General features: G+C 63.6%; 89 protein-coding genes, 5 pseudogenes and 3 riboswitches. Of the genes and pseudogenes, 47 read left to right on the plus strand and 47 right to left on the minus strand.

Annotated features, from left to right (window positions below):
• Positions 1-226: 226 nt before the first annotated feature.
• A complete protein-coding gene (locus RFM68_RS27325; protein ID WP_320236123.1) occupies positions 227-778 on the minus strand; it encodes an RBBP9/YdeN family alpha/beta hydrolase in 552 nt (183 codons plus the stop codon).
• A gap of 196 nt (positions 779-974) precedes the next feature.
• Between RFM68_RS27325 and RFM68_RS27330 the strand changes: the two genes are divergently transcribed.
• Entirely contained in the window at positions 975-1,787 is an 813-nt protein-coding gene (locus tag RFM68_RS27330) for a VOC family protein (RefSeq protein WP_320236124.1), read from the plus strand.
• A 278-nt stretch (positions 1,788-2,065) separates the two neighbouring features.
• Here the strand turns inward: RFM68_RS27330 and purB are convergent, their stop codons facing one another.
• Positions 2,066-3,373 (minus strand): adenylosuccinate lyase, encoded by a 1,308-nt coding sequence (gene purB, locus RFM68_RS27335; RefSeq protein ID WP_320236125.1) that lies wholly within the window; start codon positions 3,371-3,373, stop codon positions 2,066-2,068.
• A 257-nt stretch (positions 3,374-3,630) separates the two neighbouring features.
• Here purB and RFM68_RS27340 point away from each other — a divergent pair, with 257 nt between their 5' ends.
• Positions 3,631-3,888 (plus strand): DUF2171 domain-containing protein, encoded by a 258-nt coding sequence (locus tag RFM68_RS27340; RefSeq protein WP_320236126.1) that lies wholly within the window; start codon positions 3,631-3,633, stop codon positions 3,886-3,888.
• A 7-nt stretch (positions 3,889-3,895) separates the two neighbouring features.
• On the opposite strand, the gene RFM68_RS27345 is transcribed toward RFM68_RS27340, so the two are convergent.
• Positions 3,896-4,912: a P1 family peptidase gene (locus RFM68_RS27345; RefSeq protein WP_320236127.1), complete on the minus strand. Its 1,017-nt coding sequence runs from the start codon at positions 4,910-4,912 to the stop codon at positions 3,896-3,898.
• On the minus strand, positions 4,912-5,982 hold the full coding sequence (locus RFM68_RS27350; RefSeq protein WP_320236128.1) for a branched-chain amino acid ABC transporter substrate-binding protein: 1,071 nt from the start codon (positions 5,980-5,982) through the stop codon (positions 4,912-4,914). The genes RFM68_RS27345 and RFM68_RS27350 overlap by 1 nt, the downstream gene beginning before the upstream one ends.
• 192 nt (positions 5,983-6,174) lie before the next feature.
• Between RFM68_RS27350 and RFM68_RS27355 the strand changes: the two genes are divergently transcribed.
• The 7 genes and pseudogenes from RFM68_RS27355 (at position 6,175) to RFM68_RS27385 (ending at position 12,522) form a co-directional block, all read left to right on the plus strand.
• Positions 6,175-6,669 (plus strand): flavin reductase, encoded by a 495-nt coding sequence (locus RFM68_RS27355; protein WP_320236129.1) that lies wholly within the window; start codon positions 6,175-6,177, stop codon positions 6,667-6,669.
• A 29-nt stretch (positions 6,670-6,698) separates the two neighbouring features.
• Positions 6,699-7,622 (plus strand): AAA family ATPase, encoded by a 924-nt coding sequence (locus RFM68_RS27360; protein WP_320236131.1) that lies wholly within the window; start codon positions 6,699-6,701, stop codon positions 7,620-7,622.
• Positions 7,623-7,627: 5 nt separating this feature from the next.
• Positions 7,628-8,877, plus strand: a pseudogene (locus tag RFM68_RS27365) (vWA domain-containing protein).
• A gap of 61 nt (positions 8,878-8,938) precedes the next feature.
• A complete protein-coding gene (locus tag RFM68_RS27370) occupies positions 8,939-9,277 on the plus strand; it encodes an XdhC family protein (RefSeq protein ID WP_320236133.1) in 339 nt (112 codons plus the stop codon).
• Positions 9,278-9,283: 6 nt separating this feature from the next.
• Positions 9,284-9,988: an XdhC family protein gene (locus RFM68_RS27375; RefSeq protein WP_320236134.1), complete on the plus strand. Its 705-nt coding sequence runs from the start codon at positions 9,284-9,286 to the stop codon at positions 9,986-9,988.
• Positions 9,985-11,601, plus strand: coding sequence for an NTP transferase domain-containing protein (locus RFM68_RS27380; RefSeq protein WP_320236135.1), 1,617 nt, complete (start codon positions 9,985-9,987; stop codon positions 11,599-11,601). The genes RFM68_RS27375 and RFM68_RS27380 overlap by 4 nt, the downstream gene beginning before the upstream one ends.
• A gap of 33 nt (positions 11,602-11,634) precedes the next feature.
• Positions 11,635-12,522 (plus strand): alpha/beta hydrolase family protein, encoded by an 888-nt coding sequence (locus RFM68_RS27385; RefSeq protein WP_430694949.1) that lies wholly within the window; start codon positions 11,635-11,637, stop codon positions 12,520-12,522.
• A 15-nt stretch (positions 12,523-12,537) separates the two neighbouring features.
• On the opposite strand, the gene RFM68_RS27390 is transcribed toward RFM68_RS27385, so the two are convergent.
• On the minus strand, positions 12,538-13,590 hold the full coding sequence (locus RFM68_RS27390; RefSeq protein WP_320236137.1) for a DUF1176 domain-containing protein: 1,053 nt from the start codon (positions 13,588-13,590) through the stop codon (positions 12,538-12,540).
• A 140-nt stretch (positions 13,591-13,730) separates the two neighbouring features.
• On the opposite strand from RFM68_RS27390, the gene RFM68_RS27395 reads away from it, so the two are divergent.
• Positions 13,731-14,237: a DUF1993 domain-containing protein gene (locus RFM68_RS27395; RefSeq protein WP_320236138.1), complete on the plus strand. Its 507-nt coding sequence runs from the start codon at positions 13,731-13,733 to the stop codon at positions 14,235-14,237.
• A gap of 124 nt (positions 14,238-14,361) precedes the next feature.
• On the opposite strand, the gene RFM68_RS27400 is transcribed toward RFM68_RS27395, so the two are convergent.
• On the minus strand, positions 14,362-14,526 hold the full coding sequence (locus RFM68_RS27400; RefSeq protein ID WP_112098519.1) for a DUF1127 domain-containing protein: 165 nt from the start codon (positions 14,524-14,526) through the stop codon (positions 14,362-14,364).
• Between the two features lie 303 nt (positions 14,527-14,829).
• On the opposite strand from RFM68_RS27400, the gene RFM68_RS27405 reads away from it, so the two are divergent.
• The 3 genes from RFM68_RS27405 to RFM68_RS27415 all read left to right on the plus strand — a co-directional run bounded on the left by RFM68_RS27405 (position 14,830) and on the right by RFM68_RS27415 (position 17,854).
• Positions 14,830-15,366: a hypothetical protein gene (locus RFM68_RS27405; RefSeq protein ID WP_430694947.1), complete on the plus strand. Its 537-nt coding sequence runs from the start codon at positions 14,830-14,832 to the stop codon at positions 15,364-15,366.
• A gap of 116 nt (positions 15,367-15,482) precedes the next feature.
• Complete coding sequence (locus RFM68_RS27410) at positions 15,483-16,550, plus strand: aldo/keto reductase (protein WP_320236139.1); 1,068 nt, start codon at positions 15,483-15,485, stop codon at positions 16,548-16,550.
• Positions 16,551-16,585: 35 nt separating this feature from the next.
• Positions 16,586-17,854 carry a cysteine desulfurase-like protein gene (locus tag RFM68_RS27415; RefSeq protein WP_320236140.1) on the plus strand — a complete coding sequence of 423 codons (1,269 nt, stop codon included), beginning with the start codon at positions 16,586-16,588 and terminating at the stop codon, positions 17,852-17,854.
• Between the two features lie 7 nt (positions 17,855-17,861).
• Here the strand turns inward: RFM68_RS27415 and RFM68_RS27420 are convergent, their stop codons facing one another.
• From RFM68_RS27420 to RFM68_RS27435, 4 genes are all read right to left on the minus strand, one after another.
• The gene (locus RFM68_RS27420) at positions 17,862-18,890 is read right to left on the minus strand and encodes a histone deacetylase family protein (RefSeq protein ID WP_320236141.1); all 1,029 of its coding nucleotides are present in this window, start codon (positions 18,888-18,890) and stop codon (positions 17,862-17,864) included.
• 2 nt (positions 18,891-18,892) lie between these two features.
• Entirely contained in the window at positions 18,893-19,405 is a 513-nt protein-coding gene (locus tag RFM68_RS27425; RefSeq protein ID WP_320236142.1) for a GNAT family N-acetyltransferase, read from the minus strand.
• A gap of 258 nt (positions 19,406-19,663) precedes the next feature.
• Entirely contained in the window at positions 19,664-21,046 is a 1,383-nt protein-coding gene (locus RFM68_RS27430) for an aminotransferase family protein (RefSeq protein ID WP_320236143.1), read from the minus strand.
• Position 21,047: 1 nt separating this feature from the next.
• Entirely contained in the window at positions 21,048-22,688 is a 1,641-nt protein-coding gene (locus RFM68_RS27435) for a N,N-dimethylformamidase beta subunit family domain-containing protein (RefSeq protein ID WP_320236144.1), read from the minus strand.
• Positions 22,689-22,837: 149 nt separating this feature from the next.
• Between RFM68_RS27435 and RFM68_RS27440 the strand changes: the two genes are divergently transcribed.
• The 3 genes from RFM68_RS27440 to RFM68_RS27450 all read left to right on the plus strand — a co-directional run bounded on the left by RFM68_RS27440 (position 22,838) and on the right by RFM68_RS27450 (position 24,089).
• Positions 22,838-23,086 carry a ParB N-terminal domain-containing protein gene (locus RFM68_RS27440; RefSeq protein ID WP_095490758.1) on the plus strand — a complete coding sequence of 83 codons (249 nt, stop codon included), beginning with the start codon at positions 22,838-22,840 and terminating at the stop codon, positions 23,084-23,086.
• A gap of 118 nt (positions 23,087-23,204) precedes the next feature.
• Positions 23,205-23,600 (plus strand): GFA family protein, encoded by a 396-nt coding sequence (locus RFM68_RS27445; RefSeq protein WP_320236145.1) that lies wholly within the window; start codon positions 23,205-23,207, stop codon positions 23,598-23,600.
• Positions 23,601-23,876: 276 nt separating this feature from the next.
• Entirely contained in the window at positions 23,877-24,089 is a 213-nt protein-coding gene (locus RFM68_RS27450; RefSeq protein WP_320236146.1) for a hypothetical protein, read from the plus strand.
• Positions 24,090-24,109: 20 nt separating this feature from the next.
• On the opposite strand, the gene RFM68_RS27455 is transcribed toward RFM68_RS27450, so the two are convergent.
• Positions 24,110-25,039, minus strand: coding sequence for a hypothetical protein (locus tag RFM68_RS27455; RefSeq protein ID WP_320236147.1), 930 nt, complete (start codon positions 25,037-25,039; stop codon positions 24,110-24,112).
• A 187-nt stretch (positions 25,040-25,226) separates the two neighbouring features.
• On the opposite strand from RFM68_RS27455, the gene RFM68_RS27460 reads away from it, so the two are divergent.
• The 4 genes from RFM68_RS27460 (at position 25,227) to RFM68_RS27480 (ending at position 29,108) form a co-directional block, all read left to right on the plus strand.
• On the plus strand, positions 25,227-26,099 hold the full coding sequence (locus RFM68_RS27460) for an undecaprenyl-diphosphate phosphatase (RefSeq protein ID WP_320236148.1): 873 nt from the start codon (positions 25,227-25,229) through the stop codon (positions 26,097-26,099).
• A 113-nt stretch (positions 26,100-26,212) separates the two neighbouring features.
• Positions 26,213-26,998, plus strand: a complete 786-nt coding sequence (locus RFM68_RS27465; RefSeq protein ID WP_320236149.1) for a phosphodiester glycosidase family protein — start codon at positions 26,213-26,215, stop codon at positions 26,996-26,998.
• Positions 26,999-27,147: 149 nt separating this feature from the next.
• On the plus strand, positions 27,148-28,311 hold the full coding sequence (locus RFM68_RS27475; protein ID WP_430694948.1) for a glycoside hydrolase family 25 protein: 1,164 nt from the start codon (positions 27,148-27,150) through the stop codon (positions 28,309-28,311).
• A gap of 326 nt (positions 28,312-28,637) precedes the next feature.
• On the plus strand, positions 28,638-29,108 hold the full coding sequence (locus RFM68_RS27480; RefSeq protein ID WP_320236152.1) for a YbhB/YbcL family Raf kinase inhibitor-like protein: 471 nt from the start codon (positions 28,638-28,640) through the stop codon (positions 29,106-29,108).
• Between the two features lie 259 nt (positions 29,109-29,367).
• Here RFM68_RS27480 and RFM68_RS27485 read toward each other — a convergent pair whose 3' ends face one another.
• The 8 genes and pseudogenes from RFM68_RS27485 to RFM68_RS27520 form a co-directional block, all read right to left on the minus strand.
• Entirely contained in the window at positions 29,368-30,267 is a 900-nt protein-coding gene (locus RFM68_RS27485; RefSeq protein ID WP_320236153.1) for a complex I NDUFA9 subunit family protein, read from the minus strand.
• Positions 30,268-30,312: 45 nt separating this feature from the next.
• Positions 30,313-30,438, minus strand: a pseudogene (locus RFM68_RS27490) (Rieske 2Fe-2S domain-containing protein); the annotation flags it as partial.
• A gap of 420 nt (positions 30,439-30,858) precedes the next feature.
• Positions 30,859-30,966: pseudogene (locus RFM68_RS27495) on the minus strand (VOC family protein); the annotation flags it as partial.
• A gap of 32 nt (positions 30,967-30,998) precedes the next feature.
• A complete protein-coding gene (locus tag RFM68_RS27500; RefSeq protein WP_320236154.1) occupies positions 30,999-31,205 on the minus strand; it encodes a type II toxin-antitoxin system HicB family antitoxin in 207 nt (68 codons plus the stop codon).
• 4 nt (positions 31,206-31,209) lie between these two features.
• Positions 31,210-31,428 (minus strand): type II toxin-antitoxin system HicA family toxin, encoded by a 219-nt coding sequence (locus tag RFM68_RS27505; protein ID WP_320236211.1) that lies wholly within the window; start codon positions 31,426-31,428, stop codon positions 31,210-31,212.
• Between the two features lie 185 nt (positions 31,429-31,613).
• Positions 31,614-32,021 carry a P-loop NTPase family protein gene (locus RFM68_RS27510; protein ID WP_320236155.1) on the minus strand — a complete coding sequence of 136 codons (408 nt, stop codon included), beginning with the start codon at positions 32,019-32,021 and terminating at the stop codon, positions 31,614-31,616.
• 11 nt (positions 32,022-32,032) lie between these two features.
• Entirely contained in the window at positions 32,033-33,283 is a 1,251-nt protein-coding gene (locus tag RFM68_RS27515; protein WP_320236156.1) for a TnsB C-terminal domain-containing protein, read from the minus strand.
• Positions 33,284-34,807: 1,524 nt separating this feature from the next.
• Positions 34,808-35,149 (minus strand): DUF190 domain-containing protein, encoded by a 342-nt coding sequence (locus tag RFM68_RS27520; RefSeq protein ID WP_320236157.1) that lies wholly within the window; start codon positions 35,147-35,149, stop codon positions 34,808-34,810.
• A gap of 206 nt (positions 35,150-35,355) precedes the next feature.
• Here RFM68_RS27520 and RFM68_RS27525 point away from each other — a divergent pair, with 206 nt between their 5' ends.
• Positions 35,356-35,571 (plus strand): hypothetical protein, encoded by a 216-nt coding sequence (locus RFM68_RS27525; RefSeq protein ID WP_320236158.1) that lies wholly within the window; start codon positions 35,356-35,358, stop codon positions 35,569-35,571.
• Between the two features lie 136 nt (positions 35,572-35,707).
• Positions 35,708-35,770, minus strand: a riboswitch (Fluoride riboswitch).
• A 169-nt stretch (positions 35,771-35,939) separates the two neighbouring features.
• Here the strand turns inward: RFM68_RS27525 and RFM68_RS27530 are convergent.
• Positions 35,940-37,148 carry an MFS transporter gene (locus RFM68_RS27530; RefSeq protein ID WP_320236159.1) on the minus strand — a complete coding sequence of 403 codons (1,209 nt, stop codon included), beginning with the start codon at positions 37,146-37,148 and terminating at the stop codon, positions 35,940-35,942.
• A gap of 82 nt (positions 37,149-37,230) precedes the next feature.
• On the opposite strand from RFM68_RS27530, the gene RFM68_RS27535 reads away from it, so the two are divergent.
• On the plus strand, positions 37,231-37,389 hold the full coding sequence (locus RFM68_RS27535) for a hypothetical protein (protein ID WP_320236160.1): 159 nt from the start codon (positions 37,231-37,233) through the stop codon (positions 37,387-37,389).
• Between the two features lie 10 nt (positions 37,390-37,399).
• On the opposite strand, the gene RFM68_RS27540 is transcribed toward RFM68_RS27535, so the two are convergent.
• The 11 genes from RFM68_RS27540 to RFM68_RS27590 form a co-directional block, all read right to left on the minus strand.
• Positions 37,400-37,741, minus strand: coding sequence for a DUF190 domain-containing protein (locus tag RFM68_RS27540; RefSeq protein WP_320236161.1), 342 nt, complete (start codon positions 37,739-37,741; stop codon positions 37,400-37,402).
• A 10-nt stretch (positions 37,742-37,751) separates the two neighbouring features.
• Complete coding sequence (gene crcB, locus RFM68_RS27545) at positions 37,752-38,126, minus strand: fluoride efflux transporter CrcB (protein ID WP_320236162.1); 375 nt, start codon at positions 38,124-38,126, stop codon at positions 37,752-37,754.
• A 20-nt stretch (positions 38,127-38,146) separates the two neighbouring features.
• Positions 38,147-40,144: a proton-conducting transporter transmembrane domain-containing protein gene (locus RFM68_RS27550; protein ID WP_320236163.1), complete on the minus strand. Its 1,998-nt coding sequence runs from the start codon at positions 40,142-40,144 to the stop codon at positions 38,147-38,149.
• Positions 40,131-40,946, minus strand: coding sequence for an NADH-quinone oxidoreductase subunit B family protein (locus RFM68_RS27555; RefSeq protein ID WP_320236164.1), 816 nt, complete (start codon positions 40,944-40,946; stop codon positions 40,131-40,133). The genes RFM68_RS27550 and RFM68_RS27555 overlap by 14 nt, the downstream gene beginning before the upstream one ends.
• Positions 40,947-40,956: 10 nt before the next feature.
• Positions 40,957-42,501, minus strand: a complete 1,545-nt coding sequence (locus RFM68_RS27560) for a hydrogenase large subunit (RefSeq protein ID WP_320236165.1) — start codon at positions 42,499-42,501, stop codon at positions 40,957-40,959.
• A complete protein-coding gene (locus RFM68_RS27565; protein WP_320236166.1) occupies positions 42,498-43,967 on the minus strand; it encodes a proton-conducting transporter transmembrane domain-containing protein in 1,470 nt (489 codons plus the stop codon). The genes RFM68_RS27560 and RFM68_RS27565 overlap by 4 nt, the downstream gene beginning before the upstream one ends.
• 3 nt (positions 43,968-43,970) lie before the next feature.
• Positions 43,971-44,651: a hypothetical protein gene (locus RFM68_RS27570; RefSeq protein ID WP_320236167.1), complete on the minus strand. Its 681-nt coding sequence runs from the start codon at positions 44,649-44,651 to the stop codon at positions 43,971-43,973.
• A 9-nt stretch (positions 44,652-44,660) separates the two neighbouring features.
• Positions 44,661-45,602 carry a respiratory chain complex I subunit 1 family protein gene (locus RFM68_RS27575; RefSeq protein WP_320236168.1) on the minus strand — a complete coding sequence of 314 codons (942 nt, stop codon included), beginning with the start codon at positions 45,600-45,602 and terminating at the stop codon, positions 44,661-44,663.
• Between the two features lie 116 nt (positions 45,603-45,718).
• Positions 45,719-45,781: riboswitch (Fluoride riboswitch) on the minus strand.
• A gap of 72 nt (positions 45,782-45,853) precedes the next feature.
• Positions 45,854-46,504 carry a hypothetical protein gene (locus RFM68_RS27580; RefSeq protein ID WP_320236169.1) on the minus strand — a complete coding sequence of 217 codons (651 nt, stop codon included), beginning with the start codon at positions 46,502-46,504 and terminating at the stop codon, positions 45,854-45,856.
• Positions 46,505-46,576: 72 nt separating this feature from the next.
• Positions 46,577-46,637, minus strand: a riboswitch (Fluoride riboswitch).
• A 492-nt stretch (positions 46,638-47,129) separates the two neighbouring features.
• On the minus strand, positions 47,130-48,653 hold the full coding sequence (locus RFM68_RS27585; RefSeq protein WP_320236170.1) for a MutS-related protein: 1,524 nt from the start codon (positions 48,651-48,653) through the stop codon (positions 47,130-47,132).
• The gene (locus RFM68_RS27590; RefSeq protein WP_320236171.1) at positions 48,650-50,191 is read right to left on the minus strand and encodes a MutS-related protein; all 1,542 of its coding nucleotides are present in this window, start codon (positions 50,189-50,191) and stop codon (positions 48,650-48,652) included. The genes RFM68_RS27585 and RFM68_RS27590 overlap by 4 nt, the downstream gene beginning before the upstream one ends.
• 463 nt (positions 50,192-50,654) lie before the next feature.
• Between RFM68_RS27590 and RFM68_RS27595 the strand changes: the two genes are divergently transcribed.
• The 9 genes and pseudogenes from RFM68_RS27595 to RFM68_RS27630 all read left to right on the plus strand — a co-directional run bounded on the left by RFM68_RS27595 (position 50,655) and on the right by RFM68_RS27630 (position 59,449).
• Complete coding sequence (locus RFM68_RS27595) at positions 50,655-51,212, plus strand: EF-hand domain-containing protein (protein WP_320236172.1); 558 nt, start codon at positions 50,655-50,657, stop codon at positions 51,210-51,212.
• Between the two features lie 177 nt (positions 51,213-51,389).
• Positions 51,390-51,474, plus strand: a pseudogene (locus RFM68_RS33840) (hypothetical protein); the annotation flags it as partial.
• 388 nt (positions 51,475-51,862) lie between these two features.
• Positions 51,863-52,774, plus strand: a complete 912-nt coding sequence (locus tag RFM68_RS27600) for a LysR family transcriptional regulator (protein WP_320236173.1) — start codon at positions 51,863-51,865, stop codon at positions 52,772-52,774.
• A 219-nt stretch (positions 52,775-52,993) separates the two neighbouring features.
• Complete coding sequence (locus RFM68_RS27605) at positions 52,994-54,448, plus strand: purine-cytosine permease family protein (protein ID WP_320236174.1); 1,455 nt, start codon at positions 52,994-52,996, stop codon at positions 54,446-54,448.
• 103 nt (positions 54,449-54,551) lie between these two features.
• Positions 54,552-55,925 (plus strand): allantoinase AllB, encoded by a 1,374-nt coding sequence (gene allB, locus RFM68_RS27610; protein ID WP_320236175.1) that lies wholly within the window; start codon positions 54,552-54,554, stop codon positions 55,923-55,925.
• 1 nt (position 55,926) lies between these two features.
• The gene (locus RFM68_RS27615; protein WP_320236176.1) at positions 55,927-56,709 is read left to right on the plus strand and encodes an aspartate/glutamate racemase family protein; all 783 of its coding nucleotides are present in this window, start codon (positions 55,927-55,929) and stop codon (positions 56,707-56,709) included.
• The gene (gene alc, locus RFM68_RS27620) at positions 56,706-57,965 is read left to right on the plus strand and encodes an allantoicase (protein WP_320236177.1); all 1,260 of its coding nucleotides are present in this window, start codon (positions 56,706-56,708) and stop codon (positions 57,963-57,965) included. Before RFM68_RS27615 ends, alc begins: the two co-directional genes overlap by 4 nt.
• A gap of 440 nt (positions 57,966-58,405) precedes the next feature.
• Positions 58,406-58,750 (plus strand): hypothetical protein, encoded by a 345-nt coding sequence (locus RFM68_RS27625; protein ID WP_320236178.1) that lies wholly within the window; start codon positions 58,406-58,408, stop codon positions 58,748-58,750.
• Positions 58,751-58,969: 219 nt separating this feature from the next.
• A complete protein-coding gene (locus RFM68_RS27630) occupies positions 58,970-59,449 on the plus strand; it encodes a hypothetical protein (RefSeq protein ID WP_320236179.1) in 480 nt (159 codons plus the stop codon).
• A 51-nt stretch (positions 59,450-59,500) separates the two neighbouring features.
• On the opposite strand, the gene RFM68_RS27635 is transcribed toward RFM68_RS27630, so the two are convergent.
• The gene (locus RFM68_RS27635) at positions 59,501-63,277 is read right to left on the minus strand and encodes a vitamin B12-dependent ribonucleotide reductase (RefSeq protein ID WP_320236180.1); all 3,777 of its coding nucleotides are present in this window, start codon (positions 63,275-63,277) and stop codon (positions 59,501-59,503) included.
• A gap of 710 nt (positions 63,278-63,987) precedes the next feature.
• Here RFM68_RS27635 and gltX point away from each other — a divergent pair.
• Positions 63,988-65,361 (plus strand): glutamate--tRNA ligase, encoded by a 1,374-nt coding sequence (gene gltX / locus RFM68_RS27640; RefSeq protein WP_320236181.1) that lies wholly within the window; start codon positions 63,988-63,990, stop codon positions 65,359-65,361.
• Here the strand turns inward: gltX and RFM68_RS27645 are convergent.
• The 4 genes from RFM68_RS27645 to RFM68_RS27660 form a co-directional block, all read right to left on the minus strand.
• On the minus strand, positions 65,279-66,493 hold the full coding sequence (locus tag RFM68_RS27645) for a DUF2865 domain-containing protein (RefSeq protein ID WP_320236182.1): 1,215 nt from the start codon (positions 66,491-66,493) through the stop codon (positions 65,279-65,281). The two genes, gltX and RFM68_RS27645, sit on opposite strands and share 83 nt — an antisense overlap.
• A gap of 59 nt (positions 66,494-66,552) precedes the next feature.
• Positions 66,553-66,951: an MAPEG family protein gene (locus RFM68_RS27650; protein WP_320236183.1), complete on the minus strand. Its 399-nt coding sequence runs from the start codon at positions 66,949-66,951 to the stop codon at positions 66,553-66,555.
• Positions 66,952-67,044: 93 nt separating this feature from the next.
• Positions 67,045-69,369: an NADP-dependent malic enzyme gene (locus tag RFM68_RS27655; protein WP_320236184.1), complete on the minus strand. Its 2,325-nt coding sequence runs from the start codon at positions 69,367-69,369 to the stop codon at positions 67,045-67,047.
• A gap of 163 nt (positions 69,370-69,532) precedes the next feature.
• On the minus strand, positions 69,533-70,312 hold the full coding sequence (locus RFM68_RS27660; protein WP_320236185.1) for an SDR family oxidoreductase: 780 nt from the start codon (positions 70,310-70,312) through the stop codon (positions 69,533-69,535).
• A 119-nt stretch (positions 70,313-70,431) separates the two neighbouring features.
• On the opposite strand from RFM68_RS27660, the gene RFM68_RS27665 reads away from it, so the two are divergent.
• The 3 genes from RFM68_RS27665 (at position 70,432) to RFM68_RS27675 (ending at position 75,489) form a co-directional block, all read left to right on the plus strand.
• Positions 70,432-71,262 (plus strand): UDP-2,3-diacylglucosamine diphosphatase, encoded by an 831-nt coding sequence (locus RFM68_RS27665; protein ID WP_320236186.1) that lies wholly within the window; start codon positions 70,432-70,434, stop codon positions 71,260-71,262.
• A 125-nt stretch (positions 71,263-71,387) separates the two neighbouring features.
• On the plus strand, positions 71,388-73,976 hold the full coding sequence (locus RFM68_RS27670; protein ID WP_320236187.1) for an EAL domain-containing protein: 2,589 nt from the start codon (positions 71,388-71,390) through the stop codon (positions 73,974-73,976).
• A 298-nt stretch (positions 73,977-74,274) separates the two neighbouring features.
• On the plus strand, positions 74,275-75,489 hold the full coding sequence (locus RFM68_RS27675; RefSeq protein ID WP_320236188.1) for an MFS transporter: 1,215 nt from the start codon (positions 74,275-74,277) through the stop codon (positions 75,487-75,489).
• On the opposite strand, the gene dgcA is transcribed toward RFM68_RS27675, so the two are convergent.
• Positions 75,460-76,443 carry an N-acetyl-D-Glu racemase DgcA gene (gene dgcA / locus RFM68_RS27680; RefSeq protein ID WP_320236189.1) on the minus strand — a complete coding sequence of 328 codons (984 nt, stop codon included), beginning with the start codon at positions 76,441-76,443 and terminating at the stop codon, positions 75,460-75,462. The two genes, RFM68_RS27675 and dgcA, sit on opposite strands and share 30 nt — an antisense overlap.
• A 77-nt stretch (positions 76,444-76,520) precedes the next feature.
• On the opposite strand from dgcA, the gene RFM68_RS27685 reads away from it, so the two are divergent.
• The 4 genes from RFM68_RS27685 to RFM68_RS27700 are packed head-to-tail and all read left to right on the plus strand — an operon-like array spanning position 76,521 to position 80,604.
• Positions 76,521-77,708: an ABC transporter permease gene (locus tag RFM68_RS27685; RefSeq protein WP_320236190.1), complete on the plus strand. Its 1,188-nt coding sequence runs from the start codon at positions 76,521-76,523 to the stop codon at positions 77,706-77,708.
• A 1-nt stretch (position 77,709) separates the two neighbouring features.
• Complete coding sequence (locus RFM68_RS27690; protein ID WP_320236191.1) at positions 77,710-78,525, plus strand: ABC transporter ATP-binding protein; 816 nt, start codon at positions 77,710-77,712, stop codon at positions 78,523-78,525.
• Positions 78,526-78,539: 14 nt separating this feature from the next.
• Positions 78,540-79,913, plus strand: a complete 1,374-nt coding sequence (locus RFM68_RS27695) for an MlaD family protein (protein WP_320236192.1) — start codon at positions 78,540-78,542, stop codon at positions 79,911-79,913.
• A 37-nt stretch (positions 79,914-79,950) separates the two neighbouring features.
• Entirely contained in the window at positions 79,951-80,604 is a 654-nt protein-coding gene (locus tag RFM68_RS27700; RefSeq protein ID WP_320236193.1) for an ABC-type transport auxiliary lipoprotein family protein, read from the plus strand.
• A gap of 97 nt (positions 80,605-80,701) precedes the next feature.
• Here RFM68_RS27700 and RFM68_RS27705 read toward each other — a convergent pair whose 3' ends face one another.
• On the minus strand, positions 80,702-87,025 hold the full coding sequence (locus RFM68_RS27705; RefSeq protein WP_320236194.1) for a coiled-coil domain-containing protein: 6,324 nt from the start codon (positions 87,023-87,025) through the stop codon (positions 80,702-80,704).
• Between the two features lie 300 nt (positions 87,026-87,325).
• Here RFM68_RS27705 and RFM68_RS27710 point away from each other — a divergent pair, with 300 nt between their 5' ends.
• The 3 genes from RFM68_RS27710 to RFM68_RS27720 all read left to right on the plus strand — a co-directional run bounded on the left by RFM68_RS27710 (position 87,326) and on the right by RFM68_RS27720 (position 89,255).
• Positions 87,326-87,694 carry an Hpt domain-containing protein gene (locus RFM68_RS27710; protein ID WP_320236195.1) on the plus strand — a complete coding sequence of 123 codons (369 nt, stop codon included), beginning with the start codon at positions 87,326-87,328 and terminating at the stop codon, positions 87,692-87,694.
• A gap of 119 nt (positions 87,695-87,813) precedes the next feature.
• Positions 87,814-88,134, plus strand: a complete 321-nt coding sequence (locus RFM68_RS27715; RefSeq protein WP_320236196.1) for a 2Fe-2S iron-sulfur cluster-binding protein — start codon at positions 87,814-87,816, stop codon at positions 88,132-88,134.
• An 89-nt stretch (positions 88,135-88,223) separates the two neighbouring features.
• Complete coding sequence (locus tag RFM68_RS27720) at positions 88,224-89,255, plus strand: NAD(P)/FAD-dependent oxidoreductase (RefSeq protein ID WP_320236197.1); 1,032 nt, start codon at positions 88,224-88,226, stop codon at positions 89,253-89,255.
• Between the two features lie 2 nt (positions 89,256-89,257).
• On the opposite strand, the gene RFM68_RS27725 is transcribed toward RFM68_RS27720, so the two are convergent.
• Both RFM68_RS27725 and RFM68_RS27730 read right to left on the minus strand, forming a co-directional pair.
• The gene (locus tag RFM68_RS27725; RefSeq protein ID WP_320236198.1) at positions 89,258-90,742 is read right to left on the minus strand and encodes an MDR family MFS transporter; all 1,485 of its coding nucleotides are present in this window, start codon (positions 90,740-90,742) and stop codon (positions 89,258-89,260) included.
• Positions 90,743-90,946: 204 nt separating this feature from the next.
• A complete protein-coding gene (locus RFM68_RS27730; protein ID WP_320236199.1) occupies positions 90,947-91,567 on the minus strand; it encodes a DUF922 domain-containing Zn-dependent protease in 621 nt (206 codons plus the stop codon).
• Positions 91,568-91,651: 84 nt separating this feature from the next.
• On the opposite strand from RFM68_RS27730, the gene folP reads away from it, so the two are divergent.
• Genes folP through folK form a run of 3 tightly spaced genes read left to right on the plus strand, consistent with a single transcriptional unit; the run spans position 91,652 to position 93,364 of the window.
• Positions 91,652-92,506: a dihydropteroate synthase gene (gene folP, locus RFM68_RS27735; RefSeq protein WP_320236200.1), complete on the plus strand. Its 855-nt coding sequence runs from the start codon at positions 91,652-91,654 to the stop codon at positions 92,504-92,506.
• 2 nt (positions 92,507-92,508) lie between these two features.
• The gene (gene folB, locus RFM68_RS27740) at positions 92,509-92,868 is read left to right on the plus strand and encodes a dihydroneopterin aldolase (RefSeq protein WP_320236201.1); all 360 of its coding nucleotides are present in this window, start codon (positions 92,509-92,511) and stop codon (positions 92,866-92,868) included.
• Complete coding sequence (folK, locus tag RFM68_RS27745) at positions 92,852-93,364, plus strand: 2-amino-4-hydroxy-6-hydroxymethyldihydropteridine diphosphokinase (protein WP_320236202.1); 513 nt, start codon at positions 92,852-92,854, stop codon at positions 93,362-93,364. Before folB ends, folK begins: the two co-directional genes overlap by 17 nt.
• A gap of 10 nt (positions 93,365-93,374) precedes the next feature.
• On the opposite strand, the gene RFM68_RS27750 is transcribed toward folK, so the two are convergent.
• The gene (locus tag RFM68_RS27750; protein ID WP_320236203.1) at positions 93,375-93,923 is read right to left on the minus strand and encodes a DUF924 family protein; all 549 of its coding nucleotides are present in this window, start codon (positions 93,921-93,923) and stop codon (positions 93,375-93,377) included.
• A gap of 23 nt (positions 93,924-93,946) precedes the next feature.
• Positions 93,947-95,782, minus strand: a complete 1,836-nt coding sequence (locus RFM68_RS27755) for a monovalent cation:proton antiporter-2 (CPA2) family protein (protein ID WP_320236212.1) — start codon at positions 95,780-95,782, stop codon at positions 93,947-93,949.
• Positions 95,783-95,883: 101 nt separating this feature from the next.
• Between RFM68_RS27755 and RFM68_RS27760 the strand changes: the two genes are divergently transcribed.
• On the plus strand, positions 95,884-96,315 hold the full coding sequence (locus RFM68_RS27760; protein ID WP_320236204.1) for a hypothetical protein: 432 nt from the start codon (positions 95,884-95,886) through the stop codon (positions 96,313-96,315).
• A 218-nt stretch (positions 96,316-96,533) separates the two neighbouring features.
• Here RFM68_RS27760 and RFM68_RS27765 read toward each other — a convergent pair whose 3' ends face one another.
• The 4 genes from RFM68_RS27765 to RFM68_RS27780 all read right to left on the minus strand — a co-directional run bounded on the left by RFM68_RS27765 (position 96,534) and on the right by RFM68_RS27780 (position 100,306).
• Complete coding sequence (locus tag RFM68_RS27765) at positions 96,534-97,088, minus strand: hypothetical protein (protein ID WP_320236205.1); 555 nt, start codon at positions 97,086-97,088, stop codon at positions 96,534-96,536.
• Between the two features lie 99 nt (positions 97,089-97,187).
• Positions 97,188-98,270: a YcjF family protein gene (locus RFM68_RS27770; RefSeq protein WP_320236207.1), complete on the minus strand. Its 1,083-nt coding sequence runs from the start codon at positions 98,268-98,270 to the stop codon at positions 97,188-97,190.
• Positions 98,267-99,739, minus strand: a complete 1,473-nt coding sequence (locus tag RFM68_RS27775) for a YcjX family GTP-binding protein (protein ID WP_320236208.1) — start codon at positions 99,737-99,739, stop codon at positions 98,267-98,269. The genes RFM68_RS27770 and RFM68_RS27775 overlap by 4 nt, the downstream gene beginning before the upstream one ends.
• A 63-nt stretch (positions 99,740-99,802) precedes the next feature.
• Positions 99,803-100,306, minus strand: coding sequence for a SixA phosphatase family protein (locus RFM68_RS27780; protein WP_320236209.1), 504 nt, complete (start codon positions 100,304-100,306; stop codon positions 99,803-99,805).
• 248 nt (positions 100,307-100,554) lie between these two features.
• Between RFM68_RS27780 and dksA the strand changes: the two genes are divergently transcribed.
• Positions 100,555-100,971, plus strand: a complete 417-nt coding sequence (gene dksA / locus RFM68_RS27785) for an RNA polymerase-binding protein DksA (RefSeq protein WP_027166326.1) — start codon at positions 100,555-100,557, stop codon at positions 100,969-100,971.
• Positions 100,972-101,196: 225 nt separating this feature from the next.
• On the opposite strand, the pseudogene RFM68_RS27790 reads toward dksA, so the two are convergent.
• Positions 101,197-101,507: pseudogene (locus RFM68_RS27790) on the minus strand (hypothetical protein); the annotation flags it as partial.

Raw genomic sequence — 101,507 nt, forward strand, 5'->3', positions numbered from 1 at the left:
CTCTTTGACGTATCCATGCCAATGCGAATAAGTTTATCCACGGACGGTCTCCCTTGTTGAGATCTGCAACGACCTCATTCTGGCACATTGCGATGCCGTCGGGGGCCGTCCACCCCAACACGTACTTCAGTACGCTCCGCTCCGGTTCTCGGAAATCGTCATTTTCGACTCGGCCTGACCTGAATCTCAACACACCTTAACTCGTCTCAGGGCTGCTTCAACTCCGTCACTTCAACTCCGTCAGGAACTTGGCGAAAGTCATCGAACCCTCCGGCCACGGGCCGAAGCCGGCGTCCTGGTTGAGATGGCCGGCCTCGCCGGCATCGATGAAGAGCGATCCCCAGGCTGCGGCAATGTCCTCGGCGATCCCGAAGGCACAGAACGGATCGTTGCGGCTGGCAATCACGATGGATGGAAAGGGTAGGGGATCGCGCGAATAGGGACCAAAGGTCATCAGATGCCTCGGCCTGATTTCCGGATTGGAGACATCCGGTGGCGCCACGAAGAAGGCGCCGGCGACCGGCTTCTTGAATTGCGGGATGGCCTGCACGGCCGCTGCCACGCCGAGCGAATGCGCGACGAGCACCACCGGCCGTTCGGCTTCATTGACGGCATTCGCCACGCTCGCCGTCCAGTCCTCGCGCACCGGCTTCGTCCATTCCGCCTGCTCGACCCGGCGCGCCGTCGACAGTTTCGACTGCCAGCGGGTTTGCCAGTGCTCGGGGCCGGAATTGGTGTAGCCCGGCACGATTAAGATATCTGCGTCTTTGACTTTCATGGCGCGGATGTAGCGAGCGGCTTCCACCCCTGCAACCCTGTCGGAAATATCGGGCGATCACAATTGTGAACAACCTGTTCGATTCTTGCCGTCTTGTGTGAACGATCGCAATCGACGATTTGAAGAAGGACAAAGAACAATGTCGGTGCCTGAAAATCCCGTCTTGGGAACAAGCGCTGCCTGAACGGAGAGTTTGATGAGCGAATTGCCTTTTGCCGCAACCACCCCTATCAGCGTGTCGCGGGTGGGGTTGAAGGCGCGCGACGCCGAGAGCCTGGCCGCCTATTATCGCGCCGTCGTCGGCCTGCAGGAGCTGAGCCGCGCCGACGGCGCGATCACGCTTGGCGCCGCGAACCGCCCGCTGCTGGTGCTTGAGCAGGATTCTTCGGCCGAGCCGGACGATCCACGCAGCGCTGGCCTTTTCCACACCGCTTTCCTTTTGCCGTCACGTGCCGACCTCGGCCGCTGGATCAGCCACGCCGCCGGCAATCGCATCGGCATCGAGGGCGCCTCCGACCATCTGGTCAGCGAGGCGCTCTATCTGACCGACCCGGAGGGCAATGGCATCGAGATCTATGCCGACCGCCGCCCGCAGGATTGGAAATGGAACGGCGACCGCATCGCCATGGCGACCGAGCGGCTGAACCTGCCGGCTGTGGTCGGGAGCGTGCCGGCGGGCGATGCCGGCTGGCAGGGCGCGCCGGAAAACACCATTGTCGGCCACGTGCATCTGCGCGTCGGCCGGCCGGAAGATGCGGAAGCCTGGTGGCATAACGAATTCAGCTTCGACACCGTCGCCAAATATGGCGGCCAGGCGGTGTTCCTTTCGTCCGGCCATTATCACCACCATATCGGCGCCAATGCCTGGCAGAGCGCCGGCGCCGGCCGCCGCGATCCGTCCCGCTCAGGCCTCGCCTGGGTCGAGATGCGCTCGGACAATGTGAAGGCGGAGACGAGTCGTGAGGATCCCTGGGGCACGGTGATCAGAACCGTGCCTGGGAAGGCGTAGTCGGAGGTGGGCGACAGCCTCTTTCTCCCCGTTTACGGCAGGGCAATCGCAAATGATTCTTGCGAAGAAGGACCCCCGCCCTAACCCTCCCACAAGGGGGAGGGAACGCTGCCGCGCGCCTTTATTGACCATATCAGCGTCGAACTTTGGTAATTTGCCGAGATCAGCGTCCGCGAGGTCCCCCTTGTGGGGAGGGGTTAGGGGTGGGGATATTCGTAGGGCGAAAGCCTCGGCCTTCCATATGCGATTGCCCTGCCGCGAACGGGGAGAAGGAAAGGTCAAGCCTCCCCGAACACGCGCTTGAAGATCGTGTCGACATGCTTGGTGTGATAGCCGAGGTCGAATTTCTCGCGGATCTCGGCTTCGGGCAGCGCTGCCGTCACGTCCTTGTCGGCAAGCAGCTCCTCGAGGAAATCGGCGCCGTGTTCCCACACTTTCATGGCGTTGCGCTGAACCAGCCGATAGGCGTCCTCGCGTGACAGGCCGGCCTGGGTCAGCGCCAAAAGCACGCGCTGCGAATGCACCAGCCCGCGGAACTTGTTGAGGTTCTTTTCCATGTTCTCGGGGTAGACGAGCAGCTTGTCGACGACGCCGGTCAGGCGTGCCAGCGCGAAGTCCAGCGTCACCGTCGCATCCGGCCCGATCATGCGCTCGACCGAGGAATGCGAAATGTCGCGCTCGTGCCAGAGCGCTACGTCTTCCATCGCCGGCATGGCGTAGGCGCGCACCATACGGGCAAGGCCGGTGAGGTTTTCGGTCAGCACCGGGTTGCGCTTGTGCGGCATCGCCGACGAGCCCTTCTGGCCCGGCGAGAAATATTCCTCCGCCTCCAGCACTTCGGTGCGCTGCAGATGGCGGATTTCGATGGCGAGGCGTTCGACCGACGAGGCGATCACGCCGAGCGTTGCAAAGAACATGGCGTGCCGGTCGCGCGGGATGACCTGGGTCGACACCGGTTCCGGCTTCAGCCCGAGCTTTGCCGCCACATGCTCTTCGACATAGGGCTCGATATTGGCGAAGGTGCCGACGGCGCCGGAGATCGCACATGTTGCGATATCCTCCCGCGCGTGCACCAGCCGCTCGCGGCAGCGCGAGAATTCGGCATAGGCCTGCGCCAGCTTGACGCCGAAGGTGGTCGGTTCCGCATGGATGCCATGGCTGCGGCCGATGGTGACGGTGTCCTTATGCTCGAAAGCACGGCGCTTGAGCGCCGCAAGCAGGGCATCGATGTCGGCAAGCAGGATGTCGCTGGCCCGCGTCAATTGCACGGCAAGGCAGGTGTCGAGCACGTCCGACGAGGTCATGCCCTGGTGGATGAAGCGGGCATCCGGTCCGACGAATTCGGCGAGATGGGTCAGGAAAGCGATGACGTCATGCTTGGTGACGCGTTCGATCTCGTCGATCTTTGCGACGTCGAATTTGGCGGCGGCGCCTTTTTCCCAGATCGTCCTTGCCGCTTCTTTCGGGATGACGCCGAGCTCGGCCAGCGCATCGCAGGCATGCGCCTCGATCTCGAACCAGATACGGAAGCGGGTTTCGGGCGACCAGATGGCGACCATTTCCGGCCGGGAATAGCGAGGGATCATCTGTTTTTGAGTCCTGCCTAGATAAGCGTTGGCCGCGTCCTAACAGAGGCGGGCCCGATGCTCAACGCCGCTGCCGCGCAAACCAGATGCTTGCCGCGACAAGAGCCATTGGTTTGACATCCGTCTGGTGCGCGTCATGCCTATCACGCCATGGTGAACGGGATGTGCCGCGCAACGCATCCAATCCGGCGTTCATTTGTTATTGTCGGCCGTCTCGCATCCGAAAGGGCAAAATCGCCATCCAGCGGAGGACCAGCATGAGCACCGACATCAGCAAGATACGCGGACATATGGAAGTGATCGGCGCCGACGGCGTCCATATCGGCACCGTCGACAAGGTCGAGGGTGACCGGATCAAGCTGACCAAGGCCGACAGCGGCATGGGTGCGCACAAGGGGCACCACCACTACATTTCGTTCGCCCTGGTCGCGGAAATCGACGGGCAGAAGGTATGGCTGTCGGCGAATTCGGACGTCGCCGTCACGTTCGAGGAAGAAAAATCCGATCCGACTTGATTAGCCGTCAACGCGACGACCAAACCGGAAACAGATCGCCTTCGGCCGATGTCGCGGCATAAACGCCACGGCCGATCGCGCGCGCCATGGTGGCGCCCGCCACCGCGAACAGGTCGATCGCGGCATCGGCGCTGAGCTCGATGCCGCTCCTCCCCGTCGCCAGCGCAAAGACGAGATCGCCATCCGCCGGCGTATGCGTCGGCCAGATGGCGCGGGCGAATCCGTCATGCGCCGAAATCGCCAGCCGCTTCGCAGCGGCCTTGGTCAGGACGGCGTCCGTGGCGATGACGGCGATGGTGGTGTTGCCGCCTTCCTCCGGTCCTCCGACCCGCCTGTCGCGGTATTTCAGCAGTATCTTCCTGGCGTCTTCGGGGAACGGTGCGGGATAGCCCAGGCCGCCGAACTCGTCGCCGATCTCGAAGGGCGCCGCCCAGAAATGGCGGCCGTGGCCGACCGTGACCGAGCCGGTCGGGTTGACGGCGGCGAGCGCGCCGACGGTGACGCCGCTGTCGAGCACGGTCGAGGCGGAGCCCAGCCCGCCTTTCAGCCCGGAGGTCAGCGCGCCGGTGCCGGCACCCGCCGTGCCGATGGCAAAATCCGCTGTTGCCGCCTGCACGGCCTCATAGCCGAGTTCGCGATAGGGCGGATAACGGCCCCAATCCTTGTCGCCGCCATTGCGCAGGTCGAACAGGATCGCGGCAGGCACGATCGGCACGCGGAAGCCGCCGACCTCGACGCCGATGTTTTTCTCGCGCAGCGCCGCCTGCACGCCGGAGGCGGCATCGAGACCGAAGGCGGAGCCGCCGGACAGAACGACGGCGTGGATCGCCGCGATCGAATTCTGCGGCTCGAGCAGGTCGGTCTCACGCGTGCCCGGCGCGCCGCCCAGCACCTGAACGCCGGCAACGGCAGGCTCGTCGCATAGCACCACCGTGAGGCCCGATTTCAGCCTGGCGTCGGCGGCATTGCCGACGCTTAAGCCGGCGACGTCGGTGATCAGGTTGCGCGGTCCGGTGCGGAACATCACTCGTCCTCCAGCGGCACGAAATGCGTACCGTCGAAACGGAAGACGCGGAACGGGTTCCGGCTGAGATCGCCCTTGCCGTCGAAGCGGATGGTGCCGATCGGGGTCGTGAAATCATGGGCAGTCAGCGCTTCGGCGAGCGGCTGGCCCGAGGTTTCCGCAGCGGCCAGAGCGGCCTTGGCAATTTCGACCGCGGCATAAGCCGGAAGCGCATAGCCGTCTGGCGCGATGTTCTTGGCGCCGAAGGCCTGCACGATCCTGGGATCGGCGACTTCCGACCATTCCGGTAGCGCGATCATCAGTGTGCCGACGGCGTAAGGGACATCGCCTGGCGGCGTGCGCAGGTTTTCGCCACCGGCAAAGGTGATGCCGGCATCGAGCTGGGCGGCATCGCGGCCCATGATCGCAATGTCGTCGCCGTCGCCGCCGGCAAACACCTTTGTCGCGCCGGCCTTTTTCAACCGACCGATCAATCCGATCTGGTTGTCGAGCTGCGGCCGGAACGTGTCGACGAAGACCGGCTTCAGCGCCGCCTGCTCTGCCGCGGCGCGGAAGGTCTCGGCCATCTCGCGGCCGTAAATGGTGCCGTCATCGACGATGGCGAACAGGTCGTCGCGCCAGAGTTGGGTGAGGTTGGTGGCAACCGCGTTGCGCTCATCGTCGCCGCGCGGGCCGAGCCGGTAGACCGGCCAGCCGGTCTTGGCGCGGCGGTCGGTCAGGCTTTCGGTGCGCACGCCGACCGTGATCACCGGAATGTTGGCGTCTTTCAGGATCGGCAGCGCGGCCTCGATCGCCTCGGTGCAGAGAAAGCCCACCACGACATTGACCTTGGCGTCGACGAATTCCTTCGCCGCCGCGGCGCCGCCATCGGCGGTGCAGGCGTCGTCCACGGCCTTGATGGCGATGCCGTTTGTCCCCGCCGCCAGGCCAGCGCCGGCCTCGACCTGCCTGCCCAGGATCGCCGAGGGACCGGAAAGCGGCGCCGCAACGCCGACCAGCGTCTCGGCGTCGGCGCTCGCGGCCAGCGACAGCCAGAGCAGCGCGGCTGATGTCGTCGTGAGAAGACGCATTCTGGCTAAGGGATCCTCCATGCCGGGAATACAGTTCCGACACTATTCCAAGAAATGCCTAAAGGCTGGCTAAGCGCCGCGCAACACGCGAATTTGCGGGTTGCAGTCAAGCACTTCGCCCGTGCTATGCAACTTGTGGCGTGCAATATGCCGCCATATATAACGAACTGGTTTCGACAGGTGGATTATCGGGTGCTGAAGATCAATGACATCGGGCCGCAGCACTATCGCGATGCGATGGCGCATTTTGCCGGCCATGTGCATGTGGTGACGACGGACGGGCCCGGCGGCAAACGAGGCGCGACGGTGATCGCAGCCTGTTCGGTCTCGGACACGCCGCCGACGGTGCTGGTCTGCCTCAACCGCGAGAACGCCAAGAACGAAGCCTTCATCAAAAACGGCAAATTCGCGCTCAACACCCTGGCTTCGGACCAGGAAGCCGTCTCGGTCGGCTTTTCCGGCATCACCGGGCTGCCGGCGGAGGAGCGCTTCGCGCTTGCCGAGTGGGATGTGATCTCAACGGGCGCGCCGACGCTAAAAGGCGCGCTGGCAGTGTTCGACTGCGAGATCATCGACAGCAAGGATTTGGCCACCCATCGTGTGCTTTTTGGCAAGGTGACAGGCCTGCGTATCGGCGATAATTTGCGGCCGCTGATCTACCACAACCGCGGCTACCATTTTCTTTGAAACGTGCAAGCGGGATCCACGGAGACAAGATGACCGCGCCGCGCCCCGCGCCGAAATCGATCGACGAGACGCTCGATCTTTTGACCGGCGCGGACTATGTCGCGGACCGGTCTCTGGCGACCGTGCTGTTTTTATCGCTGCGCATGAAGCGGCCCTTGTTCCTCGAAGGCGAGGCGGGTGTCGGCAAGACCGAGATCGCCAAGGTGCTGGCCGACGCGCTCGGCCGCCGGCTTATCCGCCTGCAATGCTATGAAGGGCTCGACGTCTCCTCGGCCGTTTATGAGTGGAATTATGCCGCCCAGATGATCGAGATCCGCATGGAGGAGGCGGCAGGCAAGGTCGTGCGCTCCGACATGGAGCGCAACGTCTTTTCCGAAAAATACCTGATCCGCCGTCCGGTGCTCGACGCGCTGACCGGCAAGGCGGGCGCCGCTCCGGTGTTCCTGATCGACGAGCTCGACCGCACCGACGAAGCCTTCGAGGCGTTCCTGCTCGAGATCCTGTCGGACTTCCAGGTGACCGTTCCCGAGCTCGGCACGATCAAGGCGGAAGAGCCGCCGATCGTCATCATCACCACCAACCGCACGCGCGAGATCCACGACGCGGTGAAGCGGCGTTGCCTTTATCACTGGGTCGACTATCCGAACGCCGAGCGCGAGCTGGAGATCGTTCGCCGCAAGGTGCCGCAGGCGAACCGCCGACTGTCGGCGGAGGTCGTGTCCTTCATCCAGAAGCTGCGTCAGGTCGAGCTGTTCAAGGCGCCCGGCGTCGCCGAAACCATCGACTGGGCCGGCGCGCTGACCGAGCTCGACAAGGTGGCGCTCGATCCGGAGACTGTGTCGGACACGATCGGCGTGCTTTTGAAATACCAGGACGACATTGCTCGCATCGGTGAGGGCGAGGGCCGGCGCATCCTCAATGAGGTGAAGGCCGAGCTTTCGGCAGCGGAGTAGGCGCGATGACCATGCCGCGTCCGGAACCCAAAGAGGCGACGGCGGATGGGCGCATCGCCGACAACATCGTTTATTTCGCGCGGGCGCTGCGCAAGGCCGGCATGCGCATCGGTCCGGCTTCGGTGAAGGACGCCATCGAGGCGGTGCTTGCCGCCGGCATCGGTTCGCGCGACGATTTCTACTGGACGCTGCATGCGGTGCTGGTCTCGCGGCACGAGGATCATCCCGTCTTCGACGGGGCCTTCCGCCTGTTCTGGAAATCGCGCGAACTGATCGAGAAGCTGCTGGCGATGTTTTCGCCCGTCGCGCCGGACGATCGCGAAAAGCAAAAGCCGCGGGCGGCCGAGAACCGCGTCAGCCAGGCGATGTTCGAAGGCCACCAGAAAAATCAGCCGGTGCGTGAGGTGCCTGAGATCGAGGTCGATGCGCGCCTGACCTTTTCCGGCAACGAGGTGCTGCGCGGCAAGGATTTCGCCCAGATGGACGCCGGCGAAATGGCCGACGCCAAAAAGGCGATCGCGGCCTTGCGGCTGCCCTTCGACCTGATCCGCACGCGGCGCTTCAAGGCGGACGCGCAAGGGCGCCGTATCGATCCGCGCGCCATGATGCGCTCGGCCGCGCGCACCGGCGGTGAGCTTATCCTGCCGAAATTCCGATCGCCGCGCGACGTGCATCCGCCGCTGGTCGTGCTTGCCGACATTTCGGGCTCGATGAGCCAGTATACCCGCATCTTCCTCCACTTCCTGCACGCCCTGACGGAGAAGCGTCGGCGGGTGCATGCCTTCGTCTTCGGCACGCGCCTGACCAACCTGACCCGCCAGATGCGTCATCGCGACCCGGACGATGCGCTGGCCGAATGCTCAGCGGCGGTGAAGGACTGGTCGGGTGGCACGCGTATCGGCGATGCGCTCGCCGAGTTCAACCGGTTGTGGTCGCGGCGCGTGCTGGGGCAGGGCGCGGTGGTGCTGCTCATTACCGACGGGCTGGAGCGCGACGACGTCACCGGCCTGTCGGAGGAGATCGAGCGGCTGCATAAATCCTGCCGGCGGCTGATCTGGCTCAATCCGCTTTTGCGCTTCGACGGTTTCGAGGCGCGCGCCCGCGGCGTGAAGGCGATGTTGCCGCATGTCGACGAATTCCGGGCTGTGCACAATCTCGACGCGCTTGCCGATCTTTGCGCGTCGCTCGACCAGCGGCAGGCGGCTGCGGTCGACCCGCGCCGCTGGTTGCAACTGGCGGGAGGCGGGCCGCGTAGCCATATGTTCGTAGGGAAAACTGAAGTTTCCCTTGAAAAACAGACTTTGTGAGAAGCGACGATGGATGAGAGCATTTATCTCGACGAGGCCCGCGATCCCCTGATCATCGCGGAAGGCTGGATGAAGGACGGCAAGGATGTCGCCATCGCGACCGTGGTCGAGACCTGGGGTTCGGCGCCGCGTCCGGTCGGCAGCCATCTGGTCATCGACGCCGAAGGGAATTTCCATGGCTCGGTCTCCGGCGGGTGCGTCGAGGGCGCCGTGGTGACGGAGGCGATCGACGTCATCGACTCGGGCAAGGCCAGGATGCTGGAGTTCGGCATTGCCGACGAGACCGCCTGGCAGGTGGGCCTTTCCTGCGGCGGCCGCATCAAGGTCTATGTCGAGCGGCTGGGCTGATCATTTATGGATCCATACGTCCTCAAAACCTTGAACGAAGAACGCCGCGCCCGCCGCGCCGCTGTGCTTGTCACCGACCTTGGTGATGGCCGCGACCGCATCGTGCGCGAGGGCGATCCAGTCGCCGGTGACCTGGGAACAGCAATCGCCAGTGCGTTCCGCACCGGCAATTCGAGGTCGGTGGAGGCGGAAGGGCGGAGCTTCTTCCTCAACGCGCATCTGCCGCGCCCGCGCCTCGTGGTGATCGGCGCCGTGCATATCAGCCAGGCGCTGGCGCCGATGGCCAGGATCGCCGGCTATCCGGTCGAGATCATCGATCCGCGCACCGCCTTTGCCACGCCGGAGCGCTTTCCCGATGTCGCGCTGCATGCCGAATGGCCGGAAGATGTGCTGAAGCGCGCGCCGCTCGACAGCTATACCGCCCTTGCCGCCGTCACCCACGATCCCAAGATCGACGATTTCGCGCTGAAAGCGGCGCTCGACGCCCGATGCTTCTATGTCGGGGCGCTTGGCAGCCGCAAGACCCACGCCAAGCGTGTCGAACGCCTGCTGGCGCTCGGCACCGGCGCCGACCAGATTGCCCGCATCCACGCGCCGATCGGTCTCGATATAGGTGCTGCCAGCCCGGCCGAAATCGCTGTCGCCGTCCTTGCGCAGACCATTCACGCTTTCCGCTCGCGCGGTCTCGAAGCAAAAGGCGCCGTGGCGTGAAATTCGGACCGGTTCCGATCGATGAGGCGGAAGGGGCGGTGCTGGCGCATGCGACCACCGCCGGTGAAAAACGGTTCCGCAAGGCGCACAGGCTGGGCGGCGAGGATGTCGCGGCGCTCAAGGCGGCCGGTGTCGGCGAAGTCGTCGCGGCGGTTCTTGCCCCGGACGATCTCGGCGAGAATGCCGCTGCCGCCAGGATCGCCGCCGGCATGAGCAACCGCAACATCGAGGTCAAGCCGGCCGCGACCGGGCGGGTGAACCTGCATGCAGGGGCCGCGGGCGTCTTTACCGTCGACGCTAGGATGATCAATGCCATCAACGCCGTCGATCCGGCCATCACCATCGCGACGCTGGCGCAGCACGCGCCGGTCGAGCAGGGCCAGATGGTGGCGACCGTGAAGATCATCCCCTTCGCCGTCGCCGCAAGCCTGGTCGATGCGGTGGTGAAGGTGTGCGCCGGCGGCGAGATCTTTGCCGTCAACGCCTTTCGCCCCATCAATGTCGGCGTCATCCAGACGGTGCTGCCCGGCGTCAAGCCGAGCGTGCTCGACAAGACCCTGCGCGTTACCGAGGCGCGGCTGGCGCGCTCCGGCGGCCGGCTGACGGCCGAGCGGCGGACGCCGCATGAGGTCGCGCCCGTCGCGGCGGCCGCGACCGCGCTGGCGCGCGACAATGACATGGTGGTGATCTTCGGCGCCTCGGCGATGAGCGACTTCGCCGATGTCGTGCCGGCCGCGATCGAACGCGCTGGGGGTACCGTCATCCGCGCGGGCATGCCTGTCGATCCCGGCAATCTGCTCGTGCTCGGAACGCTCGACGGCAAGCGTGTTGTCGGCGCGCCTGGATGTGCCCGCAGCCCGAAGGAGAATGGCTTCGACTGGGTGCTGGATCGGCTGATTGCCGGGCTCGAGGTGACGGCGGGCGATATTGCCGGCATGGGCGTCGGTGGGCTTTTGATGGAAATCCCGACCAGGCCGCAGCCGCGCGAGCCGGCGCCGCTGCCGGCAAGATCGGCGCTGAAAGTCGATATCGTGCTTCTGGCCGCCGGCCGGTCGAGCCGCATGGGCGGGCCGAACAAGCTTCTGGCGCTGTTCGACGGCGAACCCTTGGTGCGCCGCACCGCCGGGCGTGCGCTGGGCTCGAAGGCAACAAATACCATCGTCGTCACCGGCCATCAGCGCGAGCGCGTGCGTTCGGCGCTGGGCGGCGTTGAGGTGAAATTCGCTGACAATCCGGACTTCGCCAATGGTCTGGCTTCATCGTTGAAGGCTGGCATCGCGAAGGTCGCGCCCGACGCGGCCGGCGCCATGATCGTGCTCGGCGATATGCCGGGCGTTTCGTCGACCGACCTCGATAGCCTGATCGACGCGTTCCGCCGCTCCAGCGGTCACGCCGTGGTGCGCGCGTCGCATCAGGGCAAGCGCGGCAATCCTGTGCTCCTGCCGCGATCGCTCTTCGCGGCCGTTGCGCAACTCGAGGGCGATACCGGCGCGCGCCATCTGGTCGAAGCCGAAGGGCTCGACGTCGTCGATGTCGAGATCGGGCAGGCCGCCTCAATCGATGTCGACACGCGCGAGGCGCTGGAAGGAGCGGGCGGCGTTCTGCAGGATTGACAAACCGAAGCCGAATTCCGCATGCCTCTGGGCATGTGTTTCCGTTTCCGACTTTTCTTCGCCCTGATCACCGCGACAGCGCTTTCCCTCTCGGCCGCCGAGGGGCAGACGCTTTCGCTGAAATCGTTCAAGGACGATCTTTTCGCTTATCCGCCGACACTGTCGAGCGGTGACAACGGCGCCTACACCGTCCTCGACTATCGCGAAATGCGCGACATCAACCAGCGCGATGAGGTGCCGGAAAAACGCGTGCATGCGCAATATACCGATCCCGGCGTGCGCAAGGTGCAGCAGGATCTGATGCTGAAAACCGATGCCGGCGACGTCAGGCATGTCGCGGTCGGCAGGACGGAAGGCGCTTCCATTATCGTGCTCTACCTGCACGGGCAGGGCGGCAGCCGCAAGCAAGGCGCCGACGACTTCACCTTCGGCGGCAATTTCAACCGCATCAAGAACCTGATGGCCGGCAATGGCGGGCTCTATCTTTCGCCTGATTTCCCCGACTTCGGCGACAAAGGTGCGGCGCAGGTCGCGGCGCTCATCGATCACTACGCCGAGACATCGCCGGGTGCGAAGATCTTCGTCGCCTGCGGCTCGATGGGCGGGATGATCTGCTGGAAGCTCGCCGCGCGAAAGGATACGGGCAGCCGCATCAACGGCCTGCTGCTGCTCGGCTCGCTATGGGACGACAGCTTTTTGACCAGCCCCGCCTTCAAGCGCCGTGTGCCGGTGTTCTTCGGGCAGGGCAGCCATGACGTGGTTTTCCCGGTGGAGAAACAGGAAGCTTTCTTCCGCTCGATCCTCGCCAAGAAATCTTATCCGACCCGATTTGTCCGCTTCGAGACCGGCACGCATGGCACGCCGATCCGCATGGTCGACTGGCGCGGCACGCTGAACTGGATGCTGACAAAAGCGCCTTGATTCCTCTGCAGCGGTTCAGGGGGCCGTATTGTAGTCGATAACGGTCTGCGGATTCTGCTCTCCGTCATATGATGCATCGATGTCATATTGGACGAGCGAGAAGTCGCCGTTGCGGAAGAGATAGGTTCCCGATGAGGAGGCATCCGCGACGCCGCGCCATTTGTTGAAGGTGCTGATGGTTTGGGTTTTCTCGTCATAGTCGGAGTTGGTCGCCCAGCCGCTCGTCCGGAAGCCGATGATGTGGATACCCTCGACCTTGCCTTCGCTATTGTTGTTCTCATAGCGGATATCGAGTTCCGGCTCGGTGAACTGCAACTGCCGCACACCGTCGACGTCGTTATAGATGTAATAAACCGCGGTTTCGTTGTAGGCGGCCATCGAACAGAAGAAACGGAACAGCCGCGTCTCGCGCTCCGGGTCGTTGGGCTGAGCGTCCTTGTCCTTGTAGTGGATGGAATGGGCGGCCGGCTCGCCGATCGGCTTGCCGTCCGGATCCTGCTTGCCGCACTGGTCGCCATAGGTGGCGAGAAAGGCCTTCCTGGCCTGCTCCAGAGGCTCGTCCTTCTTCGGTGGCGGCGGGCCGTCGCCGCAGCTTGCCGGCATGGCGCTGTCGAAATCCTCGGTCGATGGCTTCAGCGCGCCCTTGTCGATGGAGATCGGCTGAAAGGGCGGCTCCTGGATCTGCGCATTGACCTGGCGGACCGTGTAGCAGCCGGCGAAAACCTTGGCCTCGCCCTTCTTGTCAGTGGCCTGGATGGCGACAGGGACACTGTAATAAATGCTGCCAGCAGCACCCTCGTCCGATACGGCGCCGGTCTTGACTTCAACGCTATCGGTGCCGTCGTAACCCTTGACGAAAGCGCTGAAATCTTTTGCCGGCTTTGTATCTCCGAAATAGCCCCAGGCGCGGGCGAATTCGTGGCGGTTGATGGCGCTGTAAAGCGAGTGGACGACCGCATCGGCGCTGGACCTGTCATCGATATAGGGCGCGTCGTCGGCTGCGCGTGCCGACTGACCGATACCGGTAAGGGAGAACAAGGCAGCCGCAGCGAGAAGGACACGTCTCATCGGGAAATCTCCGCTCGATAACGAAAATACTACCACGGCGATTGCGGCGACGCGGTGACGCCGGGGCATGACCGCTTGAAGAATCGTGGACGGAGGCGCTAGGTCGGCCCGCGGCGCTGGGGCCGCCTGGGAGATTACCCGTGACCATTTCCATGTACGACATATCCGTGGGCGTCTTTTCCGCCCGGCTGAAGGCACTGGCCAGCGTCTTGACGGCGGCGGAGCAGAATGCCGGCGAGCGCAAGATCGACCCGCAGGTGTTCCTTACGGCGCGGCTGTCGCCCGACATGTTTGCGTTGACGAGACAGGTCCAGATCGCCACCGACCATGCCAAGGGCGCGCCGTCGCGGCTCGCCGGTCGCGAGGTGCCGAAATACGAGGACAATGAAGCGAGTTTTGCCGAACTACAGGCCCGAATCGCCAAGACGCTCGATCATCTGACATCGTTTGCGGCGGCCGATCTGGAGGGATCGGAGGACAGGACGGTCGAAGTGAGGCTCGGTGGACGCGAAACCACGCTGCCCGGCCTGCAATACCTGCTGCACGTGGCGATGCCGAACTTCTATTTCCACGTCACCACCGCCTACGATATCCTGCGCCACAACGGCGTGCCGATCGGCAAGCAGACGTTTTTGGGAAATCGTTGACGGTGCAATGATTTAAGGGTTTCCCGGCGCAACCGGGAAACCTCTTTGTCGGCCGAATTGGTTTACTGCATGCCGTTGTCGCGAAACCGCGGCACGCTTTCGGGCGACATGCATTAACGCGGCCTCAGCGGATCGACATCTCGCGTGCGATGCGCGGAAAATCCGCCGGCTTGATGCCGATATCGGCGCGGTCCGTGTTGCTCATCGCATTCAGAAGCGCGAGCGCCGCGCGGTAACGCTGGTGTTCCTGCGGCCGCGGCCGAGCGAACATTTCAGTGAAGAACCCCATGACTCAGTTGCCCCGTTGGTCCTCCCGACATCACGATATAGCTGATTTGTTAAAATTGTGCAGTGCAGCAATTGCATGGCTGCCATGCCCCACGAATTTTTTTCCGCCACAATCGATTTTTCGTGAAACTTTCCGGCAGGCTAGACCGTAGGCACCGGTGCCGGCACATGGCCGGCTTTTTCCTCGCCACTCCTGGCGACCTTGCCGGACTGTATGAAGATACAGCCCGGCTTTTTATTGCTGAGCAGATCAAAGCCCGAAATGGTTAATGTCGCGGGCATTCATTTTTAACGAGACCGCCCTATGGTCGATCGCACCAACGCATGCCGTCACGACAGGGAGGTTGAGATCGGCACCGGGAACAAGCTCGATTTCGCTTCGTTGCTCGACGACTTGATCGTCGCCTCGGAGAAAGGCGAGGAAGCGGGCGTCCGGCCATCCATCCCGTTCGACTATCTGTCGGTGGCCGATGAGCTGCATTCAGGCCGCATCAAGGTCGCGGGCGAGAGTGTCGCCGCCGAATATCGCGAGTCCGGCGCCGACCTCGCGGCGGAGTTCGCAGCACTTCTCGACCAGGCAAAACTGGCGCTTGCCGGCGAAGAGCGCCGGCCGGAGGAAAAGCTGCCGCCGATCGATCCCGAAGCGATTGCCGGCGAGCTCGGCCTCGACCGTCCGGCCAAGAATACCGATTTCGGCCGTATCCGCCGCAACTTCGCCTTCGCCAACCACCCGGACAGGGTCGCGCCGCATCTGCGCCAGCGCGCCATGATCCGCATGCAAGTGGCCAACATGCTGATCGACGAGGCCAAGCGGAGAGCCTTGGCCGGGGCGCGTCGCTAGCCGCGCAATTCACGCAAAGTCGAAGACAGCGGGCTTGGAGAAACTCCGGCCTGTGCTTTATGCTTGAACTTCCTCTCCGCGCAGCCCGCGCAAAAACCTCCCGTCGGAGACAATCCATGCACAAACGCCGCCTCGGTCGGACCGATCTCGTTGTTTCGCAAATCTGTCTCGGTTCGATGACCTGGGGTCAGCAGAACACCGAAGCCGAAGGCCATGCGCAGATGAATCTGGCGTTTTCGCGCGGGGTGAATTTCATCGACACGGCCGAGCTTTACCCGATCCCGCCCAAGGCGGAGACGCAAGGGCGAACCGAGAAGATCATCGGCAGCTGGATGAAGGCCAACGGCAACCGCGACAAGGTCATCCTTGCCTCGAAAGTGGTTGGCCGCTCGTCCAACACATGGTTCCGCGGCGGTCGTCCGTCGAAGCTGGTGCGCGCCGACATTTTCGACGCGGTCGAGAAATCGCTGGCGAAGCTCGGCACCGACTATATCGATCTCTACCAGATCCACTGGCCGGACCGGGACATTCCTTGGGGCTCGAACCCGACGCGCGTCGGAGCGGTGGCGCGCCGGGCTGACGCCGCAGCTGCGCCCGCCGGCGAAACGCCGGTTGCCGAAACGCTCGCCGTCTTCGAGGAACTGGTGAAAGCGGGAAAAATCCGCCATCTCGGGCTCTCGAACGAAAGCTCCTGGGGCGTCATGCGGTTTCTATTCGAGGCCGAGAAGGGCGCCGGTCCGCGCGTTGCCTCGCTGCAGAATGCCTACAACCTCGTCAACCGCACTTTCGAGGTGAATCTCGCCGAGGTCTGCGAACGCGAAGAGATCGCGTTTCTTCCCTATTCGCCGTTGGCGCAAGGCTATCTCACTGGCAAATACGATCATGGCGCGCGGCCGCAGGGTTCGCGCTCGCAGCTCTTCAACCGCGGCCAGCGCTACGAGACGCCGAATGCGGCTGAGGTGCAGCTCGAATACAACGAGCTGGCGCGTTGCTTCGGCATGGAGCCGGCGCTTTTCGCCAACGCCTATGTGGCAAGCCGGCCGTTCGTGACGGCGAACATCGTGGGTGCGACCACCGTCGCGCAGCTCGACACGGCGCTGTCCTCGGCTGAGGTCCGTTGGACGGAGGAGATGCAGAAAGCGGTCGACGCCATCCATCAGCGTGTCGGCAATCCTTGTCCGTGACCGGAATCGTTGAAGAAAACAAGGAAATGGAGAGGATGGCAGATTTTCCGATCGAGACGGTGCGCGGCAAATTTCCAGCACTTTCGCTGACCGATCACGGGCGCCGGCGCATCTATCTAGACAATCCCGCCGGCACGCAGGTGCCGCAGGCGGTGGCGGACGCGGTGTCGCGCTGCCTGCTCAGCACGAATGCCAATCTGGGCGGCTTCTTCGAGACGACAGTGGCGGCGCAGCAGGTGGTCGACGACGCGCATGCCGCGATGGCCGATTTCCTCAACGCCGCGAGCGTCGAGGAAATCGTCATCGGCGCCAATATGACGACGCTGACCTACCACATGTCGCGCACGCTCGGCCGGACGATGAAGCCAGGCGACGAAATCATCGTCACGCGCATGGACCATGAAGGCAATGTCTCGCCCTGGCTGCAGCTTGCCGAGGATCTCGGCCTCGTCGTGCGCTTCCTGCCCTTCGATGAGCAGAGCTGGCAAGTGGAGGAGGCGGCCCTGAAGGCGCTGCTTTCGGAAAAGACGCCCCTCGTCGCGCTGAACTATGCCTCGAACCTCACCGGCTCGATCAACCGCGTGCAGGCGCTGACGGCGATCGCCAGGCAGGCCGGCGCGCTGGTCTATGTCGATGCCGTGCAATTCGCGCCGCACGGACTGATCGACGTGCAGGCGCTCGGCTGCGATTTCCTGATCTGCTCGGCCTACAAATTCTTCGGTCCGCATATGGGCATATTGTGGGGGCGCCGCGACTTGATCGAAGGGCTCAAGCCCTACAAATGCCGCTGCTCGTCGAACGGCCTGCCGGAGCGGTTCGAACTCGGCACGCCGCAGATCGAGCTGATGGCCGGGCTGACGGCCGCTATCGACTATTTCGCCGATCTCGGCGCCGCCGCTGGTGAGGCCGGATCGCGGCGGCAGCGGGTCGCCAAGGCCTTCGAGGTGTCCATCGCTTATGAGAACGCACTCGCCGCACAGTTGATCGAGGGGCTGTCCGATATCGAAGGCCTGATCATCCGCGGCATCACCGACCCGGAGCGCCTCGCCGAGCGCGTGCCGACGGTTTCCTTCACCGTCGAAGGCATCGCGCCTGAGACCATCGTGCGGCAGATGAATGCCGAAAACATCTTCCTATGGTCGGGACACAATTATGCATGGGAGATCGTCCACCAGCTCGGCATACCGGCCGAGCAAGGTGTCGTGCGTATAGGCATTGCGCATTACAACACGGCGAAAGAGATCGAGGAGACGCTGGAAAGCGTGCACCGGGTGATCGCAATGCTGAGGCAGCAGCGCGCCTGAGGGCTGGCTATCGCCGCTTGCCGCCGAAACCGGTCAGGAAAGCGGTAAGGTTGTCGCCGAGCGCATCGCAGAGATAGCCGCCTTCCTGGACGATGACCGTCGGCAGGCCGAGCCCGGCAATCGCCTCGCCGATACGCGAGAACCCCGGCGTCGTAACAGACAGGCCACCGAACGGATCGCCCTCGAAAGCGTCGAGCCCGAGCGCCACGACCAGCGCTTCCGGCGCGAAGGCGCGGATGCGCTGGGAGGCTGTCGCCAGCGCTTCGAGGAATGCCGCGTCGCCGGATTTGCGCGGCAGCGGCAGGTTGAGATTGTAGCCGAGGCCGAGGCCTTCGCCGCGCTCGTCGGCATGGCCCCAGAAGAACGGATAGAAGCGCACCGGATCGGCGTGTAGCGAGACGGTCAGCACGTTGGGACGGGCGTAGAAGATCCCTTGCGTGCCGTTGCCGTGGTGCAGGTCGACATCGAGGATGGCGACGCGGGCGGCATTCTTTCGCAGCAGCTGCGCCGCGACCGCCGAATTGTTGATGAAGCAGAAGCCGCCGGCGACATCGGCGAAGGCATGATGACCCGGCGGGCGGCAAAGCGCGTAGGCCGAAGGCGCACCGGCCATCACCGCCTCAGTGGCTTCCACCGCGCTCCAGGCGCTCCATAACGCACTGTTCCAGGTCTCGGCCGAAATCGGGCAGGCGGTGTCGGCCATGTGGTAGCCGGCCTGGCCGACAGCCGAGGCCGGATAGGAGCCGTTGCGGGCGATCGGATGGATGTTCGGGATGACCTCTGCTGAAGCGCCTTCGATGCGCTGCCAGCGTTCGAAGATGCGCTCGAGGAAGTCGAGATACTCCGGTGTGTGCACGGCGGCGATCGGGCCAAGGCCGTGATTCCTGGGCCGTTCGATCGTCAAACCGGCAGATATTGCGCCGGCTAACAATCTTTCGATTCGCTCCGGCTTCTCCGGGTTGGGCTGCGGCGCGCCGCTGGACAGGAATGCCTTCGGATCGTGTCGTTTCTGCTCCTCGGCATAGAAGGCTTTCATCGTCATTCCTCCGGCGTGTCGGCAAAAGCGAAGAAGGCGTCACCGACGATCTTCTGCACCTGCTCGTAACTCGACCAGCCGATGCCTAGTCTCTCATAGAAGGCCTTGGCGGTCTCGTTGTCGGTGTCGACGGAGAGCCTGAGATAGACACCGCCCGCCGCGCGGCACTCCTTGGCCACGCGCCGTAGCAGTTTTTCACCGATACGGCGGCCGCGAAAACGGTCCTCGACATAGAGGTCCTGCACAAAGACCCCTGGCCGGCCCATCCAGGTCGAGAAGATCGGGAAATGCAGGCAGAGGCCTGCGAATTCGCTGTCGACCTCGGCGATCAGGGCCGAGAAGGCGGGATTGGCGCCGAAGCCGTAGCGGCGCAGGTCGTCGGGCGTCGAGGTGATTTCCTGATGCGCGCCGATATGGGTGCCGAGGCGCAGCAGGGCGGCGTGGATGGTTTCGACGTCGTCGATGCGGCCGGGGCGCAATGTCACTTGCCGTGGGGGGATGACGGCTTTTGTCATTGAGAGCGCAGCGCCAAGGCCCCCCCCTCTGGCCTGCCGGCCATCTCCCCCTCAAGGGGGGAGATCAGCAGTTTCAGTGCCGTCGCCCATCCTGCAACGTCGCAGATTGGCGAAAGCCCGGGTGACAGCCAATCTCCCCCCTTGAGGGGGAGATGTCCGGCAGGACAGAGGGGGGCGAGACTGGACGCTTCCATCTCAATTCTTACGCCAACCGGTCGGGTAGGTGATGATGACTTTCGTAGACACCATCGTTCCCCCTCACCCTTCCACCGGCAGGTCGAGTTCCTTCGCCAGCGCTTCCAGCGAGTCGCCGATGATGGCGATGATCTCGCCGATCTGCTCAGCTGTGATGATCATCGGTGGCGCCACCATGAAATTGTCGCCGTCGACGCCGCCCTTGACCTTGCGGCCATAGATGATCAGGCCGCGCGCATAAGCGTGATCGAGCAGGCGCTGCGTCGCCTTGCGGGCTGGGTCGATCGGTTTCAGGGTCTCCGGATCGGCGACCATTTCGGCGCCGGTAAGCAGGCCCTTGCCGCGCACGTCGGCGATGAAGGGGAAGCGTTTTTGCAGCGCCTTCAACTCTGCGATCAGCACGTCCCCCATCGCGGCTGCATTGGCGATGAGATCGAGCCGGTCCATTTCACCAAGGACGGCAAGGCCGGCGGCGCATGCCAGCGGATTGCCGGCATAGGTGTGGCCATGCTGGAAACCGCCTGAGGCGAGCAGCGGCTCGACCAGGCGCATCGGTGCGGCAAGAGCGCCGAGCGGCGCGTAGCCCGAGCCCAGGCCCTTCGACAGCGCGACGATGTCCGGCCTGCAATTCCAGTGGTCGCCGCCGAGGAATCTGCCGGTGCGGCCGGCGCCGCACATCACCTCGTCATGGATCAGAAGGATACCGAAGCGGTCGCAGATCTCGCGGATGCGCGGATAGTAGCTGTCTGGCGCGACGAGGGCCGCGGTCGCTGCACCGCCGATCGGCTCCATGATGAAGGCTAAAACGCTTTCCTGCCCTTCGGCGAGAATCTTCTCCTCCAGCATGTCGGCATAGCGGATGCCGCGCTGTTCCATCGAAAGATTGTCGCGGTCGCGCCAGGCGGTGGGTGCCGGCACCGTCGGCATCACCCGCATCATCGGCGTGAAGGTCTCGGCCAGCGCGTCATCGCCGGTGACGGATAGCGAACCCAGCGTGCCGCCATGATAGGAGGGGAAGCGGGTGATCACCTTCCAGCGTTTCGGCTGGCCGGCGGCGACCGCCCATTGGCGGGCGAGCTTGATGCAGGATTCCGTCGCTTCCGAGCCACCGGAAACGAAGAAGATGCGGTCCATGCCTTCGGGAAGTTTTCCGGCCAGTTCCCGCGCCAGTTCCTCGGCGGGCTCGTTCTCGAAATGCAGCCGGTAGGCAAAAGTGGTCTTGTCCATCTGCCGCTTCATGGCGTCGAGCACGTTGCGGTTGGAATGGCCGATATTGGCGACCATCGGCCCGCTCGACCCGTCGATGAAACGGCGGCCGTCCTTGGTCCAGAAATAGATGCCCTCGGCGCGGTCGACGAGCGGCCGGCGCAGGCTGGAGAGGTAGAACAGATGCGATGGCGGCCGCGCTTCGGCGTCGGATGAGGGCTCGGCTTGCGATTTCGGCATGTCAGGACTTTCCGAGATAACGATCGAGAACATTTTTCGTCACGCGTTCGACCATCGCGTCCTGCCTTAGCAGGCCGGCGACCCATTCGCAGCTTCCGGCATGGAAGACTTCGCCCTTGCCGCGCGGGAAATTGACGATCATGCCGTTGCCGCGCTTGACCTTGTCGAGATTGGCGTCGCTGGCCTCGCCGAACAAAGTCTCGGCGGTGAAGCGGCCATCCTCGTCGGTGAGGAACTGGTCCTCGATCGGGATATCGGCGCTTTCCTCGACCTGGCTTGCCATGCCGACGGCCAGCACCTGCAAGCCGTCCGGCGCGCCGCTCTGCGCGGTGGGGTAGGGCAGGCCGCCGCGGATCTCGAAATCCAGCCCGTCCACCTCATAGCCATAGACATGGCTGTCGGCACCGAGCAGGTCGCCATAATAGATGCCGGTGCCGGCAAAAGCCCAGTGCTCAGGCCGGTAGACCGGAAAGCCGCGCACGCCGCGCGGCGCGCAGCCGCCCCAGCCGGCATAGACGCCCTGGGTGGCATTGAGGCCGAAGGTGGCGCTGCCCGGGCGGCCGATCTCGGGTGCCTCCCAGGAGTTGGTGGCGCGCCTGACGTCGCCGCCGCGATAGGCGGGATCCTCGGCGCGCGCCTTGTATTTGTAGCAGACCTGCCGGCGGCCCTGGTCCTCCAGCCTGGTCTGCCACATGAAATTGCCGGCGAAGCGCGCCGCATGGCCGCCACGGGTCACATAGGTGTCGACCGCGTCGCGCATCTCCCAGGTCCAGTATTCATCGTGGCCGACGAAAACGACACAGTCATAGCCGTCGAGAATCTCGGGCGAGAAATGCAATTCGGTCTGGCTGGCGAGATCGACCGCGTAGCCGGCGCGCTCGGCGAAGCGGAAGAAATGGCTGTCATAGCTCGCCCAGCCGGAAGAGGCATATTTCTTCGAATGTCCGGTGGCGAAAGCCCATTCCATATGCGGATAGCGCGGTACGGTCTTCGGCGGCACGGCGACTTCCAGCGGCACGCGCGGCGCGTCCTCAGGGAGCACAACGAAGCCGCGGCACCAGGGACGCTGCGTCGATACCATCGTCGCATACTGATCGCGCTTCGGACCGGTGATGCCCTGGTAGTGGTTGGAGCCACCCCAGGTGTTGTAGGCGAGCCATGTTCCGGTCGCGGCGACCTGCAGCAAGCGGCCGGGCTTGCGGCCGGGCAGGGGCGCGACGATGAAGAGATGGTGGCTGTGGATCGGCATGCCGTCGCGGCCGTCGGCCGAAAGCGTGATGCGATAAGCGCCGGATGGCCAGTCGTCGCCGATACGGAACTCGAACGACGCTTCCCAGCCGCAGCCTTCAACCGAGCATTGGTCGGGCGTATCCTGCCAGCGCGCCGATAAGCCGGTCTTTTCGAAGACCTGGGTTTCGGTGGCTCCGTCCCGGATAATGGCGATGCTGAATTGAGGCGCCGTCGAGCTCACATGCAGCGTCACCGTTTCGCGCGGGCGGTAGGAAAAACGGTCGCTGTAGCACCAGATCTCGCCGCTCGAGCCATCCATTCCGGGCCATTCGTAATAATGGCCGCGCACCGCTTCGCGGCGCTGTTCGGGCGTCAGCCCGAAATCGGGGAATTCGGTGGGCAGTTGCGTCAAGGAACACCTGAGATCACGAGCCCGTCATTGAGACCATTGGCCGGCCGAGCGTCAAATGGAAAGCATCGGGCCAGCGCGCACTTGCGCTTGGCGATATCCGGCAAACGGATTATTCAGCTTCAGGCGACGCTTCAACGCCGGGAGCCGACATGCTGCGGGTACAAAAGGTCAAGGTCGACGACATCTACGTGCCGACGGCGCGGCGCAAGACGCTGCATCCCGAAACCGTGCGGCATCTCGCCGAGGACATCCTCGAGAACGGCATGAAGACGCCGATCCAGGTGCGGCACGACGGCAAGCGCCACATCCTGGTCGAAGGACTGCATAGGCTCGAAGCCGCCAAATGGCTCGGCGAGACCGAGATCGACGCCTATCTCGTGCAGGCCAAGCGCCATTGATCTCCGCCTGGGCTGCGCTTCATCACCGCTACCGATCGCATCCCATCAATGCTTTTTGATTGACGCCGCGATGTCGGGCGCTACTACCGTGCTGCGTTCCCATAAGCAGGTGCAGGCGATGACGAAATATCAAGGCGGATGCCTGTGCGGCGCGGTGCGTTACAGGAGCGAGGCCGAGCCGATCAACGAACGCGTCTGCCATTGCCGGCTCTGCCAGAGAGCAATCGGCGCCGCTTTCAATGCCCGCCTTTTGTTCCGCGTCGACGATGTGACCATTGACGGGCCAGTGGCGACAGTCAATTCCACCCCCGACCTCAAGCGCGGCTTTTGTCCGGTCTGCGGCACGACGATGTTCTCACGGCGCGACTCCAGGGGCATTCTCGGCGTCACGTCCGGCTCGCTCGACGATCCGTCGCTGTTCAAGCCCGACATGCATTTCTGGACGGCCTCGAAACAGCCCTGGGTGATGCTCGACGATGGCCTGCCGCAATATGAAGGCGCGCCGCCAGCCTAGCGTTTTCCCTTCTCCCCTTGTGGGAGAAGGTGGCCGAGCGCAGCTCGGTCGGATGAGGGGTGTTCCAGGGAATGCCAGCGTCTCACTCGGCTTGGAACACCCCTCAACCGTCTCGGCGCCGCGCGCCGATCCACCTTCTCCCACAAGGGGAGAAGGAAAAGGGCCTGCACAAAAATTTCATCTTTGATTCACGAGATAGCCGGCAAAGCGTCATTGGCGGGCCATCATTGGCTGCCTATCTATGCGCCATGCGGAAAGGCATCGAGGAGGCGACGGATGAGCGAGAGCATCAACACCCTGGACGAGCTTTTGAACGACCCGATGATCCAGCTCGTGATGGCGCGCGACCGCGTGCGCCCGGCCGAGCTTCGCCTGCTTCTGGAAAAAGCTCGCAACAGGGCTGGCGAGGATTCTCGCATCGACCAGGCTTCGGTGCCACCCGCGCATGTGGTGGCAACAAGCTGCCTTAAGCAGTGGCTGTACCGCTGAGGCAGCTCCAGGAAAAATGGTCAGCTCGAATGCGCGGGCAGATAGCTGTAGTGGCTGCGTGAATAGGCGAGCTTGAAACCGAGCCGCGCATAGTTGCGATAGGCCGGCCCGTCGCGGTCGGGGCGTGGTGCCTCGATATCGGCGACAAACAGTTTCGCGCCGGCGGCGATGCCGTCGCGAACCACCCGTTCCCCAAGCATGGCGTCAAGGTCGAAGCTCGGCGCCATGATTCCAGGCACCGGCGCGTCGATGCCGCTCCAGGCCGCGCCGTCCGAGATGAAGAGCGAGCGCACCGCGACGACCGCGCCCCTGCGTCTCAGCATGTAGTGATGCCAGCCCTTGCGGCCGACGAGCGCCACGAGCCAGGGCGAGGCGGAGAGCCTGTATTTGGCATCGATGAAAGAAGCCCAGTCCGAAGCTGTCTTCGGCGTGACCTCCTCGACCACCAGATCGTCAACCGGGATAAGCGGGTCGCCCGGGAAGAGCGGTTCGGCGGCCAGCGGCGTCGCGTCGCGATAGATGCGCTCCCAGCCGCCCTGGTGCTGCAGGCCGCGCGCTTCCAGCCAGCATCTCAGCCGCGTCGGCTCGGTGTGCGGATTGGTATAGAACCACGGCCGCATGATGCCGGCATTGCGATAATGCGCGAGCAGCGCGTCGAGTTGAGCCTCCGAGACCGGGCTGTCGACGCCGATATTCTTCACGCAGTTGAAATGAATGAACGGGATCGTCGTGCAGGTGGTCCAGACAAGGTCGCCGTCCCTGGCGATCGACAGCCCCTGCCGCGCCGCGAAATCCGCGGGCGCGGCTTCGTAAAGGTCGAGCCAGGCAGCGACTTCGGCGCGCTCGATGGCGCGGCTGATATCGCGTGATACCTCCTCGATGGCGATTTCCGGAACATGCGTTTCTGGCGGCACGACTGGCTGCAGTTCCGAGAGGGCGGCGGTCGACATGGTGAAGCTCCTCCGATTTGCCTTACAGTGTAAGATTAGTGGAGAATAATATGACGATGCCCGTTGTCAAGCAGGATTAGCGGCACCTTACAAATCCGTGAGTTGGATTCACGCTATCGTGAGGCTAAGCCTGTCCTCGAGGGGCTTTTCGAATGACGATTCACTTTTCGCTAGGGAAAGGACTGGGATGACCGACGTCTGCACGCAGGGACTGGATACGGGCTTTGTCGGCCTGGGTTACGTCAAGGTGGCATTTCTAGGCATCGTGCAGGGCATCACCGAATTGCTGCCGATCTCGTCCACCGCGCATATGCGTATCGTGCCGGCCGTGCTCGGCTGGCAGGACCCGGGTTCGGCTTTCTCCGCGGCCATGCAGTTGGCGGCGCTGGCGGCGGTGGTCAGCTATTTCTGGAGCGATGTCAGGGACGTGACCGTGGGATCGCTGTCGGCGCTCGCCCGGCGCGATTTCAACGACCGCTACTTCCGCCTAGCGATGAGCATCGTGCTTGCAACCGTTCCGATCGTGATTGCCGGGCTTGCGCTTTCGGGCATTCTCAACGCCTGCAATTCACCTTTGCGCGGCTTGGCCGTCATCGGCTGGGCCTGCATCGTGATGGCAATCCTTTTGGCGCTCGCCGAAATCTTCGCCAGCCACAAGCTCATGCTGCGCCAGGCATCGATCCTCGACGCACTGCTGGTCGGCATCGCCCAGGTCGGCGCGCTTGTTCCCGGCGTTTCACGCTCGGGCTCGACGCTGACGGCGGCGATGGGGCTGGGCTTCGCCCGGCCCGAGGCAGCGCGCCTGTCATTCCTGCTCGGCCTGCCGGCCATCGCGCTGGCCGGCCTCAAGGAGCTCTGGGAATTGCACAAGGTGCATCTCGACGCGCATGGCTGGTCGATCCTGGCCGTCGGCCTCATCGTCGCCTCGATCTCGGCCTTCTTTGCCATATGGGGTTTGATGCGGGTGCTCGAACGCTTCTCCGCCTGGCCGTTCGTCATCTATCGCGGCCTGCTCGGCGTGGTGCTGCTGATCAGTGTCGCCGCCGGCTGGCTCACCTGAGAGCAATTCCAGGAACAGTGCGCAGCGGTTTTCCGTCCGCAATAGCGTAAAGACAAAGGCCTCTGGAGACGCGACCGAATCCGCTATATCGACGCTGACCCTCGGGTGCGCTGATGGATCTTGTGACGCTGCTGCAATCTGTGCCTTTGCTGGCCACGCTGGTGAAATCGGCGGTGCCTGCCGCAATTGGCGCCGGCATGGGCCTTGGCCAATGGCTGGCGGCGCTGCCGCCCTGCCGCAACCAGACTTTCGAGAGCGCGACCTATCTGGTCTGCGAGACCGATCCGAAGCATTTTTCCATCGAGCTGTTCTGGAAAAACAAGGATGGCGACCTCTACCGATCGCTGCACAATCTGCGCAGCGCGCAGCAGGCGGCGGGGCGCACCATGCTGTTCGGCATCAATGCCGGCATGTACCATCCGGATCTCGCGCCGGTCGGGCTGTATGTCGAGCGCGGCCAACAGGTCACGCCGGCCAAGACCGGATCGGGAACCGGCAATTTCTCCATGCAGCCCAACGGCATCTTTTATCTCAGCGCCGGCAAGGCCGGCGTTCGCGCGACCAGGGATTACCTAAAACGTCCGCCGCGAGCGGATTACGCCACCCAGTCCGGGCCAATGCTGGTCATCGACGGCAAGCTGCATCCGAAATTCCAGGCCGACGGCACCTCGCGAAAGATCCGCGATGGCGTGGGCGTGCGCGCCGACGGCGTCGCAATCTTCGCGATCTCGGACGATGTCGTGACCTTCCACGAATTCGCGCGGCTGTTCCGCGACCAGCTCGGCTGCCCGAACGCGCTGTTCCTCGACGGCTCGATCTCCAGCCTCTACGCGCCCGGCATCGGCCGCAACGACGATTTCTGGAATCTCGGGCCGATGATCGGCGTGTTCAGGCGATAGAGCCTGGCCAGAATTTGAGCTCGCGAATCGCTCGGCCGCGCCAAAAGTAAATTTTGATTCAAACTTTGTTGGTAATTTCTCATTAGGAATGGGGTTTCCGTCGGCGCTGTTCCTGCCCTCGGTCTGTTTTGTTTTGCGTACAGGTCAAGATGCGGATTTTCAGCGTCGTCACTTTCGTGCTCGCATCGCTTAGCGTTGCCGGCTGCTCGTCCACGTCGGGCGTCGATGCCTTGCAAATGCCGTCCAGCGAGACGACGAGTTCCGTCGTGCGGCCAAGCGCGCCGGTGTCGAAGGGCGTGAGGAGCGCCGAGACGGAAAGAACCGTCGCGACCGCGTCGATGTCGGGCGCTGCGCGCATGAAGCCGCCGGCGCCGCTGCTTGGCGACGAGAACTCGCGCCTTGCCGACGAGAATTCGCGTCTTGACGAAGACAATGCGCGTCCCGACGACGAAAATTCGCGTCCCTTCGGCCTTGCCGAGGAAGAGACGGTGGCATTTCCCGAGACCGATCAGGCAGACAACGTTGAGCCGCCGGTTGAGGCCGCAGCACTGGTCTCGCCGCCGAAGCGGCTGTCGCGCGCGGCACCCGCAATGCTTGCCGGTCCGGTCACCCGCTATGCGTTCCGGGACGCCAAGCCGATCAATTTCGGGCGGTCCTCGCCGCGACATCTGGCCGTGCACGGCGTCGACGTCTCGCGCTGGCAGGGCGACATCAATTGGGGGAAGCTGCGCGCCCAGGGCGCCAACTTCGCGTACATCAAGGCGACCGACGGCGGCGATCACCTCGATCCGATGTTCACGAGGAACTGGCGCAACGCCGACGCCGCCCGGCTGAAGCGCGGCGCCTATCATTTCTTCTACTGGTGCCGCACGGCCGGCGAACAGGCAGACTGGTTCATCCGCAACGTGCCGAAGGTCGACGGCGCGCTCCCGCCGGTCATCGATGTCGAGTGGAACGGCGACTCCTCCTGCCAGCGGCGGCCGTCGCGCGAAAAGGTGCTGGAGAAGATGCAGGTGTTCATGGACAGACTGGAGCGCCATTACGGCCAGCGGCCCATCATCTACACCAGCCCCGACTTTTATCGCGACAACCTGCGCGGCGCCTTCCCGGACTATCCGTTCTGGCTGCGCGCGGTGGCCGCGCATCCGTCAAAGGTCTATCCCGGCCGCAAATGGCTGTTCTGGCAGTATTCCGGTTCCGGCCTTTCGCACGGCGTAAGCGGTCGCATCGACCTCAACGTCTTCCATGGCGACGAACGGCAATGGCGGGCCTGGCTGGGTGGCGGTGGGCAGATGATGGCCGATGCCGAGTAGGGCGCATCCCCTTCGTCATCGCCCATGACGGCTGTGGTCGGATTGATGCCTCACATCACAATCTCATCCATCGGTGCTTGGTGATGTCCGAGGCCGTCGTTCCCGCGGCTATCTAGCGGCAACCGCGCTGAGGCAGCGGAACGATCCGACGCAGAATCCGTTGGAACCGATAGGCCCGGCGTCGCGGCCTCCGGAGTAGCAACGTGGGCGCTGTTTCCACCCCGCCACACGTGCTAGCGGCCAAGCCGTTTAGGGACCGTCGTGAGGCATAGGGCTGGATGAAGAACTCATCCATCAGTGCGGGATCAAAGCGGAAAGGACCGAACATGCCACTCACGCTAACCAGCCCGGCATTCGCCGACGGCGATCGCATCCCGGAACGCTTCTCGCGCGACGGTGAAAATGTCTCTCCGCCTCTGAAATGGTCTGGAATCCCTGACGGGGCCAGAAGCCTGGTTCTCGTTGTCGAGGATCCCGATGCGCCGCGCGGAACGTTCGGACATTGGGCAGTGTTCAATATTTCTCCCGGCGTTCGCCAGCTTGCCGAAGCGGCAGACGGAAAGCCGGGTTCCGAAGCGCTCCAGCAAGGAAAGAATGATTTCGGCAACAGCTCCTATGACGGTCCGGCTCCGCCCGCCGGGCATGGCGTCCATCATTACCATTTCCGGCTGGCGGCTCTCGATGTGCCGAGCCTGGGTGTCCCCGGTAAGGCCGGCGTCAAGGAAATCTGGAAAGAGGCGCAGCGCCACGCGATCGAGGCGACGGAACTGGTGGGCACCTACGAACATGCCGCCTGATGGGCCTGCAATGAACGATCCCGATCCGAACAATCCGGTGCCGGCGCCGGACAACCCCAATCCCGAGCCGTCCCGTCCCCCGGCGCCACCGGAAAACCCGCCCGGAGAACCGCCGGGCGTTCCCCCGCCGTCGCCTGATCCCATTCCGGGACCTGGGAGAGGGCCGCCAGAGATTCCGCCCGAAGTGCCGCCAGAAATCCCGCCGGCGCCGACCTTTCCCAGCCCGACGGCAGGAGAGTTCCGCGTGTAGGAGAGAGCATCACTTCTTTTCCTGGATCATACGAATAACCTCCTCGATGTCGAGCGGCTCGATACCGAGTTCGGGCAGGCCCGGCATCGTGCCTGTCGCCACATTGTCCTGACGCATGAGATCGACCTGGTTGCGCGTAATGATGGGCGCCGGAAGAAACTCCGCCGCTCCGGCCAGGGCGTTCCATGCCGCGAACGGCATGGGCATCAGCACCGGATGAGCGCCGAGCCGCCGCGCGATTTCGCGAACCAGCTCCTCGTAGCGCATGATACGAGGGCCGCCGATTTCAAACATCGGCGCGTCGATGGGATTTTCGACCAACCGGCCGACTGCTTCGGCGACGTCGCCGACATAAACGGGCTGGAGCCTGGTAGCTCCGTTGCCGAACAACGGATAGACCGGCAGCAGCCGGACCAGCCGTATAAGCGTGCTGAGGAAGGCGTCGTCCGGGCCGGTCATGACGGCGGAACGCAGGACCACCGCTCCGGGAAACATGGTCCTGACCATCTCGTCGCCGCGCCCGCGTGCCCCGATGTAGCTCGAATCCGATCGGGAGTCGGCGCCTATTCCCGAGATCTGGACGAAGCGGCCGATGCCTGCCTGCCGCGCGGCGCTCGCCAGATCGGCTGCGGCCGTCACGTGCACTCGTTCGAACGTCAGGCCGCCGCGCTCGACATAGAGACTGACGGCATTCACCACCGCATCCGATCCGGCGATTGCGCGAGCAATCGAGGACCTGTCCAGAATATCCGCCTCGACCCGTTCGGGCGCTTTCGCTCCAGGGGCCAACGCTGCCTTCGCCTGCCGCGCATGACGGGATACCGCCCGCACCTCAAAGCCCTTCTCCAGGAGCCGCTCGACAATCCTGCGGCCCAGGAAGCCAGTCCCGCCGAATACGGCTATCTTCATGGACGCTCCTTACTTGCCCTTCCGCAATGAGCAGTGACAGCAGGTCTACAACTCAGCTGCGGGAAGCGGCTTTCTAGCCGGCCCGTGGATCACCGATCCGTCCGCGGCGAAGATCGAGCCGTGACATGGACAATCCCACGTCCGGACCTAGTCGTTCCAGGTCTCCGTGCAAAAGGAGCACGGCCATGGCATTCTCCTTCCCGCTTCATCCTGAGGGATGGGCTGCTCGGGACGGGATCGATTGCAGCATCTCCCTCGCCACGAAGCTATCTCTGGAACGCGCTCGGAAAGAGTTGGTTTCGTCAGTGGCAGCTACACCGTGCGCCAGGCGTTCGGGGATATGCCGAAGGAACAGGCGGCCAAATGCGGGATCACGTTCAAGGATTGAGGGCTTCTTCCTTGTCCCCTTGTGGGAGAAGTGGACGCGAAGCGGCCGGATGAGGGGTGCGCGACAGAACGCCAGCCTCTCCCGAGACATAAGAACCCCAACCTGAAGGCAGCCACCGGCGTCAAGCTGGAACACCCCTCATCCGTCTCGGCGCTGCGCGCCGATCCACCTTCTCCCACAAGGGGAGAAGGAGAGGGCCCGCGCTACGCCTCGTTGATCATCGCCTCGATATTATAACCATCGGGGTCGAGCACGAAGCAGGCGTAGTAATGTTCCGCATAGTCCGGACGCGGACCGGGCGCGCCTTTGTCCGCGCTAGCGCGGCATCGGTGGTAGGTGGCAGCTATGCTTCGACATATTCAGCCAAGCTGACACCTCGGGGCACATCCAACCCATCGGCGCGCAAGCCTTCGATATGAAAGCGGATTGCGTCGCGTATTTCAGTTTCCACCTCAGCTACCGTCGCACCGGTCGCAATGCAGCCCGGCAGATCTGGCACGTAGGCAGAAAAGTTGTCTCCGGCTTTTTCAATCACCACAGCATAACGCATGTCGTCACTCCTTCAGGCCGGACTGCTTGAGGATGCTATTCAGAGTTCCCGGTGCAATCTCTTCAGACGGCTTGCCGGCCACGGTGACGCGGCCGGCTTTGACGTTGTGCTTATATTGGCGATGGCTGCCTTTGGTTGCAACCAGATACCAGCCGCCGGCCTCCAGCATGCGAATAACTTCGCGTACCGTTAGCCGAGGCGGCGGCGGCGGCGGCGCCTGGATCGGCCCTGGATCTATGTCCCCGAATTCGTGCAAGGTATTGAAATCGCTATGACGGATTTCCGGTTTCGCCCATGAGGATGCTCGTTGTCCCGCAAGGCGAGTCCCTGTTTCCGGTAAGGAAGCTGGCTGTCGGGCATGAAAAAGCCCGCACGATGGCGGGGCTGAATCGGGTGCAGTCGCAGAGGTTAGCCGACCGCCTCGATGCCGACCTTCGCGAGCAGCTTCAGGGTCAGGGGGCTGGGTGCGTCGAAGGACACCATCGGCCTGACCGTTTGGCCCGCGTCGTCCCGGTACGGCTGGAACTCGGGCCGGGTGTCGATCAGATGGCGGATGGCCGTCGACTTGCCGGACCCGGACTCGCCGACGACGAACAGGGCGCGCCGTTTCCCCGGCTCCCCGTGCGCGGCGCCGGCGGCGTTCCCGACGAGCAGGTCGACGAGGCCGTTCAGGACGTCGTCGCGTTTGGTGCCGATATACCTGGCGTTGATGCTGGCGATGCGGTCGGCGCGTCCCCGCGCCGCGTCCGGCATCGAGACCCGGAGCCTCGACAGCGCGCTGCCGAGGCCGGACTGGGTATGGTCTTGATCGAACATGTCGGTCTCCCCTATTGATCTTCGTCGTCGAATTTCAGGTCGGCGACGCCGCCGAGCTGGCTGGGCGCAGCCCCGTCGTTGATGTCTTCGGCTTCGTCGGCCTGATCGTCTTCGGCCGCGGATTCCGCAAAGGATTCGGGGAACGCGTCGATCCCCGCCATGAGCGGATCGCGCGGGCTCTCGATTGGGACGAGGCCGGCCGGGGCGGACTTCAAATCATCCACGACGGTGATGCTGCGGAAGTGTCGGCGCTCGATGTCCTTGATCCGCTTTTCGGAGAGAACGCTCGCCCCGAGCTCCGCGCGAGCCGCCGCGGCGTCGCCCGAGGCACGGAGGCGATTGATAGCCTCGTACATCGAGGACAGGTTCTCCTTCGCGTTCTCGGCATGGATGCGCCGCAATTCCTGCGCCGCGCCGACCCATTCCCAGACGCTCAGGTCTTCTGGCAGGCCGAAGCTGCTGCCGACGGTGAACCAGCCCACGCCGTTCCAGGCGGAGATCCGCCAGAGGTCGAAGCGGTCGAAGCGTACCCGGACCTCAGCCTGTCCTGCCGTGACCCGCAGATCCTGGAGCTGGCGCGAGTTATAGTGGATGCCGAGGATGCAGATGCCCTTGTCCCCGATGGTACGACTGCACGTGACGCCGAAAACGTGGCGCTGGATATCGCGCGAGGGCGGCGGGATCACGCCGTACTTGCGGCTCAAGCGGAGGAAGGCGTTGTGCGGGGTTTCGCCAGCCAGCCCGGCATGCGGCTGGTTGTTGTAGACGTGCTGCACGCCCACCACGAAGTCCCGGTTCAGCTCGTCGACGCAGACGCTCGCGTTCTCTCCCGGGTCGTATTCGCCCTTCTCGATGTAGTCGGAGAAGGTGCGTCCCTCGAACCAGTGCAGGAACTGCACGCTAAGCGTCTTGAAGACGGATTCGATGTAAGGCCGCAGCTTGGCCTCTCCACCGGGCGGCAGGGAGTGGCTAACGCCAAGGTCGGTCAGCATCCTGCGGAACTCGAACGAGATGAAGGCGGCGCCGCCGTCAGTGACGACGTGTTCCGGGATTCCGTGCCCGATCCACGGCGTGTTTCCGAGGAGGAACTGCAGCCGCGACTTGTCCATCACCGCCATCTCGAGGGTGAGCCTGAGCACGGAGAGCAGGGCGGCAGTCCTGCTGGTGGGCCTTACTGCGATGGCCCGTGAAGTCCCATCCTTCAGTTCCACATGGAAGTCGAAGGTGTGGACGTGTCCCATACCGTCGAGGTGGTAGCGCACCGCGGGCCACTGGTCCCGGACGCGCAGGACATCGCTTCTTGCCTCCAGCCATTGGCCGACCTTGCGCTCGAGATCACTCTCGGTGAGGAGTTCTCGGTTGTCGTTGCTAACGCCGGATCCTCGGAACGATCCTTTGCCTTGCTTCCGAGGTTGCCGGAGGCCCGTGGAGGGCTGCGGAGGAATCCATACCGAGGACTCGCGCCTCGCGGCGCGATGTGTCACATCCTTGCTATGCGGCACTCCCCGTCGGAGCTATCGACGAGGCGGCCCGAGAACGGGCGGTTCAGGGGAAGGAAGGTGGCGGTGAAAGGAACGGAATAGTCCTGCGGGCATTCGAGTATTGCATTCGGTGTCTCCTTGCATTCGTTCCGGCCGCAGCTAGTGACGCCCCCTTCACCAAAAAAGGGGGGTGCCGGGGCCACGCCTGGTAACGCGAAGTTGCAGCCTTGTTACACAGGTAAGCCTTTGAAATTGCCGGCCATCCGAAACTCGCCACTACGTCACGCGGCACGAATCCTTGGACACGTCCGGCGAGGGGTGCCAAACGAATCCTTTCAACAAGAACTCAATCCTTAGGGTTCGACCTTCGGCGCCTCGACTGGGCCCTACACACGCGATATGAGGTGAGGATCACATCCGCCTCCCGTTACGATCACGAAAACCGCTCTGGGTTGCCCCGAACCGGCCGAAAAGTCGGGGCTCTTTTTTTTCTCATCCATCGGAAGGCGTCAGCCGAGAGGGCTTGTTGAGGTCAGTCGCGTCGTATTCGACGACCTACCGCAGGCCGAAACGAGTGCCCGAGAATCCCGCGATCCGGACCGAGATAAGTGGAATGATTCATAACCCAAGCTCTCCGACCTGCCGCTCATCAGCAGTTTTGCCTGTCTTCTCAAGTCCAAGCGAGCGCAATCGATCGGGCTCTGATCGGGATCTCAAGCGAAGAGCCGGTACATGGTTAATCCGCCTGCATACAGGCGCGTGGCCGCCGATGATTCTAATTTCCCGGGAATCGCGTTACGACTCTCGACGGAGGCGTCGCCGGGCGTTTAGAAAGGCAGACGGGGACTGCCGCAACGGGGGGCTATAATATGAGGGTTTCTGGCCCATCGATCGTAAGTGTGCGCTCGAGCGGATTCTACTGGTGTCGTCGTTCCTGTGGCGCCCATCAGCCAAGCCTGTCACCTTGCGCGAGATCATAGACCGCCATGGGCATGAACGAGGCTGATACCCTAAGCGAGATTTGCGTCTTGTCAGTGGTCAACATCGTCAAACTCCTGTCATTCATCGAATGACACCGTATCCCACTGCACTTCAAAGTCAAGATAAGGGAATCAGGGGAAGGCTCGCTTACAACTTTAACGACCGTCCAGATATAGCGTTGCCGGACCTAACGGGATAAGCCATCAAGGAAGCGGCCCTGCCTAGAACACGTCAGGCAAATAGGTCCCGGCTTGGCAGGTTACTCAAAGGTTCATGATGATGGGGGCAAGAGCCCGGTTAGGACAGTGCTTTGCGCGACCGTAGTCAGTCCGTTCCATTCGGCCGGTATTGCAGCACCTGAACTTTTTCTAACGTGACCAGTCCGTCAGTCATGAAGGACTCCAGAATCTCGAGAAAAGCGTTGATCTTGTGTTCTTCATCCACGATCTCAACCACAAGCGGCAAATCCAGGCTAAGACGCAATATCTTTGTCGTGTGCAATCGACTAGAGTGACCGAAGCCCAAGCCACCCCGCAGGACTGTGGCGCCCGCCAGATGCGCCTCGCGGGCTTTGAGCACGATCGCCTCGTAAAGTGGACGGCCGTCCCCTCGATCGTCTTCACCGATGAAAATCCGCAGAAGCACAGCTTGCGTTGGTATTCTCATGGCCCAGAATTCTCCCACATCATCGGGGTACGCTGCGATTGTGCGGCAAGCGGGGCCCAGGCCCCACCGACGGAACTCGCAAACGTGGCGGCGTGCAATGGTTTCTCGCTCATGGTCATTTGACGGCCAGAACGTGGCGGGGAGCGAGCCTGACCAGTCGATCGGCGGCTCCGCCTATCAGGCGATTGTAAAGGGCCGAGTGGCCCGTGGCCGGCGACCAGCAGATCGCAGTTCTCGCTTTCGACGAACTCAATGATGCCGGGCACTGCGCGACCGATGACAAGATGAGGCTCGAATTTGATACGGGCTGTCTTGGCCTGAGCCCAGGCGCGCTCGATTGTCCGCCAAAAGCGCCGTTTCTCCGTCTCGTGGTCCTCGATCGCCTCGAATGTCCTGGCGTCACCAGGCGTCGGTCGGGCTGAATCCGCCGAGTGATCGGAATGGCCAATATCAGCCTTACAGCGTCCATTCACGCACCCCATCTTCGACGTATCGACCGTGCGTGGAGACGGCAAAGTGCTTGTGGTGGGTCACAAACTGCCTCCCGCCACATGTCTCCACACGGTAGGAGTCATCAGCCCTTTGGGGCGATTTAGGGGGGACTCCATTCCCATCTCTTAGAGATATACCAGCCGGAGCTTGTGACAAGGACGACAACGCTCGCGCCCGCCCTGCCGGCGGCTTCAAGATTGTCGTGCTGGATCGTTGCGATCTCATGTGCGTCCTTTGTGTGCGGTCGCAAATTCCGCTGGCCGCTCTCGTTTGTGCGGCGAGATCGGTTGGGGGTTCGTCAACGGGTGCTCCTTTCATAGTGACGTCCGACCCACAGGAAGATCGGCACAGCCGCGAGCTGGGTTACGACGCAGAATGCGATCGTCGCTGGTAGCGACGTATCGTAGAGCAGTCCGATTGCGGCACTCCCAACAAACCAGAAGAGCCCGTAGCCCGCGGTAAACAGCCCAAACGCCGAGGCGCGGCGGTGCGTCGGCACCATCGGCGCAACCGCGGCCGGTATGATGGACTCGTGAACGCCCATTCCCATGCCCCAGATGGCCGCGCCAATCAGGGCCGCCCAGAAGCCGCCGAGAAAGACCAGCGGTGCAAACAAGGCCGCGACGATCGTCAGGCCGATGAGGACATTGAAGCCGAAGCGATCGAAGAGACGGCCGAAGATGAGTGATCCGCTGCCGCTCACAGCCATCGCGATTGCGTAGAAGATGGCGATCCACTCGCCTGACACGACTTGGGTCTTGCCGAAATGGTAGGCTATCAGCGGGTAGTCGGCAAAGCCGGCTGCTACCAAGGCTGCCCCGCCGAGATAGACCCAGAATATTCGTGGCAATCCCTCTCCGCGGACGCTGGGTGGCGAGGATTCGAGATCCTGCGGTCGCGGGTAGAACCAGCGGGCCAGCCCGAGGACGGCAAGGTTGATCAGCGCGGGTACCAGCAGCACGGCGAAGGCCTCGTGATAGCTGCCTTGGCGAGCGAGCACGAAAGCGACGAGGAGGGGACCGAACACGGCACCGAACTGGTCCATCGCCTCGTGAATGCCAAAAACCAGGCCATAGCCGCCGACCCGCTTGCCTGCGTGCGACAACATCACGTCGCGTGGTGGATTGCGGATCGCCTTGCCGACCCGCTCGAGGACGATCAGCGCCGCCGCTTCTGGCCAATTCTGTGTGAGCGCAAGTGCGGGCACGGCTGCCATCTGCACCAGGTAGCCGAATATCGTGATCGGCCAGAACTTGCCAGTTGCGTCCGCCCATCGCCCGGAGACAAGCCGGAGGCCGTATCCGAGCAGCTCACCGAAGCCTGTGACGACGCCGACGATGGTGGCGCTCGCCCCGAGGACTTCCAGGTAGGGACCCAGAACGCTGCGTGACCCTTCGTAGGTGAAGTCCGCGAAGAAGCTCAGTATGCCGATCAGCAGGACAAAGCGTATGGCGAGCCGGCGGGTTGCAGGATCGGGTCTACTGGGGCTTGGACGATCCGCCGTCAATTCTGCCGCCTATCGCCGGCGCGTCGCGTCGCGCTCTCGATCAGTATCAGGACCAGCCCACCGAACAGCACCGCACCGCCCCATGCGATATGTCGAGCACGTGCGCCGACAGGAACCAGACGATGCCGAGCCAAACGATAATCGCGACAGCAAAACTACCATCGTCCACGAACAGGCCGAAGAGTTCGCTGCCGATCGTTTTCTATCCGGTGTTTCATGGGATTCCCTTGGCGACGACTGAAAATGCGAAGTCATTCCGACGGCTGGTCCTGCGAGAGATCGCTGCAGCTTGCGCGCCAATGGACCACGTGGCCGTCGGGCACGAGGCCGTGGAGCAGCTTCATGGCCGCCTGGGCGACCTCCGGCTTGTCGTAGAATTCGATCACGATCGGCAGGTCGACGGTGAGCCTTAGCAGGTCCGCCGCATGTACGGTGCCGCTCGCGCCGAACCCGGCTATGCCGCGGAACACGGTCACGCCCTGCACACGCTGCTGGTCGTGCAGCAGGTTGAGGATCTCCTGCTGGAGCGTGGTCCGGCGGCCATGTTCCTTCTCATGGATGTAAATGCGGACGACGATGACGTCGCTGGTCATGACGAAAGCCTCACAGGTTGCGGGCGAGATAGGCGCCGCCGAAGGCGCCGACGAATCCAAGGCCGGCCGACAGCAGTACGTAAAGGGCCGCTTTTCCAAAGCTGCCCTGTTCGACGAGCAGGAATGTCTCCATCTCGAAGGTGGAGAAGGTGGTGAACCCGCCAAGGCCGCCGGTCAGGATTCCCGTGCGCAGTTCCGGCGAGAGGGTCAGCCGCTCCAACGTCTCGATGAACAGGAATCCCATCAGGAAGCTGCCAAGAACGTTGATGCTCAATGTGGCGTAGGGAAACTCCTTGCCGTAGATCGCCTGAACGAGATTGGTCATCCCGTAGCGCGCCCAGCAGCCGAGCGTGCCGCCGATGGCGATCGCGATGTAAGTCCACATGGTTGCCTTTCGTCATTCGTCTAGATCAGTGTCAGGGCCAGGATCACCACCAGCAGGGCGCCGATCAAAGCCAGGTAGAAGTTGAGGTGGCCGGACTGGATTCGGCTGATTTTTCCGGCAAGGAAGCGCACGAACCGGACCAGCGGCGAGAAGAGATAGGGACCGAAGATGGGCGCCACGTCGTGCGTGAAGACCAGCCGCCGGATGAAGTAGGGTTGGCCGTTGGTTTCGCGCGTCGTCGTCAGCGTCGGCCTGTAGATGAAGGCGTAGAAAGTCCTGAGCGCGTTGGAGAAGGTCAGTCCGGTGGTCGAGGCGCGCTCTGGATCTTGTGTAAGCCCGCCATACCAGACGGGAGCGCGGCGGACCGGGAAGCGGCGCGTCGCCGCCAGCATCGCCAGAGGGATCAGCGACAGGATCGGCATGGCGATCACCAGCAAGCTGGGCGAGATGAAGGCGAAACTGCGGTCTGGGGCGATCGGCGCACCCGTTCCCGGCACCAGCACCCAGCCGACATGCATGGCAAGCGGCGTATGAACGCCGAACATGTCCGCCGCCGAGCGGTCAAGCGCAGGGAGCCAGGCAGGCAGGCCGGCCGCGAGCGCGATCACGCAAAGCCCAAGCAAGGCGACGGCCGCTGCCGTTCCGCCGGATATCGCTGACACCCGGCGCGAAGTTCGTCCCAATAGTCCGATGCCAAGCACTTTGACGAAGGTGGCGAAGGCGACGGCTGCAGTGAGCGCGAGGCCGGCGCCGGCAATTGCCAGCACCAGGCGGTCGCCAAGCGTGGAAAGGTGGAATCCCTGGAAGATTGTCTGGAAGACGTACCATTCGCTGACGAAGCCCGCCTGGGGCGGCATGGCGGCCAGGCTCATTGCTGCAAACAGCGCGCCGAGGCCGAACGGCCAGGCGCTGCGTCTCAGAAGATCGGTGTGGGCGATGTCATAGCTTCTCGCGGAGCGGAACACTGCGTCGGCGGCCAGGAACAAGGCTCCCTTGGCGAGCGAATGCCCGGCAAGGTGCAGCAACGCCACCGTCCAGGCCAGCCCGGCCAGTTGCATCTGTCCGTCGGCCCGGAACATCACCGACGCCCCGAGCGTGGCGACGGCGATCGAGGCGTTCTCGGCGGACGAGAAACTGAGCAATCCGCGCCAGTCCTCCTGCTGGAACGCGTAGAGAATGGCGAGCACCGCGCTCAGCGTGCCGGCCGCGACGACGACGATGCCAACGGCGGGAGTCGAGGCGGGAAGCCAGCCGATCAGCGCCCGCGACAGCCCGAAGAAGGCGGCATTGAGGACGACACTCGACAGGACCGCGCCCGAGGCGCCGCTTCCCGAGCCGTAGGCGGCCGGAAACCATTCATAGAAGGGCAGCACGCCGAGCTTGGCGCCGAAACCGATCAGGCACAGGACACCGACGAGCGCCTGCCAGCCGCCGCCAAAACTTGCGCCGGCGTGCGCGAAGCCGTCAAAGGAAAGGCTGTCGCCCGGAATGCCGAGAAGCAGGAAGGCGAGCAAAAGCGCCACGGCGCCGACCTCGAGCAAGGCGAGCATGAAAAGCACCGAGCGCCCTTTCGCGGCGGAGAGCCTCTCGCTCAGGATCATCATGGCGCCGCCGAAGCTCATCACCTCCCAGGCGATCAGGAAGGCCGCGCCATCCTGCAGACCGAACACGCCAAGCGCACCGAGCAGGCTCACGGCCGTGCCGAACAGCCAGCCACCTTCGCCCTTGCTGGCCGGCGTCGCGAGCGCCGCGGCAAGTACCGCGGGAGCGAGGCCGAAGCCCATGAGCCAGAGCGCATCGGGTGTCATCCGGAACAGGATCGGACCGCCGCCGAGTGACGTCGGGACGGTGAGCGAGGCTGTTCCTTCGGGAAGCGAAAGAAGCGCGGCGACGATCGCGGCGAGGCCGCCCAGCACAAGCAGAGCCCTGGCCAAGATCCGGCCGGCCCCGAGAAGGGCAATGAAAGCGGCGGCGACCCAGACGATCGCCGCGGCTGCGAGGAGCTCAACGGGCATCATGGGCGACACGGCCTCCGGTGATGCGCTGCGGTTTCCGGTTCAGGAACATCAGCAGCGCCTCCATGATCGCGGCGGGGTTGGGCGGACATCCGGGCAGCCAGACATCGACCGGAAGGACGCCCTCCAGCCCATGGCCCGCGGCATAGGAGCCGCCGGCCACGCCGCCCGATACGGCGCAGGTGCCAACCGCCATTACCCAACGTGGTTCGGGCATCGCGTCATACGTGGCGCGCAGGGGCTCCAGCATCGCGTTGGTGACTGGCCCGGTGACGAGCAGGAGGTCGGCGAACCGCGGCGAGGCGGTGAAGAAGATGCCGAGACGGTGCAGGTTGTAGAACGGGTTGTTGAGGGCTTGGAGCTCGGACTCGCAGCCGTTGCATGAGCCTGCGTCGACGTGGCGTATGTGCAGGCTGCGCGTGAAGCCCGGCCGATCCGGAATGTCGGGGCGCGAGCCGGCCTCTCGCGACCAGACGAGATCCTCGCGCCGCGCGACGCCGAAGGCCCAGTCGGAGGACGGCGCCATCGCGCCGGTGGGACACGCTTCGGTGCAAAGCTGGCAGACGACGCAGCGGCCGTAATCCACGGCAAGCATTCCCCCTCCATTGCGGTCCTGGCCCTCCGGCCGTACCGTGATTGCGGCCGTCGGACAGGCCTCCGCGCATGCTTCGCACCCCTCCTTGCACAGCTCCGGATGGTAGCGCGGCATTCCGAGCAGGCCGTCCTGGCCATCGCCTGACTCGCCAAGCGGCCAGGAAGTAGTGGCCTTGCCGCGTTTCAGTCCGAATAGCGTCCAGAGCGCCATTTTCCATTCCCTACCTGTCGCAGCCCGCGATTGTGAGGCCGAAACTCGCCTCGTTGATCGCGTAGTCCATCATGTTCGAATCGTGCACGGTGAAGGGGAAGACTCGCCAGTTCGAAAAGGATGGCGACTTGATCTTTACCCGCGCCACCCTGCCGTCAGGGCCGATATGGATGGCATGGAACAAGGTGCCGCGTGGCGACTCGCTCCAGCCGAGCCCGTGCGACCCAGGCAACGGGCGGCATTCGGTGGCGACCGGGCCTTCGGGCAGGAGCAGCAGCACGCGCTGCATCATCACCAGGCTGGTGTCGATCTCGGCCACGCGCACCTTGAAGCGGGCGTAGGCGTCTCCCGCCGTCTCGACGGCGACGGTCAGCGGCAGTTCAGCATAAGCCGCATAGGAATGGTCGCGGCGCAGGTCTCGGTCGACCCCCGACGCGCGATCGACCGGACCCGTCGCGCCCTGGTCGAAGGCCACCTTGCGGTCGAGGTGTCCCGTCGAGATCAGGCGGTCGAGGAAACTGTCGGTGTCATCGAGGAGCTGGGCGTAGCGCGCGGCTTCACGCCTTACGTCTTCCAGCTTCTCCCGCAGCCAGTCCTTCGGGAAGAGATCGCGGCGTAGGCCGCCCGGCTTGAGGATGCCGCGCAGGAAGCGGCTTCCTGTCAATTGCGCGTTGAGCTGTTTCACACGCTCCTCCAGGAGCTTGCCTTCGGCCTGCCCAACCTTGAGGGTCGTCGTGTCAGCCAGATGGCCGAGATAGTGGAGGTGGTTGTAGAGCCGTTCGAGTTCGGCGAGCAGCACCCTCAGCCATGCCGCGCGCTTCGGAACGACGCAACTGGCCGCCGCTTCGACAGCCTGGCAATAGGCCAGTGCGTGGGCGAGGCTGCCGACGCCGGAGATGCGCTCCGCCATGACGACGCCCGCTTCGGGGGCAAGGCCTTCGAAGCGCTTCTCCATACCGCGATGCTTGAAGAAAAGCTGCGGGTGATAGTGCAGGATTTGCTCGCCGACGTAGAAGAATAGAAACTCGGCGGACTCCACGACGTCCGACCGGACCGGGCCGAACGGCAGAAGCTGGACGTCTTCCCGATCGCCGGCGAGAGCGGGTACGATGCGCCTCTCGCCTTCGACGGTGATCGGCGAATCCTTTGCTTTGGGAGTGAAGGGCGGGTGCGCGACCTTGGCGTTTTCGTGCAGGACCAGCCGTCGCGGCTCCGGATGGCCCGAAAAAACGAAACCGAAAAGATCGGTGATTTCCCGCTCGTACCAGCCGATCAGCGGCCAGATGTCGGCAAGGCTCGGCACGCCATCGCGGGCCGGACGGCATGTCCAGAATTCGAAGTTTTTTGTGCCTGCACGGCCGACCAGGTACCGCAGCTCGAGCTTTTTCGGCTCCGGCCACCAGGCGTAGACCATCTGCATCCGGCCGCCTTCGTCGAGGAGGCGCCTTGCGGCAGTGGCAAGGTCCTTGGCGGCCACCCGCGTCTCGATCGGAGTAGACGGTCGCGCCGCAATAGCCATGGCTACAACGTGGTCGCCGCCGCTCGCCTGGTTCATGGCTGAACTCCCGAAAGAGCCTGCGACACGAGGGCGAAATAGGAGGTGAAACCTTGCGGCCACCAGACGCCGAAGATGAGCAGGGGAAGCAGCGCCAGCCACATCGGCGCGACGCACCAGAGACTGGAGACCACTGTCGTGGGGTACTCGCCGCCATCAGTCCCTTCATAATACATGATGCGAAAGTGGTTCAGGAACCCGATGAAGATGACGATCAGCAGGATCGCCATCGCATAGACCACCCAGTCGTACTGGCCGTGGAATCCAGCGCGGAGGATGGCAAGCTCGCTGAGGAACAGCCCGAACGGTGGCGCCCCTGTGATCGCCGCCGCGCCTGCCAGCCAAAGCCCGCCCTGCGTCGGAAAGCGGCCCATCACGTCGCCGATACCGCCAATCCTTTTGGTGCCGTAGCTACGCATTGCGTTGCCCGCCCCGAAGAACATCAGCGACTTGTTCAGCGAGTGGTTGAGCATATGGTAGAGCGCCCCGGCCACGCCGAGCGGCCCGCCGAAACCGAAGCCGAGGGCCATGATGCCCATGTGCTCGACACTGGAATAGGCCATCAGTCGCTTGATTCCGCGCTGGCGCACGATGAACAGCGCACCGACCAGTACCGAGAACAGCCCGAGTCCGATGAAGGCGTCGCGCGGCAATGCCCCGGTCTCGGAGGCGTCCACGATCGACAGGAAACGCACGATGCCGAGCAGAGCCGTGTTGAGGAGCGCGCCCGACAGCATGGCCGAAACAGGAGCGGGGCTTTCGCTGTGCGCGTCGGGCAGCCAGGTGTGCATGGGTGCAAGGCCAACCTTTGTGCCATAGCCGACGAGCACGAGAAGGAACGCCAGCGTCAGGATGCCTGGATTGATCTTCGGCGCGGCGCCTCGCAACGTCGCCCAGGTCAGGTCGTAGGTCGGGCCGAGCACCAGGCTGCCGCCCCAGTAGAGGATCACGGTCCCCAGCAGTGCAACGGAGATGCCTGCCGACACCACGATGATGTATTTCCAGGCCGCTTCCATGCTGCCGGCGTCGCGCTCGAAGGCCACGAGGAAGGTGCTGACCAGCGTGGTGAGTTCGATGGCGATCCAGTATAGCCCGGCGTTGTTCATCAGCGGACCGACGAAGACCGTCAGCGCAAAAGCGGCAAAAAGAGCGTAGAAGCGGGGCAGTCGCTCCTCCTCGCCGAGCAGCCGCATATAGCCGACTGCATAGATCGAAGCGAGCAGGTAAACGACGGCCGCACACAGGATCACCCATGCGCCGGTCACGTCGAGCAGAATGTAATCGGCCCACCATGTCCGGGGCGCACCAGTCGCCGCGACGGCCACGAGCCCGACGGCCGCGATGAAGGCGACGATGCTTGCCGCGAGGTTCAGCGCTTCAGCTAGGCGAGCGCCTCGCCCGGCAAGGGAACCGGCGACGGCGACGGCCGGAGCGGCGATCAGCACAATCAGAGGCGTGCCTGCCATCGGTCAGCCCACCAGTCGCCTGAGCTCGAAGCTCGAGGTGCTGCCTATCTGGCTCATCAAGTACTGCACCAGCACACCGAAGCAGGCGACGACGATCAACAGGTCGAACAGGATCACAAGCTCGATCAACAACGGCATGCCGGGCACGAGGATCTGCGCGCCCAGGAAGATACCGTTCTCCAGCACCAGCAGACCGAGGATCTGGCTGATCGCCTCGTGCCGGACCGTGAGCATCAGGAAGCCGATGAGCTTCATCGACAGCATGACGGTGAGCGCCAGCACGGCGACCGTGCCGGCCAGGCCAAGCTCGCCGCCTATGCGGTAGGCTACGACCAGCGAGAAAACGACGGCCAGCGCGCCAACGACCAACGCCGTGCTCGGCCGCAGGATCTCGTGCAGCTCGCGGCTGACTTCAAGCCGCTTGATGATCCGCCACAGCAGGTAAGGCAGGAGCAGCCCGCGAAAGAGCGCCGTCAGGATGGCGATGAGGTAAAGCTCGGGATAGCCGGCATAGTAGCCGACCGATGCCGAAAGCCCAGCAATGACCCAGGACTCGCCGGCGAAAGCGTAGAGATAATTGTCGAGCCAGCGCGAACCGAGCATGACGAAGGCGAGCAGAAGGCTGACGATCGTCATCAGGCTGAAGAGCGATGCGGCGAGCGGGTCAAGATGCGCGATGACCATGGCGGGTATCTACCCTAGCTGTGTGCTGATGATGGCGACGACGGCGAGCAGGAATGAGGCGGCCAAAGGCTCCTGGTAGCGGTAGAAGCGCAGTCGCGACTGAACCGTCTCGACGACGATGACGGCGATGGCGACCAACAGGAACTTGGCCAGGACGCCGCCAAGGGCTCCCAACGCCCCGATAGCCGTCCCTCCGGCCGAAAGGCCCCAGGGCAGGATCAGGACATTGCAGAAGATCGTGTAGAGGATGAACTGCTTCATCATTGAGGCCCATTTGAGCAGCGCCAGAAGCGGTCCGGAATATTCGAGGATACGTGCTTCCTCGATCATATAGACCTCGATGTGGGTGCTCGAGTGGATCGGCAAGCGGTCTGTCTCGACCAGCAAGAGCACGAAGAAGGCCGCAACCAGGAAAAGGTGCGCGGGGCTCCAATAGACCGCCGGACTTTCCACCAGCAGATGGTTGACGACGAACGGGATCATCGCCTTGGCAAGCAGCGTGATGCCGACGAAGACGAGGATCAAAGTCGGTTCGGCGAGTATGGCGAGCATCACCGCTCGGCTCGACCCGATGCCGCCATAGGCGCTGCCGGAATCGAGGCCTGCCAGCACGACCATGAATGAGCCGAGGGTGAGGATCAGGCCGCCGCCAAGGATGTCTCCCATATCCGAATAGGGCAGGGGGTAATTCGTGAGCACCGGAATGAGGATCGGAACGGTCAACATGCAGGTGAAGGCGACGACCGGGGCTATCCAGAAGATCCAGGATGCCGTCTCGGGGACCACGATCTGCTTGCGGAACAGCTTGCGGAGGTCTCGATAGGGCTGGAGGACGCTCGGACCTTGCGAGCGTTGCACGCGTTCCTCCGCCCACAGGATGAAACCCTGCAGAAGCGGCGCGAAAGCCAGTACCGTCAGCAACTGGGCGATCTGCAATAGAATGTCGCGCATGCCCCTACGACGCTCCCGTTTCGTCAGCGCGGGGCAAATCGACCGCGCGAGCGGAATTCGGGCCACAATTGTCGTTTGGGGGAATGATCATTGGACTCCTCTCCATGCCTTTTAGCGGCACCAGAGGAGTCATCAGCCCTGAGGGCGGTTAAAAGGTGAACTCCATCACCTTTGGGCATCATATGGAATCCGGCGCCGAAAAGTCAACGGCATCGTTGCCTTCAACGCGCATTTACGAACGCCTGGCCGCGTCAACCGTCCGCGCGGCGGTTCATCATTTCCTGCCTGGCAAGTCCGGCTACCCTTTCGCACAGCTCTGAAAGCCGCATAGGAAGAAACGCCCGCGAGGTGATGTCCGATTGCGCAAATCTGGCGAAGGCCTCCATCGGGGAAAGTGCAACTGGCGGGCCGAAGCCCACCAGCCTGCCGCCAGCGTGGTTCAGCTTCAGGTCGAGGAAGACGCCTGCTATCTCAAATGAACCATCGCCTTTGCCGATCCGGAAAGGGGATCCGAGACCGGAACAGCGATCACGGTAGGCCAGCCAATAGAGGCGATGGAGTTCCGGTCGGGCCTCCACGAGCTGCCTTAGGACTGCGTCCGGAACGCCGTTGTACACTCGAAGCAAGAACGCAAGCACCAGATCCATGACGTTCTCGAAGGAATAGATGATGGCGTGACCCTTTCGCGGCGCCGTCTTTGATGACACGGGCAGCCCGAGCTTCCGAAGCGATTTTATGTAGTCGTTGAAGGTGTGCTCGCTCGTCGACCCGCGAAACCCCATCTCCACCAGTATCCGGACGACGCTTCCGTAGCGCAACTCGATGTTCGACAGCTCGGTCGGCCTGTCCGGTGGAGCTGCCCAGCGTTGCTTGTTCATCAATGCGATCTCAGCACGCATCATTGTCTGCACCAGCCCGTGCCGCATCTGTTCATGGAGGGAAATCTGTCAGCCGCACCTTCCCACCATGAATCACGCATGGCAGGAGTCATCAGCACCGCGGCGGTTAAAGGGGGACTCCATCCCCGCGCCAGAAAAGCTAGCAGACTTGGCCGCTCGGGACAAGGATTCACGCCAAACGGTAGTGCATCAGTTTGAAATGGCCGAGCTATCTGGCCTTCACGCCCGCCTTGCGGCTATTGAGGGCTTCGGCGCGTGGGCTTCCCGAATGGACGCGCCTAAAACGCGAGTGGGCGCCCGGCCTGTCGGGGGGTTGGGGGACTTGAGGGGACAGGCCGGGCCCTTGCCCCATTGCGGGGTAGAAAGGGATTATGCTCCGCCTTTGCAGCGACTGACATTAACATTTTCTAAGGCTTAGCTAAAAAGCCCGTCGAGGCAAATGACGTAAGCGACGGGCTTTTGGCGCACGCCAGATTTGCCTGTCACCCTGTAAGCGTCAGCCTCGCTGCGGTCCCCGGTAGCGGCGCAGCCAAAGCCTTGCCTGTCGCTCATACTAGCCGGCGGTCGGATCGCCCATCGTCCAACCGGCACGCAATCGCGACGACTGCACGTTTAGTTGACGCTTGGCTTAGGCCGCTGCGTTTTTGCGCGGGCCGTCTTGAAACACTGCCTGATAGAGATCCTGGCCGAAGCTGGTCCGCAACGGCTCGGCCTCGACAAGCTTGAACGTGCGCGTTCCGTCGGGCTCGCGTTCGGCGCGCAGGAACATGAGGTCATCAGACTTCCCGTCGACATAGGCATGTGCGAAGGCGTAGAGATGCGTGACGAAGACCATCTTGATCCCCTTCTTCAAAAGAACGTCGACGATCATCTTGGCGATCTCCGACCCCTCCCGGTCATTGGTCGCGGCGAAGGATTCGTTGAAGAGAACAAGGGAGTTTCCCGCCAGGACATCGGCAATCCGGCTCATGCGGCTCAACTCCTCGTCGAACTTGCCGCTCGTCATCGAACTGTCCTCCTCGCGCTTGTAGTGGGTGAAGACGCCGTCGCAGAGATTGGCGGAGAACGAGACGGCCGGCGCGAACATGCCGCATTGCATCATCAATTGTGCCAGGCCGAAGCTTCGCAGAAAGGTGGATTTGCCGCCGGTATTGGCCCCGGTGACTATGGTGAGAACCTTGCCTACGGCGTCGACGTCGTTGCCGACGACACGCTTCTCCATACTCAGCGACAGGCAGACGTCGTAGAGTCCCTCGAAGTGGTGGCGTCGCTCGCCAGCGTCGACTGGCACCGGGAACGCGATCGGCTCGCCCTTGGCGACGAGCCGCTGCCGCAGGTTAAGGCAGCCGATATAGAAAGCGAGTTCGGCGCGCAGCATGTGGAGGAAACTGAGGATATGCTCGGCTGACTGCGCCACGGCATTGGCGGCGATATTCAAGCCCCGGTCACGCAGCTCCGAAAGTGCCCTGGCGCCGGCATCGTCGCGTGGATCGAGTTGGAAAATGTAGGCTTCCTCCTTCGGCCCGAAAAGCCGCTGCAGCCAGCTTCGCTTCTCCGCTGACGGATTGCGTAGGATGTAGGATTTGGCCTTGTTTCCGTCCCCGAGTGTCGCGCTCAACAAGATGCCGTCCCGGAATTTCATCTGCTGCAGATGACGTGCCACGTCTTTCATGAAATCGCCGGCGAGTTCTTCCTTCAGCGTGTTGAAAAGGGTCGTGAACGCCTCCGAATGGAAGCGGGACAAGTTCGCGTCCGCCAGCGCCCTCAGATTCTGCAAGCCCTCCATCTGCCCCTCGAGCAATTCCACCGAATGGTTCAGGATTCCCGACGGATAGCTTCCGAGATAGAGCAGGCCACCCCTGGTGCGCCGCCCCTCGATCGTGGCCATCACGGTATCGTAGACGTCGCGGATGACGCCGCTGTTTTCGATGCAGTCCTTCAAGGCTTCCTGGCGGTAAAGGATCGTGGGAGCGTCGCTGCCGACACTGGCCAGGATCGCCACCTTGGCGACCTCGAAAAGGAATTTGTCTTCTCCCGCCATGGCGCGAAATAGCGTGTCGAGCTCCAGGTCCTGGACCAGATCGTCGGCGTTGCGGGGCAGTTTTGCCTTCAGGTCGAAATCGCGGTCGCGGTGCATCAGATGCGCTTTCATGGGCGGATCCTTTCGCTCAACCGCTCTTCGGTGAGGCCGTACTTCTCCGCGATCGACATCGCATAGGATCGGCCCGAGGCTGGGCGCCGAACGACCTTGTAAGTACGGGTGGCGGGGTTTGCCGGATCGACGGAGCTGACCATGCTGACCGTTGTCTCCGAGAAAGTCGCCAGTTCGTGGATGAAGGTGACCCACACGCAGGGCGTGTCCAGGTGGACGATCCTGCGCATGACCTTTTCGCTCAGGAACGTTGCATCCTGCAGCGTCGTCGAGGTGAAGATCTCGTTCATGATGACGACGCTCTGCGCGGTTGCCCGTTCGAGGATATCGTGCACCCGTACAAGGTCGTCCTGCAGCTTGCCGCGAAGGTTGGCAATATCCTCCTCGCGCTCGAAATGAGTGAAGACCGTGTCGAAGAGGAATAGCCGCACCTTTCGTCCCGGAACCGGCAGCCCGAGGCTCGCGAGATGGTGCATCTGGCCAAACATCCGGGCGAAGGTGGTCTTGCCTCCCTGGTTGGGACCGGACACGACCAGGATGCGCTCCTTGCCCGACAGTTCGTAGTCGTTGCACACGATCCGCGACTTGTCCGCGGACAGCTTGGCCGCCAGCGCGATGTCGAACGCATCGATTGCTTTGACTGCCTTGTCTTGGTCGGAAACAGCCGGGAGACTGAAGGCCAGGCCATCTTCCTTCAGTCGTCCGATATAATCGAGATAGGAGAGGTAGAACTGGATCTGGCGGTCGAACTCGGCCACCTTCGTGTCGAGAAACGCGTCTTTCTCGGCGCCAAAAAACCCGCGTAGGCGTGCAAAGATGTCCGGCCACAGAAGGCTGACGAATGCGAGGATCTTCTCCTCGACGTGGTTCATCTCCACCCAGTCCTGCAGTTTGCAGCTGTAATCCTTCACGTCGCCTTGCCGGAACTTGGCAAAAGTCTCCTCGATTTCCGCGCTGTAGTCCGTCTCTTCCCGATATTTGTGGACCTTGAGGCTCGAACCGTAGAGATAGACGCAATAATGGATGCCATCGAGGTCACGCCTGATCCCCTCGACCGTCGTTTGCAAGGATGAGAAGCGGCTGGAGCCGACATAATCCTGAATGTATCGGCAGAAGGCCTTCATGCCCTGCGAAGCGACGGTGGTGGGTCCCAGTTTGTCCGCCAACTCCGTCACGGCGCGGCAATAGGCGTTGGCCGCCTTCAGGAACCAGCTCTCCTTCTGAAGCCTGAAGCGGATCTTTTCCGCCTGAGCGAGATGCGCGCGCATCCCCCGCATGCTTTCCGCGAAAGCCCGCAGGAGCTTCAGCAGGTCCTCGTTTTCCAGGTCACGGACGATCTCATGGCGATAGGCCACCTCGTCCGTGGAGGTCAGGCTGATATGGAAATATCCCTCGAGGTCGTATTCCTTGCGGCCCGAGTTGATCGCGGCGACGACCTGGTCGAGGTTGAGATCGGCAAAGCATTCAGGCTGTCCCGCCTCATGCGCAGGCGGATATTTTTCCGGATGGAGGAAGAGGATGCTTTCGAAGGCGGCCATCTTGGGCGGCCGTTTCTGGGTAGGCCCCGCGCGTTTGGGAGCAACCAATGGCGGCGCTCGTCCAGCGCTCTTCCGAACCCTTGACGGAACACTCGAGTCAAAATCAGGCTGCGGCTTGGGCCCTGGGCGCTTGCGGATCTGGTCCATTTCACCACTCCTGCTCATCTTCAAGAGAGCAGGAGTTATCGGCCCGAGGCAGTTGTAGCGAACTCCACCGCTGTAGTCGTCAACGTAGGGAGCGTACCCACTACGGTCAAGGACTTCCTTGCGGTGTCGGGGGCCTGGTCGCCTGATTTTGGTGGATCGGCCGTCGCGCGACCGGTGCGCCCTCGCGCGTGACCTTGCGCTCGCCAGTGCGGCAAACGCCTACGCCACATAGCCGCCGCGCGGCTTCCTCATACTCCGGTGGTGGCCTTCAAGGAACCATGAGGTGAGGAGCGGGTTTGGTTGGCTGGATGCCGAAATGTTCGGCTTGGTCATTCTTCCAGAGGAGAACACGATGACAACCCCATGCAGAACCACTGCAGTTGCCGCCGCTTTGATGATGCTGGGCTCGCCGGCGCTTGCCCAGACGAGCGGGACACCAGTGCCCGGTGCGCCGGCGCAGGAGCAAGAAGCGCAACAGTCGCCAGAGCCGCACGGACAGTCCCAGGACTCTATGCGTGAAATGATGCGCCAGATGATGAGCGAGATGATGCAGGAAAGGATGCCAGATCGTGGTCCGCGCGCGCAACGGCCGGGAGGCGATCGTTGGCACCGCGACTTCCAAATGGGCTCGGAAGAGGGGCGCAGGATGATGGGAAGACCCGGCGGCATGAAAATGCGGATGATGCATGGTGCAGGGATGCGAATAATGTTCGCAGTCGTGGACGCCGACGGCGATGGCGCGCTTTCCAAGACCGAGGTTCAGGATTTCATTGGGCGGATATTCAACGCTGTCGACGAGAACGGTGACGGCAGCGTCGATATGGAGGAAATCCAGACCTTCTTCCACGGGTCGCGCAACGAGGATGCAGAGTAGACTGGCAGCCAACTGCCTCTACTGCTCGCCACGCCCGGGAGCAAGATTCGTAAGCGAGACGTGAGGTATGTCTCAAGCTGAGCTAGATATCCAGAGACGATTATCTCTTTCATCGCTCCGAAAAGCCACTCTCAAGACGCTTAAGTGCCAGATCGCGTGGCGCGCAAAGCGGTGAGCTTGACCGATCTCGGGCGGCCGTGGACACTGGGGACGGTGCACCAGCTTTTGATCAACGAAAAGTACATTGGCAACAACGTTTGGGGATGTACGACGGCCAACATCGTCCAAATGCGGTTCAGCCGCCTCAGTTTCCATCGGCGAACTACGTGGCTGGAAAGTGTCGCTGATCTCAGGTGCTCCGTCATTCGTTGTCAGATCCAGCGGAGAGTTACGAATCCTCGAGTTCACTTCCGGGCGCAAGCAGGCGATCGACCGGATCGTGGTCGGGAAGCCCGAAGTCGTCTATATACCACCGCAACTTCGAATGTTCGAATGCGTTGCTGCCTGCCAGTTCACCGCTTAAGCTGGCGCAGGCCTAGTCGGCCGTTTCGGCGTTGCAAAAGTACGTCGGCGTGAACAGGTTGGCCGAAGGCATCGGTAGTTAAACATCAAGGGGCAAGGCATTGGGTCGCAGGCAAGCGGATGCGGGGGTGCGGGACCTGCAGTTCGCCAGGAACCTGGATTGGAACCTGCTCAAATTCTTCCATGAGATCGCCAGCGCCCGCTCGGTCACCAACGCGGCGAAGGAGCTCAACCGCAAGCAGCCGGCGCTCAGCCTCGCCTTGCGGCGGCTGGAGGAGCGGCTGGGCGTCACACTCTGCCATCGCGGCCCCACCGGCTTTGAGCTGACGGAGGAGGGCCGCATCCTCGCAGAGCGCTGCCAGGAATTCGCCGACACCATCCGCGAGATCCCGGCGAGGCTTTCGGACGTCAAGGCCGAGATCCGCGGACATCTGAGGGTAATGTTGGTCTCCAATCTGGTCGCACCGGTGCTCGACGAGGCCATCGCCGCGTTCCATGCCAAGTATCCCGCGGTCGAGCTCATCGTCGAGGTGGCCGCCTGGACCGAGGTGGTCAATTCGCTGATCCAGCACAAGATCGACGTCGGTATTTCGCCGTCGCGCGTCAAGCGGGCCGAGCTTGCCTATCTGGACCTGTTTACCGAGATCCACCGACCATATTGCGGGCGCCCGCATCCGCTGTTCGGCAAGACCGTTGCCGAGCCGGCCGACCTCGCTGTGGAGGCCTTTGTGCTGACCGGCGCCGACGAGGGCGACGAACTGACCCAGTTCCGGGTCGAGCACGGGCTCGGCCGCAACATCGCCGGCATTTCCGATCATCTGGAAGAGGCCAAGCGCCTTGCGATTCTCGGCGTCGGCTTGTGCTTCCTGCCCGAAGGGTATGCGCAGCCCGATGTCGATGCTGGTCGGCTGTGGCCGCTGCTATCGGGAAGCAACGTGCCGTGCACCAACATGTTCGTAGTCACCGATCCGCAAAGCCCGTCCCATACGGCGCGCGAACTGTTCATCGCCGAAATCCTTGAGCAGTCGCAGCCAGGATGATCACGCAGGTGGCTGGGCCAGACAACCGGTTCCGGCCAAAGGGTGAAAGGTACATTAATTCCGTTAATGCCTCGCGTTCGATCTTTGGGCGTTGAGGGCAGAAGCGGCCCTTTCTATGGTCAAGCATGGCGACATTGCATAGGTCTCGTTGATGCTGCGGTAAGGCAAGGCGCGAGCAGCGTGTCGACCAGGGGAACACCTCGCAAAGGGGAATCAGACATGACCGCGCAAACTTCAATATCGCCCCGGCAGACGCTGCCGAACGAAACGCCGCCGGCCATCGCCGACGGGGTCGAGACCATGCTGTCCGTCACCGAGGCGGACATTGCCGACTACACCGAATCTGTCGTGCCGCAGGAGAAGCGGCGCTCGAACTTCCGCATGCTGGCCCAATTCCTTTCGATGCAAGCGGTGTTCGGCACCGTGCTCGTCGGCTACGGCGCGCGCTTCCAAGGCCTGACACTTTCCGAACTGACGGTGGCGATGCTGATCGCGGCCGCCGTGATGAGCCTCTACTGCATCGGCTCGGCCAATGCCGGCGCCGTCACCGGCCAGACGCATTCGGTCATGGCGCGCAGCATCTTCGGCACTATCGGCAGCGGCCTGGTATCGCTGCTCCTGATCGTCAACGGCATGGCCTTCTATCTTTTCACGGTGAAGTTCATCATCGACATCGCCGGCGGGCTGATGACGGTGCCGGCGGTCGGAGCGATCACCGCGCTCCTGGCCATCGTCATGATCGTCAACACTTATTTCGGCTTCGAGGGCGTGCAGCGCTTCGCCCAGTTCGTCGCCGTGCCCGTGATTCTGGTGTGGGGCATCTTCGCCACCATCCTGGCCTTCACCACCGTGTCCAGTAGCGTGCTTGCGGCTGTGCCGCATGTCGATTCGAAAACCGGGATGATCATGGTCATTGGCAGCATGGTCGGTCTGTCGACCTGGGGCAATGAGCCGGACTTCTTCCGCTATGCCAAGGCCGGCCGCGCCGCGTGGTGGAACATCCCGACCATCGTCATTTCGTACCTGGTCGGTGCGCTCTTGTTCCCAATCATGGGCTACATGATCGCGGCCCTCTCCAATCAGCCCGATTTCGGCCCGAGCATCAGCTATTTCGTCAACTTCACCATGTTCGGCAGCGCGTTGCTCGGCATCGCCGTCATCGTCATCAACCAGTGGGCGGTGCAGGACGGCAACCTCTATATCGCTGTAAACGGGGCGCAGAACGTGCTTTCTGGTATCCGTGGCTGGAAGCGCCAATACACGGTCGTCGGCCTTGGCCTGATCGCCTCGGTGCTGACCTTCTACCTGCCCAACTTGCAGGACACGTTCAACCTGACAACCAGCATCGGCTCGACCACCGTGCCGGTCGCCAGCACGATCATGGCCATCGACCTGTTCCTGCTGCCCTGGCTGTTCGGCATCAAGCGGCCGATGTTTCGCGTCGCCAACTGGAGCGAGCTTGGCATCGCCAACTGGCCAGGCGTCATCGCGCTCGCCGCCGGAACACTGGTCGGCGTCTACACAGCGGGCCTGATCCCGATGCTCAACAGCGACTATATTGGCTTCCCGGCCCTGCAGTCCTGGCTGACCGGCGCGGCCGTCTACCTGATCGGCGTGACGATCGTCCACAAACACGCCAACGTGAAGGCGCTGCTCGGCTTCGCCAGCATTTGAGCAGGCATCACTATCCGGAGGCCGCGGTCCGGCCTCCGGATTACCATACCCAGTCCCAGCCAGGCGTCCGACGCGGCTTGCCGCGCGACCGGGAGGAGTTGCCATGACGTCCCTCGATCTCATCATCCGGGCACCACGTGCCATCCTCCCCGATGCCGAGTGTGCCATCTCGGTCGGCGTTACCGGCGGCCGGATCGTCAGCATCGGAGCGCTCGACGCTCCGGCGAACGCCAAGGAAACCGTCAGGCTTGATGCCGACACCGTGCTTTTGCCAGGGCTCGTCGACAGCCATGTCCATATCTGCGAGCCCGGCAACACGGAATGGGAAGGCTTTTTGACCGCGACCCGCGCCGCGGCGGCCGGCGGCATCACCACGCTGGTCGACATGCCGCTGGACAGCGTGCCGACCACGGTGACGATCAACGCTCTGGCCGCCAAGCGCGCCGCCGCCGAAGGCCATTGCCATGTCGACGTCGGGTTCTGGGGCGGCGCCATCCCGTCGAACCTTGCCGATCTGCCAAAGCTGCATGCCGAGGGCGTGCTCGGCTTCAAGTCCTTCCTCTGCGACACCGGCACCGACGATTTTCCGGGCATTACGCCCCAGCATATGGAGAGCGTGATGCGGGTGGTGGCCGGGCTCGGCTCGATCTTCATCGTCCACGCCGAGAGCGCAGAGGCGATGGCCTCCATGCCCGATCTTCATACGCGCCGCTATGCCGACTATCTCGCCTCACGCCCAAAGGGCATCGAGAACCTGGCGATTGCCGAGGTCATCGAGGCAGCGCGCGCTAGCGGCGCCAGGGCTCACATTTTGCACCTGTCCAGCGCCGACGCGCTGCCGATGCTTGCCTCGGCCATCGCCGACGGCATTAAGCTCAGCGTCGAGACCTGCCCGCATTATCTCAGCCTGTGCGCCGAGGAGATCGGCGACGGCGAGACGGCCGCCAAGGTTGGCCCGCCGGTCCGCGAAGCGGCTAACCGCGAGAAGCTCTGGGCCGGCGTTGCCGAGGGCACGCTCAGCATGATCGTTTCGGATCATTCGCCTTGCACGCCCGCGATGAAGGACCCGGTATCAGGCGATTTCGGCGCGGCCTGGGGCGGAATCTCCTCGCTGCAGCTTGGCCTGCCGGTGACGTGGAGCGAAGCACAACGGCGCGGCCATTCACTGGTTGATGTCGTGCGCTGGATGGCCGAGCGCCCGGCGGCACTTGCCGGCCTGCCGCACAAGGGCCGGCTTGCCATTGGCGGCGACGCTGATTTCGCCGTGTTCTCACCCGATGCCGAGTTCGTCGTGGATGCGGCGAGCCTGCATCATCGCCATCCTATCACGCCCTATGCCGGCAGGCCGCTGAGAGGCGTCGTGCAGGAGACTTTCCTACGCGGCCACCGCATCGATCTGTTTGGCCGGCCGCGCGGCGCGCTGATCGTCAGGGAGGCGTCAGCTGCCCAGCCCCAGGAATTGAAAAGGAGTGCCTGAAATGAAGATCCTCGTCGTCAACGTCAACACCAGCCAGTCGATGTCCGATGTCATCGACGTCGCCGCCAAGGCCGCCGCATCCGCCGGCACCGATATTGTCACGCTGACGCCGTTCTTCGGCCCCGAGGCGGTGGACTGCAATTTCGAGAGTTACGTTTCGGCCGTCGCCGTCATGGACCGCGTGCTCGCCTATGACGAGCCGTTCGATGCGGTGGTCATGGCCGGCTTCGGCGAGCATGGCCGCGATGGGCTGCAGGAACTGATCGACGAGCCGGTGATCGAGATATGCGAGGCGTCCGCCCACATGGCGATGATGATCGGCCGCAGCTATTCCGTGGTCACCACGCTGCAGCGCTCGGTGCCGCCAATCGAGGATCGGCTGCGGCTCTCCGGCCTTGCCGATCGCTGCGCCTCGGTGCGCGCCAACGGCATGAGCACGCTGGAGGTCGACCAGGATCCGGCCGGCGCCATGCGCTCGATCGTCGAGGAAGCGCGCAAGGCGGTCGAGCAGGACCATGCCGAGGTGATCTGCCTCGGCTGCGCCGGCATGGCGGGGCTGGAGGATGCCATCACCTCGGAGCTCGGCGTGCCCGTGATCGACGGCGTCGCCGCCGCCGTCCGGTTCGCCGAAGCGGTTGTCGGCCTTGGGCTGAAGACCAGCAAGATTTCGACCTATGCGAGGCCCGACGCCAAGCGAATCATCGGCTGGCCGCTGTCCGAGGCGCTGGGGCTGGGGGCGCGTTCCGACATCCGTTCTGGCCTGCGCGCGGGAGGCCGTCGATGAACATGATCGGCAAGACCCCGGGCGAGGCGCAGGACGCCTATGCGATGCCGGAGCTGCAGGAGACTTTCGCGGCCGAGGTCGATCTCGCATCGCGCTGGCTGGGCGGCAGCGTGCTTGCGGCAAGCGACGAATCCTTCGGCGAGAAGGAAAGCCTGCTGACGCCGACGCCGTCGGCCTTCGTCCCCGGCAACTATGGTCCGCGCGGCGAGATCGTCGATGGCTGGGAGACCAGGCGAAGGCGCGAGCCCGGCCATGACTGGGCGCTGATCCGTCTGGGCGCAGCGGGCATCATCACCGCCGTCGACGTCGACACGTCCTTCTTCACCGGCAATTTCCCGACCACGTGCCTCATCGAGGCCTGCGGTGTCGAAGGTTATCCTAGCCCGAAGGCGCTGCAGTCCCTCGACACCGAATGGATCGAGATCGCGTCACGCTCGCCGCTCAAGGGCGATGCGCACAACCGCTTCGACGTCTCCGACCGGCGCCGCTTCACCCATGTGCGTCTCTCGGCCTTTCCGGACGGCGGCATCGCCAGGCTGCGCGTCTATGGCCATGTCGTGCCGGACCCGCGGATCTTCGACGGGCTCACCGTCGACCTCGCCAGCCAGGACCACGGCGGCCAGGTGGTGACAAGCAGCGACGGCTTCTACACTTCGGCCGCGATGCTGAATCGTCCCGACAAGGCACGCAACATGGGCGACGGCTGGGAAACGCGGCGCCGTCGCGACGACGGCAACGACCATGCCATCATCCGCCTGGCTCTGCCGGGCCGTGTGAGGCTGGTCGAGATTGACACCGCGCATTTCAAATACAACGCCTCGGCCGAGGTGGCGCTCTATGGCGCGCCTGGCGAGGGGATGCCGCAAGCGGATTCGGACGCTTGGGCACCTATGCTGTCGCGCCGGTCCCTGCAGCCGGACACGCGGCACGTCTTCATGCTGCCTGCGGGCGCGTCGCCAATCTCCTTCGTGCGGCTCGATGCCTTTCCCGACGGCGGGATTTCCCGCATCAGGCTGTGGGGCGCCGTGTACCCGGCCGCCAGGTGCGAGGCGGGCTATCGATGGTTCAACGCGCTGCCGGCTGAGCAGGCAAGATATGTACTGCTGGAGCAGGGAGCGTCGGCCGATCTGGCAGCGCGGCTGACGGCGGCGCGGCCGCTGACCAGAGACCCCATCGGCCGGTTCGCCGGCGGCGCGGCGTCCGATGCGGCCACTCTGGCGACCGTGAAGGCAATGCTGGATGGAGATACGCCCTGACTGGGCCTCATGTGCAATAGCGGTGTTCCGACACCCTATGTTGCATCGCGCGGGGCATTCTCGCCCTTTGCATGAGGTGACAAGACCTGGAAGCTGACCGCATCAACAATCGATTTGCCCTCAAGGACAATGGCGCGGTGGTCAGCGCGGGTTTAGCTGCAAGCCCATTTCCCCGATGCCAGTGACTCGATAGTTGCGACACTATTAGTGCTTGTGTGTGGCAAATGGGGTGCCGGGCCGCAGGCCCTGGCCAAAGAGGCTGCCTCTCCTGCGTTCTCTCGGTCAGTGGATGTCGTCCGAGACCCGTCCGTATGAGCCAGCGGTCATAGAGGCGACCTCGTAACAGTGTACGCCCGGGAGTACGAAAGGGAACGAATCGTGCCGACACGACGCTGATCCGCCTCGCCAATGACGATCTCGTCCTGATGGACTACGCGGACATGCGAGTCGCGGACGACCCGACCGACAAACGCATCGATCTCCCGAAGGCGCTCCACGACGAACTGGATGATGCTGGACGCGAGTCGTTCCGGGTCGTTGCCTTCACCCATCTCGACGACGATCACATCTGCGGCGCACGCGATTTCTTCTGGTTCGACCATGCCCGCATCCTACAGGGTGACGACCGTGTGAAGATCGATGAACTCTGGGTACCCGCTGCGGCAATCACCGAAACCGATCTCGAAGGCGACGCATGGACCATCCGCGCGGAGGCCCGCCACCGGCTGAAGGAAGGATATGGCGTTAAGGTGTTCTCGCCCAATACCTCGCCGAATGGGACCTGACTGTGGAAGATCGTGCGGACTGCATGGTCAATGCCGGAGAACTTGTCCCGGGTTTCACGAAGTGGGACGCGAGCCAGGCAGAATTCTTCGTCCACAGTCCGTTCGCCTGGCGCACCGACGAGGGTCTCGAAGACCGGAACGAGTGCTCCATCGTCGTGCAGATGACGGCACGTGAGGGAGCGAACGAGAGCTACGCCCTCCTTGGCGCGGACATCGACCATGAATCCCTGTCTCAGATCGTCCGGACAACGAGACTATGACAACGAGCATCGCCTGCAATGGGACGTGCTGAAGCTCTTCCACCACTGCTCGTACAAATCCCTGTCGCCTGAGAAGGGCGATGACATCACCGAACCCGTAGAGGACGTGAAGTGGCTATTCGAAGAACTGGCGCGGGAACAGGAGATCGTCGTCTCGCCGAGTTGGCCGATCCCCGCCAAGGGCACGCCCGAGGACAGCGACAAGCAGCCGCCGCACAGGCAGGCGGCGAACTACTACAAGAAGATCATCAAAGACTCGAACGGGCAGTTTAAGGTCACCATGGAAACCCGCCGAAGCGCCCAGCAGGTTGCGGATTTCCGGCTTACTGCCGGGGGTGAGCAGCCTTCATGTGTCGAACGAGCAATCTACCTTGACGTTGAGCGAGGTTCAGTGACGCGTCAGGGCAGGGACACACGTTGGCTTCCGAAAACACCCTGAAACTCGCGTAGGGACAAAGATTCAGGGCGCATCTAGCGGCGGCACCGGGTCTCAACTGCACCCGCTCGTCGAGCCACACGTGTCGCACTTCTCGCAGGTGCCGTTCCGCACCATGGTGAAGTTGTGGCATTCCGAGCATTCGTTGCCGGTGTAGCCCTGCAGCAGAGACTGCTGGCGCCTAGTTGCGGCGAGCTTCTTTGCCTCGGCCGCTTCGTTGGCGGCGGCGTCGGTGAATAAAGCCTCGGCGCCGCCGGCGGCTTCGGCTTCCTGTTCGACCATATCTTCGGCCAGCTCCCTGGCGCGCTCTTCATAGTCGCGCTTGTAGGCTAGCGCCTCGTCGCTTGCCGGCTTCAGCGCCAGCACGTTGGAACCGGCGAAGGCGGTGGGCGCGGCGCGGGCAGGGGCCGTGGTCGGGGTTGAGCCGCCAAAACCCTTGGGCTCGCTGCCGATGCCCGACACCAGCTTCACCGGCGAGGCGCCGCGATAGAGGCCCTTGGAGAAAGGCGTCGCCTTGCCTTCGGTGATGCCGCGGCCAAGCGCGGTCTTGTCGAAATCCGACTGGTCGACATGGGCGAGGTCGTGGCGGCCGAGATAGGAGACGGCGAGCTCGCGGAACACGTAGTCGAGGATCGACGTGGCGTTCTTGATCGCGTCGTTGCCCTGCACCATGCCGGCCGGCTCGAACTTGGTGAAGGTGAAGGCCTCGACATATTCGTCGAGCGGCACGCCATATTGCAGGCCGAGCGAGATTGCGATGGCGAAGTTGTTCATCATCGCGCGGAAGGCGGCACCTTCCTTATGCATGTCGATGAAGATCTCGCCCAGGCGGCCGTCGTCGAACTCGCCGGTGCGCAGGTAGACCTTGTGGCCGCCGACGACGGCCTTCTGGGTGTAGCCCTTGCGGCGGTTCGGCAGTTTCTCGCGGTCGCGGTAGAGACGCTCGATGACGCGCTCGACGATCTTTTCGGTCACCTGCACGGCGCGCTGGGCGGCGGGCGCCGCGATGAACTGCTCGACCGCCTCGTCCTCGTCGTCCTCGCCGTCGGCGAGCAACGAGGCATTGAGCGGCTGCGAGAGCTTCGAGCCGTCGCGATAGAGCGCGTTGGCCTTCAGCGCCAGCTTCCACGACAGCATGTAGGCGCCCTTGGCATCCTCGACCGTCGCGTCGTTGGGCATGTTGATGGTCTTGGAGATGGCGCCCGAGATGAAGGGTTGGGCCGCGGCCATCATCAGGATGTGGCTGTTGATCGACAGCGAGCGCTTGCCGATCTTGCCGCAGGGGCTGGCGCAGTCGAACACCGCAAGATGCTCGGCCTTCAGGAACGGCGCGCCTTCCAGCGTCATGGCACCGCAGACATGGATGTTGGCGGCGTCGATGTCCTTCTTGGAGAAGCCAAGAGCCGGCAGCATCTCGAAGGATAGGTCGCCGAGCTGCTCGTCGGTGAAGCCGAGCGTCTCCTTCACCCAGTCGGCGCCCAGCGTCCACTGGTTGAACACGAACTTGATGTCGAAGGCCGACTTCAGCGCCGCGTTCAGCGCCGCGATCTTCTCGTCGGAGAAGCCCTTGGCCTTGAGCGAACCGGGATTGATGCCGGGCGCCTGGTTGAGGTTGCCGTGGCCGACAGCGTAAGCCTCGATCTCGGCGATCTGGCTTTCGGAGTAACCAAGCGTCCTGAGCGCTTCCGGCACGGCGCGGTTGATGATCTTGAAGTAGCCGCCGCCGGCGAGCTTCTTGAACTTCACCAGCGCGAAGTCGGGCTCGATGCCGGTGGTGTCGCAATCCATGACCAGGCCGATCGTGCCGGTCGGCGCGATGACGGTCGCCTGCGCGTTGCGATAGCCATGCTCTTCGCCAAGCTCGATGGCGCGGTCCCAGGCGGCTTTGGCATGGGTGGCCAAATCCTGCTGCTTCAGGTCTGACGCGACGAGAGGCACCGGATTGACGGCGAGTTTTTCGTAACCGTCCTTGTCGCCATAGGCGGCGCGGCGGTGGTTGCGCATGACGCGCAGCATGTTCTGGGCGTTGCGGTCGTAATCCGGGAAGGCGCCGAGCTCGGAGGCCATCTCGGCCGAGGTCGAGTAGGCGACGCCGGTCATGATAGCGGTGAGCGCGGCGCAGATGGCGCGGCCTTCGTCGGAGTCATAGGGAATGCCCGAGGTCATCAGCAGGCCGCCGATATTGGCGTAGCCGAGGCCGAGCGTGCGGTAGTCGTAGGAGAGCTTGGCGATCTCCTTGGACGGGAACTGCGCCATCATCACCGAGACTTCGAGCACGACGGTCCACAGCCGAACGGTGTGCTCGTAAGCCGCGATGTCGATCGTGCCGTCTTCGTTGCGGTAAGGCAAAAGGTTGATCGAGGCGAGGTTGCAGGCCGTATCGTCGAGGAACATGTATTCCGAGCACGGGTTGGAGGCCCGGATCGCACCGGCGGAAGCGCAGGTGTGCCAGTCGTTCATCGTCGTGTTGAAATGGAGGCCGGGATCCGCCGACGCCCAGGCGGCGTAGCCGATCTTTTCCCACAGGTCGCGCGCCTTCAGCGTCTTCAGCACCTTGCCGTCCTTGCGGGCGGTGAGCTGCCAGTCGCCATCGGCTTCCACGGCGCGCAGGAAATTGTCCTTCAGCGACACCGAATTGTTGGAGTTCTGGCCGGAGACGGTGAGGTAGGCGTCCGAATCCCAGTCGGTATCGTAGGTCTTGAACGACATCGAGGTGTAGCCCTGGCGGGCGAACTGGATGACGCGGTAGATGTAGTTCTCCGGCACGGCGTCCTTCTTGGCCGCCTTGATCTCGCGCTTCAGCGCGGTGTTCAGCGCCGGGTCGAAGCAGTCGTCGTCATGGCCTTCGCAATTGACGCAGGCCTTCATGATCGCTTCAAGATGCTTCTTGACGATCTTCGAGCCGGTCACCAGCGAGGCGACCTTCTGCTCTTCATTGACCTTCCAGTCGATGAAATCCTCGATATCGGGGTGGTCGGCGTCGACGATGACCATTTTTGCCGCGCGTCGCGTCGTGCCGCCCGACTTGATGGCGCCCGCCGCGCGGTCGCCGATCTTGAGGAAGCTCATCAGGCCGGACGAGCGGCCGCCGCCGGACAGCTTCTCGCCTTCGCCGCGCAGCATCGAGAAGTTCGAGCCGGTGCCGGAGCCGTATTTGAACAGGCGCGCCTCACGCACCCACAGGTCCATGATGCCGCCCTCGTTGACGAGGTCGTCCTGCACGCCCTGGATGAAGCAGGCATGCGGCTGCGGGTGCTCGTAGGAGGACTTCGACTTGGTCAGCTTGCCGGTGAAAGGGTCGACATAGAAGTGGCCCTGGCTCGGACCGTCGATGCCATAGGCCCAGTGCAGGCCGGTGTTGAACCATTGCGGCGAATTCGGCGCGACGCGCTGGGTAGCCAACATATAGGCGAGCTCGTCGCGGAAGGCGCGCGCGTCGTCCTCGGACTTGAAGTAGCCGCCCTTGTATCCCCAATAGGTCCAGGTGCCGGCAAGACGGTCAAAGACCTGGCGGGCGTCGGTTTCGGAACCATAGCGCTCGGCCTCGGGCAGCTTGGCGAGCTCGGCCTCGTCGGCGACGGAGCGCCACAGGAAGGAGGGGACGTCGTTCTCCTCGACCTTCTTCAGGCGCGCCGGCACGCCGGCCTTGCGGAAATACTTCTGCGCCAGGATGTCGGCCGCGACCTGGCTGAACTGCGCCGGCACATCGATGTTGTCCAAGCGGAACACCACCGAACCGTCGGGATTCTTGATCTCCGACAGGGCCTTGCGGAATTCGATCTCCGCATAGGCAGACTGGTCTGGCTTGGTGAAGCGACGCTCGATGCGCATTGGTCCGGTCCCTTTTGTCTATATATAGCGCTTTTCCCCGGGGATTTCTGCCCCGCATAGCGAAAAGCGCAGTCCGCCGTTTGCCGGCATCGCAGGCGACGCCGACACTCTCCTCGTCGCGGGCGCAGCCATGCAGACAGGCAAACGCCTTGCCAGGCGCTTACCCAGGTTGCAGGCCGACCCGCGGGTCCCTCGAAACTGAAACTTTTGTCGATTCCCTCCGTAGAGGAGGTTCACACTATCTAGCGTTGAGCCTGCCTGCAAACACTAAATATAGTGTTAACAGATCATTTTTTCCAGGCCGACAATTCTCCCTTTCGCCCACCCAAGCCCTAACGATCCCAACGCTTCCGCCAGCCTCGTGAACAGGCGGAAATCCGGGCAAAACGCACAAAATCCGGGGAAAAAGACCGGCCTCAAAACTCTCCGGTCGCGCCCGCAACAGGAGCGCATGGCCTATAAAAAGCGACTCGGTCCGACCCGTCAAGGATTCGTTTTTGTAGCTTTTGTGACCTCAACATCTTGTGTGTCACATATGTGGATAACGGGGACACGCAAAGCCCTGCCCTGCAGGCACTTGACGCGGTTTATCAGCCTGCCGCCAAGCGTGGCCGGCCGGCGGCTTTTCATTTTAGCTGGCTTGCACTATCTGTTGCGTTCGCGCGGGGGCGCGCCTTGTCAACATCAAAAGCATCCGTTACGCCCCGCTCATGACAGTTACCGTACGTTTTGCCCCATCGCCAACCGGCCGCATCCATATCGGCAATGCGCGCACCGCGCTGTTCAACTGGCTGTTCGCCATGAACAACAAGGGCCGTTTCATCCAGCGCTTCGACGACACCGACATTGCCCGTTCGAAGCAGGAATACGCCGATTCCATCCTCTACGACCTGCATTGGCTGGGCATCTTCCCGGACGTCACCGAGTACCAGTCGCGCCGCTTCGATATCTACGACGCGGCGGTCGAGCGGCTGAAGGCGGCGCGGGTGCTCTATGCCTGCTATGAAACGCCCGAAGAGCTCGATCTGCGCCGCAAGGTGCGCCGCACGCGCGGCCTGCCGCCGGTCTATGGCCGCGAGGCGCTGACGCTGACGCCGGAGCAGGTGGCCGAGTACCAGGCGGACGGCCGCAGGCCGCACTGGCGCTTCCTGCTGCCCAATTTCACCAGCGATCCGCTGCAGCCGGAGCGTACCGAAGTGCATTGGAACGACCTGGTGCGCGGCGAGGAGACTGTCGATCTCGCTTCGCTGTCGGATCCCGTGCTTGTGCGCGAGGACGGCACCTATCTCTATACGCTGCCTTCGGTGGTCGACGACATCGAGATGGGCGTCAGCCATGTCATTCGCGGCGACGACCATGTCACCAACACCGGCGTTCAGATCGCTATCTTCAGGGCGCTGGACGCCGAGCCGCCGGTGTTCGGCCACCACAATCTGCTCACCACCGTGTCGGGCGAGGGGCTGTCAAAGCGCAGCGGCGCGCTGTCGATCGAAAGCCTGCGCGAGGACGGCATCGAGCCGATGGCGGTCGCCTCGCTGGCCGTGCTTGTCGGCACGTCCGAAAATGTCACGGCCGCGCATGACCTCAATGAGCTTGCCGGCCATTTCGACCCGGCGGCGACCTCCAAGTCCGCCTCCAAGTTCGATCCGGACGAGCTGTTCGTGCTCAACCGCACGCTGATGCATCATATGTCGTTCGAGGAAGCGCGCGACCGGCTGATGGTGCTCGGCATTTCCGGCGACAAGGCCGAGCCGTTGTGGATGGCGGTGCGCGGCAATCTCGACCGCCTGTCGGACGCGCTCGCCTGGTGGCAAATCCTGAGCGACGGACCGCAGGAGCCGGCGGAATTTTCCGGCGAGGACCGCGACTTTCTCAATCAGGCGTTCGATGTTCTCCCGGAGGAACCTTGGAACGGCACGGTCTGGAAGGACTGGACGGGCAAGATCAAGGAAGCCACGGGTCGCAAGGGCAAGCCGCTGTTCATGCCGCTGAGACTGGCCCTTACTGGGCGGACTTCGGGGCCGGAGCTTTCAGATCTATTGCCGCTGATGGGTCGGGAAGGAACGCTGGCCCGACGACCCTGACCTTGCGCTGATCCGGCGGCAACGCCGAGACCGGCGACACCGGTGCCTTGGTGGTCAGCCGCTTGATAGCGTCCTGGTCGAGCCCGCCTTCAATGTTGGCGAGCGTTTCGGGATCGGCGCCCGGATCGAGTTTGGTCGCCGGCACCGGAACGAAAGGCGTTGCCTCGCTCTCCGGCTGCGACTGTTCGGGATTGGGCGGGTTGCCGCCAATGATCGTGAAGTTGCCAGCCTGCGCGTTGCAGCCGCAGGTCGGCGGCCGCGAATAATTGGCCTGCTTGTAGAGATAGGCGGTCGGCAGTTCGCTGTAGGGACGGCCGTTGGCCGAGGAGGTCATCAACCCGGAGTCGTCGTCCACTCCACGCGAATAGAAGACCTGCATCTCAGTGCCCGGGCAGCTCGATTCGCAATTCTTCTGGTCGCGCTCGAAGTCGCCGGCAGAGGCGGCGTTGGACATCGGGAAGAAATAGCCGTCGCAGGTGCGCACGCACATCGTGTGGAACTCGCCGCCCAACCGGGGCAGGTCCATGCCGTCAGGCTGGTTGATAACGCGGCGGAAGTTGCGCACGCTGGGATCATCGGAGGGTATGTCGGCCGCGTCCGGCGCATCGGGCGTTTCCAGTTGCTGATCCTGGCGGCCGAAAAGCTGCTCGAAAAGATTGCCGCCGCCACCGTCGCGAACGGCCTCCTGAAGCGGGGCGCGGCGCGGCGCGATCTCATCGTCGCGGCAGCCATTGGCATCGAGCGCCGCCAGGATGCGGCCGCGGTCGCGCCGTGTGCCGCCGGCGGCCAGCCGCTCGCGCTTGGCCTGCAGCGTGTCGAGATTGGCGTTCATGCGCTGGATCGACGCATCGATCGCCGCGCATTGGCTGACATTGCGCGAAAACAGCGTGAAGCCACAGCTGGCATCGCTCGCCCGGCCGCGGGCCTTGGCAAGCTGCTCGCGCTGGCGAGCGATGGCGTCGTCATATTTGCCGACGAGGCCTGGGCCTCCACCTCCACCGCGCGTTGCCGCGAGTTCAGCTTCGAGTTGCCGGCAGATGCGGGAAGCTGCGTGGGATTCGGTCACGACGCCAGCCGACGTCGCCAGCGCTGCAAGCAGCGCCGCGAGATGCGTCAGCTTCAACCCTTTCATCCGCCTGGAATCCCGATTGCCCGTGGCCGGAAGGCTACGTGTTCGTGGTTAACTGTTCCCTAGTAAAGCCACACCGATGCCAGCAAAAGCATGACGATTCCAACAAACGCGACGTTCCAAACGAGCGAGCGAAGCAGGGGAACGCCGAACGCATAGAGCGGGAGATAGAGCAGCCTGGCCGAAAAATAGAGGCCGGCTCCCCATTTGCTGAGCGCGGTCTCGTGGCCAGCCGCGTGGACAAGAAAAACCGCCGCCACGAACACCGGAAATGTCTCGGCGAAATTTCGCAATGCCCTTTCCAGGCGCCCCGCCATCCCTGTGAGCGGAGGGACTTCGGCGTCTCGCGCGCTGGCCGTCCAGCGGTAACCTCGCTGGAAGCTCGCCGAATGTGAGGCGAGAACTATGTGAATGAAACAAAGCACGCAACTTGCGGCGAGCATGGCCAGTTCGAAGCTCATTCACCCCCCTCGCACCTGCCCATTCGCTTCGGAACGATGGCCGCCACCAAACTTACAATGAAGCACCATCGGTGTTTTCAGCCAGAGTCGTCCTCAGCCCAGATCGACCAGCGCCTGAGCCTTGTGCGCCGCCTCGACGACGGCAAGCGCGGTCATGTTGACGACGCCGCGCGAGGTCACCGACGGCGTTAATATATGCGCGGGCTTGTCGGTGCCGAGCAGGATCGGCCCGACATGCAGCGCATCCATCATGGCGCGTAGCGCCGTCAGCGTGATGTTGGCCGAATCGAGGTTCGGGAAGACCAGCAGATTGGCCTCGCCCTTCAGCCGCGAATGCGGATAGACGCGCTGGCGCAGATGCTCCGACAGCGCGGTATCGGCATGCATCTCGCCGTCGCACTGCAATTGAGGCGCGATGCGGCCGAGGATTTCCGCCGCACGGCGCATCTTCAGCGCGCTCGGAGAATCGCGCGAGCCGAAATCCGAATGCGACAGAAGCGCTGCCTTCGGCTCGATGCCGAAGCGCTGGATTTCCTCCGCCGCCAGCACGGTCATTTCGGCGATCTCCTCCGCCGTCGGGTCGACCGAGACGTGGGTGTCGGTGAGGAAGATGATGCCGCGCTGCGAGATCAGCATCGACAGCGTCGACAGATCCCGGTCCTGGATGCCGGCACGGGGGCCGATGATCAGCGTGACGTTGCGCAGATGTCGCTCGAAGCGGCCTTCGAGGCCGCAGACCATGGCGTCCGCGTCGCCGCGCTTCAGCGCAAGCGCCGCGATCACCGTATTGTCGGTGCGCACCATGGTGCGGGCGGCTTCCGTCGTGATGCCGCGCCGGCCGGCAAGTTCGATCAACAGGTCGACATAGTGGCGGTAGCGCGGATCGTCTTCCGGATTGATCAGCGCGAAATCGACGCCGGGTCGGATGCGCAGACCGTAACGCTTCAGCCTGACCTCCACCACATGCGGGCGGCCGATCAGGGTCGGTTCGGCGATGCCTTCCTCGAGCACCACTTGCGCCGCGCGCAGCACGCGCTCGTCCTCGCCGTCGGCATAGATGACGCGCTTGGCGCTCGAAGTCTTGGCGGAAGAGAACACCGGCTTCATCACTAGGCCGGAGCGGAAGACAAAGCGGTTCAGCTTGTCGATATAGGCGGTGAAGTCGGCGATCGGCCGCGTCGCGACGCCGGAATCGCAGGCAGCCTTCGCCACCGCCGGCGCGATGCGCAGGATGAGGCGCGGATCGAAGGGCGAGGGGATCAGGAAATCGGGACCGAACATCGGCGTCTCGCCGGAATAGGCGCGCGCCGCGACATCCGAGGGTTCTTCGCGCGCAAGGGCGGCGATCGCCCGGACGGCGGCCATCTTCATTTCCTCGTTGATGGCGCTGGCGCCGCAATCGAGCGCGCCGCGGAAGATGTAAGGAAAGCAGAGCACGTTATTGACTTGATTGGGAAAATCCGAGCGCCCGGTGCAAATCATGGCGTCCGGGCGCGCGGCCCTTGCCACTTCCGGCATGATCTCGGGATTGGGGTTGGCCAAAGCCAGGATCAGCGGCTTCGGCGCCATGTGCTGCAGGAGTTCCGGCTTCAGCACGCCGGCGGCGGAAAGGCCGAGGAAGACGTCGGCGCCAGGAATGACGTCGGCCAGCGTGCGTGCTTCCGTATCTTTCACATAAGGATCTTTCCAGCGATCCATCTCCTCGACGCGGCCCTTGTGGGCGACGCCGAAACGGTCGGTGACGCAGATGTTTTCGACCCTGGCGCCGAGCGAGACCAAAAGGTTGAGGCAGGCAAGTGCCGCGGCCCCTGCGCCGGAGGTGACGATCTTGATGTCGGAAATCGCCTTGCCGGCGAGTTCCAGCCCGTTGAGCACCGCTGCGGCGACGATGATCGCCGTGCCATGCTGGTCGTCATGGAAGACCGGAATGCCCATGCGGGCCTTCAGCTGCTCCTCGACCTCGAAACATTCCGGCGCCTTGATGTCCTCGAGGTTGATGCCGCCGAAGGTCGGCTCGAGCGCGGCGACCGTCTCGACCATCCGCTCGATCCCGGGCGCGTCGATCTCGATGTCGAAGACGTCGATACCAGCGAACTTCTTGAACAGGACGGCCTTGCCTTCCATCACCGGTTTCGAGGCGAGCGGGCCGATATTGCCCAGCCCAAGCACGGCGGAGCCGTTGGAGACGACGCCGACAAGGTTGGCGCGCGCCGTGTAGTCGGCGGCAGTCGCCGGATTGTCGCGGATCTCAAGGCAGGGCGCCGCCACGCCCGGCGAATAGGCAAGCGCCAGGTCGCGCTGGTTGCCGAGCGGCTTCGTCGCCTGGATCTCAAGCTTTCCCGGTGTCGGGTGCTTGTGGAAGAAGAGGGCGGCCTCGTCGAGGTCCGACCGGGCCGTTTTCTTGCTCTCGCCGTCCATTGCGGCCCTCCCTGCGATACTGCTTTGGAGCCTTTTAACATGCGTCGGAGAGTTTTCGCGACGGCAAATAGCGGGCTCCGGCCTTCACAATGCCGGAGCGAAAATAATCAATCGATTCCAGCCTGTTGGCCTGTGAGCCTCAAGCCTTTTGGATTGGCGGCGGTCAGAACGCGCTGACGTAGAGACCGCCGTCGACCGGGATGTTCTGGCCCGTGAGGTAGCCGGCATGGACCGAGCAGAGGAAGGCGCAGATCTGGCCGAATTCCTCCGGCGTGCCTAGGCGTTTCGCCGGCACGTCGGCACTGATGCGAGCCTTGCGCGCGGTGGCCGCGGCCGGCTCTTCCAAGGTGCCGGCTTCGTGCGGACCGCGCAGCCGGTCGGTGTCCAGCTTGCCGGGCAGCAGGCTGTTGATGGTGACGTTGCGGTCGATCACGGTGCGCGCCACGCCGGCGAGGAAGGAAGTCAGACCGGCACGCGCGCCGGACGACAGGTCGAGGCCGGGGATCGGCACATAGACCGACAGCGAGGTGATGTTGACGATGCGGCCGAAGCCGCGCTCGGCCATGCCGTCGATCACAGCCTGGATCAGCTCGATCGGCGTCACCATGTTCTGCGTCACGCCCTCGAGGATCTTTGCGCGGTCAAGCTCGCGAAAATCGCGCAGCGGCGGGCCGCCATTGTTGTTGACCAGGATGTCCGGATCGGGGCAGGCCGCGAGAATCGCCTTCTGCACATCGGGTTTCGACACGTCGCCGACGATTTCGGTCACCTTGACCCCGAACCGGTCGCGGATCTCCTTGGCGGTCTTGGCCACGAGCTCGGCGTTGCGACCATTGACGACGAGGTCGACGCCGGCTTCCGCTAGCGCCATGGCGCAGCCGCGCCCCAGTCCCTTGCTCGAAGCGCAGACGATGGCCTTCTTGCCGCGAATGCCGAGATCCATGTGATTTTCTCCTGATTGCGTTGCGCACAAGCTAGCGCCTGGGCTGGATCAACCGCAACCGTCATACGGTTGTTGCATGAATCGGGGCATAGGCACGCGAAAGCAAAGGGTAAATCGTGATGTCAGACCCAGAGCCCCGCACTTTCCGCGCCCTGTTCATTTCCGACGTGCATCTCGGCTCGAAGGCGGCCAAGGCCGACTTCCTGATCGATTTCCTGCGTTTTCACGACGCCGAAATCATCTATCTGGTCGGCGATATCGTCGACGGCTGGCGGCTGCGGCGCAGCTGGCATTGGCCGCAGAGCCACAACGACGTGGTGCAGAAACTGCTGCGCAAGGCGCGCAAGGGCGCCTCGATCACCTATATCGCCGGCAATCACGACGAATTCGCCCGCCAGTTCCAGGGCGTGCATTTCGGCGGCATCGTCGTTGCCGACAGAGCGATCCATGAAACCGCCGACGGCCGGCGCCTGCTGGTCATCCATGGCGACCAGTTCGACACGGTGGTGCACAACCAGCGTTGGCTCGCCTATCTCGGCGACTATGCCTATGACACGGCGATGCTGATCAACCGGGTGGTGACGAGGCTGCGCCACCTGCTCGGCCTGCCCTACTGGTCGTTCTCGTCCTGGGCCAAGGTCAAGGTGAAGAAGGCGGTGAACTTCATCGGATCGTTCCAGACCGTGCTTTCCGAGGAAGCACGGCGTTCGCATGTCGACGGCGTGATCTGTGGCCACATCCATCATGCCGCAATCGAAAACTATGGCGAGGTGCAGTACATCAACACGGGCGACTGGGTGGAAAGCTGCACCGCGGTAGTCGAGCATTTCGACGGCCGCATGGAAATCCTGACCTGGGCGCATGTGCTGACCGAATCCTCGGCCGACGAGGATGTGCTGGTGCCGGTCGACATCATCGACCTCAAGGGCAGGGCGGCGCAGGCTGCATAATGCAGGGGAAGTACCCTCTTAAGTCTGCATTAAGAGCTTAGGCGCGACATTAAAGTAAAGCGCCCCCAACTTCCCGTGGATTCGGCGCTCGCGGGCAGGACTGGTCTCGTCAGATCAGCGTTTAAATGAAGCGGTTGAAGGACGTTAGCGTCGGGACCAAGCTCTCGCTGGGCTTTGGGCTGGCGTTGCTGTGCATCGTGGCGGTAGGGCTATTTGGGGTCGCGCAGCTGCGATCGCTCAACAAGGTCACGGGCGAGATCACCGGAATTTGGCTGCCTCAGGTCCAGATCGTCGACGAGATGAAGCGCAACCTGGCGGAACACCAGCTCTATGCGACGTTGCGCATGCGCACCGACGACACTCGGCAACTGCCGGGCATCGACGACAAGATGGCGAGGGAGAGCGAAGAGATCCTGCAGGGTCGGCGCGCCTACCGCAGGAGCGCGGGATCGCCCGCCGAGCAGGAGCTGTTCGATCAGTTCGTCTATCTGTGGGCGGCCTACGAAGACTCACTCGCGTCGATTTTCCCCCTTCAGGAAACAGGAGACCGATCGAAGGCCCTAAAAGAGTTCGAGACCGTATCGCTCCCGACTGTTGCCGAGGCGGCTCAGCGGCTGGACGGCCTGTTGGCCCTCACCAATCAGCGAAGCTCGGCTGTCGCGGCCATGGCGGATCGCACCTACGCCGTCGCGCAGGGGCTGACCTGGGCGGCGATTGCCTTTGCCGCCGCATGCCTCGGTGCGCTTGTCGCCTGGATTCGCCACAATGTCAGCAAGCCGATCCTTGCCGTGAGCGAGGCGATGCATCAGTTGACGCTGGGTGACCGCCGCTCAAAGCTCGTTGCGCTCAAAAGGGACCGGCGCGACGAGGTTGGGCTCTTGTTCTCGGCCTTTGCCGGTTACCGTGCCAGCCTGGAGCGCAGTATCGCCTTGGCCCGTGAAGCCGAGTTGGAGCGCCAGAATCTGGCTGCCGCCGCCGCGAACATGCCGGTGGGCCTGTGCATGTTCGATGCCGGGCGACGACTGGTTTTTTGCAATCAGACCTACGCCGATCTCTATCACCTGCCGGAGCCCCTGACCCGCCCAGGCTCGCAATGGGTCGATCTGATGCGGTTCCGGATCGCATCCGGGCTCTATGTGGGCTACGAGCCGGACAAATATCTGCAAGAGCTCTCGGCGACCATCGACCGCGCCGAACGTGTGGTGAGCCTGGTGGAACTCAGGGACGGGCGCACGATCGATCTCATCCACCAGCCGCTGCCGGACGGCGGTTGGCTTGCCACGCACCACGACGTGACCGACCTGCGGCGCAGCGAAGCCCGCATCTCGCACATGGCGCGCCACGACGGACTTACCGATCTGCCAAACCGTATATTGTTCCGCGAACGCGCCGAGGAAGCTCTGGTCGAGATGGGACGCAAGGACGGCAAGGCAGCCTTCCTTTGCCTCGATCTCGATCATTTCAAGACGGTCAACGACACGCTCGGGCATCCGGTCGGCGACGCCTTGCTGAAGGAGGTCGCCGCAAGGCTGCGGCAGGCCGTGCGCGAGGACGATACGGTGGCGAGGCTCGGTGGCGACGAGTTCGTGATCATTCAAAAAGGGGTCGATCAGCCGATCGGGTCCACGGCCCTTGCGCAACGGATCATCGATGCGCTGAGTGCGCCTTACGTCGTCGATGGGCACGGCGTTATGATCAGCGCCAGCGTCGGGATCTCGATCGCGCCGAACGATGGCGGGAACGCCGACCAACTGCTCAAGAACGGCGACATGGCGCTCTATCGGGCAAAGGCGGAGGGACGCAGAACATACAGGTTCTTCGAGCCGGAGATGGATGCCCGCATGCAGGCGCGGCGGTTTCTCGAACTCGACCTGCGTGAAGCGCTCGGACGAGAGCAATTCGAGATTTACTACCAGCCGCTCCTCAATCTCGACCGCGGCGAAGTCAGCTGCTTCGAGGCGTTGCTGCGCTGGCATCACCCGACGCGCGGCATTGTTTCCCCGGTCGAGTTCATTCCCTTGGCCGAGGAGATCGGCTTGATCGTCCCGATCGGTGAATGGGTAATCAGGCAAGCCTGCCTCGACGCGGCGAGCTGGCCCGAAGGCATCAGGGTTGCGGTCAACCTGTCGCCGATTCAGTTTCGCAGCGCGCGTTTGCTCTCGACGATTGTCGGAGCGTTGGATGCCTCGGGATTGCCAGCCAGCCATCTCGAGCTTGAAATCACCGAGACGGCACTGCTCGCCAACACCCAGGCGACCCTCACGATGCTGCAGCAGATCCACTTGCTGGGCGTGCAAATCGCGATGGACGACTTCGGAACCGGATATTCGAGTTTGAGCTACCTGCGCTCGTTCCCATTCGACAAGATCAAGATCGACCAGTCCTTCGTGAAGGACGCCGAGGATGTCGACAGCTCCGTCGCCATCATCCGGGCGGTCACGAGTCTCGGCAGCAGCCTTGGGATGCAGACCACCGCCGAAGGGGTTGAGACAGCCGAGCAGCTCGATCGGGTACGACGGGAAGGCTGCACCGAAGCGCAGGGCTTCCTGCTCAGTCGGCCGCTGCCCGCCCGGGACATTCCCGCGATGCTGGAGCGGGCGCGTGCCGTAGTGGCCGGCGACATCAGCGAGCCCGCACCCGAAGTGACAGGCGAGCGGAACAGAGAACAGCTATCCGCTGGTCGGCGTCGCAGGAGTGCGTCCGGCCTCGTTTGACCGGCCCGTGGCGGTTATCAACCCAGCGGCGCTTCGAGCTTGCTTATCTCCGTTTCGCGATCTGAAAGGCGGAAGACGCAGCCCCGGCTGCTCGCGGATATCGGCCAGCCGGCCTGTTTCCGGGCCTGAGCGCCAACAATGGCGGCTCGTGGCGTAGATGGGCCTGAGGCTCGATATTCTCTGTCTTTCAACAGCTTTAGCCGGATCTATCAGTCCAGACAGTTCCGCCGCGCTTTGCCGCATGTTAGGGATCGAGACGCGTTGCAGGCCGTCGAATGCAGCGTAATTGGATCGATTCATGTCGCTGCCGCCACTGTCGCCCGAGCAACTCGTCAAGCCTAGCCATTTCGAACTGCGCATGAGCCTGATCTTCGCGACCTTGTTCGTGTCCCAGGGCACGCATCTGCCTTACTTTCCGCTCTGGCTGCAGGCGAAAGGTTTTCATGCCGAGCAGATCGCCGTCATCCTGGCGGCGCCTATGTTCCTGCGCGTGGTGACGACGCCGATGCTGACCGCGCTAGCCGACCGCGCGAGCGACCGCGCCAACGTCTACATCGCGCTGGTCGCTGCTTCGATGATCACCTCGGCCGGCTATTTCCTGCCGGCCACCTATGCCGTCGTGCTCGCCGTGTCGCTGCTTTTGACGATCGTCTGGACGCCGCACTCGCCAATGGCCGATTCGCTGGCGCTGTCGGGTGTGCGCCGCTTCGGCTCGAATTATACGGCGATGCGCAAGTGGGGCTCGATTTCCTATCTCTGCGCCAATGTCGTGGGCGGCTTCATTCTGGCAGTCACAGGTCCGCGGGCGGTTCCGGTCATCATCTTCATTGCATTGGGTGCAGCCTTGGTCGCGGCGCTGCTGGCGCCGCGCATGGGGCGGCCGCGCAAGGCCTCGCCGCTTTCGGCGACCGAGATCCAGCAGAAGGCTCCCAGCCTGTTCAATGCCTATTTCCTCTATTTCACGCTCGGCGTCGGCATCATCACCGCCAGCCACGCCTTCCTCTACGGCTTCGTGTCGATCTATTGGAAATCGATCGGCATCGGCGATTCCGTCGTCGGGCTGTTATGGGCCTGGGGGGTCGTGTGCGAAGTCGGCATGTTCTTGTTCTTCAATCGCATTTTCGCGTCCATCTCGGTCGTCAGAGTGATGATGATCGCCGGTATCGGCTCCATCATACGCTGGATCGCCTTTCCGTTGGTCTGGCCGCTGGGCCTGGGTGTCGCCGGCTTCTTCGTCGTCCAGTCGCTGCATGCGGTGTCCGTCGCCATGGTGCTGATCGGCCTGCAGAAGATGATCGGCGAGACGGTTTCCGAAGAGCGGACGGGCGCCGCGCAAGGCATCGCCTATTTCTTCAACGGCTTCTTCATGGCGGCGGTGACGCTCGCTTCCGGCCCGCTCTATGAGCGGCTTGGCGTGGACGGTTTCCTGGCGATGATTCCGATCGCGGTCATCGGCATGGTGTTGATCAGGTTGGCCTCGCGTTCAGCCCCAGAGCACTCGGTCAGGGGGTGAAACCAGCGATCCCTCATAAACAAGGCCGGGCTCGCGATCGCGCGCCAGAAGCAGCGGACCATCGAGGTCGACGAAGTCCGCGTCCTGCGCCAGCAGCACCGCCGGCGCCATGGCGAGCGAGGTGCCGACCATGCAACCAACCATGATGCCGAAGCCCAGGTCGCGCGCACGGTGGCGCAATTCCAATGCCTCTGTCAGGCCGCCCGATTTGTCGAGCTTGATGTTGACGGCGTCGTAGAGACCAACCAGCGCATCGAGGTCCCTTGCCGCGTGCACGCTTTCGTCGGCGCAGACCGGCACCGGATGCGCGATCCGGCGCAGCATGGCGTCCTTGCCCGCTGGCAGCGGCTGTTCGACGAGCGTGATGCCGTGCTGTGCCGCGAAGGCAAGGTTCGCCTCGACGTTCTCGGGCGTCCAGCCCTCGTTGGCATCGAGGATGATGCGGCTTTCGGGTGCGGCTTCCGTCACCGCGCGAATCCTTGCCATATCGTTGTCGCCGCCGATCTTGACCTTGAGCAAAGGCCGCATGGCATTGGCGCGGGCCTGCGCTGCCATGGCTTCCGGTTCGGCCAGCGACAAGGTGTAGGCGGTTTCCAGCGGCTTGGTCGGAAGGGCGCCGATCGCTGCCGCCACGGGCGTGCCAGTCAGCTTGGCTTCCAGGTCCCAAAGGGCGCAGTCGAGAGCGTTTCGCGCGGCGCCCGCCGGCATAGCCGCAAGCAGGTCGATCCGGTCGATGCCGCCCGCAATCCGGCCGCGCATGGCCTCGATTGCCGCGCGCACACCCTCCATGGTCTCGCCGTAGCGCTTGTAGGGCACGCACTCGCCACGCCCGGAACGTCCCTGTTCAGCGATCGTTACAGTGATGACTTCGGCCTCGGTTTTCGACCCGCGCGAGATGGTGAAGGTGCCGGCGATCGGGAATCGCTCCATTTCGACCGAAATGACACGCGCCATAATTTTCTTCTCCGGCTGTGCGACACCAGTCTGACGGCAAATCGACACGCCAGTCCCGTCAGGCTAAACAGGACGCCATGTTGACCATCCGAAAACGCGACGCAAGCGGCGAGGCCGCCAAGGACGCCGAGCACCGGCCACGCGTTGCCGTGGGCGAGGAAGACGGCGTGCTGGGCTGCGCGTTTTCGGGCGTGTGGACGACGCGCACCGTCGCGCTGGTCGACGCCGATATGCGCAAGATCGAGCAGCGAAGCGGCGCGACGCGGCTGATGCTCGACCTTTCCCACATCGAAAAGATGGACACGGCCGGCGCCTGGCTTATCGATCGGCTGGCCAGCGCCTTCGAGAAGAAAGGCGTCGAGGTTCATTTGCAGGGGCAGAGCGAAATCGCCTCGATCCTGCTCGGCGCGGTCGGCGACGCGGTCCGCCGCGAACCCGATTCGGGCCCGTCCGGGCCGCCCAACATCATCCTTCGCGCGCTGGAGCTGGTCGGCCGGCGGGTCTATGAGATGCGCGACGATTTCATCGCTTCGATGAACATTCTCGGCGCCACGATCCGTGGCGCGCAAATGAAACTCGGCCGCGGCCATGCGGTCAACCTGGCCGCGATCTTCAACCAGATCGATCGCATGGGCGTCGGTGCCATACCGGTAGTGGTGCTGATGTCGGCCATTGTCGGCGCCATAGTCGCCCAGCAGGGCGCCTATCAGCTCAGCTATTTCGGCGCCAACATCTTCGTCGTCGACCTCGTCGGCGTGCTGATCCTGCGCGAGCTGGGCGTGCTGATGACGGCGATCATGCTCGCCGGTCGCTCCGGAAGCGCGATCACGGCCGAGATCGGCTCGATGAAAATGCGCGAGGAGGTCGACGCGCTGAAGGTGATCGGCCTTAATCCGATCGGCGTGCTGGTCTTTCCGCGGCTCGTCGCGCTGGTGATCGGGCTGCCCTGCCTCACCATCATCGCCAATTTTGCCGCACTCGCCGGCGGCATCGTCGCCGCCTGGCTCTATTCCGACATCCCGCCGGCCGCGTTCATCGACAGGCTGCGCGTCGCCATCGATCTCAGCACCATCTTTGCCGGCCTGATCAAGGCGCCGTTCATGGCCTTGATCATCGGCATCATTGCGTCGGTCGAGGGCATGAAGGTCGGCGGCAGCGCTGAATCGCTCGGCCTGCACGTCACCGCTTCGGTGGTGAAGTCGATCTTCGTCGTCATCATCCTCGACGGGCTTTTCGCCATGTTCTACGCAGCGATCGGGTTCTGAGATGGCGAGCGGCAACGGCGCGACGGCAGCGCAGGACACAAATGACGACGACGAAATCGTGCTTTCGGTTCGCGGCGTCACCGTCGCCATCGATGACAAGCTGATCCTCGACAAGCTTTCGCTCGACATCAAGCGCGGGGAAATCCTTGGCTTCGTCGGCGCCTCGGGCGCCGGCAAATCGGTGCTGCTGCGCACCATATTGGGACTCATGCCGAAGCAGTCGGGGACAATCAGCCTGTTTGGCGTCGATGTCGACAAGGCAAGCGATGCCGATCGCCTGCGCATCGATATGCGGCTTGGTGTGCTCTTCCAGCATGGCGCGCTGTTTTCGGCGCTGACGGTGATGGAGAACGTGCAGGTGCCGATGCGCGAATATCTCGACCTGCCCAAGGCGCTGATGGACGAACTCGCCATGCTCAAGATCGAGCTGGTCGGGCTGCCGCCCGACGCCGCGCAGAAATTTCCGTCCGAGCTTTCTGGCGGCATGATCAAGCGCGCGGCGTTGGCGCGGGCGCTCGCGCTCGATCCCGACATCGTCTTTCTCGACGAGCCGACCTCCGGGCTCGATCCCATCAGTGCCGCCGAATTCGACGAGCTGGTCGTCAAGCTGCGCGACACGATGGACCTGACCGTCTACATGGTCACGCACGATCTCGACACGCTGTTCACCGCCTGCGACCACGTGGCGGTGCTCGGCAAGAAGAAGGTGCTGGTGGAAGGCACGATCGACGACATGCTGAAGAGCGACGAGCCGTGGGTGAAATCCTATTTCCGCGGAAAACGCGCCCGGCAACTTGATCTTGCGGCGCGCGCATAGCCATAAGTGGGGCGATGGAAACAAGAGCCAACTACGTAATTGTCGGCATTTTCACGCTGGGCGCGATCCTGGCGGCCTTCGCCTTCGTCTATTGGACGGCCGCGATCGGCAACAGGGGCGAGACGGCGATGCTGCGCGTGCGCATCCCCGGCTCGGCTTCCGGCCTCAGCCGCGGCAGCCTGGTGCTGTTCAACGGCGTCAGGGTCGGTGACGTGAAAAACGTCTATATCGACGGCGACGATCCAACCGTCGCCATCGCCGACACCGAAATCGCCCGCTGGACGCCGATCACCAAGTCGACGCAGGCCGATATCGGACTTACCGGCCTCAGCGGCCAGGCCAATATCGAGCTCAAGGGCGCCGACCCGAAGGAAACCAGGCTGCTCGACGAGGCGGAGAAGGAAGGCAAGGTCGCCGAGATCGTCGCCAATCCGTCCGCGGTCACCAACCTTCTGCAGACGGCGCAGAACATCTTTACCCGCGCCGACAAGGTGCTCAGCGATCTCGAGGGCTTCACCAAGGACGTTCGCGGTCCGCTGACGCACACCGTCAAGAACGTCGAGACCTTCTCGGATGCGCTGGCCAAGAATTCCGACGGCATCGACAAGTTCCTGTCGGCGGTAAGCTCGCTTTCGGAACAGCTGAAGAATGTCTCGGGCCGGCTCGACAGCACGCTGAAGGCCGCCGAAGGCCTGCTCAATTCCGTCGACAAGGACCGGATCAAGAGCATCGTGGCCAATGTCGACACGGTAACGGCGAACCTGAAAGAGACCAGCAAGCAATTCGACACCGTCATCAACAACGTCAACACGGCGGTCGGCTCGATCAACGATTTCGCCAAGCAGACGCAAGGGACATTGGCCAAGGTCAACGGCGTGCTCGACGGCATCGATCCGGCCGACGTCAAGGCCGCTTTGGCCAACATCCAGAAGGCCAGCGCCAACGCCGACAAGGCGGCCGCCGATATCGCCAAGGTCACCGACAAGATCGCCAACCGTTCCGACGACATCAACGACACCATCAAGAACGCCCGCCAGCTGGCGCAGCGCCTCAACGATGCCTCGGTGCGCGTCGACGGCATCCTCGAAAAGGTCGACAAGCTTCTCGGATCCGGCGAGGCCAATGGCGTGATGGCCGATGCCAGGGCAACGCTGAAATCCTTCAAGCAGGTCGCCGACACGCTAAACTCCCGCCTGGGCACCATCGTCGACAATCTGTCGCGCTTCTCCGGCTCGGGGCTGCAGAACGTGGAGGCGCTGGTGCAGGACAGCCGTCGCTCGATCAACCGCATCGAGGAAGCGGTGACCGATCTCAGCCGCAACCCGCAACGCATTCTCTCAGGCGGCGAGGGCGAGGTCCGGCAATTCGACGGAAGGGCACGGCGTTGACTTCGGCCGCCGCGACCGCCAAGAAAATAAACCGCAAATGCGGGTTGATCGTAAGATCCGGGGACAACGGGGATCAGGCGTGAAGTCGGTCAGGGTGGTGGCGGGTAGTTTGAGATCTTCCGCGGCAGCATTGCTGGTGCTTACGGTTGCCGGTTGTGCGGCCCTGGGCGGCAAGCCGGCGCCGCTCGACACGTTTGAATTGTCCGCGCCGTCGGTCGACGTGCATGCTCACAGCCGTCGCCAGATCCTGATCGCCCAGCCATCGGCGCTCAAGGCGCTGGACAGCCAGAACATCGTCATCAGGCCCTCGGATCAGTCGATCCAGTTCCTGAAGGGCGCGCAATGGGCGGACCGGCTGCCGCTGATCGTGCAGGCGAGACTGGCCGAGACCTTCCAGCGCTCCGGCAGCTTCGCCGGCGTCGGCAAGCCGGGAGAGGGACTGGCGATCGATTACCAGGTCATCGTCGAGGTGCGCTCCTTCGAGGTGCGCGTCAATGGCGGCGAGCATGCCGACGTCGACTTGTTCGTGCGCATCCTGAACGACCGCAACGGCGAGGTGCGTGCCTCGAAGAACTTCAGCGCGAGCGCGCCGGTCTCCGGAAGCGGCAATACCGCCTATGTCGGCGCGCTGGACAGCGCCTTCGGCCAGGCGGCCAAGGACATCGTCCGCTGGACGGATTCCCTTATCTGACCACCGCCGTCAATGCGCTGGGATACCAGTCGTTTTCGATCGGTGAATAAAAAAGGCGGGCATCAGCCCGCCTTTTTTATTCACCGCTTGAGCCGCCTTACTGCAGGCGGCCGCTGGCGTGGGCCAGCATGGTGTAGACCTTGCCCGTGTCGGACGTCAGGTAGGTCTGCGCCATGATGTTGTCGCGGTCGTTGCGCGAGACATCCTTGAGCAGCTTCTCGAAATCCTCGCAGTAGCGGTCGACCGCGGCGCGGAATTCCGCCTCAGCCTGATACTTGCGGCGGATCTCGTCGAAGGTCTGCTGGCCTTTCAGCGTGTAGAGGCGACGCGTGAACACATCGCGCTCGCCGCGCCGGTAGCGGTTCCAGAGCTCGATCGAGGCGTCATGGTCGATGGCGCGGGCGATGTCGACGGAAAGCGAGTTGAGCGACTCCATGACATGCAGCGGCGAGCGCTGGGCAGGCGTCGCGCGCGGCGCTTCCACCGGCGCTGCCGGCCTGAGCTCCTCCTCACGCGAGGCGTTGGTCAGCAGGTCACGGACCCAGCCGCCCTGCGGCGTCTTGCCGTTCGGGTCGCGGCGCGGCGCCTCGGCGGGACGTTCCAGATCGAGCGTGCCGCGCAGCGTGGTCTCGGCGAGAGGCGCCTGCGGAGCGCGAGCAGTTGGTTGGGGCTGCGGCTGAGGCTGCGGAGCCGGCGGACGGCGCAGCGGCGGTTCGGCGGCGCGGGCCGGCGCCTGCGGAGCCGGGCGCAGACCGCGCGGCTCGCCGGTTTCGCTGCTGCCGCTGCGGCCGGATTTCGCAACGATATCCGACAGTTCCTTGAGCGCATTGATCTGCTCGGAGACGGCGCGGCGGATGGCCGAGGTCGATTCCTTGGCTTCTTCCGGCATCTCGATGACGCCCTTCTTCAGTTCGGCGCGGGTCAGGTCGAGCTCGCTCTTGATCGAGCCCGCGGTGCGGCGCATCTCCTCGGTCGCGTCGGCGAAGCGGCGAGTCGCCGAATCGACGACCTCGGCGATAGCTGTGCGGATCTTTTCTGCCGACTCCATCGTCCGGCCCTCCGCGGTCTGCATCGTCTGGCCGACGAGGTTCTCGAAGGAACGCATCACCTTCTCGAGGTCTTCCGACTTCTTGACCAGGCCGACGGCGAGATCTTCCAGCGAGGACTGCCGCTCCAGCGTATGCTCGAGATTGCTCTGCGCGGAGCTGAGCAGATTCGAGGCGCTGGAGAGCAGCCGGCTGTGCTCGTCGAACTTGGTCGCGATCGAGGCCACCTCGCGCAGCGTCGCCGAGGACAGGTCGGTGAGCCGCGTCGTGTTGGAATCGACCAGGCGCGCCGAGCTGGCGAAGGTCTGGGCGGCTTTCTCCGTGGTCGAGGCGAAGCTCTGCGTGCTGCCGGAGAGCCGCTCCTCGACCTGGCCGAGGTTGACGGCGGCCTGCTCGATGAGCTGGCCGAGCTGGGCGCTGGAGGTCGTCATGCGGCCGATGAGATCGGCCACGCTGTCGGCGAGTGAGGAACGCGCGCCCTCGACGGCGGAAAGCGTCTCGGCGGTGCGGCCAGCCAGCGCGTTGACGAGGGCCGCGTTTTCGCTGCGCAGCTTCTCGGTTGCCCGCTCTGTGACTTCTTCCATGCTGCGTTGCAGCTCCGAGCCGCCCTGGGCAAAGCGCTGGACCAGCGGCTTGGCCGTCTCGTCGAGGATCTTCGCCATTTCGGCCGAGCGCGTGGCCAGCATGGTGTTGAGCTCGCGCGTGTTCGAGCCGATGGTCCGTGCCGCCTCGTTGGTGCTCTGGCCGATATGCTGGCCGACCGCCGTGAAGGTCTCGGCGATGACATTGGCACGCGAGATGAGCTGGGCCTCGGCGCTGGAGACCTGCTCGTTGAGCTTCTGGCCCATCGTCTCGGCGCTGTAGGCGAGGCGGTTTTCCACGCTCGCGACCTGGTCTTCGACGCGGGCGGCGGCGGCGGCGGCGCTTGCGGCAAGCCGCTCGTCGGCGCCAGCCAGCGCCTGCTCGATCTCGCGAGCGTGCACGGCGAGCTCCTGGCCGGTCTGGCGGGCGCGGTCGGCGACACGTTGCTCGGTGGCGGCGAAGGCGCCGACGATCGTGTCGGCATGCTCGCCGATGCTCGAGCTGCTCGAGGCGATGCGCGACGCCAGGCGGTTGTCGGCGTCGTCGAAGATGCGGCCGATTTCACCGGCGCGGGCCGAAAGCGCTTCCGAGCCCTCGGCAATCCGCGCCATAAGCTGCTGGTCGGCGCTGTCGAAGATGCGGCCGAGATCGGAGGCGCGGGCGGCCAGCGCTTCGGCCGATTCGCCGATGCGCATCGAGAGCCGCTCGTCCGCGCCCTCGAAGTTGCGCAGGATGTCGCCGGCACGTGCGGCAAGCGACTGGGCCGTTTCGACGGCGCGGGCAACCAGCTTCTGGTCGGCCGCGTCGAAGGTGTTGGCGATCTCGCCGGCACGCGTGGCCAGCTTGTCGGCGGTTTCCTCGGCACGTGTCATGAGCGAGTTCGATGCATCGTCGGCGCGCGCCATCAGCATGTTGGACGTATCCTGGGCCCGCTCGTGCAGGCGGCGGTCCGCCGCCTCGAAGGCCTGGGCGATATCCTCGGCCCTGGAAAGCAGCGCGGCGGAAGTCTGCTCGGCGCGTTCGGCGATCTTGCGATCGGCGTCGCTGAAAGCAGCACCGGCCTGCTCGTGCAGGGTGCTGGTGACTTCCATGACCTTGTCGCGCAGCGCGCCCGCCACGAAGACCGCGGTCTTCTCCAGCACGCCGCGGACATTGTCGACGCCGGTCGACAGCGCACGCTCCATGGTGCCGGCGCGCTCCTCGATGACACCGGTCTGCCGGCTGAAGGCTTGCTCGATCTTCTCGACGTCGGCGGCAATCGCCGCCGAGATGTCGCTGCTCCTGGCCGCGATCTGGTCGATATGCCCGGAAACCGAACGATCGACGTCCTTGCGCGCATCGGCCAGCTTGACGAGATCGTCCTCCAGGGCCTTCGCAAGCATGTTGCGGCCTTCGGACAGCTTGCCGACATGGCCGGCAATGACATCGTCGATCTCCGAGCGGCTTTCGGTCAGCTTCTGAAGGTCCGCTTCTAGGGCGCGCTTGAGGATGTCGCGGCCCTCGGCGAGCTTCTCGACCTGGCCGGCGACAAGGCCGTCGATGCCGGAACGGCTTTCGGCCAGCTTGGCAAGGTCGGCTTCAAGAGCGCGTGTGAGGAGGTCGCGGCCTTCCGCGAGCTTTTCGACCTGGCCCGCAACCAGGCCATCGATGCCTGCACGGCTTTCGGCCAGCTTGGCAAGGTCGGCTTCAAGAGCGCGTGTGAGGAGGTCGCGGCCTTCCGCGAGCTTTTCGACCTGGCCCGCAACCAGGCCATCGATGCCTGCACGGCTTTCGGCCAGCTTGGCAAGGTCGGCTTCCAGCGCGCGCTTGAGGATGTCGCGGCCCTCGGCGAGCTTCTCGACCTGGCCGGCGACAAGGCCGTCGATGCTGGAACGGCCTTCGGCCAGCTTGGCGAGGTCGTCTTCGAGCGCCTTGGACAGCGTCGCGCGGTTCTGCGACAGCTGGTCGGCATGGGTCTGCATGAGGCCGCTGGCATTGGCCATATCGGCATCGAGCGCACGCGAAAGATCGGCGCGGTGGTCGGTGATCTTCTGCGAATGATCGACGATCGCGCCCTGGATGGTGTTGAGGTCGGCTTCCAGCGCGCGCTTGAGGATATCGCGGCCCTCGGCGAGCTTCTCGACCTGACCGGCGACCAGCCCGTCGATGCTGGAGCGGCTCTCTGCCAGCTTGGCGAGATCGTCTTCCAGCGACTTCGACAGCACCGAACGGTCCTGAACGAGCCTGTTCTGATGGTCGGCGATGGCGCCGCTGACCGTCTGAAGGTCGGCGTCGAGGGCTTTCGAAAGCTGCGAGCGATCTTCAAGCAACTTGTCGGAGTGTCCCGCAATGGCACCCTTGATGGTGTTGAGATCGGCCTCCAGGGCGCGCTTGAGGATATCGCGGCCTTCGGCGAGCTTCTCGACCTGGCCGGCAACCAGACCGTCGATCGAGGCGCGGCTTTCGGCGAGCTTGGCGAGGTCGGCTTCCAGCGTCTGCGACAGCAGGCTGCGGTCGTCGGCGAGCTTGTCGGCGTGGCTGTCGATCAGGCCGCGGATGCCACTCAGATCGCTTTCAAGCGCACGGCTGAGTTCGCCGCGGTCCTCGGCGAGCTTGGTCGAGTGGGTCTCGACCAGATTCCTGATGCCGATGATGTCGGTTTCGAGCGCCTTGGCAAGCACGGCGCGGCCTTCGGCAATCTTTTCGACCTGGCCCGCGACAAGGCCGTCGATCGAGGCGCGGCTGTCCTCCAGCTTGCCGAGATCGGCTTCCAGGGCGCGCGCCAGAATGTTGCGGCCCTCGGCCAGCTTTCCGACGTGGCCGGCGACCATTTCATCAATCATCGTGCGGGCTTGGACAAGTCTGCCGGAGTCTTCGTTCAGGGCCTGGGCGAGCCGGTTGCGGCCTTCCTCGATCTGCTCCAGATGGCCGCCCAGCGAAGCATCGATGGCAGCGCGCGACTCGTTAACCTTGCGCAGGTCCTCTTCCAGCGCGCGCGAGATCAGGCCGCGGCCTTCCGCCAGCTTCTGCACCTGGTTGGTGACGGCGGCATCGATTGCCACGCGGCCTTCGGCGAATTTCGCCAGGTCCGCCTGCATGGCGGTGGCCATGCGTTCGCTGCTTTCCGAAAGCTTGCGGCTGTGGTCCTCGACAGCTTCCTCGATGCCGACACGGGCATTGGCCAGCCGCTGGATGTCGGAGTCGAACGAGCGCGATACCACATGCCGAGCCGCTTCCATGCGTCCGGCGAAGTCGGTGGCGCGGGCTTCCAGCATGGAGGAGGTCGACGAGATGATGTCCGCCATATCGGCGCCGATCTGCGTCTTGCCCTGGTCGATCATCGACGACAGCTGGTCCTTGCTTTCGGCGAAGGTGTGGGCGATTTCGCGTGCGCGCTCGACCAACGTCTCATTGATCTGCCGGGCACGGGCTTCGAGGGCGGCGTTGAGCTTCTGGGTGCCGGTGTCGAGCGCCTCGGCCCGGGTCTGGAACTCGCTGATCAGCGCCTGGCCGCGCTCGGCCAGCGTCCGCTCGATGCCGGTGAGGCTGGCCTCGAACTCGGAATTCAAGGTGCGCGCAGCACCCCCGAGCAGCGAGACCATGCCATGGGTGCGGTCGTCGAGCAGGTCGGTCAGCGAGCGGGTGAGGCCGTCCGTGGTGTCGGTCAGCTTGGCGATACGGGTGTCGAGCAGGCTGGCGAAAGCCTCGCCGGAGGTCGAAAGCCGGTCGGTGATGTTGTCCAGGCGCGATTCGACGGAATCGAAGATAGAGGTCGAGCTTTCATTGATGCGATCGATCAGCGTGTCGCCGGAATTGTTGATCGTCATCGACAGCTTGGTCGACGCATTGAGGATGGAGTCGCGGATGATGTCGCTGGCCGAGCCAATCTCGTCACGCAGCGTCTCGTGAGCGCTGGCAATCGAGGCGCGCACGCGCTCTGCATGAGTGACGACCGCCTCGCGCTCGCTGCCGAGGCCGTCGACCAGCGAACGGATGCGGGCCTCGTTTTCGGAATAAGAGCGTTCGATCTGGTTGACTTCGCCGTGAACGAGCGTTTCGAGCTCGACCGCGCGGGCCAAGGTGCGCTCGATGCCTTCGCCCATGGCCGCCACCTCGCGGCGAACGGCTTGGCCGATCATCATGACGCGATCCTGGGCGAGGTTTTCAGGCTCCGCCAGGCGGAAGGCGACCTCGGTCATGGACTGCGCGGCGATGCGCATTTCCTGCGCGCGCCGGATCATGGCGGCGAACGCCCAGAACAAGATGACCGGGACGATCGCGGCAACCGCCAGGCCGATCAGCTCGGGACGGGCGAAAAACTGATCGAAGGTGCGGATCTTCCAGATGCCGGAGCCGAACAACAGGTTGGCCAGGCCGCCGGCGCCGGCGATCCAGGCCAGCGAGACAAAGGCGATCACCCAGTAGACGGTGCTCGACGCACGGCGGTTGAGGCTGTGCAGCAGCGTCTTGTAGTCCTTCTGGCGGTCGTCATTAGCGGGCGTGAAACCGGCGGCGGGCGTGAAACCGGTGGGGGGCGTGAAGCCGGCCGGCTGCGCGTTGCGCGGCTCGGCGGGGCGCAATTCAGCCGGCTTGGCCGCGGGCGCCTTGGCGGTGTTCGCCGGCTCTGTCCTCTGGCTGCGACCTTCGCGCGCCAGCTCGTCGGCTGCCGCCGAGATCTGCGCTTCGAGATCCTCCATCGACGCCGCCATGTCGAGGCCGCCGTCATCGCCGTTAAGGTCAAGGTCGAGCGCCTTTTCCAGTTCCGCGGCTACGTCGCTGTCGAGAGACTTCGTCGTCGTTGGTTTCTTAGCCATGCCTTCGCTACCCTGTACTAGCTGCCGCGGGACTTATGATTTTGGCCTGATTCTGGCCCGATTCTGGCTTATCTATCCCGCGCAGGAGGCTGAAAAATGGACCTTCGTATCGTAATGACACACTGGGGTAAAGAAAACATGCATTCCGGGCGATACGTAAAACTTTAAATATAAGGTTAACGCAAGCGTGATCCGGCCGCCTCCGTGACAACATTTTTCGTCGGCAATCGTTAACCCGTTGGCGACTGGAATCGCCTATTTTTTTGGGCCGTCTGCCCGCTTGAAGGAGTTGCAGTGCGTATGCGTGGCGAAAGTGGTATTGCGTTTTCCATGCCGGGGGGTGACGCCTCCGGAACGACTGGAGCCCGACCGGTGGATCTCGGCCATCTGGCACGTCAGACAATGGGTGACCGCGACCTCGAGCGGGAAGTTCTGGCGCTCTTCGTGCACCAGTCGCTGTCCGTTCGCGACCAGATCGCGGATGCCGACGCCAAGCAAAGAGCGCTTCTGGCACATGGCTTGAAGGGCTCGGCGCGGGGCATCGGCGCCTTCGCGGTCGCCGAATGCGCGGCGATCATCGAACAGCAGCCGGAAGACACCCGGGCTCTCAAAAGGCTCAGCACGCTGATCGAGGAAGTGCGCGACTTCATCGCCGGCATCAGCCGCTAGAGCCACCTTTTTGATGTTGGCGCCACCTTTTTGAAAAACGTCATTTCGTGGCGCTTTCGCGCCGCAGTTGACTTGTCCGGTGGAGTGATTATCTCGGCTGCGACTCCTCAGGTGACTTAATGACCAAGCTGACTTACATCGCCCATGACGGGACCCGATTTGACGTGGACGCCGAAAACGGCTCGACGGTCATGGAAAACGCGATCCGCAACGCGGTGCCCGGCATCGAAGCCGAATGCGGCGGCGCCTGTGCCTGCGCGACATGCCATGTCTATGTCGACGAAGCATGGACGGCCGAGGTCGGCGAGCCGGAAGCGATGGAAGAGGACATGCTGGACTTCGCCTATAACGTCCAGCCGAACTCGCGCCTCTCCTGCCAGATCAAGGTGCGCGACGCGCTCGACGGCCTGATCGTGCGCGTGCCCGAGCGCCAAGGCTAAAGCCGACTTTCGAGTTTCTTTCACGCTGGCTGCTTGGCAGCAGGCCATAGCTCATGCAGTGTCGCACCATTTCCCAATGGGGGCAGCGCATGACCGAGACCATCAAGACGGACGTTCTCATCGTCGGGGCAGGGCCGATCGGCCTGTTTGCAGTGTTCGAGCTCGGCCTGCTCGACATGAAATGCCACCTCATCGACATTCTCGACCGCCCGGGCGGCCAATGCGCCGAGCTCTATCCGGAAAAGCCGATCTACGACATTCCCGGCTGGCCCACGATCTCCGCGCAGGGCCTGGTCGACAAGCTGATGGAGCAGATCCATCCGTTCAAGCCGGAGTTCACCTTCAACCGCATGGTGTCGAGCCTCGAGAAACTCGAGGACGGCAGTTTTCGCGTCACGACCGATGAAGGTGAGGTGCTCGAAGCCAAGGTGGTGGTGATCGCCGCCGGCGGCGGCTCGTTCCAGCCCAAGCGCCCGCCCATCCCAGGCATCGAGGATTATGAAGGCAAGAGCGTTTTTTACTCGGTTCGGCGCATGGAGGAGTTCCGCGGCCACGATCTGGTCATCGTCGGCGGCGGCGATTCGGCGCTCGACTGGACGCTCAACCTGCAGCCGATCGCCAAAAGCGTGACGCTGGTCCATCGCCGCCCGGAATTCCGGGCCGCGCCCGACAGCGTCAACAAGATGTATGCCATGCAGGAGATGAAAGAGCTGCAATTTCTCGTCGGTCAGGTCAGCGGCCTCACCGGCGCCGACGGCCAACTGTCATCGGCGACCATCAAGGGCGGTCCGGACGGCGACGTCGAGGTGCCGTGCACCCGCATGCTGCCCTTCTTCGGCCTGACCATGAAGCTCGGGCCGATCGCCGAATGGGGGCTCAACCTGCACGAGAACCTGATCCCGGTGGATACCGAGAAGTTTCAGACGTCGGTCCCGGGCATCTTTGCCGTCGGCGACATCAACTGGTATCCCGGCAAGCTCAAGCTGATCCTGTCAGGCTTCCACGAGGTAGCGCTGATGTCCCAGGCTGCCAAGCGCGTCATCAGCCCTGGCGAGCGCATCGTCTTCCAGTACACGACCTCGTCGACCAGCCTGCAGAAGAAGCTCGGCGTCCACGACTGAGATCATTCCGCAAGCACGGACGCGGCGTTCTCGTCGCGGCCGCGCAGTTCCTTTTCCGGCATCAGGAAGAGCACGATAAGCGCCAGCACGAGCGTTATTCCGGCAGTGACGAAGATCATCACGAACGGCAACGCCGATGTCAGCTGGATATGCGTCTGCGAGCCTTCGGCGGAGAGCGGCAGCCCGTAGCCGAGCGCGACCGCGCCGAGCATGGCGACACCGAGCGCGCCGCCCAGCGTGCGCAGGAAGGTCAGAACGCCCGTCGCGACACCGAGATGCGCACGATCGACGGCATTCTGGACCGAGACGGTGGCAACCGGGAATGTCGTTCCGCTGCCCAGGCCGATCAGGGTGGTCAGGATCTCCACCTCGAGCAGCGACGCGTTTCCCGCGATGGCACTGAGCACGCCAATGCAGACGATGGCCAGGCTGACGCCGATCATGGCGATGCGCTTGTAGTGGACGAAGCGTGGGATCATGCGGCCGCTGAAGGTGGCGCCGGCGACCGTGCCGAGCAGAAGGCCGAGCATGGCGGTGCCGGATTCGCTGACCGAGAGCCCGACGACCGACTGCAGGTAGACCGGCAGGTAAACCGAAGCACCGATATTGGCTGCCTGCAGCAGGAACATCGACAGCGTTCCGGCGAGTACGATCGGGTTGCTCAACACTTCGAGGGAGATCAAAGGCTCGGCCGCTTTGAGCAGCCTCAGCGCGAAGAAGGCCCAGAATACGGCCGAGCAGGCCAGCAGGCCGAGGATTTCGCGCGACAGCCACGGATAGGCGCTGCCGCCCCAGTTGAGCGCCAGGAGCAGCAGCGACGTGGCGATCACCAGCAGCACGGCGCCCAGCCCGTCGATGCGATGGTTCTTGGCCGCTATCGGCAGCTTCCTCAGCGGGTTGTTGATGATGGCCATGGCCAGGATGCCGATCGGCAGATTGATCCAGAAGATCAGCGACCAGTGCAGATGTTCGGCAAATATGCCGCCGAGCAGCGGGCCGGCGACGCTGGCGACCGCCCAGGTGCCGGAGATCCAGGCTGCGTAGCGGGCGCGCTCGCGCGGCGGCACCAGATCGCCGATGACCGTCTGGGCCAGCGCGAAGAGACCGCCGCCGCCGGCGCCCTGGATAGCGCGGCCGATGACCAGCACCAGCATGTTGGGGGCGAGCGCACTGACCAGCGATCCGAGCAGAAAGACGAGGATGGCGGCGTAGATGACGGGACGGCGACCATAGACATCGGAGATCTTGCCGTAGAGCGGCGCCATCGCCGTCGCGGTCAGAAGATAGCCGGTGACGATCCACGGCAGATACTCGGCATGGCCGAGCGCACGCGCAATCGTCGGCAGGGCGGGGGCGACGATGGTCTGGTCAAGGGCCGCCAGCAGCATCGACAACAGCACGCCGCCGATGATGGCATTCTTTTCGCTCTCGCTCATCGCCGGCGCGGCTTTCGGCGCCATCGCCTGTTTCTCGACGGTCTGGTCCATGCGCTATTCTTTCAAGGGCTGATCATCGGTGCGCCAACGGCTCTGCCCGGTCACACCTGTCATTTCTCGTCTTGGTTCGAGGCTCGGACGTTTCGAACCCGCTCTATGTCGTTCGATATAGGCCGATTTCGACCGCCGCTCGAAAGTTTTTCCGGCCTGGCATCACGCTTGGGCGAAATTGGCCTCGGATGAGCTTGCTTCAGGTCAAGGCGGCGGCAGCTGGCCGGCTTCAACGCGCTGCATACGGTAGCGCATCAGCCGAAGGATACGGCTTTCGAAATTGACGCTCTCGACGCGGTCGAAGCGGACCTGGTCCTGATCGTGCATGGCGAGCTCGGCTGCCTGGGTCGCGGCGGCCTTGGCCTTCGCCTGTTCGCACGTCTTTTGCGGAGGGACGGCCTTCAGCGCATCCTCGAGCAAGCGCGCATGGTTCTTGGCGATCTCGACATGGCGTTCCTCATGCCGTTTGATGTCCGCCGAGAGCGTATCCCAGAACAGCCTGACGTCGGGATCGGATTTGCGCGGACGCCGCCATTCGGGGAGGATCACCTTGACCTTCACGGTGACGGCCGCGTCGGCGATGCGGCAAGACTGCGCGCTCTGCGCGTAGCTGATGCGGGTCGTAAAGGCCATCTGCGTGGCGCCCGGATGCCGAGAGCCGGTGCTCTTCACCTCGGGGCCGTTTTTCGACAGCTGGTTTTGGATATCGTCGAGCGTGCGGCCGCCGACGCTGAAATAGCTATAGGTCTTCACCAGGCTAGCCGCGCCCGCCGGCATGACGGTCGGGGCGAGCATCAGGGCGCAGAGCAGGGATCGCTTCATCATATTGCCTCTTCACGCACCTTGCTTTAGGGCCGTCGCCAGCGCAACGGAATTGATTTCCGGCGGATCACGCATGGTTGATGGATAATGACGACAAGGCGATGGCAGCTGGCGCATGGGCGCTATCTCGACCTCGGTCCGAAGGCGGTCGTCGTCGGCATCCTCAACGTGACGCCGGACAGTTTTTCAGACGGAGGTTTGTTCATCGCGCCTGAGAAGGCGCTGGAACAGGCGCGCCGCATGGTGGAAGAGGGCGCCGCAATTATCGATGTCGGCGGGGAATCCACGCGGCCGGGTTTTGCCCCGATCACGGCCGAAGAGGAGCAGGGGCGTGTGCTGCCGGTCGTCGCGGCGCTTGCCGCTTCCGGCGGGGCGTTGATCTCCGTCGATACCTATCGTGAGGATACGGCACGACGTGCGGTCGCTGCCGGCGCGCATATCGTCAACGACATCTGGGGGCTGCAGCGCGAGCCGGGCATCGCACGCGTCGCCGCCGAGACCGGCGCCGGGCTTGTCATCATGCATACCGGGCGCGAACGGCGGAAATTGCCTGACGTGATCGAGGACCAGTTGCTTTTCCTGCGCAAATCGCTCGCAATCGCGCGCGCCGGCAATGTCACCGACAGCCAGATCGTGCTCGATGCCGGCTTCGGCTTTGCCAAGGAAACGGCGGAGGAGAACCTCGACCTGATGGCGCGGTTTGCCGAGCTTCAAGCGCTCGGCTATCCGCTGATGGCGGGGACTTCGCGCAAGCGCTTCATCGGTGCAGCCACTGGGCGCGACCCTGGCGAGCGGGCTGTCGGCACGGCGGCCACCAGCGTCATCCTGCGCTTGAAGGGAGCCGACCTGTTTCGCGTCCACGATGTCGCAATCAACGTGGATGCGCTGGCGGTGACCGATGCTATGCTGGCGCGCGAAACCGAGCTTCCTCCCGGACACTGATCATGTACGTCATCCGCATGAAGAACTGCGCCTTCTTTGCCCGCCATGGTGTGCTGGACGAGGAGGAGACGCTTGGCCAGCGTTTCTACATCGATGCCGAGCTGACCGTCGAGCCCAGCCGCCCGCTGACGGAGGACTCCATCGAGGATACCGTCAATTATGGCGTCGCCTTCGCGGTTATCGAGAAGATCGTGACTGGACATCGCCGCTTCCTGATCGAGGCCCTGGCGCTGGAGGTCGCGAAGGCGCTGACGGCGCGGTTCTCGCAGATCAGGAAGGCCGCGATCACCGTGCGCAAACCGAACGCACCGGTACCTGGCGTGCTCGATTATGTCGAGGTGACCGTTGTCTGGCCAGAATAGCGCCGTCTACCTCAGCCTCGGCGGCAATCTCGGCGACCCGGCGAAGTCCATGGGCGCGGCATTGCGCATACTGGACGGCGACAACGCAACGCGCGTCACCGCCGTCTCGTCGCTCTATCGCACGCCGCCCTGGGGCAAGCTCGACCAGCCCGATTTCCTCAATGCCGCAGCAGCGGTCGAGACGTCTCTCTTACCGCGCGCGCTGCTCGACCTTTGCCTCGACGTCGAGAAGCGGTTGAAACGCGTGCGCGAGGAGCGCTGGGGGCCGCGCCTGATCGACATCGACATTCTGGTGTTCGGCGACCGGGTGATCCACGAGACAGGGCTCGAAGTGCCGCATCCGCGCATGCTGGAGCGCGCCTTCGTGCTGGCGCCGCTGGCCGAGATCGCGCCGGGGCTTTCGATCGGCGGCAGGAGCGTGTCGGAACGGCTTGACGCCGTCGATATTTCCGGCATCGAGCGGCTGCCGTCCGGCCGGGAATGGTGGCTGGGTTAAAACCGGCTGATCAACCTGAGAACCCGCCGCCGTCCAGGAAAGCCTGCTCCTCGGCGGTCGTCGCGCGGCCAAGCATCCGGTTGCGATGCGGGAAGCGTCCGAAGCGCCGGATGACCTCCAGGTGCTCCTCGGCATATTTCAGATATTCGGGTGCTTTGGCGGTTGTGAGTTCCACCGACCGTTCCTGGTCCGCCAGCCCTTCGGAATGCTCGAAGGGCAGGTAGAGAAAGACGCGAACCAGTTCTTCCAGTTCCAGGTCCTGACCGGCAACGATTGCCTCGTCGGCGAAGTATCTGGCCAGGGGATCGGTCGCGTACATGTGGCCGGTGCCTCGGAAGCAGTTGCGCGGGAACTGATCGAGCAGGATCATCAGCGCCAGCGATCCTTCGGCATGGGCATTCCAGTCATCGCATTCGCGCCGCGCGGCTGCGTAATGCAGCTCCAGAAAACGGCTGCGGAAATCCGCGTCGAAGGTGTCGTTCTTTTCGAACCAGGCATCCTCGCCGGCATCGCGCCAGAATTTGGTGACGGAAAGCGCTCGCGGATCGAGTTCTGCCATGCGTTGCCTCTCAGTTCTTGGTGTCAGCTCTTGGTGTCAGCCTTGTTCAGCACCACGGCGGTTTCCTGGTTCAGCGCGCGGCCGGCCCGGCGCGGCTGCCTGAGCGGCGTCGGGATCGGCGTGCCGATGTTGCCCTTGAGGAAACGCTGGCCGGCGCGCACGCCCTCGGCCAATTGTGTCTCGAAGCGCGCTTCGTCGCGGCGCCGCACGTCGTCGATGACCTCGGCGACTTCTTCCGGATCGACGCCAAGCGCCTCCAGTGCGGAGCCGCCGAAGACCAGTGCCGATTCGAAGGTCTCGCGCAGCTGATAGTCGACACCGGCGCGCACAAGCTGCAGCGCCGTGCCGCGATCGAAGGCGCGCGCCAGGATGGTGACCAAAGGGAATTCGGCCTTGATCAGCTGCGCGATGCGCACGGCGGCGTCCGGCTTGTCGACGCAGATCAGCACCGCGCGGGCCCGCCCGGCGCCGGCCGCATGCAAGATGTCCAGCCGGGTGCCGTCGCCGTAATAGACCTTGAAGCCGAAATCGGCCGCCGCCTGGATCATCTCCACCTCGTTGTCGATGATCGAGACGTCCATCCCGCGCAGCAAAAGCGGCTGGCTGGCAATCTGGCCGAAGCGGCCGAAGCCGATGATCAGCACGCTGCCCGTGAGGCCGTCGGCGATGTCGACGCCGTCGAGCGACTGCTCGTCGCGCGGGGTCAGGTAACGCAGCGCCACGATCGCCAAGGGCGTCAGCACCATGGAGATGATGACGATGGCGGTCAGCGTTGCGTTGGCCTGGCCGTCGATGATGCCGACAGCGGCGGCGGACGAATAAAGCACAAAGGCGAACTCGCCGCCCTGCGCCATGAAGACGGCGCGTTCGAGCGCCTCGCGGTGGCCGCTCTTCAAAATGCGCGCGACGACGTAGATGCCGAGCGCCTTCATGACCATGTAGGCGACGACATAGATGGCGACGAGACGCCAGTTCTGGGCAACGACGCCAAGGTCGAGCGACATGCCGACGGCGAGGAAGAACAGGCCGAGCAGGATGCCGCGGAACGGCTCGATGTCGGCTTCGAGCTGATGGCGGAAGGTCGATTCCGACAGGAGCACGCCGGCGAGGAAGGCACCCATAGCCATCGACAGGCCGGAGAGCTGCATGGCCAAGGCCGATCCCAGCACCACAAGCAGCGCTGCCGCGGTCATGACTTCCCGGGCACGGGCGTCGGCCAGGATGCGGAAGAGCGGATTGAGCAGGTAACGACCGGCGACCACCAGCCCGACGATCGCCGCAATACCGATGCCGACTTCGGTCAGCCGCTGCGAAAGACTGGTTTCGGCGCCGCCGGGCGCGAGGAATGCAATCAGCGCCAGCAGCGGCACGATCATCAGGTCTTCGAGCAGCAGGATGGAGACGATGCGCTGGCCTTTCGGCGTGGCGATCTCGCCGCGCTCTTCCAGCAACTGCATGACGATCGCCGTCGAGGTCAGCACGAAGCCGGCGCCGGCAACGAAGGACTGCGCGATGGGAAAGCCCCCGGCCAGTCCGACCAGGGTCAGAAGCACGGCGCAGACGCCGACCTGCAGCGCACCCAGGCCAAAAATCTCGCGACGCAGACCCCAGAGCCGTGAGGGCTGCATTTCCAGCCCGATGATGAACAGGAACATGACGACGCCGAGCTCGGCGACATGGAGGATCGATTCCGATTCGGAAAAGATGCGCAGGCCGAATGGGCCGATGACCACGCCGGCGGCGAGGTAGCCGAGGATCGAGCCCAGACCCATGCGCTTGAAGATCGGCACGGCAACCACACCCGCGGCGAGCAGCGCCACCACCTGCACCAGATCGCTGCTCGACGCTTCAACCGCCATGCCTGTCGTCATCCCGTTGCTCGAAGCACTCCTTGCATGCCCCGGGAGCGAGAGGCAAGGGCGCGGGAACTGGCTGGAAGAGCAGGAGGCACGCAGCAGACATGAAGCATCAGGCTCAAGCGGCGAACGCCTGTTGCAACTGCGTTGCACAAGTTTACGCGGCCCGGTTGTTGCATGCCGCCACTGTCAGTGGTTATGGCACGTTCGGCTTCGGCCATCGGAGGCAGGGGCGATGGGCGGCTGCCTTTTTTGAGGAGATGATTGATATGAAGAAGTTTTTGCTCGTTGCCGTGGGTGTCGCGGCGTTGGCCGGCTCGGCTTGCTCCAAGGGGCCGGAATGCACGCAGGAGATAGCCGCCAAGAAGGCGCAGGACATGGCTGCCGCACTCCAGGCAGCGATCACCAAGGATCCGGGCAAGGCGGCCGACCTGACCGCCAAGGTGCAGGCCGTGACGACGAAGTATCAGGGCGCGACGACGCTCGACGAAGCCTGCAAGGCCTATGACGAGCTGACCGCCACTATCAAGGGTTGATCAAAACCGTCGACAGATGCGATGGCGGTGGCCAGGCGGCCGCCGCCTTTTTTGCTGCCTGCCGCTTGAGATGGCGCAGTTCCCGAGATGTCCTACGCGATAGCCATTGCCCGTTTATGGTCGGCGATCTCGGCGAGCAGCCAATTCTGGAATAGGCCGATCGCGGTTGAACGCCGCCGCTCGGATGGCGGGCGCGCGGTTGCTGGAAGCGCGCTGGATCAGTTCTTGGCTATGGCGCCGACTTCGACCGAGTCGATCCGCTTCAGGCTCATGCCGATCACCGGCACCAGCTGTTTGTCGACACGCACGGCCACAGTCACGGTCATCGAATTGTCATCAGGCACGCGGGCCTGCATGACGCCGTTCAACTGCTTGCGGTTGATGGTGAAGACGACCTTCTGGGCGTCGACGACATTGCCGCCGACAATGTCCATCCCGTTGCCGGTCGAGCCGCCCATGAAGCTGCCCTTGTAGCCGTCGCGGTCCTTGCGCTCGACGGTCGCCGACATCTTCTGCGTGAACACGCCGACCCGGCAGTTTCCGTCAAGCGTCATGCCGACTTTGCCGTCTGGCGTCGAGCCGTTGAAATCGCAGGTGAATTTCGTGCCCTTATATTTGCCGGCGATGATCTCGCCAGGGCCGACCCATCTGCCTTCGACCGAGTGGAAGAACTGCTTGTCCGGCTCTGCCCCAAATGCCTTTTCGACAAGGCCGAGCGGCGCGGCAATCGCAACCGTCGCAGGCAGGACGCAGGACAAGATTACGCTTCTCATGGACGACACCCGGCACGACAGAGTCTATTCTTGGGACTTGAGTGACCATGACCAAGATTGGTTAATGCTTCGTCACTGGCGGTCGTGTCAGCGTTTACCTTATCGCTCGTCCTGAGCGTCCTTGCGAGACGCGAAAGAGGTCAGCGCCGACAGGAAATCGCCGAGGCCCGGGCGCTTCACGGCGATGAACGGCAAGGGACGCGCGGTTTCCATCGCCGCGATGCCGATACGCGCCGTCATCATGCCGTTGACCACGCCTTCGCCGAGCTTCGCGGAGAGTTTCGCGGCGAGCCCGTGGCCGACGATCTGCTGCACGAAACTGTCGCCGACCGCGATCGAGCCGGTCACCGCCAGATGCGCAAGCACGCCACGCGCCAGGCGGAAGAAGCCGAGCGTGCCCGGACGGCCGCCGTAAAGCTCGGAGAGCCGTCGGATCAAGCGCCCGGCCTCGAACACGACATAGGCGATGTCGACCAGCGCACGGGGGCTGACCGCCGTTATGAGGGACACGCGCTTCGCGGCTTCGAGAATCATGATTTTGGCGCGAGCATCGAGAGGCGACAGGATTTCGGTCTCGGCAAGCCGCACCAGGTTGGCGCCATCGATGATCTCGCCGCGCAAGTCGGCAAGCGAACGGCGACCAGCGGCGGTCTCGGGTTTTGCGGCGACGAAGGCCGACAGCTCATCGACCAACGCGCGCGCCGCCTTGGGATCGTCTCGCGCCACCGCGTCCAGGGCTCGCTTCTGCATCTTTTCGACTTCTGCAAGGCGGGCGATGGCGACGAATTCGCGGATGAGGATGACGAGCAGCGACAGCAGCGCTATCGCCGCCACGCCAGCCGCCAGCCAGCCAAGCCACTCGGCGCGCGCAAACAGGTCGCGGATCAGCTGGTCCGCCCACAGGCCGACCGCCAGCGAGACGAGCACGCTGAGAGCGCCGAAGAACAGCCGGGCCAGCAGCGAACGCTTTCTCGGCGCCGTCGCCGGCGGCGGGACCGCAGCCTCGATATCCGGCTCGTCGAAGACGTCGACGTCCGAGGGGATCACGACCGCCATGTCGGTCCTCGCGGCACGCGGCCGGCGCGCCGGCTGTTCCTCGGCGACGCGGCTCTGCGTTGCTTGCGGCCCCGGCTCTGCCTCGGGCTCGATGCGGAAGGCCGCCGGTTTGCGGGGCGCGGTCATGCCAGGTGATCTCCGATCAGGAACTGCAGCGCGCGGTCGAGCCGGATATGCGGCAAGGACAGCGTGACGCCTTCTGCGGTGCGTTCGAGCTTCGGCGGGCGGAAACGCACGAAGCGGATCGCCGGTTCTGCGTTGTCCGGCGCCGATCCGGACACGTCGAACACCGCATCCACCTTTTCCGGCAAATCGCCCGGGAATATGGCGGTTTCGGTCTTTCCGTCGAATGTCTCGCCGTTGATCTTCTCGCCTTTCAGCGGCGTGCCGATGATGACCGGCAGCGTCTCGCGGCCTTGTTTCACCGTGCCCTCGCGGGTCGAGCGAACCGCGGCCATGGCAACGACATCGACGGCGGCGCCGCCGAAATTCGCCCGCGCAACGGCACGGTCGGTCAGCCGGCGCACGATCGCCTGCAGCCGGTCGTGGCTTTCGTGGTGCAAATGGTCCGCCTTGGTCGCCGCGACCAGAATGCGGTCGATGCGGCGCGAGAAGAAATCGGTCAGGAAATTGCCCCGTCCGGGCCGGAAACAGGACAGGATCTCGGTGACGGCGCGCTCCAGATCGGCCATGGCGCCTGGGCCGGCATTGAGCGCCTGCATGGCGTCGATCAGCACGATCTGCCGGTCGAGGCGGGCTATGTGCTCGCGAAAGAACGGTTTTACGACATGCGTCTTATAGGCCTCGTAGCGGCGCTCCAACATCGCCTGCAGCGATCCGGAGCGCGCCCGGCCTTGCGACAGCGTCATCAGCGGCGCGAAGGTGAGCGCCGGCGAACCTTCGAGATCGCCCGGCATCAGGAAACGGCCGGGCGGCAGCGTCGACAGCGCCCGCTCGTCGAGCTTGCAGGCCTTGAGATAGGCGGCGAAGCTCTCGGCCAGCCGCCGGGCCGTCATCTCGTCGGCGTCGGCATCGGGATCGACGGCGGAGGCCAGCTCGCGCCAGGCCTGCGACAGGTCGGAGCGGACTGGCAGGGCGGCAAGCTCCACAGCCTCGCGCGAAAAATCGGTGAAGGATTTGCCGAGCAACGGCAGGTCGAGCAGCCATTCGCCGGGATAATCGACGATGTCGACTGATAGCTTTCCGGCCGAAAACAACCGGTTCCAGCCGGAAGCCGACTCATATTCGATGGTGAGCCTGAGTTCGGAGATGGCGCGCGTGGAGTCCGGCCAGACGCGGTCGTTCACCAAAGCCGCGACATGGTCTTCATACTGAAAGCGCGGAACGGCGTCGTCCGGCTGTTCCTCCAGGAAAGCGCGGGCGATGCGGCCGGATTTCTGCGCTTCGAACAGCGGCAGGCGTCCGCCATGGATGAGATTGTGGACAAGCGCGGAGATGAACACTGTCTTGCCGGCGCGGGATAGGCCGGTGACGCCAAGGCGCAGTGACGGAGAAAAGAGCCCGGCGGCATGGCCCGACAACGTATCGAGCGCAATCCTCGCCTCGTCGGTAAAGGTGGTCAGCGATGATGCCAAATCAGGCCTCTGGTTGCGCGTCAGCGCCCGATATAGGCCCTGGACCGCGCGTTTGAAATGGCCTCAGAGGTCGGCGGGCGTGAGAAAGGCTTCGAGATAGCCGCTGCCCTGCGCCGCTTCGGCAAGATTGCCGGGAAAGCGCACCACGGCGAGGCCGGAGGTAGGAAACCCGTGGTTCATCATACCGCGCGCAGCCTCCTCGCCATCGCCCGACACCGCCATCGCCAGATCCTCGGTCATGGGGTTATGGCCGATCACCAGCAGCGAGTCGGTACCGCTATTCCTGCGAATGATGTCGAGATAGCCGGCCGCATCCTCGCTATAGAGCGTGTCGAAGAACAGAACCCGGCCGGTGTCGGTGCGCCCCGCCAGGCCTTCCAGCGTCTGCCTTGCCCGTTTGGCATTGGAGCAAAGCGTGACATCCGGCACATAGTTGCGGGCCCGCATGGCCTCTCCGATGGCTTCGGCATCGGCCATGCCCGATTGGTCGAGCGGACGGTCGAAATCGCGCACGCCGGGCAGCGCCCAGCCGGCTTTGGCATGCCGCAACAGATAAAGTCTACTCAACCGGTTCCCCAATAGCGCTGCCTTTCCGGCAAAGCGCGATTAGTCACCAGAACCGTGTCATGCACAATGGCAGTCGTAGCAACTGCAACGAATCATGCGCGAATTCGTTTTGTGGCGTTGAAACAACGTCGTTGCGCGGGCCGCCGATGCGAGACTAACAATTGCGTGAAACTGTCGCCAATAGCGCTTGTGCAGCCTCTTGTCCCCGAATATATAGGCGCCAAATTTGGGGTTGTTGGGTGAGTCGAATGAACGACATCGTTACCGCCGATTACGTACCCTCCGAAGACGAGCCGTTCATGAACGAACGGCAAAAATCGTACTTCCGCCAAAAGCTTATCACCTGGAAGAGCGACATTCTCCGCGAAGCGCGCGAAACCCTCGAAATCCTGCAGCAGGAAAACGCCAACCACCCCGACCTAGCCGATCGCGCCTCCTCCGAAACCGACCGCGCCATCGAATTGCGCGCCCGCGATCGCCAACGCAAGCTCATCTCGAAAATCGACTCCGCGCTCCAGCGCATCGACGAAGGCACCTACGGCTATTGCGAGGAGACCGGCGAGCCGATCGCGCTGAAGCGGCTCGACGCGCGCCCGATCGCGACGCTGTCGATCGAGGCGCAGGAACGCCACGAGCGCCGCGAGAAGGTCTATCGCGACGACTGACGCGAACCGAATAAGCAAGAAAACGTCGAAAATGGCCGGATTTCCGGCCATTTTCGTTTTCGACGTCAAAGTGCGGACGGCCGGTCAGCGGCTGTCCAGTTAGAGCATTTCACCGTTTCACGGAAACGGCGAACCGCTCTATCTCTTTGTTTTGACGCAATTCCGGACGGAAGGCTACGGCGAAGTCGCCGAGCCTAAACCGCTCACACTTGTCCTGGAATTGCTCTAGCGCTTGTGGCTCCCCAGCTCGCCAAGAAGCTTGGTCATCTCGTCGTCGAGCGAGGGCTTGGCCGCCGGTTTGCTGACAGCCGGCTGCGAATGCGTCTCGTCGAGAGAGGTCTCGAGCTCGTGCATCAGCGTGTCATCGATGGAGTCGTTTGAAGGCGGCGGCGGGTACCTGGTGCTGCCGTTCGTCGTGCCGTAGCTCGGCAGCGGCATGACCTTAGCCGTCGGCTGGCTCGGCGCCACCGGCTTCGGCGCGGGGGCGGGCGCCGGAGCGCGCGGACGCGTGGCGGCGGCGGGCTGGGCGGCAGGCG

Origin of the sequence: Mesorhizobium montanum (assembly GCF_033977145.1) — a bacterium.
GTDB lineage: Bacteria > Pseudomonadota > Alphaproteobacteria > Rhizobiales > Rhizobiaceae > Mesorhizobium > Mesorhizobium montanum.

Bases quoted from the DNA above. Each gene is read 5' to 3' on its own strand.
- RFM68_RS27720 (WP_320236197.1), top strand. From the start codon at position 88,224: ATGACCGAGACCATCAAGACGGACGTTCTCATCGTCGGGGCAGGGCCG.
- folB (WP_320236201.1), top strand. From the start codon at position 92,509: ATGTACGTCATCCGCATGAAGAACTGCGCCTTCTTTGCCCGCCATGGT.
- dksA (WP_027166326.1), top strand. From the start codon at position 100,555: ATGAACGACATCGTTACCGCCGATTACGTACCCTCCGAAGACGAGCCG.
- folP (WP_320236200.1), top strand. From the start codon at position 91,652: ATGACGACAAGGCGATGGCAGCTGGCGCATGGGCGCTATCTCGACCTC.
- RFM68_RS27580 (WP_320236169.1), bottom strand. From the start codon at position 46,504: ATGATGCGTGCTGAGATCGCATTGATGAACAAGCAACGCTGGGCAGCT.
- RFM68_RS27325 (WP_320236123.1), bottom strand. From the start codon at position 778: ATGAAAGTCAAAGACGCAGATATCTTAATCGTGCCGGGCTACACCAAT.
- RFM68_RS27660 (WP_320236185.1), bottom strand. From the start codon at position 70,312: ATGGATCTCGGCATTCGCGGCAAGAAGGCCATCGTCTGCGCTTCGAGC.
- RFM68_RS27565 (WP_320236166.1), bottom strand. From the start codon at position 43,967: ATGGCAGGCACGCCTCTGATTGTGCTGATCGCCGCTCCGGCCGTCGCC.
- crcB (WP_320236162.1), bottom strand. From the start codon at position 38,126: ATGTGGACTTACATCGCGATCGCCATCGGCGGCACGCTCGGCTGCTGG.
- RFM68_RS27655 (WP_320236184.1), bottom strand. From the start codon at position 69,369: ATGGACGGCGAGAGCAAGAAAACGGCCCGGTCGGACCTCGACGAGGCC.
- RFM68_RS27585 (WP_320236170.1), bottom strand. From the start codon at position 48,653: ATGAAAGCGCATCTGATGCACCGCGACCGCGATTTCGACCTGAAGGCA.
- RFM68_RS27690 (WP_320236191.1), top strand. From the start codon at position 77,710: ATGGCGAGCGGCAACGGCGCGACGGCAGCGCAGGACACAAATGACGAC.
- RFM68_RS27710 (WP_320236195.1), top strand. From the start codon at position 87,326: ATGCGTGGCGAAAGTGGTATTGCGTTTTCCATGCCGGGGGGTGACGCC.
- RFM68_RS27685 (WP_320236190.1), top strand. From the start codon at position 76,521: ATGTTGACCATCCGAAAACGCGACGCAAGCGGCGAGGCCGCCAAGGAC.
- RFM68_RS27460 (WP_320236148.1), top strand. From the start codon at position 25,227: ATGACCGACGTCTGCACGCAGGGACTGGATACGGGCTTTGTCGGCCTG.
- RFM68_RS27440 (WP_095490758.1), top strand. From the start codon at position 22,838: ATGCTGCGGGTACAAAAGGTCAAGGTCGACGACATCTACGTGCCGACG.
- gltX (WP_320236181.1), top strand. From the start codon at position 63,988: ATGACAGTTACCGTACGTTTTGCCCCATCGCCAACCGGCCGCATCCAT.
- RFM68_RS27345 (WP_320236127.1), bottom strand. From the start codon at position 4,912: ATGTTCCGCACCGGACCGCGCAACCTGATCACCGACGTCGCCGGCTTA.
- RFM68_RS27630 (WP_320236179.1), top strand. From the start codon at position 58,970: ATGAATCCCTGTCTCAGATCGTCCGGACAACGAGACTATGACAACGAG.
- RFM68_RS27560 (WP_320236165.1), bottom strand. From the start codon at position 42,501: ATGAACCAGGCGAGCGGCGGCGACCACGTTGTAGCCATGGCTATTGCG.
- RFM68_RS27590 (WP_320236171.1), bottom strand. From the start codon at position 50,191: ATGGCCGCCTTCGAAAGCATCCTCTTCCTCCATCCGGAAAAATATCCG.
- RFM68_RS27450 (WP_320236146.1), top strand. From the start codon at position 23,877: ATGAGCGAGAGCATCAACACCCTGGACGAGCTTTTGAACGACCCGATG.
- RFM68_RS27485 (WP_320236153.1), bottom strand. From the start codon at position 30,267: ATGAAGATAGCCGTATTCGGCGGGACTGGCTTCCTGGGCCGCAGGATT.
- RFM68_RS27350 (WP_320236128.1), bottom strand. From the start codon at position 5,982: ATGCGTCTTCTCACGACGACATCAGCCGCGCTGCTCTGGCTGTCGCTG.
- RFM68_RS27715 (WP_320236196.1), top strand. From the start codon at position 87,814: ATGACCAAGCTGACTTACATCGCCCATGACGGGACCCGATTTGACGTG.
- RFM68_RS27625 (WP_320236178.1), top strand. From the start codon at position 58,406: ATGCGAGTCGCGGACGACCCGACCGACAAACGCATCGATCTCCCGAAG.
- RFM68_RS27650 (WP_320236183.1), bottom strand. From the start codon at position 66,951: ATGAGCTTCGAACTGGCCATGCTCGCCGCAAGTTGCGTGCTTTGTTTC.
- RFM68_RS27555 (WP_320236164.1), bottom strand. From the start codon at position 40,946: ATGGCGCTCTGGACGCTATTCGGACTGAAACGCGGCAAGGCCACTACT.
- RFM68_RS27615 (WP_320236176.1), top strand. From the start codon at position 55,927: ATGAAGATCCTCGTCGTCAACGTCAACACCAGCCAGTCGATGTCCGAT.
- RFM68_RS27400 (WP_112098519.1), bottom strand. From the start codon at position 14,526: ATGGGGTTCTTCACTGAAATGTTCGCTCGGCCGCGGCCGCAGGAACAC.
- RFM68_RS27595 (WP_320236172.1), top strand. From the start codon at position 50,655: ATGTTCGGCTTGGTCATTCTTCCAGAGGAGAACACGATGACAACCCCA.
- RFM68_RS27605 (WP_320236174.1), top strand. From the start codon at position 52,994: ATGACCGCGCAAACTTCAATATCGCCCCGGCAGACGCTGCCGAACGAA.
- RFM68_RS27405 (WP_430694947.1), top strand. From the start codon at position 14,830: ATGGTCGATCGCACCAACGCATGCCGTCACGACAGGGAGGTTGAGATC.
- RFM68_RS27665 (WP_320236186.1), top strand. From the start codon at position 70,432: ATGTCAGACCCAGAGCCCCGCACTTTCCGCGCCCTGTTCATTTCCGAC.
- RFM68_RS27540 (WP_320236161.1), bottom strand. From the start codon at position 37,741: ATGACCAGCGACGTCATCGTCGTCCGCATTTACATCCATGAGAAGGAA.
- RFM68_RS27360 (WP_320236131.1), top strand. From the start codon at position 6,699: ATGACCGCGCCGCGCCCCGCGCCGAAATCGATCGACGAGACGCTCGAT.
- allB (WP_320236175.1), top strand. From the start codon at position 54,552: ATGACGTCCCTCGATCTCATCATCCGGGCACCACGTGCCATCCTCCCC.
- RFM68_RS27535 (WP_320236160.1), top strand. From the start codon at position 37,231: ATGCGATATGTCGAGCACGTGCGCCGACAGGAACCAGACGATGCCGAG.
- RFM68_RS27330 (WP_320236124.1), top strand. From the start codon at position 975: ATGAGCGAATTGCCTTTTGCCGCAACCACCCCTATCAGCGTGTCGCGG.
- RFM68_RS27425 (WP_320236142.1), bottom strand. From the start codon at position 19,405: ATGACAAAAGCCGTCATCCCCCCACGGCAAGTGACATTGCGCCCCGGC.
- purB (WP_320236125.1), bottom strand. From the start codon at position 3,373: ATGATCCCTCGCTATTCCCGGCCGGAAATGGTCGCCATCTGGTCGCCC.
- RFM68_RS27420 (WP_320236141.1), bottom strand. From the start codon at position 18,890: ATGAAAGCCTTCTATGCCGAGGAGCAGAAACGACACGATCCGAAGGCA.
- RFM68_RS27340 (WP_320236126.1), top strand. From the start codon at position 3,631: ATGAGCACCGACATCAGCAAGATACGCGGACATATGGAAGTGATCGGC.
- RFM68_RS27670 (WP_320236187.1), top strand. From the start codon at position 71,388: ATGAAGCGGTTGAAGGACGTTAGCGTCGGGACCAAGCTCTCGCTGGGC.
- RFM68_RS27465 (WP_320236149.1), top strand. From the start codon at position 26,213: ATGGATCTTGTGACGCTGCTGCAATCTGTGCCTTTGCTGGCCACGCTG.
- RFM68_RS27675 (WP_320236188.1), top strand. From the start codon at position 74,275: ATGTCGCTGCCGCCACTGTCGCCCGAGCAACTCGTCAAGCCTAGCCAT.
- RFM68_RS27725 (WP_320236198.1), bottom strand. From the start codon at position 90,742: ATGGACCAGACCGTCGAGAAACAGGCGATGGCGCCGAAAGCCGCGCCG.
- RFM68_RS27750 (WP_320236203.1), bottom strand. From the start codon at position 93,923: ATGGCAGAACTCGATCCGCGAGCGCTTTCCGTCACCAAATTCTGGCGC.
- RFM68_RS27760 (WP_320236204.1), top strand. From the start codon at position 95,884: ATGAAGCATCAGGCTCAAGCGGCGAACGCCTGTTGCAACTGCGTTGCA.
- dgcA (WP_320236189.1), bottom strand. From the start codon at position 76,443: ATGGCGCGTGTCATTTCGGTCGAAATGGAGCGATTCCCGATCGCCGGC.
- RFM68_RS27375 (WP_320236134.1), top strand. From the start codon at position 9,284: ATGGATCCATACGTCCTCAAAACCTTGAACGAAGAACGCCGCGCCCGC.
- RFM68_RS27550 (WP_320236163.1), bottom strand. From the start codon at position 40,144: ATGATGCCCGTTGAGCTCCTCGCAGCCGCGGCGATCGTCTGGGTCGCC.
- RFM68_RS27770 (WP_320236207.1), bottom strand. From the start codon at position 98,270: ATGACCGCGCCCCGCAAACCGGCGGCCTTCCGCATCGAGCCCGAGGCA.
- RFM68_RS27510 (WP_320236155.1), bottom strand. From the start codon at position 32,021: ATGTTCGATCAAGACCATACCCAGTCCGGCCTCGGCAGCGCGCTGTCG.
- RFM68_RS27445 (WP_320236145.1), top strand. From the start codon at position 23,205: ATGACGAAATATCAAGGCGGATGCCTGTGCGGCGCGGTGCGTTACAGG.
- RFM68_RS27430 (WP_320236143.1), bottom strand. From the start codon at position 21,046: ATGCCGAAATCGCAAGCCGAGCCCTCATCCGACGCCGAAGCGCGGCCG.
- RFM68_RS27390 (WP_320236137.1), bottom strand. From the start codon at position 13,590: ATGAGACGTGTCCTTCTCGCTGCGGCTGCCTTGTTCTCCCTTACCGGT.
- RFM68_RS27570 (WP_320236167.1), bottom strand. From the start codon at position 44,651: ATGGTCATCGCGCATCTTGACCCGCTCGCCGCATCGCTCTTCAGCCTG.
- RFM68_RS27455 (WP_320236147.1), bottom strand. From the start codon at position 25,039: ATGTCGACCGCCGCCCTCTCGGAACTGCAGCCAGTCGTGCCGCCAGAA.
- RFM68_RS27695 (WP_320236192.1), top strand. From the start codon at position 78,540: ATGGAAACAAGAGCCAACTACGTAATTGTCGGCATTTTCACGCTGGGC.
- alc (WP_320236177.1), top strand. From the start codon at position 56,706: ATGAACATGATCGGCAAGACCCCGGGCGAGGCGCAGGACGCCTATGCG.
- RFM68_RS27500 (WP_320236154.1), bottom strand. From the start codon at position 31,205: ATGCGTTATGCTGTGGTGATTGAAAAAGCCGGAGACAACTTTTCTGCC.
- RFM68_RS27645 (WP_320236182.1), bottom strand. From the start codon at position 66,493: ATGAAAGGGTTGAAGCTGACGCATCTCGCGGCGCTGCTTGCAGCGCTG.
- RFM68_RS27755 (WP_320236212.1), bottom strand. From the start codon at position 95,782: ATGGCGGTTGAAGCGTCGAGCAGCGATCTGGTGCAGGTGGTGGCGCTG.
- RFM68_RS27385 (WP_430694949.1), top strand. From the start codon at position 11,635: ATGTGTTTCCGTTTCCGACTTTTCTTCGCCCTGATCACCGCGACAGCG.
- RFM68_RS27415 (WP_320236140.1), top strand. From the start codon at position 16,586: ATGGCAGATTTTCCGATCGAGACGGTGCGCGGCAAATTTCCAGCACTT.
- RFM68_RS27730 (WP_320236199.1), bottom strand. From the start codon at position 91,567: ATGATGAAGCGATCCCTGCTCTGCGCCCTGATGCTCGCCCCGACCGTC.
- RFM68_RS27410 (WP_320236139.1), top strand. From the start codon at position 15,483: ATGCACAAACGCCGCCTCGGTCGGACCGATCTCGTTGTTTCGCAAATC.
- RFM68_RS27635 (WP_320236180.1), bottom strand. From the start codon at position 63,277: ATGCGCATCGAGCGTCGCTTCACCAAGCCAGACCAGTCTGCCTATGCG.
- RFM68_RS27480 (WP_320236152.1), top strand. From the start codon at position 28,638: ATGCCACTCACGCTAACCAGCCCGGCATTCGCCGACGGCGATCGCATC.
- RFM68_RS27705 (WP_320236194.1), bottom strand. From the start codon at position 87,025: ATGGCTAAGAAACCAACGACGACGAAGTCTCTCGACAGCGACGTAGCC.
- RFM68_RS27575 (WP_320236168.1), bottom strand. From the start codon at position 45,602: ATGCGCGACATTCTATTGCAGATCGCCCAGTTGCTGACGGTACTGGCT.
- RFM68_RS27520 (WP_320236157.1), bottom strand. From the start codon at position 35,149: ATGAGAATACCAACGCAAGCTGTGCTTCTGCGGATTTTCATCGGTGAA.
- RFM68_RS27700 (WP_320236193.1), top strand. From the start codon at position 79,951: ATGCGGGTTGATCGTAAGATCCGGGGACAACGGGGATCAGGCGTGAAG.
- RFM68_RS27370 (WP_320236133.1), top strand. From the start codon at position 8,939: ATGGATGAGAGCATTTATCTCGACGAGGCCCGCGATCCCCTGATCATC.
- RFM68_RS27765 (WP_320236205.1), bottom strand. From the start codon at position 97,088: ATGAGAAGCGTAATCTTGTCCTGCGTCCTGCCTGCGACGGTTGCGATT.
- RFM68_RS27475 (WP_430694948.1), top strand. From the start codon at position 27,148: ATGCGGATTTTCAGCGTCGTCACTTTCGTGCTCGCATCGCTTAGCGTT.